Genomic DNA, 115,343 nt, shown 5'->3' on the forward strand with positions numbered 1-115,343 from the left:
TTTTCAAATAAACGCTTACCGGGGTGATGGTATCTGCAAGAATCTGTTTAAAATGTGTTTCAAGTTTATAGGTCATTGTACCGTTATAAATTAAAAAAGGCCTGTCGTGATGACAAGCCTCTATATGATTACAATGGGGACTAGCTCACGACGTTTGACGTAAGTTGATCCACCACCAAGTATTTACTATTCTCAAATTCATTGCATCAAAGATAGAAATGAAATTGTAACTTCCAAATAATGTTTTGTGAAAATAAAAATCCCGTCCAAGACAAACTTGAACGGGATTTCCAAACACTAAACTAGCATTGACTACATCTGCAAATCAACCACTAAATCAAATTCGTCATAGATCAACTTGTCCTTTGCGGTACCAATAATACTTGACCCGTATTTTACGTCGTATTTGGTACGGTCAACTTTCAAATTGGCTGTAGCTTTATTACCATCAATGGATAAATCAAAACGAATGGATTTGGTAATCCCCTTAATGGTAAGGTTTCCAGTTACATCATAAAGCCCACCTTCATTTTGCTCAACTTTGGTAAATACCAAGGATGCTGTTGGATTTGAAGCTGTGGAAAAGAAATCGTCAGATTTCAGGTGTCCTTCCAATTTGCCCTTGTATTCGCCGGTCATATCGGTGTTGGTGATTGTAGTCATGTCCACTACAAATTCACCTCCTACCAATTGGTCTCCATCAAATTCCAATGCCCCGGACTTTAAACCAATGGTTCCTTCGTGGCCACCTCCTACTTTGTAAGCTTTCCAAACGATTTTACTTTCGCTCGTCTTTATTTCCTTCTTTTCGCCGTCAATAGGGTTGGCAAAGGCCGTTAGTCCAAATACAGTGGTCAAGGCCAAACTTAAAATTGTCTTTTTCATGATTGTGTTTTAATAATAATAATTAGGATTTATATATGGGTAAATAATTCTTCTTTTGATTTTCTTACTTTGGCGTAGTGTTGGGTCTCATCTTCCTCTGATCTGTAGCCAATAGGTAATACCACTGAGGCATTCAGGTCTTTTTCGTCCAAACCAAGAATTTCGTTGTAGGCCTTGGCTTCAAAACCTTCCATAGGGCAGGTATCGATTTTTAGCTCTGCCGCCGCCTGCATCAAATTTCCCAAGGCAATGTATACCTGCTTCATGGTCCAACTGCTTTTGACATTTACGGGAAGATCCAATAATTTGGATTTCATAAAATCCCCGTAACCCTTAAGACTTTCTTCTGGGATGTTTCTAGTGGAGCTTACGTTTTGTACATAGCTATCCAATAATTCTTCTCCAAAATCGGTTACATTGGCAAAGACGATTAAGTGGGATGCATCTGTAATCTGCGATTGTCCCCAAGAAACGGGCTTTAATTTTTCCCTTATTTCTGGGTCTGTGATTACAAATACGTGATAGGGCTGTAGGCCATAGGAAGAAGCGCTCAATCGGGTTGCTTCCAGAAGAAGTTCCAAATCTTGGTCGGAAACCTTCTTGTCAGGATCAAACTTTTTGGTGGCATATCGCCAGGTTCTGTTTTCCAGTATATTACTCATATTAAAATTTATCTAGAAGTGTATTAAAATTATCAAGGTCTTTGGAGGTAAAATTTTTTAAAACTTCAATTTCGGTTTGCTCCATTACCTTATCTATTTTCTTTAAAGCGGTTTTTCCCTCTTCTGTAATCATGATTTCCACCTTGCGGCGATTTTCAGGACAGGTGCGACGATCCACATAGCCTTTGAGAATGAGTTTGTCCACCAAACGGGTGGTGTTGCTCATTTTGGTTACCATACGTTCGTTAATTGTGGAAAGGTTGGCAGGCTTTCCCTTTTGTCCTCGCAGAATACGGAGCACATTAAATTGTTGTTCAGAAACATCATAGGGTTTTAACGCTATGGCGAATTGTTCCCTAACTTTATTGGCTACCAAGGCAAAGTGAATCATGGTTCGTGCCCTGATTGGTATTTTTATTTCTGTCTTTATGATTTCTTCAACATTCATGTTTCTACAACAATTGTATAGACAAATGTATGTGCTTTTATGAATAGGATGTTACTTTTAACAGATAATTTTTTGTTAAAAAATAAATGAAGGATTGGGCTTTGCCTAATTTTAATGTGTAAATATCAGCAAATGAAATACTTATTGTGCTCCAGTGTTTTTTTGGTTCTTTTGATTTCTGGATGTGGCAACAAAACAAAAAAGGATACCTCCATGTCCTCCAAGGAGGAAGACAATGTAGAAGCCCAAGCCCAAATTGATGAAAAGGTGAAATTTCCAGTGTATGATTTTGCCGGATTGGAACCTTTGTTATATAAAGATGATGGGAAAACCTATGTGGTCAACTTTTGGGCCACCTGGTGCAAACCTTGTTTAGAGGAGATGCCTTACTTTGAAAAAGTCAACGCGGAACGTAAAGTCGATGGGGTAGAAGTTATTTTGGTGAGCTTGGATATGCCTTCCATGTGGAAATCTAGGTTGGAGCCCTATGTGGAGAAGAAAGGATTACTATCTGAAGTAGTGATTTTGGATGACCCAGATCAGAACAGTTGGATTCCAAAAATTAATGAAGACTGGGATGGGGCCATCCCGGCAACCATTATTTATAAAGGAGACCAGCGGAAGTTTTACGGCCACGGTTTTACATATGAAGAGTTAACGGAAGCCGTGAACGGCTTTACCAAATAATAGGTCATGAAAACAATTCGGAATTTTGGATTTTTAGCACTTATAGTGTTAATGGGCGCATTTAGTGGACATACGGATTCTACTGAAGCAGGCTATGATATTGGGGATATGGCAACCGATTTTTCCTTAAAAAATGTGGATGGTTCCATGGTTTCCCTTTCTGATTTTGATACTGCCAAAGGCTTTTTGGTCATTTTTACCTGCAACACCTGCCCTTACGCTGTTAAGTATGAAGACCGGATTATCGCTTTGGACAAAAAGTACAAACCTTTGGGTGTTCCTGTAATAGCTATCAATCCCAACAATCCGTCCAAGCAACCGGGAGACAGTTTTGCCAAAATGCAACAAAGGGCAGCAGACAAAGGGTTTACTTTTCCCTATTTGTTGGATGAAGGTCAAAAAATCTTCCCACAATATGGGGCTACTCGAACCCCACATGTTTATGTGCTGGAAAAGACAACTACTGGAAATGTGGTACGGTATATCGGTGCCATAGATGATAACTACCAGGATGCAAATAAAGTGGAAGAAAAATTTGTGGAAAATGCTGTGGATGCCATGCTGGCCGGAAAAGAGATTGAGGTGACCAAGACACGAGCCTTGGGATGTCGTATAAAAGTCTAATTAAAAGAATAAAACGATTTAGATCCGGGGTTATGCTCCGGATTTTTATTTTTGCAGAGCTTAAACTCTTAAAGATGTCAGATTTATCACAAGAAGAATGGGAAGAGCAATTGGAAAATGATTCCAATGCCTTTGTTTTGGATGTACGAACCCCTGAAGAAGTGGAAGAAGGATACATTCCGGGAGCCACCAATATAGATATATACCTAGGTCAGGAATTTTTGGATGAAATTGAAAAATTGGATAAATCCAAAAATTACTATGTATACTGCAGATCAGGTAACCGAAGTGCCCAAGCTTGCGCTATTATGAACAGTGTTGGTATTGAAAATACCTATAACCTCGAGGGAGGTTTTATGAACTGGGAAGGTGAGGTAGCCGAGTAAGCATGCATTCCCATGAAATCATATCGGCATTGGAAAACAATGCGGGAGTTTTCAGGGAAACCTTATCGGGCTTACCTCCTCAAATGCTACTATGGAAGGCAAAACCTTCGGACTGGTGCATTTTAGGGATTATCTGTCATTTGGTGGATGAGGAAAAGGAAGATTTCAGGGCCCGCGTTAAGCATGCTTTGGAAACACCCACAAAATCTTTGGTGCCCATTGACCCTGAAGGGTGGTATACCCAACGTAACTATATGGAACAGGATTTTCAAGAGATATTACAATGCTTTTTAAGCGAAAGGGCCACGTCCATCAAATGGTTAAAGGGCTTGGAAAATGTCAATTGGGAAAGTTCCTTGGAGCATCCTGATTTGGGTAAGATATCGGCCCGTTCCTTTCTGCTGAACTGGCTGGCGCATGATTACCACCACATTCGGCAAATCAATAATCTAAAACATGCTTATTTAAAGCATTCTTCCGGGGATTCCCTGACCTATGCGGGAAAGTGGTAAACATTTTCCTATTTTAGTGGCATGAAGGAAGACCTACTCCATTTTATATGGAGGTGCGACAAGCTTCAAGGACAACCCCTCACCACAACAACCTCCCAAGACATTGTAATCAAAAATCCGGGTACATTAAATTTGTATGCCGGCCCTGATTTTTTTAATGCTTCGGTTGAGGTTGGCGGTCAGTTATGGGCTGGTAATGTGGAAATTCACCTCAAATCTTCAGATTGGTATGCGCACCACCATGAAACAGACAGAAACTATGACAATGTGATCCTCCATGTAGTTTGGGAGGACGATATTTCCATTTTTAGAAAGGATGGAACGATTATTCCCACCCTTGAACTTAAAAACTACATTGCACCCACGCTTTTAGAGAAATATCAAGAGCTATTTCAGCACTACAACCCATCATTTATCAATTGCGAACATGAATTTGGAAAATTTGACACCTTTATGGTGGAAAATTACCTGAACAGATTGTACATGGAACGTTTGGAGCAAAAATCAAAACTGATTTTGAATTTGCTCAAGCAATCCAACAATAATTGGGAAACTGTACTTTTTGTGCTGCTCACCAAGAATTTTGGCAGCAAGATCAATGGGGATTTCTTTTTTCAAAGGGCTTTGCAGCTTGACTTTTCAATCATAAGAAAGGAAAGTAGGGATGTTGGGGCTTTGGAAAGTTTATTTTTTGGCCATTTTGGCCTGTTGGAAGAGCAAGACTGCTCGGATGCGTATTTCCTACAGCTCAAAAGTGAATATCGGTATTTACAAAGAAAGTATCAGCTAGTCCCCTTGTTTGGCAAGCCGGAATTCTTTGGATTACGCCCGGCCAATTTTCCTACCATTAGATTGTCCCAACTCGCCAACTTATATGCTAAGCACCAGAATTTGTTTTCTACCTTGGTGGAAAAAGAAAGCGTAATGGATTTGTATAGTGTGTTGCAGATAGCGTCCAGCCCTTATTGGAACAACCACTACACCTTTGGTAAGCGTTCTGGAAATAGAACAAAGACATTATCAGAAACCTTTATGGACTTGCTTATCCTCAATACTTTGATACCTCTTAAATTCTGTTATGCAAAACATCTGGGGCAAGATTGGAGTGATAGTTTGATTGCGTTGGTATCCAACATTCCAGGAGAAACAAATTCCATTATAAAGAACTTTGCATCCCTGGGGTCCAAGAGCCGAAATGCTTTGGAAAGTCAAGCAAAAATTCAGCTGTAAACCAAGTACTGTTCTAAAAATAAGTGTTTGCAATGCAGCTTGGGTTCCCATTTATTGAATAGAAATACATAATTTTAGCGAGCTTAGGTTAACCTATGCTTTGCATATGACACAAGGGATATTTTTGCAAAGAGACTAAAATCATGGGCTTGTTTTACAACACACTTTACTTTTTCCAAAAAAGGGGATTCGAGGTTTGCCGCCGTATAGCCGAACGATTGGGTATCCGTGCAAGGGTGGTTCGTACCACCTTTATTTATTTAACCTTTGTAACCTTGGGTTTTGGTTTTGCCCTATACCTTTTTATTGCATTTTGGTTGAAGATCAAGGATTTGGTCTATACCAAACGAACCTCAGTTTTTGACCTTTAATATGATAAGATTACTGCGATCCAAAATAGTCTGGGCCATTAGTTTAATGGTACTTGTATTGCTTTTTGGGGTGGTGGGCTACAAATTCTTTTCAGATTTTACCTGGATAGAGGCCGTTTACATGACCATAATCACGGTGACCACGGTAGGTTTCTCAGAGGTGAGGCCTTTGGATGCCGATGCAAAGATTTTTACTGTATTTTTAATTGTAACCAGTGTTTTCATTTTTGGTTTTGCCTTATCGGTGATAACCGAATACCTGTTGGGAAGAAATTCACTTCAAATTTTAAAACGAAAAAAAGTGAAAAAACGAATAGATGCGCTTACAGACCATGTTGTGGTTTGTGGTTTTGGTAGAAACGGAATGCAAGCTGCAGAAAGACTTAAAGCGTACAATAAACCTTTTGTGGTTATAGAAAGGGATAAGGAAGTCATTGAACGCTATGAAGATGAGGTACTTTTTGTTGAAGGGGATGCCAATGAGGACGAAGTTTTGTTGGAGGCAGGGATTGAACGTGCGCAATATCTGATAACCGCGGTTCCGGATGATGCCGAAAACCTGTTTGTTGTGCTTACGGCTCGTCAGTTGAATGAAAAGCTTTTTATTATCAGCAGGGCTTCACAGGTAACTTCCCAGACCAAATTGCAGTTTGCCGGAGCGGACAAAGTGATCATGCCAGATAAGATTGGTGGCGACCATATGGCCTCTTTGGTGGTCATGCCCGATCTGATCACTTTTATGGATAAACTTTCCATGGAGGGCGAGCACACCACCAATCTGGAAGAAGTGGAAATTGAGGATTTTACGGATCAGGTGGACTGCAATTCCCTTCGCGATTTAGATTTGAGAAGAAGAACCGGATGTACCATAATTGGGTATATTGAACCCGATGGCAATTACATCATAAACCCAGAGGCAGATCTTCAATTGCAACCCAAGGGAAAAGTCATTGTTTTGGGTAGACCAGAGCAGATTAGGAAACTCAACCAAATGTTTCAGATAGGTTAGTTTTATAACTTTTAAATTTGATTCCGTTGAATTTTTTTAGGATATTGCCCACTTTACATCAAATTAACATACCAAACTTCATATCATGAAATACAGAATTCCTCTGTTTCTACTACTATTTCTACCGTTTTTATCAACTGCTCAAGAAAAAGGCCTGGACGAAAGGGTCAACGATGCATTTATGCCCTTTGCCACCTGGTGGGAAGGATTCGTACTTACGTCCATCCCAATAGGGGAGTACAACATGCCCTTGGTATTGATCTTATTGATTTTTGGTGCCACATTTTTCACTATTGTTTTCAAGTTTCCCAACATTTCCAAATTTGGTTTGGCCATAAACACAGTTCGTGGAAAGTATGATGAATTGGACCATCACAGTGCAGAAAAAACAGATTTGAATGTTGTTGACGGTGATGTTCATGGTACCATCAAGGATGAAAGCAAGGAAGGAGAGGTAAGTCACTTTCAAGCCTTGGCCACCGCAGTTTCTGGAACTGTTGGTCTGGGTAACATTGCAGGGGTAGCGGTAGCTATTGCCATTGGCGGACCAGGAGCAACCTTTTGGATGATTGTTTGCGGTCTCATTGGTATGTCAACCAAGTTTGTGGAATGTACCTTGGGTGTAAAATACAGGGATGTTGGTGAGGACGGAACTGTGTACGGAGGGCCTATGTACTACCTGTCCAAAGGACTTAAGGAAAGAGGATTCACAGGCCTTGGAAAAGTGTTGGCTGTCATATTTGCCATTTTATGCGTTGGAGCGTCCTTTGGAGGAGGAAATGCCTTTCAGTCCAATCAGGCGGCGGTGCAATTGTCAACTATGTTAAATCTTCAAGGTGGAGCCACTGGATTTGTAATCGGTGTTGTCTTGGCCATTTTGGTGGGTATTGTAATCATAGGAGGAATCAAGAAAATTGCCAGCGTAACGGAGAAGATAGTTCCCTTTATGGCCGGTGTATATGTATTGGCATCCTTGGTGATTATTTTTGCCAACATTGAATATATAGGAGACGCCTTCGGAATGATTTTCGCAGGAGCCTTCACTCCTGCAGCTGGTTTAGGAGGTATAGTGGGTGTGATCATTGTTGGATTCCAGAGAGCGGCTTTCTCCAATGAGGCAGGAGCCGGTTCCGCAGCCATTGCGCACTCCGCGGTTAAAACCAAATACCCGGCAAGTGAGGGTGTTGTTGCCCTTTTGGAGCCTTTTATTGATACCGTGGTGATTTGTACCATGACTGCCTTGGTCATCATCTTCTTTAATATGGATGCAGGAGCATTTGATTATGGAAATGCAGTAAACAGTACCGTTCTCATTACGGAGACCGGGGAATACGTTGGGGGTGTTGATTTGACCTCCATGGCATACGATTCTGTTATTCCAGGATTTAGATATGTATTGACTATCGCTATCATACTTTTTGCCTTCTCTACCATGATTTCTTGGTCTTACTACGGACTTCAATCTTGGAAATATCTTTTTGGAAGAGGTAGAAAAGCGGATACGGCCTACAAAGTATTGTTCTTGATCTTTGTTGTAATTGGTGCTGCGGCAACTCTCGATGCAGTTATCAAGTTCTCCGATGCCATGATTCTAGCCTTGGTATTCCCAAATATGATCGGGCTGTTGTTCTTGTTCCCAAGGGTAAGGGAAGAAATGGACAAATATGTGACCGACATCAAGAATTTTGTCAAGAGCAAGTAATCCACCACTTTGAAAAAACTTAAGTCCCACTTCAGATTCAATAAACAAGAACGGAGTGGGATTTTCTTTTTGTTGCTGCTGATTATTGTATTGCAAGGAGTGTACTTTTATGTCAGCTCTTCGTCCAATACGGAACCTTCCAAGTTTTTGGTTGATAATTTGGAGCAATCTTGGGTTGACAGTTTGCGGCATATCCAACAGCAGAAGCCTTCCTTTAAGTTATATCCATTCAATCCAAACTTTATCAAAGAATATAAAGGGTATACCTTGGGGATTGCCCCAGACGAACTGGATAGATTGTATGCCTTGAGAAAACAAGGCAAGTATGTGAACTCTGCTGAGGAATTTCAACGAGTCACCCTGGTTTCGGATTCCCTGCTTCTTCAGATAGCACCATATTTCAAATTTCCCAATTGGAATAATAGTGCTAAGTCAACCTTTACGAAGAAGCGCAATGCGTCCAATAGGGTGGAAATTCTGGATTTAAACAAAGCCACTGCCCAAGACCTCAAGAAGGTAAAGGGGATTGGTGACAAGTTATCTGCTCGCATTGTCAAGTTTAGAGACCGATTGGGTGGATTTTTGGTTGAGGAGCAACTTCATGATGTTTACGGGTTGGAGCCAGAGGTTGTTGAGCGCACCCTGAAGAAATTTAAGGTGTTGACCCTTCCCGAAATCCGAAAAGTGAATGTGAACACGGCAACAGTTGAGGAATTATCCCGTTTAATTTATATCAACCAAAGTTTGGCCCAGGAAATTGTTCAGTTTAGACAGGTAAACGGCTCCTTTAAATCCTTGGGTGATTTAGCCAAGGTGGAGACCTTTCCCAATGAAAGGATTGATAGAATTAAATTATATTTGACCCTATAAAATTTTGCGAATGGTGACGGATACTTTGTCCACGATGAACTTTGAATATTCAGAGACCCAGAAGATGGTTGCTGAGGCTGCACGCGAATTTGCGCAGCAGTACATTCAACCTTATGTAATGGAATGGGATGAGAAACAGACGTTTCCCATAGAGGTGTTTAAAAAGGCTGGGGAGCTGGGCTTCATGGGCGTGTTGGTACCGGAAGAACTTGGAGGTTCAGGACTTGGGTATCATGAATACGTTGCCATTTTGGAAGAGATTTCCAAAGTGGATCCTGCTATTGGACTTTCCGTCGCTGCCCATAACTCCTTATGCACCAATCATATTCTTTCTTTTGGGAATGATGAACAAAAGCAACGATGGATTCCTAAATTGGCAACAGCCGAGTGGCTGGGTGCCTGGGGCTTGACAGAGCATAATACTGGTTCAGATGCGGGGGGAATGAATACTACAGCGGTAAAGGATGGGGATTTTTGGATACTCAATGGTGCCAAGAACTTCATCACCCATGGAATAAGTGGGGATGTTGCTGTTGTCATTGCCCGTACTGGTGAAAAAGGAGATAGCAGGGGGATGACGGCTTTTGCTGTTGAAAAAGGCACTCCTGGGTTTAGTAGCGGTAAGAAAGAAGATAAGTTGGGAATGCGGGCCAGTGAAACGGCTGAGCTCATTTTCTCTGATTGCAGGATTCCGGATGAAAACCGTTTGGGGGAGATCGGGGAAGGGTTCATTCAATCCATGAAGGTCTTGGACGGTGGAAGAATTTCTATTGGAGCACTATCACTTGGGGTGGCCAAAGGGTCTTATGAAGCCGCATTGAAATATTCCAAAGAGCGGGTGCAATTTGGAAAGCCTATCAGTGAATTTCAAGGGATATCCTTTAAGCTGGCAGATATGGCTACCGAGATTGAAGCCTCGGAGTTATTGTTGCACAAGGCAGCGTTTCTAAAAAATGAAGGCAAACCTGTGACCAAATTAGGGGCCATGTGCAAGATGTATGCCTCTGAGGTCTGTGTGAAAGCGGCCAACGAAGCGGTACAGATTCATGGTGGATATGGGTATACCAAGGATTTTCCTGTGGAGAAGTTCTATAGGGATGCCAAGCTTTGTACCATTGGAGAGGGGACTACCGAAATCCAGAAAGTGGTTATTTCAAGAAATATCCTCAAGTAATTTGTTCAATTCTATTTATTAGCAGTATATTTGCACTCCAAAATCTAAAAGAGAGGAGGTTGTAGCCCATGTTAATTATACCAGTAAAAGAAGGAGAAAACATCGATAGAGCTTTAAAGCGTTTCAAGCGTAAGTTTGATAAGACAGGTACCATGCGTCAATTGCGTAAAAGACAGCAATTTACAAAGCCTTCTGTAAAGCGTAGAGCCGAAATTCAAAAAGCTCAATATATACAAGGACTAAGAGATCAAGAGGAAATCTAGAATCTTATTCCCGAACCATATAGAATCCCGTTGCAAAACATTGTAACGGGATTTTTGTTTTTAAATGTAATTGCATTGGGTAACTTTGATTTATGCAGCTGTCCGCTTTCATATCATATCTAAGGCTGGAGAAAAATTATTCGGAGCATACCATAACCGCTTATCAAAAGGATATTGTGGAGTTTTCGGATTTTTGTCGGGACACCTACGAGATAACTTCTATAGATAATGTGGAGTACACTATTATAAGAAGTTGGATTGTTGACCTGGTGGGCAAAGGGATCTCCAATCGTACCGTAAATAGAAAGATATCGTCTTTACGGGCCTACTATAGATTTCTACAAAAGATAGGACGGCTAAATGTCTCTCCCCTGACAAAACATAGGGCACTTAAGACCAATAAAAAGGTGGAAGTGCCTTTTTCCGAGCAAGAAATGGAGAAAATATTGTTGGAAATACCTTTTAAAGACGATTTTGAAGGGGTTAGGGACAAGCTGATTATTGAATTGCTCTACGCAACGGGTGTCCGTAGGGCAGAGCTGGTCAATTTAAAGTGTACAGATTTCAGTGCTGCCAACCAAACCCTTAAAGTACTGGGTAAAAGAAATAAAGAAAGATTGTTGCCGCTTTTACCGGCCACGGTACAGATGCTCCAGGACTATTTGGGGCTGCGCAGCCAGCTTAATTCCGTTACAGACGGGACTTACCTTTTTTTGACGAAAGCAGGTCTTAAAATTTATGAAACACTTGTTTATCGTACCATAAATAAGTATTTTAGTTTGGTATCTCCTAAGGTGAAAAAGAGCCCTCATATACTCAGGCACACCTTTGCAACGCACTTGCTAAATAGGGGAGCAGATTTGAATTCCGTTAAGGAATTATTGGGGCATTCCAGTTTGGCGTCTACGCAAGTGTACACACACAACAGTATAGCCGAACTCAAAAAGGTTCACTTGAACGCCCATCCCAGAAACAAGAAATAGTGGATTTCTTGAAATGTTTAACCAAGTTGCCCTGGGCAACCCTAAAAACTAAATCTTATGAAAGTAAATGCACAATCGGTAAATTTTGACGCGGATGCCAAGCTATTGGATTTCATTCAAAAACGAATGGATAAGCTGGATGTTTTTTATGATAAGGTTATAGGTTCCGATGTGTATTTGAAAGTGGAAAATACAAGCGCAAAGGAAAATAAGATTGTGGAGATCAAGTTGTTGGTGCCCCGGGATAAAATCATTGTGAAAAAGCAATGCAAATCTTTTGAGGAAGCTGTGGATTCTGCCTGTAGTTCTTTGGAAAGACAATTGGTGAAAAAGAAAGAGAAAATGAGGGCAAAAGCTTGATGAAAATTTTTGAAAATTTATTTTGATTAAAAAAATAAATATATACATTTGCAGTCCGTTAGAAATAGCGGACTTTTTTTATGTAAAAAAGGCTCTAAAAAGCCGATATAGCTCAGCTGGCTAGAGCAGCTGATTTGTAATCAGCAGGTCGTGGGTTCGAGTCCCTCTATCGGCTCGTAAGTTACTGAAAATAAGGCGGGGAGATACTCAAGCGGCCAACGAGGACAGACTGTAAATCTGTTGGTTTTCACCTTCGCAGGTTCGAATCCTGCTCTCCCCACAACAAACTTGAGGGGGCATTTGTCAAAAGTTTACTTTTGTAAGAATGTAAATGAAAGTTTAAAGTTCAATTCCAACTTGTGTTGGGATTTAAGTTGAAATATTGAATACCATTGGATGTAAAATCCATAAATGCGGGAGTAGCTCAGTTGGTAGAGCGTCAGCCTTCCAAGCTGAATGTCGCCGGTTCGAACCCGGTCTCCCGCTCTAAAGTCATTCCTGCACTTATACTGAGCCTAGTCGAAGTGAAAGCAGGAATCTCTTCCTTTAGTTTTTAAAGGTAGTTGATTCAACACTTTACGCCGGTGTAGCTCAGGGGTAGAGCGTTTCCTTGGTAAGGAAGAGGTCACGGGTTCAAATCCCGTCATTGGCTCAAAAAAATGAAATGCTATTGGTGAAGCCAAAATGTTTTGGTTCCACCGGGGGGAAGTGACCTAGGGTCGCGCCTGTTCCGAACTTGTTTCGGGAGGTTCAAATCCCGTCATTGGCTCAAAACGATTTGTACACTAATATAAACTAAGATTAAAATTATTTAAAATGGCAAAGGAAACTTTTGATCGTTCCAAACCGCACTTAAATATTGGTACTATTGGCCACGTGGATCACGGAAAAACTACGTTGACCGCTGCTATTACTACCGTATTGGCAAACGCGGGCTTGTCAGAGCTTAGAAGCTTTGATTCAATTGATAATGCTCCTGAAGAAAAAGAAAGGGGTATTACCATCAACACGTCTCACGTAGAGTATCAAACAGAAAACCGTCACTACGCCCACGTTGACTGTCCGGGTCACGCGGATTACGTAAAGAACATGGTTACTGGTGCTGCGCAAATGGACGGTGCCATCTTGGTTGTTGCTGCAACTGATGGGCCTATGCCACAAACTCGTGAGCACATCCTTCTTGGACGTCAGGTAGGTATTCCAAGAATAGTTGTTTTCTTGAACAAAGTTGACATGGTTGACGATGAGGAGCTTTTGGAACTTGTTGAGATGGAAGTAAGAGAATTGCTTTCTTTCTACGAGTACGATGGTGACAACGGACCTGTTATCTCTGGTTCTGCCCTAGGTGCACTTAACGGTGAGCAAAAGTGGGTAGACACCGTAATGGAGTTGATGGCTGCTGTTGATGAGTGGATTGAGCTTCCTAAAAGAGATGTTGATAAAGATTTCTTGATGCCTGTAGAAGACGTATTCACCATTACTGGTCGTGGTACTGTTGCTACTGGTCGTATCGAAACAGGTGTTGCCAATACAGGTGATGCTGTTGATATTATTGGTATGGGCGCTGAGAAACTTTCTTCCACTATCACCGGGGTAGAGATGTTCCGTAAGATTTTGGATAGAGGTGAAGCTGGTGATAACGTAGGTATCCTTTTGAGAGGTATTGAAAAATCCGACATCAAAAGAGGTATGGTAATCTGTAAGCCAGGTTCCGTTAAGCCACACGCTAAATTCAAAGCTGAGGTTTATATCCTTAAGAAAGAAGAAGGTGGTCGTCACACACCATTCCACAACAACTACCGTCCTCAGTTCTACGTAAGAACAACTGACGTAACAGGAAACATCAACCTTCCTGATGGAGTTGAAATGGTAATGCCGGGTGATAACTTGACCATTACAGTTGATTTGATCCAGCCAATCGCATTGAGCGTAGGTCTACGTTTCGCTATCCGTGAAGGTGGTAGAACTGTAGGAGCTGGTCAGGTTACTGAGATCCTAGATTAATCATATTACAATAAATATTGCACTAAAGGGTGTCCCGATAAATCGGGATACCTTTCAGTGTAAATATAAACGGGTGTAGCTCAGTTGGTAGAGCACTGGTCTCCAAAACCAGGTGTCGGGAGTTCGAGTCTCTCCTCCCGTGCAAAGCGGAAAAGACAAAAAAGTATGCGAGACGAGAGCATTGACCCTATAGGAAATCTCTCCGAAGCCTGTGCTGAGCGCAGTCGAAGCATACTGAGAAAATACAAATACACTATGTTCACTTACATTAAGGAATCTTTTGAAGAATTAAAGAGTAACGTTACGTGGTTAGACAGGGAAAAAGCATCCAATCTAATGGTGATTGTGGCGGTTTTTTCAATCTTGTTTGCATTGGCCACTTGGGGAGTGGATTCCCTGTTCAGTAAGTTGATCCGTTTGTATTTTGATAACATAATAGGATAGTTGGGTATGTCTGAGGTTCTGGAGAAAAAATGGTACGTAGTAAGGGCTGTTAGTGGTCAAGAGAACAAAATCAAAGGCTACATTGAAAGTGAAGTGGAGCGCAATGGTTTTGGGGATTACTTGGAAGAAGTTCTTGTGCCTACCGAAAAAGTTGTACAGATCCGTAACGGGAAAAAAATCAACAAAGAAAGGGTTTACTTTCCTGGATATATCATGATCAAGGCCAATTTAGGTGGGGAAATGGTGCACATCATTCGCTCCATTACCAATGTAATTGGCTTTTTGGGAGAAACCAAAGGTGGGGATCCAGTTCCACTAAGAAAAGCAGAGGTGAACCGCATGCTTGGAAAAGTGGATGAGTTGGCCGTGAACACGGACAATGTGGCCATTCCTTTCGTTTTGGGTGAAACTATCAAAGTAATTGATGGTCCTTTCAACGGTTTCAACGGAACGGTTGAGAAGATTAATGAAGAGAAGCGTAAGCTTGAGGTGATGGTGAAAATTTTCGGAAGAAAAACACCATTGGAGCTTAGCTATATGCAAGTAGAGAAAGTATAGATTCGAGATGGATGGAACCAAGAAACAAGACAGTGAGCAGTCTTGAATCTTGTCTATAAAGGTCTTGACTCTCAAAAATAAAATAGAGCTGTTACATATATAAAGTTGTGTTGCTTCCAATTAACACACTTTCATTTTAATTAAAAACAATGGCAAAAGAAGTAGATAAGGTAGTTAAATTACAAGTTAGGGGAGGTGCTGCGAATCCATCGCCACCGGTTGGACCCGCCTTAGGTGCTGCTGGTGTTAACATTATGGAGTTCTGTAAGCAGTTTAATGCGCGTACACAGGACAAGCCCGGTAAAGTATTACCAGTTGTTATCACCGTTTACAAAGACAAATCGTTTGAGTTTGTTGTAAAAACACCACCCGCGGCAGTTCAATTGTTGGAAGCAGCTAAGATTAAAAAAGGATCTGGCGAACCTAACAGGGTTAAATCAGGTAGTGTATCCTGGGATCAGGTAAAAGCAATCGCTGAAGACAAAATGGTCGATTTGAATGCATTTACCGTAGAATCTGCAATGAGTATGGTTGCGGGTACTGCAAGATCTATGGGGCTTAAAGTAGCTGGTAAAAGACCTTTTTAAAATCTTAAAGCAATTTAATAATGGCAAGATTGACTAAAAAGCAGAAAGAAGCCCATTCCAAAATAGACAAGAACAAGCTCTATTCTTTGGAAGAGGCATCAGCTTTAGTAAAAGAAATAACCAATGTAAAGTTTGACGCTTCCATTGACCTTGCAGTTCGTTTGGGTGTAGACCCAAGAAAAGCAAACCAAATGGTACGTGGCGTAGTTACCCTTCCTCATGGAACCGGTAAAGACGTAAAGGTTTTGGCATTGGTGACCCCGGATAAGGAAGCAGAAGCTAAGGAAGCTGGTGCTGACTTTGTTGGGTTGGATGAATATTTGGATAAAATCAAAGGCGGTTGGACTGATGTTGATGTAATCATCACCATGCCAAGCGTAATGGGTAAACTAGGTCCTTTAGGTAGAGTTTTGGGACCAAGAGGTTTAATGCCCAATCCAAAGACCGGTACTGTAACCATGGATGTGGCAAAAGCTGTATCTGATGTGAAGGCCGGTAAAATTGATTTTAAAGTGGACAAAACCGGTATTGTACACGCAGCAATTGGAAAAGCTTCCTTTTCCGCTGATAAAATTGCAGGAAACGCCAAGGAATTGATAGATACTTTGGTAAAAATGAAGCCTGCTGCTGCAAAAGGTGTTTATATGAAGAGCATCTACTTGTCCAGTACCATGAGTCCTAGTGTTCAATTAGATCCTAAAGCAGTTTCATAACTGGTAGTTCAATATTTATAACGATGACAAGAGAAGAAAAAGCAACCGTAATCGAAGATTTGACTGCACAGTTAGCTGAGAACGCCAATATTTATTTGGCAGATATCTCAGGTTTGGATGCCGTAGCCACTTCTAACCTTAGAAGAGCTTGTTTTAAGGCAAACATTAAACTTGCGGTCGTAAAGAACACCTTGCTTGCAAAAGCAATGGAAGCTTCTGATAAGGAATTTGGAGAACTTCCCGAAGTATTGAAAGGGAATACCTCCATGATGTTTTCCGAAACCGGGAACGCACCTGCGAAACTTATCAAGAACTTTAGAAAAAAATCAGATAAACCGGTATTGAAAGGTGCTTTCATTGAGGAAGCTGTTTATATCGGGGATGAAAACCTTGAGGCACTTGTAAATATCAAGTCCAAAGAGGAAGTTATTGGGGATATTATCGGATTGTTGCAATCACCGGCCAAGAATGTTATTTCTGGGCTTAAATCTGGTGGCGGAAAACTTGCCGGTATCCTTAAGACCTTATCTGAGAAAGAATAATTCGCGCACAATTAACTAAGTATATTTTAAAAATTTTATTTAAACGATAGAAAAATGGCAGATTTAAAAGATTTTGCAGAACAGTTGGTTAACCTAACAGTAAAAGAGGTAAACGAGTTGGCCGACATATTAAAAGAAGAATACGGTATTGAGCCTGCTGCTGCTGCAGTAGCCGTCGCTGGTGGTGCTGCCGCTGGTGGTGGTGAAGGTGAGGCTGCTGAGGAGAAGTCAGAATTTGACGTGATCCTTAAAGCTGCCGGTGCTTCCAAATTGGCTGTTGTTAAACTTGTAAAAGAGTTGACCGGTCTTGGATTGAAAGATGCTAAGGACATCGTTGACAGCGCTCCTAAAGCTGTTAAGGAAGGTGTTGCCAAAGATGAGGCAGAAGGTATCAAGAAATCATTGGAAGAAGCTGGAGCAGAAGTTGAGCTTAAATAATAGCTTTTACCATACAAGTTTGGTTAAGGTCTTTCCATTTTAATGGTTAGGCCTTAGCCTCTTTTAATAAGGAGTGTATAAAGCCGTACACCAACCCGCATAGTATTCACGATCAAAACTTGTCCATTGATGTTCACAAACAATACTGAAAGAGTAAATTTCGCATCCGCTAAGAACATACCGGAATACCCGGATTTCTTGGACATTCAGATTAAATCCTTTCAAGACTTTTTTCAACTTGAAACCAAATCTGACGAAAGAGGAAATGAAGGTCTCTACAACACCTTCATGGAGAATTTTCCAATTACAGACACTAGAAACCAGTTTGTACTCGAATTTCTAGACTATTTCATAGACCCGCCTAGATATTCCATCCAAGAATGTATAGAGCGTGGGCTTACCTATAGCGTTCCATTAAAAGCGCGACTAAAATTATACTGTACCGATCCAGAGCACGAAGATTTTGAAACCATCGTTCAGGATGTGTATTTGGGAACCATCCCTTACATGACTCCTAGCGGAACCTTTGTGATCAATGGGGCAGAACGAGTAGTTGTTTCCCAGTTGCACCGTTCACCCGGTGTATTCTTTGGACAATCGTTCCACGCCAACGGTACCAAGTTGTACTCTGCCAGGGTAATTCCTTTCAAAGGTTCTTGGATAGAATTTGCAACCGATATCAATGGCGTTATGTACGCTTACATTGATAGAAAGAAAAAATTGCCCGTAACCACACTATTCCGTGCTATCGGATTTGAGAGGGATAAGGACATTTTGGAGATTTTCGACCTTTCTGAGGAAGTAAAGGTTTCCAAGGCTGGTCTTAAAAAGGTGTTGGGCCGTAAATTGGCTGCAAGGGTATTGAACACATGGCACGAAGATTTCGTGGATGAAGATACCGGTGAAGTGGTGTCCATCGAGCGTAATGAGATCATCCTAGATCGTGATACCGTTCTTGAAAAAGAGCATGTAGATGAAATTATCGACGCTGATGTCAAGACCATCCTACTTCACAAGGAAAACAATGCGCAATCTGATTACGCAATTATCCACAATACTTTGCAAAAAGACCCTACCAACTCTGAAAAAGAAGCGGTAGAGCATATCTATAGACAATTGCGTAATGCCGAGCCGCCAGATGAGGAAACTGCCCGAGGTATTATCGATAAATTGTTCTTCTCTGACCAACGTTACAACTTAGGTGAAGTAGGTCGTTATAGAATGAACAAGAAATTGGGTCTTGATATCGGAATGGACAAACAAGTTTTGACCAAGGAAGATATTATTACCATCATTAAATACTTGATCGAGTTGATCAACTCCAAAGCGGAGATTGATGATATCGATCACTTGTCCAACCGTCGTGTAAGAACTGTAGGGGAGCAATTGTCCCAGCAGTTTGGTGTAGGTTTGGCGCGTATGGCACGTACCATTCGTGAGCGTATGAACGTTCGAGATAACGAGGTGTTTACCCCAATTGACTTGATCAACGCCAAGACTTTGTCTTCTGTGATCAATTCTTTCTTCGGAACCAACCAGTTGTCCCAGTTCATGGATCAGACGAACCCGTTGGCCGAGATTACACACAAGAGAAGATTGTCCGCATTGGGACCAGGAGGTCTTTCCCGTGAAAGAGCAGGTTTCGAGGTGCGTGACGTTCACTATACCCACTACGGAAGACTTTGTCCGATTGAAACTCCTGAAGGACCGAACATTGGATTGATTTCTTCCCTATCTGTATTTGCCAAGGTAAACCCAATGGGCTTCTTGGAAACACCATACCGCAAGGTGGAAAATGGAGTGGTGGACACTAAGGAATACAGTTACCTAAGTGCCGAGGAAGAAGAGGGAATGAAGATTTCCCAAGCCAACATCCCTATGGATGAAAAAGGGAAAATTCAAGATGATAAGGTAATTGCAAGGGAAGAAGGTGATTTCCCAGTTGTAGATCCATCAGAAGTGAACTACACGGATGTTGCCCCTAATCAAATTGCATCCATTTCTGCTTCCTTGATTCCGTTCTTGGAGCATGATGATGCGAACCGTGCCTTGATGGGATCAAACATGATGCGTCAGGCGGTTCCGTTGTTACGTCCACAATCCCCAATCGTTGGTACCGGTCTGGAAAGACAAGTGGCCACGGATTCCAGGGTATTGATCAATGCCGAAGGTGATGGTGTTGTGGAATATGTGGATGCACAGAAAATTACCATTAAATACACAAGATCAGAGGAAGAGCGCTTGGTAAGCTTCGAAGAAGACTCCAAGACCTATGACTTGGTGAAGTTTAGAAAAACCAACCAAGGTACCAGCATCAACCTAAAGCCTATTGTTAGAAAAGGCGATAAGGTAAAAAGAGGACAGGTACTTTGTGAAGGATATGCCACTGAAAAAGGTGAATTGGCCTTGGGTAGAAACATGAAGGTAGCCTTCATGCCTTGGAAAGGATACAACTTTGAGGATGCTATCGTAATATCCGAAAAAGTGGTACGTGAGGATATCTTTACCTCCATCCATATTGATGAGTACGCCCTTGAAGTTAGGGACACCAAATTGGGTGCGGAGGAATTGACCAACGATATTCCAAACGTTTCTGAAGAGGCAACCAAGGATTTGGATGAGTACGGTATGATCCGTATCGGTGCCGAAGTGAAGCCTGGCGACATTTTGATTGGTAAGATTACTCCAAAAGGAGAATCCGATCCAACTCCGGAAGAAAAATTACTACGTGCCATCTTTGGTGACAAAGCGGGTGATGTAAAAGATGCTTCCTTGAAAGCTTCTCCTTCTTTGAGAGGGGTGGTGATTGACAAGAAGTTGTTCTCCCGTTCCATTAAGGACAAGCGCAAGCGTTCTGAGGATAAAGAGGCCATTTCAAGATTGGAAATGGACTACGAAGTGAAATTCCAACAGTTGAAGGATATCTTGATCGAGAAATTGTTTGGCTTGATCAACGGTAAAACTTCGCAAGGGGTAATCAACGATTTGGGTGAGGAAGTACTTCCAAAAGGAAAGAAATACACCATCAAAATGTTGAATGCCGTGGATGACTTTGCCCACTTGGTAGGTGGTAGCTGGACAACGGACGACAAGACCAATGCGTTGGTGGCCGATTTGTTGCACAACTATAAGATCAAATTAAACGATATCCAAGGTAACTTGCGTAGAGATAAGTTTACTATTTCTGTGGGGGATGAACTTCCTGCGGGAATCATGAAATTGGCTAAGGTATACATCGCCAAAAAGCGTAAGCTTAAAGTTGGTGATAAAATGGCGGGTCGTCACGGTAACAAGGGTATTGTAGCCCGTATCGTTCGTCAGGAAGATATGCCATTCTTGGAAGATGGAACACCGGTGGATATCGTATTGAACCCACTTGGGGTACCTTCCCGTATGAACATTGGACAGATTTACGAAACTGTTCTAGGTTGGGCAGGTCTTAAATTGGGCAGAAAATATGGAACCCCAATTTTTGATGGAGCTACCTTGGAGCAGATCAATGCACTTACAGATGAGGCTGGAGTGCCAAGATTTGGACACACCCACCTTTATGATGGTGGAACAGGGAAGCGTTTTGACCAAGCGGCAACCGTGGGAGTTATCTATATGTTGAAATTAGGACACATGGTAGATGACAAGATGCACGCCAGATCTATTGGACCATACTCCTTGATCACACAGCAACCGTTGGGTGGTAAGGCACAATTTGGTGGTCAGCGTTTTGGTGAGATGGAGGTTTGGGCACTAGAGGCCTATGGAGCTTCATCAACCTTACGTGAAATCTTGACCGTGAAGTCGGATGACGTTATCGGTAGGGCCAAGACCTATGAGTCCATTGTAAAAGGCGAGACCATGCCAGAACCTGGATTGCCAGAATCTTTCAACGTATTGATGCACGAACTTAAGGGATTAGGTTTGGACATCCGATTGGAAGAGTAGTAAATAATAAAGCATTTTTAATCATATCATCTCCATAGTATTATGGCTAGAATAAAAGATAATAACGCACCAAAAAGGTTTGATAAAATTTCCATCGGGTTGGCCTCTCCAGAGTCCATTTTGGCAGAGTCCCGTGGTGAAGTTTTAAAGCCAGAAACCATTAACTACAGAACACACAAGCCTGAAAGGGACGGACTGTTCTGTGAGCGTATATTCGGCCCGGTAAAGGATTACGAATGTGCCTGCGGTAAATACAAGCGTATCCGTTATCGCGGAATTGTTTGTGACCGTTGTGGTGTGGAAGTAACGGAGAAAAAAGTACGTAGAGATCGTGTGGGGCACATCAACTTGGTGGTTCCTGTAGCGCATATCTGGTATTTCCGTTCCCTTCCAAATAAAATTGGATACCTATTGGGATTACCGTCCAAGAAATTGGATATGATCATCTATTACGAAAGATATGTGGTGATTCAGCCTGGTATTGCCAAAGGTCCAGAAGGTGAGGAAATCAATAAAATGGATTTCTTGACCGAGGAGGAATACCTAAACATTTTGGAATCCATTCCAGCAGAAAACCAATATTTGGAAGACACGGACCCCAACAAGTTCGTGGCCAAAATGGGTGCTGAATGTTTGATTGATTTGTTGTCCAGAATCGATTTGGAAGAGCTTTCCTATCAATTGAGACACAAGGCAAACACGGAAACCTCCAAGCAACGTAAGACAGAAGCACTGAAGAGACTTCAAGTGGTAGAGGCCTTACGTGAGTCCCAAGGAAACAGGGAGAACAATCCAGAATGGATGATCATGAAGGTGATTCCTGTAATTCCACCGGAATTGCGTCCGTTGGTACCATTGGATGGTGGTCGTTTCGCAACTTCCGATTTGAACGATCTATACCGTAGGGTAATTATCCGTAACAATCGTTTAAAGCGATTGATGGAGATCAAGGCTCCCGAGGTGATCTTGAGAAACGAGAAGCGCATGCTTCAGGAAGCGGTGGATTCCTTGTTTGATAACACAAGAAAAGCATCTGCTGTAAAAACAGAATCAAACAGACCCCTAAAATCCCTTTCTGATTCCTTGAAAGGTAAGCAAGGTCGTTTCCGTCAAAACCTTTTGGGTAAACGTGTGGATTACTCTGCTCGTTCCGTAATCGTGGTTGGGCCGGAAATGAAATTGTACGAATGTGGTCTACCAAAAGATATGGCTGCCGAGCTGTACAAGCCTTTCGTCATCAGGAAACTGATTGAAAGAGGTATTGTAAAAACGGTAAAATCGGCCAAGAAAATCATAGACAAAAAAGAGCCCGTGGTTTGGGATATCTTGGAGAATGTCCTTAAAGGACATCCGGTACTATTGAACCGGGCCCCCACATTGCACAGATTGGGGATTCAAGCGTTCCAACCCAAGTTGATTGAGGGGAAAGCAATCCGTTTGCACCCATTGGCATGTACCGCATTTAACGCGGATTTTGACGGGGATCAAATGGCAGTTCACCTACCATTGGGCCCAGAGGCCATTTTGGAAGCACAACTTTTGATGTTGGCCTCCCAAAACATCTTGAACCCGGCCAACGGTTCTCCTATTACCGTTCCTTCACAGGATATGGTGTTGGGTCTGTACTACATGACCAAAGAGCGTAAATCCACTAAAGAAGTTCCAATTAAAGGAGAAGGCTTGACGTTCTACTCTGCTGAGGAAGTAGAGATTGCCTTTAACGAAGGAAAAGTGGATTTGAATGCCGGAATCAAGGTTAGGGCCAAAGATTTTAATGAAGAAGGAGAGTTGGTGAACCAAATCATTCCAACCACCGTTGGACGTGTTTTGTTCAACAGTGTTGTGCCAGAACAAGCGGGTTATATCAACACCGTATTGAATAAGAAGTCCCTTAGAAATATTATTGGGGATATTCTTGCGGTAACAGATGTTCCTACCACTGCGGAGTTCTTGGATAAAATCAAGGCCATGGGATATGATTTCGCCTTTAAGGGAGGATTGTCCTTTAGTTTGGGTGATATTATCATTCCGCCAGAGAAGCACGATATGATCAATGATGCCAATGAGCAGGTTGATGGTATTATGATGAACTATAACATGGGTCTGATTACCAACAACGAACGTTACAACCAGGTAATTGATGTGTGGACTTCTACCAACGCCATGTTGACGGAATTGGCCATGAAGCGAATTCGTGAAGATCAACAAGGATTCAACTCTGTGTATATGATGTTGGATTCAGGTGCGAGGGGTTCCAAGGAGCAGATTCGCCAGTTGACCGGGATGCGTGGTTTGATGGCTAAGCCTAAAAAATCTACCGCTGGTGGTGGTGAGATTATTGAAAACCCGATTCTTTCCAACTTTAAGGAAGGACTTTCCATCTTGGAATACTTTATCTCTACCCACGGTGCGCGTAAAGGTCTAGCGGATACCGCTTTGAAAACTGCGGATGCTGGATACTTGACACGTCGTTTGGTGGATGTTTCCCAAGATGTGATCATCAATATCGAGGATTGTGGTACGCTTAGAGGAATTGAGGTTGAAGCCTTGAAAAAGAATGAAGAAGTAGTGGAGACCTTGGGTGAAAGAATCCTTGGTAGGGTTTCGCTACACGATGTATACAACCCATTGACTGAGGAACTGATTTTGACTGCTGGTCAAGAGATTTCGGAAGCCGATGTGAAAAAGGTGGAAGCTGCTCCAATTGAAAAGATTGAGGTGCGTTCCGCATTGACTTGTGAGGCTCCAAAAGGAATTTGTGCCAAGTGTTACGGTAGAAATCTTGCAACCAATAAAATGGTTCAGCGTGGTGAGGCCGTAGGTGTTGTGGCCGCACAATCCATTGGTGAGCCTGGTACACAGCTTACACTACGTACCTTCCACGTGGGTGGTATTGCAGGTAACATTTCCGAGGATAACAAATTGGAAGCCAAGTTTGAAGGTATTGCCGAAATCGAGGATTTGAGAACCGTTGTTGGGGAAAACAGCGAAGGCGAAAAAGCCAACATTGTAATCTCCAGAACTTCTGAAATCAAAGTGGTGGATGCCAATACCGGTATTACTTTGAGTACCAATAACATTCCTTATGGATCTCAATTGTTTGTGAAGAACGGGGCCAAAATCAAACCAGGAACCGTTATTTGTCAGTGGGATCCCTATAATGGTGTAATTGTTTCCGAATTTACTGGGCAAATTGCCTACGAAAACATAGAGCAAGGAGTTACCTATCAAGTAGAAATTGATGAACAGACTGGTTTCCAGGAAAAGGTAATTTCTGAATCCAGAAACAAGAAACTGATTCCAACCTTGTTGATCAAGGATGGCAAAGGAGAAACCTTACGATCGTATAACTTACCCGTTGGTTCCCACTTAATGGTGGATGACGGTGAGAAGATCAAGGAAGGTAAGATTTTGGTGAAGATTCCACGTAAGTCCGCTAAAGCAGGGGATATTACAGGTGGTCTTCCAAGGGTGACCGAGCTTTTTGAAGCACGTAACCCTTCCAATCCAGCCGTTGTTTCCGAGATTGACGGTGTGGTTTCCTTCGGTAAGATCAAGCGGGGTAACCGTGAGATTATCATCGAAGCGAAGTCGGGCGAAATCAAGAAGTACTTGGTAAAACTATCCAATCAAATCTTGGTTCAGGAGAACGATTACGTTCGTGCAGGAATGCCATTGTCTGATGGATCCATTACTCCTGAGGATATCTTGGCAATCAAAGGACCTTCTGCGGTACAACAATACTTGGTGAACGAAGTTCAGGAAGTATACCGTTTGCAAGGGGTGAAGATCAATGACAAACACTTCGAGGTAGTTGTTCGTCAGATGATGCGTAAAGTACGAATTGAGGATTCTGGGGATACTACTTTCTTGGAGAACCAATTGGTGCACAAGGACGACTTCATCAGGGAGAACGATGAGATTTTCGGTAAAAAAGTGGTGGAAGATGCAGGAGAGTCGGAAAACCTAAAAGCCGGGCAGATTGTTACTGCACGTGCTCTGAGGGATGAAAACTCTGTATTGCGAAGAGCGGATAAGACCTTGGTAAGTGCAAGAGATGCTGTAGCAGCTACGGCAACTCCAATTCTACAGGGTATTACGCGTGCGTCCTTGCAGACCAAGTCCTTTATCTCTGCGGCATCGTTCCAGGAAACTACCAAAGTATTGAACGAAGCTGCGGTAAGCGGTAAAGTGGATACCTTGGAAGGTTTGAAGGAAAATGTAATTGTAGGACATAAAATTCCAGCCGGTACCGGTATGAGGGATTATGACAGTATCATTGTAGGCTCTAAAGAAGAATACGATGAAATTATGGCCCGAAAAGAGGAATTTAAATTCTAATAAACAAAACCCTGGCAATTGTCAGGGTTTTCTTTTTTAGGGAATCGGCTTCAAACTGAGACTGGGATTTCGCTGAAATAGCTGCAAATCGAGTGAAAGTGCGTTTTGCAAAGCAAAAAAGAGCATGTAACGTTTAGGTTTGTCAGCGATTTTGAGATGAAATCGCAAAAATTTCCTTGAAATCCTCTTGAATTTTTGGTTCGTTTTGTTTCAAGACAAAATGAACAGATTATTTTTGAGTGATAGAATTCAATTTCTAAAGAAACTTAATCAAATAAATCATAATGGCTGAAAACGATAAAACCCAAAAGCAAATCAATATAGAATTGGATGAAAAAACGGCAGAAGGAATCTATTCCAACCTGGCCATCATAAACCATTCAGTTTCAGAATTTGTAGTGGACTTTATTAGCATGATGCCCGGAGCGCCCAAGGCAAAGGTGAAGAGCAGAATTGTACTAACTCCGCAACATGCCAAAAAGTTCCTTAAGGCCTTAAATGACAATGTTGCAAGATTTGAAAAGGCCCATGGAACCATCAAGGATTATGAACAACCTCCCATTCCACTCAATTTTGGGCCTACAGGCGAAGCATAAAACAAAACCCTGATCTAAAAGTCAGGGTTTTTAATTTTTTAATGTTGACCTTCTTAGCTAAGCCATCCTTTTTGTATGCCTTTTTTGGAAAACCAAATCTGCAAAATTCCAATGATAACTACAATAACTGGCATGGTATAGGCCTCAGAACCAAAGGCCTCTGGAGCATTCTGGATAAACAACCAATTAATGAATTGGGCCACTGCGGCTACCAAGGATACAATGAATAAGGGTTTCGCCCATTTTTTTCTTAACAAAAGTCCTATAGCGGCAACTGTACCACCAAATACTGCAATGGCAAATGCTGCCGTTGCCCACGCAGGAAAGGCTTCAAATAATTCCCGTTGTGCCTGGGTCATGGCTTCCAACATTTCAACCTGGTTAAACTTGGTACTTAAATAACTATAAACACCGGAAAGGTTCCATAATAGAAGAAGAACACTTACCACCCAGAACCATACTGGCGGTTTGTTTGAATCAGACATAAGAAAAGTTTTTATTGGTTACAGCCAATAAAGTACAAAAAATCCATGAATTGAATTTTTACAACTTTCTGATTATGCGAGAGGTACGTGTGGAGTACACTTATTCCGTTACCTCTGAAGTAAAGCGTAGCTTAACCGACGGATACTTCTGTTGGGTCATTTGAAGCGAAAAAGCGGAGTCAGCAAGAAAAACGAGCTGTCCTCTTTTATCCGTGGCCAGGAACTTTTGTTTTACCCGTTTAAATTCCTTAAACTCTTCATTGTTTGGATCTTCCGCCTCCACCCAACAAGCTTTGTGCACGGGGAAGTTTTCATAGGTGCATTTGGCACCATATTCATGCTCCAAGCGGTATTGGATGACCTCGTATTGAAGGGCACCTACCGTACCAATTACTTTTCTTCCATTCATTTCCAGCGTAAACAATTGCGCAACACCTTCATCCATTAATTGGTCTATCCCCTTATACAATTGCTTGGCTTTCATGGGGTCAGCATTGTTGATATACCTAAAATGCTCGGGTGAAAAACTCGGAATACCCTTGTAATTTAATTTTTCCCCATTGGTTAGGGTATCTCCAATCTTGAAATTTCCAGTATCATGCAAGCCCACGATATCCCCGGGATAAGAGATATCTACGATTTCCTTTTTCTCGGCAAAAAAAGCGTTGGGGCTTGAGAATTTCAGCTTTTTATCCTGTCGTACATGGAGGTAAGGTTTGTTGCGTTCAAATGTACCTGATACAATTTTGATAAAGGCCAGCCGATCGCGGTGCTTGGGATCCATGTTGGCATGGATTTTAAAAACGAATCCCGAAAAATCTTTTTCATCCGATTTTACAAGACGCTCTTCAGCCATTTTAGCTCTTGGAGAAGGTGCAATGTCCACAAAACAATCCAGCAATTCCCGTACTCCAAAGTTGTTTAGTGCAGAACCAAAGAAAACGGGCTGTTGGGTGCCTTCCAAATAAGCCTTCTTATCAAATTCAGGGTAAACCCCAGCTACCAGTTCTAGGTTGTCCCGTAGCTCCTCCGCGGCACTTTCCCCAATGATTTTTTCCAATTCAGGGCTTTCCATATCCGTAAATGCAATGGTTTCTTCAATATTCTGTTTGCTGTTGCCGCTGAATAGGTTGATATTTTTCTCGTAGATGTTATAGATTCCCTTAAAATCGTAGCCCATCCCAATCGGAAAACTCAATGGGGTAACCGAAAGCCCCAGTTTTTGTTCTACTTCATCCAAAAGGTCAAACGCATCTTTACCCTCACGATCCAATTTGTTGATGAAAACAATCATGGGAATGTTCCGCATGCGGCATACTTCCACCAATTTTTCTGTTTGCTCCTCGACCCCTTTGGCAACATCAATTACCACAATGACGCTGTCCACGGCAGTTAAGGTTCTAAAAGTGTCCTCTGCAAAATCCTTGTGGCCCGGAGTATCCAGAATATTGATTTTTTTGTCCTTGTAGATAAAGGCCAACACAGATGTGGCCACGGAAATTCCCCGTTGACGCTCAATCTCCATAAAATCACTGGTGGCCGACTTTTTGATTTTGTTGTTTTTAACCGCTCCGGCTTCCTGAATGGCCCCACCGAACAGCAATAATTTTTCGGTCAAGGTTGTTTTACCCGCATCCGGGTGGGAGATAATTCCAAAAGTCCTTCGTCTGGCTATTTCCTTTTCAAAATCCATCTACAAAAATTTCGGCAAAAATAGGGGTTTTATGGCTTATAAATTCTATTTGGAGTCACTTAGACATTTGTTAAAAGAAAGAAGACAAAAATTGTTTAAAAATGTCATTTGATAGAAAAAAGTAAAGTACTTTTCCGTCGCAAAAAAACTAGATTTTTACCCTCCAATAATCCGTTCACAGAATCTGTTCGTATAAATATAAGTGGTAGGTAATGATGAGGAATTTGCCTTTTGTCGATAAAAATAGGTCTTGCACATCAAATGCATTAACTATGCGCACAAAAGTTGGTTACTGGGTAACGAGAACCCAATAACCAAAAATAGTAAAGAAAAGCCCCATTTTCTTACTAGTTCGAGAACACTAATGCCATGGTGATACGTTGACCAAAACTATCATTATGGAAAAAATTACTTTCTTAAATCTTAAGAAAAAGGTTTCATATAGTCTTTTTTCACTGGCATTCGTTGCATTTTGTTTGAGCTTTCAAGATGCCGCTCACGCTTCAATATTGGAGGCGCCAATCCCATTCTACACGGACACAGACGGGGACGGAGTTCCTGACAACAAGGATATAGACTCTGACAACGACGGTATAATTGATACTGTTGAGGACAAGAATGAGGACGGGGACGATAAGTATTGGACCAATCCTACCGATACCGATGGAGATGGAGTGCCCGACTATTTGGATTTGGATTCCGATGATGATGGTATTATTGATAACATTGAGGCGCAACCTTTACCAGGGTATGTTGCCCCTTCCAGTGAAGATGTAGATGGCAATGGATTGGACGATGCCTATGAAGAAACGCCTGGTAGCTGTGGCGGATTGATCCCTGTTGATACGGATGGGGATTATATCCCAGATTATAAGGATATTGATTCCGACAATGACGGTATCCTGGACAATATAGAAGCGCAAAAAACTTCCGAATACATACCACCCTCAGGAAAAGATATGGACGGAAATGGCTTGGACGATGCCTATGGATTAAGTCCGTGTGGTTGTTTGGGACTCCAACCCATTGATTCAGATGATGACCGTGTCAAAGACTTTAGGGATATAGATTCTGATGATGATGGAATTCCAGATAACGTCGAAGGCCAGACCACAGCAGGATACATTCCACCAACAGGGCAAGATGATGATTATGATGGGTTGGACAATGCCTATGAAGGAAGTGGTGATGAGGGAATTGACCCTGTAAATACCGATGGTGTTGACAATCTTGATTATCTGGACGATGATACGGACAATGACCTGGTACCGGACAACAACGAGGGGAACGACTTCAACTTTGACGGTGTCCCCGATCAGGCCTATACGGGCACAGACACGGACAACGACGGACTGGACGACGGTTACGAGGGGTCTAATGTCAATGATGGCTATGACGTGAACGACGAGATCGACGACCCTGCCAACGACCTACCGGACACCGATGGGACGGATGACGTGAACTACCGCGACCTGGACGACGACGGGGACGGAATCGACACCCCTGATGAAGATCCTGATGGTGACGACGACCCCACCAACGACGATACGGACGATGACGGTACCCCCGATTATCTGGATCCAGACGGACCTGGTGACGACACCGATGACGACGGCGTACCAGACCTTGTTGACCTTGACGACGACAACGATGGTATCCTCGACACCACGGAGGACCACAACATAGATGGCGACGACGACCCGCTGACCAATCCCTTGGACAGCGATGGGGACGGCAGGCCCGACCACCTGGACATAGATAGTGACGATGACGGTATCCCAGACAATGTTGAGGCACAGCCCACGGCCACCTATATCCCACCGAACGATGACGACGAGGCGACCTATGAGGCGAACCAAGGTGTGAACTCTGCCTATTTGGGCGGGCTTACGCCAGAGAACACGGATGACGACGAAATTCCGGACTATCTGGACGATGATACGGACAATGACCTGGTACCGGACAACAACGAGGGGAACGACTTCAACTTTGACGGAGTTCCCGATCAGGCCTACACGGGCACGGACACAGACAACGACGGACTGGATGACGGTTACGAGGGCTCCGACGTGAACGATGGTTATGACGTGAACGACGAGATCGACGACCCAGCCAACGACCTGCCCGACACGGATGGGACGGATGACGTGAACTACCGCGACCTGGACGACGACGGTGATGGAATCGACACCCCTGATGAAGATCCTGATGGCGACGATGACCCCACCAATGACGATACGGACGATGACGGTACCCCTGATTACCTGGATCCAGACGGACCCGGGGACGACACCGATGACGACGGCGTACCGGACCTTGTTGACCTTGATGACGATAATGACGGTATCCTCGATACCACGGAGGACCACAACATAGATGGCGATGACGATCCGCTGACCAACCCCTTGGACAGCGATGGGGACGGCAGGCCCGACCACCTGGACATCGACAGTGACGATGACGGTATCCCGGACAATGTTGAGGCACAGCCCACGGCCACCTATATCCCACCGAACGATGACGACGAGGCGACCTATGAGGCGAACCAAGGTGTGAACTCTGCCTATTTGGGCGGGCTTACGCCAGAGAACACGGATGACGACGAAATTCCGGACTATCTGGACGATGATACGGACAACGATCTGGTACCGGACAACAACGAGGGGAACGACTTCAACTTTGATGGTGTCCCCGATCAGGCCTACACGGGCACAGACACGGACAACGACGGACTGGACGACGGTTACGAGGGCTCGGATGTCAATGATGGTTATGACGTGAACGACGAGATCGACAACCCTGCCAACGACCTTCCGGACACCGATGGGACGGATGACGTGAACTACCGTGACCTGGACGACGACGGGGACGGAATCGATACCCCGGATGAGGATCCTGACGGTGACGATGACCCCACCAACGACGATACGGACGATGACGGTACCCCCGATTATCTGGATCCTGATTCTCCCAAGACCATTGATGCGGTGGATGACTCATTTATTACGAATGGGGATGAAGGCGAGATTCCCAATAGCGACGTACTTGCCAACGATACCTTGGACGGAGATCCTGTAACCTTGGAGGATGTTATTTTGATTTCCACTCCAACAGATGTGTTGACCATTCTTGAGGACGGAACCATCAGGGTAGAGCCAGGAACTCCTGATGGCACCTACACTATTGAATATACCATTTGTGAGTTAGCCAATATGGATAACTGTGACACAGGAACCGTTACGGTTGTGGTAGGGACAAGTATGGGCAACGAAATTATCGCAATGGATGATTCTTATAGTGCTGATACTTCAGGAGGTGAGCTTCCTGACAGTAACGTACTTGACAATGATACCCTTGATGGGATGCCTGTAACTTTGGAGAATGTTATCCTAAGTTCCACACCTACCGATGAACTGACAATTTTGGAGGATGGGAGTATTCGTGTGACTCCGGGAACAGAAGAAGGAACCTACACCATTGAATACACCATTTGTGAGATAGCAGATGTGGAAAACTGCGATTCGGGTACCGTGACCATAGAGGTAGGCCCAGGAATGGTAAATGAGATTGTGGCAACGGATGATGCATATGGTTCAACAAGTGCAGGTGGATTGATTGCTGGTAGTGATGTGCTCGGCAACGATACTGTAAATGGCGAATCCGCAACGATAACCAACGTGATTCTTACCTCGACTCCAACTGGTAATTTGACCATTAATCCAGATGGAAGTGTTACTGTTGCGCCAAATACCCCTGATGGTATCTATACCATTGAATATCAAATTTGTGAGGCTGACGACCCAGATAATTGCGACACAGCTGTGGTGACAGTATCTATTGAAAATATTGAGGTGAACCAAATGCTGACACCCAACGGGGATCTAAAAAATGATTTCTTGTTTATAAGAGGGGTAAGAAATATTAAGACCAGTACACTTCGCATCTTTAACAGATGGGGTGTGGCTGTTTACGAAGGAAAAGATTACGACAACATCAATAATGTATTTGACGGCAGATCACGCGGTAGGTCAACCCTAAGCGTGAACGATTATCTTCCGGCGGGGGTATATTTTTATATCTTTGACTATGAAACGGAAGAAGGAAGTTTTACCGACTCCGAATACATTTATATAAGTAGGTAACATATTGAAACAGAATGATTAAAAAGCACTTTTTAATTCCGTTTTTACTTATTGGAATCACAATTCAGAGTCTTGTTGCCCAACAAGATGCCCAGTATACCCAGTATATGTTCAATACACTGACTGTGAACCCAGCTTATGCGGGTTCCCGGGGACAATTGAGCTTTGCCGGTCTGTATCGTTCCCAGTGGATAGGCCTTGATGGCGCACCGGAGACTTTTAGTCTCAACCTTCATTCCCCCATTAGAAATAGTAGATTGGGGTATGGTGTCTCCATAGTCAATGACAATATAGGGGATGGAGTGGTTCAAGAGACCTATTTTGATGCGGTTCTATCATACACTATTGATGTAGCCTTGGACGCCAAACTTTCCTTTGGGCTAAAAGCTGGTGGAAATATGTTGAACCTGGATTTTAATGGGTTGCGGAACTTTGACCAAGAGGTGGTGCAACAGGATAATATTGACAACCAGTTCAACCCGAATTTTGGATTGGGTATTTACTACCATACGGACAAATTTTATCTTGGGGTATCTGCTCCGAATATTTTGGAGACAGAATATTTTGACAATGATGCCAACGATGCCAATTCCGTAAACTTCTTGTCTACGGAACGTATCAATTTCTATATGATTACGGGTTATGTTTTCGATTTGAATGCAGATTTGCAGTTCAAACCCGCTTTGTTGACCAAAGCTGTGGGTGGGGCTCCTTTGCAGGTGGATATATCGGCCAATTTCCTGTATGCGGATAAATTCTATTTTGGCGGGGCCTATAGATTGGATGCAGCTGTTAGTGCTTTGGCGGGGTTCCAGATTACCGATCAGATAATGCTAGGTCTGGCGTATGATCGGGAGACCACGGAACTGGGAGGAACCCAATTCAATGATGGGTCTTTTGAAGTGTTTTTGCGATTGGAATTGTTGAAGGCATTCCAAAGAACGGTTTCACCTAGATTCTTTTAATACCTGAACTATGCAAAAAAGAATACTAATCCTTGTAATTGTTTTTCTAGGATATTCTAGCCCATTTTGGTCTCAGGAGGAGGTAAAGGTGAATGAAAAACAGGGAGCCAAAGCCCAGGCCAAGGCGGACGAACGCTATAACGAATATTCCTTTAGTCCGGCCATAGATATTTATAAAAAGGTATTGGATAAAGGATATGTATCCCAGGATTTGTTGAAACGCTTGGGAAATGCCTATTACTTTAATGCCAAATACGAAGAGGCAGCAAATGTTTACAAAAGGTTGGCCGAGGCCTATCCTGATGAAACAGAACCGGATTACTTCTTTAGGTATGCACAGAGTTTAAAAACTCTTGGGGAATACGATGCGGCTTCGGATATAATGTCCAAGTTCAAGCAGATGACCGCCCAAGGAGACTTTCCTTCAGATGAGGATTACTTAGCCAAGATTGAGGAGAATTCAGGAAGGTTCAGTGTAAAACCCTTTGCCTATAACAGCAAGTACTCGGATTTTGCAGCAGCATTCTACGAAAAGGGACTGATATTTTCTTCGGACAGGGATACTGGAAATTTGGCAAGGTACAGACATACATGGAACTCCAAGGATTTCTTGGATTTGTATAAGGTCAATGCAGATAGTGTTTCCAATGACCGTGTGGTCAAGGTTCCCGGGGATGTAAACACAAGACTCCACGAATCCACTTCTGTGGTTTCCAAGGATGGGACTACCATGTATTTTACAAGGAACAACTTCTTGGATGGCAAAAAATACAAGGATGAACAAGGTATCATCAGGCTTAAAATTTATAGTGCTGAATTGGTGGATGGCGAATGGACCAACATCTTGGAATTGCCCTTCAACAGCGATTCGTATTCCGTGGCCCATCCAGTCCTGAGTCCGGACGGGAAGAAACTTTATTTTGTTTCGGATATGCCAGGTTCTGTGGGAGAGTCCGATATATTTTATACAGAAATTATTGGTGATGGAACTTACGGACCTATTATCAATTTGGGTAAAAATATCAATACAAGAGCTCGGGAGACCTTTCCTTATATAACCCAGGAAGGGATATTGTATTTTTCTTCGGATGGGCATCCCGGCTTGGGAGGTTTGGACGTTTTTGCAACCAAGATCACTTTTGGAAGTTTTAACGAACCTGTGGTAAATGTGGGAAAACCAGTAAATGGGAATCAAGATGATTTTGCCTTTATCCTGGATAGTGAAACCAAGATTGGCTACTTCTCATCCAATCGCGAAGGCGGTATGGGTGAAGACGATATTTACGAGTTTACAGAGAACGAGCCCTTGGTCTTGGATTGTATCCAAGAAGTGACCGGAACGGTCAGGGATAGGATTTCCAATGAAGTTTTGGCAGGCGCAACAGTAATGATCATTGATGAGGAAAATAAGGAGGTATCATCCACCTTGACGGATTCTCAGGGCAATTATGTACTAAGTTTGGATTGTTCCAAAGGTAATTTTGTGCGTGCCTCAAGGGATGGATATGTTCCGGCCGAAGAATACCTCAACAAGTCCTATGGCAAACCAAGAATTGTGGACTTTTACCTGGAACGTGATGTGGTCACGGGAGGTTTCGGTGATGACTTGGCCAAGTTGCTACAGCTAAGTACTATCTACTTTGATTTGAACAAGTATAACATTCGTCCAGATGCCGAAATTGAGATTCAAAAGGTCATCGTGGCCATGGAGAAATACCCTAGCTTGAAAATCAAGGTGAATTCCCATACCGACAGTAGGGGTAATGATGCCTATAACTTGTGGCTGTCCCAGAAGAGGGCGGAATCCACCGTAAATTATATGATTTCCAAAGGAATAGCCGCAGAAAGGCTACAAGGAGAAGGCTTTGGAGAAAAACGACTGGTAAATAACTGTAGTAATGGGGTTCGCTGTTCAAGCGATGAGCACCAGTTAAACCGAAGATCGGAATTCATCATATTCGAATAGCGTAATATTTTTACGTATTATGTAAAAAGGAACCTCAAATTCAGGTTCCTTTTTTTGTATTTATAGCTCAAAGCGGTTATTCCTCACCCCATATTTATACCCGTTCACTTTATCGATAAGCCCTTTCACAACAATTATTTAGAGGCGCATGGAACTACGGTTACATTTGGAAAAAGTATATTCCACTAACTATATGCTTACCAAAATAAAACCTCTAAAAAGAACAATTGCACTATGCAACGTGCTATTTGTTTTTGCCTGTTTCTCTGTGATGGGGCAGGATACCTATCGCGACAACTTTAGTTCCACCTCCTATTCCAACAACAATGGCACACAAAATTTTGCCACTAGCTGGGATGAAACCAATGACGATGACAGCCCTTTCAATGGTAGAATTGAGATTTCGGGTAATGAATTGGAATTCAATAATTTGGATGGTAGGTATATTGCAAGGGATTTGGATTTGTCCGGCGCTTCCAGTGTAACATTAGATCTGGACTATGATGCCACTTCCAGGGGTAACGAGTCCCTTTTGGTGCAGTTGTGGAACAACAATACATCTTCTTACCAAACCGTTGCCACGATAAATAGTACAAGCACAGGGTCTGTCTCCCATAATTTGACAGCAGACCAAATTTCCTCTAATTCCTCCATCCGGTTAATTGGTGGAGACTCTGGTTGGGGTGGAAGTGAGACCATCTATATAGACAATGTGCTGTTTACCGCAACAACAAATCCTGTGGTTACAATCGGCGACCTCACTTTTGATGAAGGCACTGGCAATGCCATTTTTACCGTGACCCACACCGGGGCCAATGCTTCCGGAGCGTTTACGGTAAATTATCAAACCGTAAATGGTACGGCTATTTCGGGGAGTGATTATACCTATACCAGTGGCACGCTGAACTTCAATGGCACCAGCGGAGATACAGATACTATTTCAGTACCCATTACAGACGATGGAACGGTGGAAAGCTCCGAGGCCTTTTCCATCCAATTTACGGCATCTTCAGACGGTTCTGTGGATTACTCCGATACTGCAACGGGAACAATAAGCGACAATGATGGCCTTGTTATAACCGATGGGGTAACCGAAAATTCCTGTAACGATATATTTATGGATTCTGGAGGTATTGGAGCCACTTACAGTAACAATGAAGACCTTACGTACACCATTTGTCCAGATACGGGAGGAAGTTTTACCAGAATTACATTTAATTCATTTGATGTTGAAAACGGTTATGACTTTCTATATGTTTACGAAGGAACATCAACAGGAGGAACCCTGATAGGTCAATACCATAACGGCAATCCCCCACCGACCACCATTACCTCAACAGATGTTTCTGGTTGTCTTACATTTAGATTTACCTCTGATTCTAGCGTAATAGATGATGGCTGGGACGCTACGGTTTCATGCTATTTTCCTGGTCCTACGGTTACCATTGCCGACGTTGCAGTTGATGAGGATGCAGGTAATGCATTGTTCACTGTAACCCACACTGTAGTTGATGCTTCAGGCCCCTTCACCGTAAATTTTCAGACGGTGGATGGTACGGCAATTGCCGGAAGTGATTATACAAGTACAACCGGCACTCTTAGTTTTAATGGAACCTTGGGAGATTCCAATTTAATTGTTGTCCCCATTACGGACGATGCCGTCATAGAAAATGATGAAACTTTTACAATAGAATTTACGGCCTCCTCAGATGGGGCTGTGGATTATTCCGATACCGCAACGGGAACCATTAATTCCCAGATAATTTCGGATGCCCCATTGACCTTATATGAAGAGTTTCATGGAAATGTGGATTATGTGGTTACAGGAAATACCTTAAGGACTTCGGATAACGGAACAGACCCCTGTGCTGTGACCAATACAAGTTCTGGAACACTCATAGCTCCCATACCGGTAACAGCAACCATCAGAAAAGCGTACTTATACTGGGCGCATTCCAGCTCTGTTATGGATGCCAATGTTACTTTAGAAGGGCAGGCGGTGACCGCCGATGTGGCATACAACGCCCATTCCGCCACATATTGGAGTTACCTGAGTGATGTAACCTCCATTGTAACAGGTGTGGCCAATCCTTCCACAAATACGTATGACTTTGCAGATTTGACCATAGACAATACAAGCAATTGTAGCAGCCAAGGTGTTTTGGGAGGTTGGGCATTGATGGTATATTACGACGACCCAACCTTGCCGGCATCCAGTATTAACTTGTACCAAGGATTTCAGCGTTTGCGAAATGATAGTGATTCCTTTACTCTGGATTCGTTTTATGCCATAGCGGGATCCGGTGCCAAAGCCACCTTTTTATCTTGGGAAGGGGACGACACGCTCTCAGGAGCCTCGGAAACCCTCTCCATAACCAATGAGGCAAGTACTACCTATACCTTGAGTGGGGATGGTGGGCAAACTGGAAACAATGCCTATAATTCAACTATTTATGATGACACCCAACTTCCTGTCTATAATGATGCTACCACCTATGGACTAGATTTGGATACCTATGGAATATCTACCTATATCTCACCCGGGGATTCCCAGGTAACCGCAAACGTTTCTGTGGCCTCCGATGCGGTTTTCTTTAATGCTGTAATGATCAGGGTACAGTCAAACTTGGTGACAGGAACTGTTTTTGAGGACATAAATTACCCAGGAGGTGCAGGTAGGGACATGGCCACAGCCTCTGGGATTGGAATAGAAAACACAACTTTGGAATTGTATGATTCCTCAGATACCTATGTGGAAAGTACCACAACGGACAGTAACGGAGACTACACCTTTGGTGGTATGGCAGACGGTACATATACAGTACGTGTGGTAAATGCAACAGTTAGATCTTCAAGAGGAGGAGGAATAGCTTGTGCTAGTTGTTTCCCCGTGCAAACCTATAGAAATTACGGCTCGGCGGCCTTGCTTCTCGATGTCACCGATGAAGTGGGAGGGGCCAACCCTGCTGCAGAAGATGTAGGGCTGGGGACATTGACCGGTGCTCAAACTGCTTCGGATATAACCATTGCAAGTAATGGTATTGTAGGCTTGGATTTCGGATTCAACTTTAACACTATTGTGAATACAAATGGCGATGGTCAAGGTTCTTTGGGACAATTCATCATAAATGCAAACAATCTGGATGAAACAGGATTGGATATTGGGGCAAACGCTATTTTTGATCCAGCTGCAGGTGAAGATACCTCTATCTTTATGATTCCACCAAGTTCAGACGCATTGGGAAGAACAGCGGACTCGAATTACTCAAGTGGATACTTTGATATTACCATTTCACCCTCCACACCGCTCAACGCCATTACAGGTGACAATACCATCATTGATGGTCGTACCCAAACGGCATATTCTGGGGATACCAATTCAGGGACAGTAGGTTCGGGAGGTAGTACTGTAGGAACTTCTGCAATTAGCTTACCAACGTATTCCAGACCTGAAATCCAAGTACATAGAGATTTGGGGGATGTTTTTGATGTGCAGTCCAATGCTACCGTCAGAAACTTGGCTATATACGCAAACGATAACGCTGCAATCCAGATAAATAGCGGAACAGTGAACATTACATCCAACCTTTTGGGGGTCAATGCCCAGGGTTCCAATGGTGGTAATGTAGATTATGGTGTGGAGATATTGGGAGGAAACTTAACTATAGATGGCAATTACATCGCCACAAATACAGATACCGGAATACGAATTAATGGAGGGACAAGCAGTTTAATTCAAAACAATCATATTACTTCCAATGGAGATCAGCCTTGCGATGACAATATTGAGATTCTGGGAGGAAATGGAATAACCATTCAACAAAACCTGATTGAAAATGCCGCTGCATCAGGTATAGATGCCTCAGCTAGCTCAGGAGCTTTGATCATAACCGAAAATGCAATTACAGCCTCGGGTCAAGATGGTGGTAACTGCTCTGGAAATGTAGAGAATATGGGTGTGTTGGTCGCTGGGGATAACTCGCAACTAACTAATAATCGAATTTATAGCAACGGTGGCGCAGGAATAGTTGTCATAGGCGGTACAGGTAATCTAATCAGCCAAAACTCCATATATGCCAATGGAACTTCCTCTGCAGCTCTAGGCATTGATTTGGATGCGGCAGCAGGAGACGGGGATGGCATTACCGTAAACGATAATGGAGATGCAGATAGTGGACCCAACAATTTGTTGAACTTCCCAATCATTGAATCAACCTATCTATCTGGTTCGAACCTTGTGGTGAAGGGTTGGTCAAGACCTGGAACAACTTTGGAGTTTTTCTTAACGGATGTTAGTGAAGGAACCGCAACAAGTGGTGACAATCAATTAGGCCTATCCATAGACTACGGTGAAGGTCAGACCTTCCTGGGTACAGCAGTTGAAGGTGGTGGTTCCGATACAGATGGCAGTGTTTCAGCCTATTCGGATGCCGATGGAAATACGGACAACACCAATGCATTTGAGTTCTTCATTCCATTGACCGTAATACCTTCTGGCGGAGATTTGATTACCGCTACGGCTACCTTGAGCAACTCTACATCGGAGTTTTCACCAATTTCCATTTTGCTCATTCCTACGGTAATAACCAATCGCGGAATTACGTATCGGGTAAATAGGGATTAAACCTGTTTTTACATCCAATTCTTACGGCCATTTCATCCAATTTAAGAGCCTAAAAATCAATTTTGCTATGCGCTTTAGCCTTTTACTGCCTTGGTTTAATCGACCAACTACCTCCAACTTTTCGGCTAAAAGTAAAAGGGTAACCTCAGAATTTAAACCCTATACCGTCGGATTTCAAGCGTACACAACAAATATTTTCCCCCCCTAGTGGTAAGGGTAATTTTGTAAAGTGTAGAAATACTATGCAAAAAGAACAAATGATTTAAAAGCTTTATTAAGCTCTAACAATTACAATAATTCAACCCAGACCCGATGTCTACTAATCATAACCCCATGAAAAAGAGCATCTTAGTTGCAGTTCTTATGCTTTTCACAGGAATTGCATTTTCTCAAACCACAGTAACCCTACAAGATCAATGTAACTGCGAAGTCTTGAGTGGAACTGTGGTCACCGCGGCCGGAGCAATAACCCCAGCTGGTGCAGATACAGGAGACGTTTATGTCAATACCAATACGGGAACCATTTATTTCTGGGATGGTGATTCTTGGGAATTGACATCGACAGATGATCAGCAGTTAACTGGGTTTACGTTGGATGGAGCTACAAACGAATTGACATTGACATTGGAAAATGGGGGAAATGTAAGTGTTGATTTAAGCAGTTTAAGCGATACACTTACAGATACCAATACAACAATTACTTCTTTTGGAATTGATGGAACGAACACCAACCTTGAAATTACGGATTCCGACGCGAATACATTTTCAGTGGCTCTTGCCTCAATTGCAGCTTTGGTAGATACAGACACCGATGATCAGACTTTGAGTCTGTCTGGTTCAGATTTGACCATTACCGATGGAAATACCATTGATATTTCTGGAGTCAATACAGATTCCCAGACCCTTTCTTTGACAGGTACAGACCTGTCCATTAGCGGAGGTAACACAGTTGACATTAGCTCTATCGACACCGATACAGACGACCAGACTCTAAGTTTATCGGGAACCGATCTGACCATTTCTGATGGTAACACAATCGATATCAGCAGCATTGACACGGATACCGATGACCAGACCTTGAGTTTGTCCGGAACAGACCTTACCATTGTAGATGGAAATACGATAGACATCTCTGGAGTCAATACAGATTCACAGACCCTTTCATTGACCGGAACCGACCTATCCATTAGTGGGGGGAACACGGTTGATATCAGCAGCATTGACACGGACACAGATGACCAGACCTTGAGTTTGACTGGAAACACCCTTGCCATTGCGGACGGGAACTCAGTGGACCTGAGCGGCTATGTGGATACCGATGATCAAACATTAAGCCTATCCGGAACGGATTTGACCATTGCGGATGGTAACACCATTGATATCAGCTCAATTGATACCGATGACCAGACCTTGAGTTTGACAGGGAACACTCTTGCGATTGCCGATGGAAACTCCGTTGATTTAAGTGGATATGTGAACACGGACGCACAGACCCTTTCCTTGACCGGGACCGACCTTTCCATTAGTGGGGGGAACACAGTTGACATTAGCTCTATCGACACCGATACGGACGACCAGACCTTAAGTCTTTCCGGAACGGATTTGACCATTGTGGATGGGAACACCATCGATATTTCCGGTGTGAACACGGATTCTCAGACACTTTCCTTGACCGGAACCGACCTGTCCATAAGTGGAGGTAACACGGTTGACATCAGTAGCATTGACACGGACACGGATGACCAGACCTTGAGCCTAACAGGGAATACGCTTTCCATTGCGGACGGTAACTCCGTCGATTTGAGCGGTTATGTTGACACTGACGACCAGACTTTGAGCCTATCCGGAACTGATCTTACGATTGCTGATGGTAATACGATTGATATCAGTAGCATTGACACGGACACGGATGACCAGACCTTGAGTTTGACAGGGAACACCCTTGCCATAGCTGATGGAAACTCAGTTGATTTAAGTGGATATGTGGATACCGATGACCAGACCTTGAGCCTAACAGGAAACACTCTTGCGATTGCTGATGGAAACTCCGTTGATTTAAGTGGATATGTGAACACGGACGCACAGACCCTTTCCTTGACCGGGACCGACCTTTCCATTAGTGGGGGGAACACAGTTGACATTAGCTCTATCGACACCGATACGGACGACCAGACCTTAAGTCTTTCCGGAACAGATTTGACCATTACGGATGGAAACACAATAGACATTAGCAGCATTGATACGGACACGGATGACCAAACATTGAGCTTGTCAGGTACAGATCTTACAATTGTGGATGGGAACACCATCGATATTTCCGGTGTGAACACGGATTCGCAGACCCTTTCCTTGACCGGAACCGACCTATCCATAAGTGGAGGTAACACGGTTGATATCAGTAGCATCGACACGGACACGGATGACCAAACTTTGAGTTTGTCAGGGACAGATTTAACAATAGCGGATGGTAATACTATAGACATTAGCAGCATAGACACCGATACTGATGACCAGGCTATAGACGGACTTTCCATGGTAGCTGGTGAGTTGAACATTTCATTGCAGGATGACGGGGTTGCACCCTCAACCGTTGATTTGATCAGTGCCAATGCCAATAATGACATTACTTTTGGAACAGATGGGGGACTTTATTTGAATGTAGCCTCCGTTAGTATTTCCGAAACGATAACCACCCTAACGGACAATCTGGATGGGACATACACCTATACCAGTGAAAATGGTACCGCAACGACATTTACGGGAACTGATGACCAGACTCTGAGTTTGACCGGTAACACCCTTGCCATTGCGGACGGTAACTCAGTGGACCTGAGCGGCTATGTAGATACGGACGACCAGACTCTAAGTCTTTCCGGAACGGATTTGACGATTACAGACGGTAATACCATAGATATTAGCAGCATTGATACCGATGACCAGACCTTGAGCTTGACAGGCAACACCCTTGCCATTGCGGATGGTAACTCTGTCGATTTAAGTGGATATGTGGATACCGATGATCAAACATTAAGCCTATCCGGAACCGATCTGACCATTTCTGATGGTAACACAATCGATATCAGCGGTGTTGATACAGATACTGATGACCAGACCCTGAGCCTGACGGGCAACACCCTCTCGATTGCAGATGGGAATTCTGTGGATTTGAGCGGATATGTGGATACTGACGATCAGACATTAAGCCTATCCGGAACTGATCTGACCATTGCGAATGGTAATACCATAGATATCAGCAGCATTGATACAGATACCGATGACCAAACCTTAAGCTTGTCTGGAACCGACTTGACCATCGTGGATGGAAACACCATTGATATCTCTGGTGTGAACACGGACGCACAGACACTTTCCTTGACCGGGACTGACCTTTCCATCAGTGGAGGAAACACGGTTGACATCAGTAGCATAGATACCGATACAGACGACCAGACCTTGAGCCTAACAGGGAACACCCTTGCCATTGCGGACGGGAACTCAGTGGACCTGAGCGGCTATGTTGACACTGACGACCAGACTTTGAGCCTATCCGGCACGGATTTGACCATTGCGGATGGTAACACCATTGATATCAGCTCAATTGATACCGATGACCAGACCCTGAGCCTGACGGGCAACACCCTCTCGATTGCAGATGGGAATTCTGTTGACCTGAGCGGATATGTGGATACTGACGACCAGACTTTGAGCCTATCCGGCACGGATTTGACCATTGCAGATGGTAACACCATTGATATCAGTAGCATCGACACGGATACAGATGACCAGACCTTGAGTTTGACAGGAAATACCCTTGCCATAGCTGATGGAAACTCGGTTGATTTAAGTGGATATGTGGATACCGATGATCAGACATTAAGCCTATCCGGAACGGATTTGACCATTGCTGATGGCAACACGATTGATATCAGCAGCATTGACACAGATACCGATGACCAGACTTTAAGTTTATCGGGTACAGACCTTACTATTGTTGATGGAAATACCATAGACATCTCTGGTGTCAATACAGATTCCCAGACCCTATCTTTGACCGGAACCGACCTATCCATAAGTGGAGGTAACACGGTTGATATCAGCAGCATCGATACGGATACGGATGACCAAACTTTGAGTTTGTCAGGGACAGATTTAACAATAGCGGATGGTAACACTATAGACATTAGCAGCATAGACACCGATACGGATGACCAGGCTATAGACGGACTTTCCATGGTGGCTGGTGAGTTGAACATTTCATTGCAGGATGACGGGGTTGCACCCTCAACCGTTGATTTGATCAGTGCCAATGCCAATAATGACATTTCTTTTGGAACAGATGGGGGACTTTATTTGAATGTAGCCTCCGTTAGTATTTCAGAAACGATAACCACCTTAACGGACAATTTGGATGGGACATACACCTATACCAGTGAAAACGGTACCGCAACGACATTTACGGGAACTGATGATCAGACATTAAGCTTATCTGGAACGGATTTGACCATTACTGATGGTAACACGATTGATATCAGCAGCATTGACACGGATACCGATGACCAGACTCTGAGTTTGACCGGTAACACCCTTGCCATTGCGGACGGTAACTCTGTTGACCTGAGCGGCTATGTTGATACTGACGACCAGACCTTGAGTTTGACTGGTAACACCCTTGCCATTGCGGACGGTAACTCTGTCGATTTGAGCGGATATGTGGATACCGATGATCAAACATTAAGCCTATCCGGAACTGATCTTACGATTGCTGATGGAAACACCATTGATATCTCCGGTGTGAACACAGATGCACAGACCCTTTCCTTGACAGGAACTGACCTTTCCATCAGTGGAGGAAACACAGTTGACATCAGTAGCATTGATACAGATACTGATGACCAGACCTTGAGCTTGACGGGGAACACCCTTGCCATTGCGGACGGGAACTCCGTCGATTTGAGCGGCTATGTTGACACTGACGACCAGACTTTGAGCCTATCCGGAACTGATCTTACGATTGCTGATGGTAATACGATTGATATCAGTAGCATTGATACAGATACTGATGACCAGACCTTGAGCCTGACCGGTAACACCCTTGCCATTGCGGATGGTAACTCCGTTGATTTAAGTGGATATGTGAACACGGATGCGCAGACCCTGTCTTTAACTGGGACTGACCTTTCCATCAGTGGAGGAAACACGGTTGACATCAGCAGCATTGATACAGATACCGATGACCAGACCTTGAGTTTGACCGGTAACACCCTTGCCATTGAGGACGGGAACTCCGTCGATTTGAGCGGATATGTAGATACCGATGACCAGACCTTGAGCTTGACCGGTAACACCCTTGCCATTGCGGACGGTAACTCTGTTGATTTAAGCGGATATGTGGATACAGACGATCAAACTTTGAGCCTATCCGGAACGGATCTGACCATTGCCGATGGTAACACGATTGATATCAGTAGCATCGACACGGATACCGATGACCAGACCTTGAGTTTGACCGGTAACACCCTTGCCATTGCGGACGGGAACTCCGTCGATTTGAGCGGATATGTGGATACCGATGATCAAACATTAAGCCTATCCGGAACTGATCTTACGATTGCTGATGGAAACACCATTGATATCTCCGGTGTGAACACAGATGCACAGACGCTTTCCCTGACCGGGACTGACCTTTCCATTAGTGGGGGGAACACAGTCGACATCAGTAGCATAGATACAGATACTGATGACCAGACCTTGAGCTTGACGGGGAACACCCTTGCCATTGCGGACGGTAACTCTGTCGATTTGAGCGGATATGTGGACACGGACGATCAAACTTTGAGCCTGACCGGTAACACCCTTGCCATTGCGGATGGTAACTCTGTTGACCTGAGCGGGTATGTTGACACTGACGACCAGACTCTAAGTTTATCAGGAACAGATTTGACCATTGCGGATGGTAACACCATAGATATTAGCAGCATTGACACGGATACCGATGACCAGACCTTGAGTTTGACAGGAAACACCCTTGCCATTGCGGACGGTAACTCTGTTGATTTAAGTGGATATGTGGATACGGACGACCAGACCTTAAGTATATCAGGAACAGATTTGACCATCGTTGATGGTAATACTATAGATATCTCCAGTGTGGATACAGACGACCAGACCTTGAGCCTTACCGGTAACACCCTGGCCATAGCTGATGGAAACTCAGTTGATTTAAGCGGGTATGTTGATACTGACGACCAGACTCTAAGTTTATCAGGAACAGATTTGACCATTGCGGATGGTAACACCATTGATATCAGCTCAATTGATACCGATGACCAGACCTTGAGTTTGACGGGTAACACCCTTGCCATTGCGGATGGTAACTCCGTTGATTTAAGTGGATATGTGGATACCGATGACCAGACCTTGAGCCTAACAGGAAACACTCTTGCGATTGCTGATGGAAACTCCGTCGATTTGAGCGGTTATGTTGACACTGACGACCAGACTTTGAGCCTATCCGGAACTGATCTTACGATTGCTGATGGTAATACGATTGATATCAGTAGCATTGACACGGACACGGATGACCAGACCTTGAGTTTGACTGGGAACACCCTTGCCATTGCGGACGGTAACTCAGTTGATTTGAGCGGATATGTGGATACGGACGATCAGACATTAAGCCTATCCGGAACTGATCTGACCATTGCCGATGGTAACGCCATTGCGGACGGTAACTCTGTTGATTTAAGTGGATATGTGGATACCGACGACCAAACCTTAAGCTTGTCTGGAACCGACTTGACCATCGTGGATGGAAACACCATTGATATCTCTGGTGTGAACACGGACGCACAGACCCTTTCTTTGACCGGGACTGACCTTTCCATCAGTGGAGGAAACACGGTTGACATCAGTAGCATAGATACCGATACAGACGACCAGACCTTGAGCCTGACAGGAAACACCCTTGCCATTGCGGACGGTAACTCTGTCGATTTGAGCGGATATGTGGATACCGATGATCAAACATTAAGCCTATCCGGAACTGATCTTACGATTGCTGATGGAAACACCATTGATATCTCCGGTGTGAACACAGATGCACAGACGCTTTCCCTGACCGGGACTGACCTTTCCATCAGTGGAGGAAACACAGTTGACAGTAGCATTGATACAGATACTGATGACCAGACCTTGAGCTTGACGGGGAACACCCTTGCCATTGACTCGGTGGACCTGAGCGGCTATGTTGACACTGACGACCAGACCTTGAGTTTGACGGGGAACACCCTTGCCATTGCGGACGGTAACTCTGTTGATTTAAGTGGATATGTGGACACCGACGACCAAACTCTGAGCCTATCGGGAACTGATTTGACGATTGCCGATGGGAACACGATAGATATTTCAGGGGTGAATACAGATTCCCAGACCCTGTCTTTGACTGGGACTGACCTTTCCATTAGTGGGGGAAATACGGTTGACATCAGCAGCATTGATACAGATACTGATGACCAGACCTTGAGCTTGACAGGAAACACCCTTGCCATTGCGGACGGTAACTCTGTCGATTTGAGTGGATATGTGGATACGGACGATCAAACTTTGAGCCTGACCGGTAACACCCTTGCCATTGCGGATGGTAACTCTGTTGACCTGAGCGGGTATGTTGACACTGACGACCAGACTCTAAGTTTATCAGGAACAGATTTGACCATTGCGGATGGTAACACTATTGATATCAGCTCAATTGATACCGATGACCAGACCTTGAGCTTGACAGGAAACACCCTTGCCATTGCGGACGGTAACTCTGTCGATTTGAGTGGATATGTGGATACGGACGATCAAACTTTGAGCCTGACCGGTAACACCCTTGCCATTGCGGATGGTAACTCTGTTGACCTGAGCGGGTATGTTGACACTGACGACCAGACTCTAAGTTTATCAGGAACAGATTTGACCATTGCGGATGGTAACACTATTGATATCAGCTCAATTGATACCGATGACCAGACCTTGAGCTTGACGGGGAACACCCTTGCTATCGCTGACGGTAACTCTGTCGATTTGAGTGGATATGTGAACACGGACGCACAGACCCTTTCTTTAAGCGGGACCGACCTGTCCATTAGCGGAGGTAACACGGTTGACATCAGCAGCATAGATACAGATACCGATGACCAGACCTTGAGCTTGACGGGTAACACCCTTGCCATTGCGGATGGTAACTCTGTTGACCTGAGTGGATATGTGGACACCGATGACCAGACCCTGAGCCTATCGGGAACTGATTTGACCATCGCAGACGGAAACACCATCGATATCAGTAGTATTGATACGGACACCGACGACCAAACTTTAAGCTTGTCTGGAACCGACTTGACCATCGTGGATGGAAACACCATTGATATCTCTGGTGTGAACACGGATTCGCAGACCCTTTCCTTAACCGGAACGGACCTGTCCATTAGCGGAGGTAACACGGTTGACATCAGCAGCATAGATACAGATACCGATGACCAAACGGTGGATAGCTTTACGTTCAACTCAGGTACTGGTGAGCTTGCAATCTCCTTGCAGGACGATGGTGCTGCTCCGGTTACCGTTGACATAAGTGCTGTGAGTACCGATGATCAAAACGCCAGCGAAGTAGATTTGGTTACCCCTGTGGACATGGATGAAGCAGGAGAAGCATCACCCACAAACGAAACAACGGTAGAAGAGGCTATTCAAGCCATTGCGCCCATTACATCAAAAGCTGCGCGAATTTTCTACCCACCTTCAATTGCTGTACCTGCTTCTTCGGTAGGAGCGGCTACGCCAATCGATTTACATGCCCAATATGTGGCCCAATATGGAAGCCCAGCGGTTAGTAACCCCTCGGCACCGAGTGCTATTCCAACCTATGCGGCCAATGAATTGCATTATTATATCACCTATTATGATACAAGCGTATTCTCTGGGGTATCTATTAGTGATACGGGAGTTATGTCTTATACAGTAGATGCGGTACCAACAGGTTACAATTCATTGATCAATGTTGTATTCGTTGTAAAATAACATAAAGACTGAACAAAGATTTTGAGATTATTTGCCCCACATAAGTCTTTATTAATACCATTACTGGTCCTGTTTTTTGGAACCCAGTTATCTCAAGCACAATTCTTGCTACAAGCTCCCAATAGTGGTGATGAAACCAACTATCAATGGTATGAGGCCTCAGATTTGGGAACAGTACTGGGGACGGACTTTTTTTACGAAGCTACTCAACCGGGAGTGTATTTTGCCACCTATGACGGAACCCTTTGTGGATCCAATGCAACTGGATACTTTATTTTAACGGATTGTGCTGCTCCAGACAATCAGGTTACCTTGAATATTGCAGCCAGTATTCCCTCGGGAGCCACGGTTAGTTGGAACCCTGCGCTCTCAGGAGATCAGACCCAACCCACAGTGACCAGCACCCAAACCGTGGAACGCTATGTGGCTACCATAAGCAAAGCAGGGAATTCCAGCGAACTCCCACGATTCACAGTGGTTTGTATGAGTCAATCCGGTAATTTGGTGGATGACATTGCTTCTGTGGATGAAGATGACAGTGTGGTGGTGGATATTTTCGCCAATGATACGGATTTACCAACCGATGGCATTCTTACCACAACGGATCCTGCAAACGGAAGCGTGACCATTAACGACAATGGTACGACCAATGACCCAACGGACGATATTGTGACCTACATACCGGATCCAGATTTCAACGGAACTGACACTTTTGATTATACCTTATGCAACTTATTTGGGGCATGTAGCACCGCAACAGTAACTGTTGATGTGCTCCCAATTGTGGATGCCTTGGATGATTCGGTAGCTACAGATCAAGATGTTGCCTTGGACATTGACATGTTGGCCAATGACAATGATCTTCCGATAACTGGAAGTATTACAACTACAAGCCCAACAAATGGATCCATCGTGTTAAATGATAATGGAACACCGACCAATCCTTCGGATGATTTCATTACGTATACCCCAAATCCAGGCTATTTGGGAACTGATTCCCTAGATTATACCATTTGTGATGGCACAGCTAACTGCAGTACTGCCACTATTACCATTATGGTGAATGTTCCTACCGTCGATTTAGATGCTGATAATGATGGAATTGTTGACGCTTTTGAGGATTTGAACACGGATAATGATAACGATCCCACTACGAATCCCACAGATACGGACGCGGATGGTATTCCTGATTATCTGGACATAGACAGTGATAACGACGGTATTCCAGATAATGTGGAGGCCCAACCCACATTCGGATATATCCCACCTAGCTTGACCGATGCCAATGACAATGGCTTGGATGATGCTTACGAAAATGGAGGAAACGTGGGATTGATTCCGGTTGATACCGAAGGAGATGGCATTCCAGATTATGTAGATGAGGATAGTGATGATGATAATGTACCAGACCTAATTGAAGGAAATGACCGAGATCAAGACGGGATTGCCGATGTAACCATAACAGGGTCAGATAAGGACAATGATGGACTTGATGATGCATTTGAAGGTTCAACAGCCATAGATATTGATGTGAACGATGAAATTGATGATCCTATTACCAACTTGATGGATACCGATTCGGATGGGGTGCTAGATTATAGAGATGAAGACGACGATGATGACGGAATTGCCACCATTGACGAAGATTTGAATGGTGACGGCAACTACGCTAATGACGATTCGGATGGGGATAATATACCGAACTATCTTGATTCTGATCTTGGGCCAACCCAAGTTGATGCCATTGATGTGATCAATGTGATAACGCCAAATGGAGACGGAATCCATGATGTATTCACCATAAATAATTTAGAAGATTATCCAAACAACACAGTAAAGATTTATAACAGATGGGGTGTGCAGGTCTACGCAACCAAGTCATACAACACCACCGGAAATGTCTTCGACGGCACTTCTGAAGGAAGGGTAACTGTTAACAAGGACAACAAACTCCCAGTAGGTACGTATTTCTATATCATAGACTACCAAGACCCAACAGGAAGAATGAACCAGCTATCAGGCTACCTATACATTAACCGATAAACGAATTTGAAGTTGTGGTAAAGGATATTAGGAAAAAAATAAAATGGTTGCGAATTTTGATAGCGTTGTGCTTGGCTTCTTCGATGCATGCGCAGCAGGATGCCCAGTATACCCAATACATGTATAACACGGTAAGCGTAAATCCTGGTTATGCAGGCTCCCGGGGGCATTTAAGCATAGCCGCCCTATATAGGAACCAATGGTTGGGATTGGATGGTGCACCTGAAACCCAAACGCTCAACGTACATACTCCTTTGGGGTACCGAGGTGTTGGCCTTGGTATTTCTGTGGTAAATGATAAAATTGGGCCCACCTCAGAAACCTATTTTGATGTGGATTTCTCCTATACCATTCAAACTTCTTTTGATGGTAAACTGAGCTTTGGTCTAAAGGCCAGTGCCCATATGTTGGACATTCGGTATTCAGAATTGGACGAATTTGAGATCGATCCACAATTACAGGCCCAACAGGATATCCGTAACAAGTTTTCACCCAATATTGGGGCCGGGGTGTATTATCATACCGACCGATTTTATGCCGGTGCATCTGTGCCCAGACTGTTGGAAACAACACATTTTGATGAAGCTTCGGTATCCACCGCCACAGAACGTATCAACTGGTACATGATTACTGGATATGTATGGGATATCAATCCCTTCTTAAAATTTAAACCAACCGTTTTGGGTAAAATGGTCCAAGGGGCTCCCTTGCAAGTGGACCTCTCGGCCAACTTCATGCTCAATGAGAAATTTGTTGGAGGAATTGCGTACCGATGGGATGCTGCCTTCAGCGGGCTTGTGGGCTTCCGGCTGTCTGATGAAATCTTTTTGGGACTCGCCTACGATCGGGAAATTACGGATTTGGGTGCTGCCACATTTAATGATGGCTCTTTCGAAGTAATCTTCAGATACGATTTCATCAAGAATTTGGGGAACCTAAAATCCCCTCGATTCTTCTAAAGAATTCAGCAAAAGCCACATTTTTTAGAAACTCTTAGGGCCTAAATCGTGACAAAGGTCATATTTTTACCCCATGGAAGAGGAAAAGGTGATATTGGTCAACACCAATGATGAACCCATTGGCTTGATGCCCAAGATGGAAGCCCATGAAAAAGCAGTACTTCACAGAGCTTTTTCCGTTTTTATAATGAACAATAAAGGGGAGACCATGTTGCAACAGCGGGCCAAGGATAAGTACCATTCCCCACTTTTATGGACCAACACTTGTTGCAGCCACCAACGTGACGGTGAAACCAATATTCAAGCTGGTAAAAGGCGATTGATGGAGGAAATGGGATTTTCCACAGAGCTTCGAGAGCTGTTTTCCTTTATTTATAAAGCTCCTTTTGACAATGGCCTAACAGAGCATGAGCTAGATCATGTGATGATGGGTCATTACAACGATTCGCCACAAATAAATCCCGAGGAAGTTGAAGGTTGGAAATGGATGCAACCTTCGGATATCAAACAGGATATAGCTCAAAATCCAGATAAGTATACGGCCTGGTTCAAGATTATTTTTGAGCGTTTTTATGATTACCTAACCGATAATAAAACAGAACATGAAGGTTAAGGCAAGCAGAAAGGCAAGTTTCAATGCTGCACATCGATTGTTTAGGGCGGATTGGAGCGATGAAAAGAACGATGCCATCTTTGGAAAATGTAACAATCCCAGATACCACGGACACAACTACGACCTTATTGTGAGCGTTACGGGAGAAATTGATCCAGAAACCGGTTTTGTTATGGATCTAAAGATTTTGAAAGAATTGATCAAGGAGCATGTGGAAGAGGCCTTAGATCATAAAAATTTGAACTTGGATGTTCCGGAATTCAAGGAATTGAACCCCACTGCAGAAAACATTGCAATCGTAATCTGGAATAAACTAAGACCACATATTCATAAAGACAAAGAACTTGAGGTGGTGCTCTATGAGACCCCTCGAAATTTTGTAACATACTCAGGATAAAATGAACAATTACCCTTTAAAATTTACTCCCATTCTTAAAGAACGACTTTGGGGTGGAACCAAGCTAAAAGATGTACTGAACAAATCCATAGAAAGCGAAATTACTGGTGAAAGCTGGGAGCTTTCTGGGGTTGATGGTGATATTTCCGTGGTTGAAAATGGAGATTTGAAGGGCACTTCGTTGCAAGAACTCATTCAAAGTAATGGAGAGGCCTTATTGGGTAAAAGTGTGGTCGAGCGTTTTGGATTGGATTTTCCCATTTTGATCAAGTTTATTGACGCCAAACAAGACTTGTCCATTCAGTTGCACCCCAATGATGAATTGGCCAAAAAAAGGCATAATTCCTTCGGAAAAACTGAAATGTGGTATGTGATGGACGCCGATCCAGGAGCAAAACTGATTGTAGGTTTTAACAGGGATGTGGAAAAGGAGGAGTATGTAAAAAGCTTGGAGGAAGGAACCTTGGAAAGTTTAATGAACTATGAGGAAGTAGCTGAAGGAGATACTTTTTTTATCAATACAGGCAAAATCCATGCAATTGGGGCTGGGGTATTGCTAGCGGAAATCCAGCAGACTTCAGATGTCACATACAGGGTTTTCGACTTTAACCGAAGGGATAAAAACGGAAACCTCCGGGAATTGCACACCGAATTGGCTTTGGATGCCATGGATTATTCCAAGAAGGATGATTTTAAGGTGAATTATTCCAATGAACTGGACAAGGTGAATGAAATGGTGGATTGCCCATATTTTAAAACCAATTTCATGGAACTTACCAATTCCCTGGAACAGGATGTCACAAACAGGGATTCCTTCACTATTTACATGTGTGTGGGAGGGGAAGCGAACATAAGCAATAATGGAGGCAGCACTCTCATTAAGAAAGGTGAAACAGTATTGGTTCCTGCTGCCAGCACCAAAATAAACATTGCTACAGAAGGAGTCAAACTTTTAGAAGTTACCATTTAATAGTACATTTGAAAAAACACTAGTATGGCAAGTATTCGCGATTTAAAAAAAGATGTCAATTTTGTCTTGGGAGACATTATTGAGGCGGTCTACCTGTGGGAAGCTGGTTCTGACAAAAAGGATTCAGAAGAGGGAACGGCAATCATTGACAAAGCCATTAACGTTTTTGATGAGCTTATGGCCAAAATCCATCAAAAGGATGTGGAAAACCACAAAGCCCATTTTAAAAATATCCGAAATCTATTGGAAGAAAAGGCAACGGCTTTGGTTCAAGAGTTCAACAAGCTCTCCAACTAGATACTATTGGCCATCCAATTGCGTCCTTAGAAGTTTCCCGTACTTGGAGGAAGCTACATGGGGCTCCAGCACTTTGTAAACGGAATCCAAATATATAGGATTTACCACATCCCCTACCGTGGTCATGAGATAGGGAGTAACATAAGAATCCCCATTGATCAACCCAAAATTTAGAGCGTATCTATACGTGCCTAGTACATTTCTATCGATAAGTCTTTGAATGGAATCCTGCTTCAGCGTATCTTCTTGGAATTCAGGTTGGGCAGCCAACTGAAATAATTCCAATTCCCGTATCCCGAATTGTGACATCATCTCATTGAATTCCTCTAGCTTTTTATTGCTGATGGAACCAGAAATTTCAGGGTTTAGATCAAAAGTGTTCCAATTGGTTTTGATCGTGATGTCGCCGGATTCACCAAAAAAGGTAATACGATCGTTGAGGTCGTTATTGTCTTGTTTATTCAGATAGAGGTAGAATACATCGGGTTCTTCCAACTCATGGGCAAAAACAAAATTCCCATCACCTTGAATCTCAACAGAATCCAAAACAACTAAAGTAGAGTCCTTAAAATGTTGCAAGTATAAGGTTCCCTTTTTAAGCCCTTTGATGTTCCCCGAGACCGTCATTGTATTTTCGGTTTTGCTTGTACAGGAAACCAAAAGCACAAGGAGGGTCAAAACTGATAAAATCCGCTTCATGAATAAAATTTTTGAGTGGCAAATATGCATAAACTTATGGAATATTTAAACCTTGGAAGCAACTTCCATGAGCAAAGCACATAAATAAGCACCTGCGGTACCCACCACATATCCAAAAACGGCCAGCAAAATCCCAACCGAGGTCAAGGAGGGGTGAAACTCCGCCGCCACAACCGGAGCCGAAGCAGCTCCACCCACATTGGCTTGACTACCCACTGCCAAAAAGAAATAAGGCGCCTTGATCAATTTGGCTACCAAGATCAACAAACCTGCATGGATGGTAATCCAAACCAAGCCAATGGCAATGAGTCCGGGATTTTCCATAACACGACCCAAATCCATTTTCATCCCAATGGTTGCCACCAAAATGTAAATGAACATGCCTCCAATCTTGCTGGCACCTGCACCCTCATAGTTTTTGGCCTTGGTAAAGGAAAGACCTATCCCAATGGTGGTGGCAAAAACCACCATCCATAGAAATTTGGAACCTAGGGACGACAGAATTTTTTCTTTGTTTCGGATAACTTCAAAATTGGCTTCCAAAAATTCCGCAAAATGATGTCCTGCCAAATGGGCAATGCCAACCCCGGCAAAAGCGTACAACAACATCATCATAAAATCATGTAGGGAAGTCACACGGGCTATTTTTGCTGTATGCGTACTGACTTTTTCCTTTAGCTCCTCGATGGAGGAGGTGTCGGCCTTCAGCCAATTATCTATTTTTTTGGTTTTACCGATACCGAGTAGCAATATGGCCATCCAAAGATTGGCTACCACAATATCTACTAGCACCATTCCGCCATACTTTTCCTGGTTAAATTGAAAAACTTCCAACATGGCGGCCTGATTGGCCCCGCCACCTATCCAACTCCCGGCAATGGTGGCCAACCCACGCCATACGGCGTCAAACCCATTGCCGCCAACAGTTTCTGGCGAAAATATGGAAACAATTAAAATGGCAACAGGCCCTCCAATGACAATTCCTGCCGTACCTGTCAAGAACATAATCAAAGCTTTGGAACCCAGGTTTGCAATAGCCTTTAGGTCTATACTCAGTGTCATTAAGATCAAGGCTGCTGGCAACAAATACCGACTGGCAATGTAATAAGTCTGCGAAGATTTTTCGTCCACGATTCCCGTACTGGCCAAGATGGCAGGTAGCAAATAGCACATGAGCACTGTGGGCACAATACCATAGAATTTTTTCCAAAAGCCTGTTTTAATGGATGAGGTGTAAAAAACAAAACCGAGACATAAACAGAGAAGACCAAAGATGATGGTATCTTCGGTAAAAGGTAGTTGGTTCATACAATAAATCTAGTGACTCCCAAATATAGGAAAATCAAAGATGGTCCTTGATAAATTGGGCAACCCCATGTTCCTTATTGCTCAAAGTAACCCAATTGGCCACTTCTTTGGCTTCGTCCCGACCATTGGCAACAGCAACTCCGCAGCCCACCTTTTGCAGCATCTCCACATCATTGAAATTATCACCAAAGGCGATTACATCCTCAAGGGTTTCATCCGATTGCAATAAAGATTGGATGGCTCCCAATTTGGAAACTGCTTTAGGTGCAATTTCTATCAAGGTGTCATTGGATCGATAGCAATTCATAGTATCGGAAAAATGGGATTCCAAAACCGGGGTTATTTCATCCATCATCTGCTTGGTACCCATAAGCATGATTTTGTGCGGACCAGTGTTATTTTGTTCCCATCGTTGCAGGGTTTTGGCTGTGGCTTCAAATATGGGCTGGGCCTTGGTGTTAAAAATTTCCTTTTCCACTCGTTCTGAAGTCTCTTCAACACACCACTCATCATTTTGATAAAGTCCCAGCTTTATCCCATGGGCATCGCAAACAGTATGGAGTTCCTTAGTTTGACTAATGGATATCATAATGTTGCATAACTCATCTGCCTCGTGCAAGACCAAAGCACCGTTATAGCAAACCAAAGGGTTATTCTCGATACCCATTCTGTCCTGGAGATACCTCATGGACTTGGGCATTCGGGCTGAAACCAATACTACCCGCATTCGGTTCTTTATCCGATTGATTTCCGAAACCGTAAAATTGGAAACGTCATTCTTGCTGGACAGGAGGGTACCGTCCAAATCCGAACAAAGTATCTTAAAATTCATGCTAAATATTGAGCCAATAGGTAAGCTTTAGGTTAATGGACCTATTTCTGGGCATAAAGGTATTCACAAAATAATTGTCATTGTATACCAAAAACAGATCAGAAAGAGGTGCAAAACGCCATTGCAGTCTGGAGTTGAAACCAAGATTGTCCCTCTGGTTGCTGTATTGGACCAAAGTTGACCAAAAAATGGATTTGCTAAACGTGATATCCACTCTTGGGGCCACAAGCCATATATCTGCTCTTGCATAGGGAGCGGGAAGGTCTATATGGTCGTAATTGAACATCATGGACAAATTCACCTTGGGTTGGAAGCGTAGCATCATATCACCTTCCAACGAAAATCGTTTCCCATTAAAAAATTCCCCATACGAGGGTTCAACACTGAAAGAGAGTGTTTTTCTTCTGTCCGATTGATATTCCAGTTCTGCCGAGGTAAAATAATACCCGTTATTTTCAGGTAGGGGTACGGCACCGTCCTTTCCTGTGGGGTCAAATTCCTCGGTTAGATAGACAAAACGGTGTTCCAGTTCAGCACTAAACTCGGAAAGGTTGGTAAACATGGCTTCCCAGCTTAGATTGTAGAAGTAATCGGTATTTTGATAGTCCAATTGAGGCCTCCAAGTGTATACAGAAAAAAGGTTGATGGAATGGCTGTTGAGCGCCCTATTTTGTGGCCAAAAGTTTCGGTTTAGGCTAGATGCAACTTTAAAAATATCCTTTCTGGGGATAAATCCTAAATCAGATTCGAATTCCTCATCAATATAGACGATATCCAAAAACCCTCCGTAATTCTTGGCGTTATAGTTTGCAAAACCACCAAAGGAATAATTTCCCCTACTGTCGTTGGGTTGAAATGATTTATGGCCATAAAATTTACCGTTCCATGTATTGTCCGCGCTGGCCAAATTATAATCCAAACCCACCACGCGGTTGTATTCCTCACTTTCATCCAAAAAATCCGGTGAGTCAAAAGACTGCCTGTTAATAAAGAACATGCTCACATTTGAACGTGAAAAAACCTTTTGCTGCAAGGCCAACATCATATTGTTGTTAGAGGCTATTTCATTGGTTTCATCTTCTTCGGTCTGAATGTTAAGAAACCCTAGTCTAAGATTATTGTTGAGTTTACCGCTTAAACGCACCCCACCAATAATTTTGTTCTCTATGGTATTATCATCGGCATCTTTGGCAATACCAATTCGTCTGGAGAAAAAAGGATTGGCATCCCTACCTCCCCCAAAACTGGAAAAAAGGTCACTGTTGTCAATAAAAAACTGACGTCTTTCCGGAAGCGATACCTCAAAGCGGGTAAGGTTGGTGATAAAATTATCTACTTCTACCTGCGAAAAATCCGGATTGAGGGTAATATCCAAATTCATTCCATTTCCAATGGCAACTTTGGCGTCCCCTCCAATTTTGACCTTGTTTCTGGACTCGTCATTTTCAAAATCCTTACCTGAAATCCCGTTGATATAAGGAATTAAAGCTAAGGGAGTTCTCGATTTTCCCAAAGGTTTTTCAAAATGCATATCACCCATAAAGGCCAAATTGAAAACCAACTGGTTTTGCGGAATTTGGATCCAGTTGCTTCGTTCATTGCTTTGTAGGTCAAAACGATAACTGTTAAATCGCCATTTAGTCTCACCTTCCCTGAATTTAAACGAGGTCAAAGGAATGGCTATTTCCGAGATGTAATACCTATCATGGATTTTTGATTCGCCCCGCCATTTCACGTCCCAGGAAGTCGTAAATCCTCTGAGGTCGTTTCCTCCACCAGAAATTAGGGCCTCTCTACGTACGCCCAATGGGTTGATTCCGAATAGAAAGGCATTGGTTCCATCATTGAAGGTATCGAACATTAGGGTAATGTTATCGCTATTGCCCGCACGGTAATCCCTGCGCAAGGAGGGAGTGATATAATCCTTTCCTTCGGCTTCCTGGCGAATCCCAATATACAGGGTGGTATCATCAAAAAGCATTTTGATTTCCGTCTTTTGTTCGGCCAAAATAGAATCTGTTGGAAAGTACTGTTGAAAACCATGCGCACTTTCCGCAGTTTCCCAGACAGATTCGTCCAGGACACCATCCACGGTTATGGGTTGGGTTATGTACTTTACGGTAAAACTCTTCTCGTTGGATTGTGCGGTGAGGAGCAAAGGTGATATGGCCAAAGCCAATACCAAGCGAAGTTTCAACATAAGGGTGTTTGAGTTAGATTGACAAATTTAAGGGCAACCCTAGTTAAAAAAATCCTAAAAAATATAATCGTTTGTTTTCACATGATGGAAGGCGGATTTGAATTAATCGATGAGGCGTTACAAACTTTAATTTGTAGTTTTTACATTTGAAAAAATCATCAATCATGAAAAACCTCGCCTTTCTTTTTTTGCTTGTCCCCACTTTGATTTTCAGTAATACTTTTTGGGGTAAAACCGGACATCGGGTAACTGGACATATAGCCCAAAATCATTTGACCGGAAAAGCCAAAAGGGCATTAAAGGATTTGTTGGATGGACATAGCTTGGCGTATGTTTCCACCTTTGCCGATGAAATCAAGGCTGATCGTAAATATTCAGGGTATTTTGCCTGGCATTTTGTGAATTATCCATTGGGCACGCGATACGAGGATTCGGAAAAAAGCAAATACGGGGATATAATCACGGGGATAGAGGAGTGTATTCGCATGGTTAAGAACAAAGAAAACAGTAAGAAGACCCGTTCCTTTCATCTTAAAATGTTGGTACATTTAATTGGTGATCTGCATCAGCCTATGCATGCCAGTAGGGCAGAGGACAAAGGCGGTAATTCCATTCAAGTGCAGTGGTTTGGGGAAGGAAGCAATTTGCACAGGGTATGGGACAAAAACCTGATTGAATCCTACGGCATGACCTATACGGAATTGGCCACTGAACTGGATCATCTAAGCCGTAAGGAACGTAAGAAAATACAGGAGGGCACCATATACGACTGGGTAGAGGAGTCCCATGAAATATGTGCGGATATTTACGACTCTGCCAAAACGGGTGACAAGCTCGGCTACCAGTATGGCTATCAATATAATGAAGTGCTCTTCCAACAACTTCAAAGAGGAGGATTTCGTTTGGCCAAGGTGCTCAATGACCTTTTTGACTAGCGCCTACTTGATTACCCTAAAGGTTAGATTGATTCGTCCACCAATCTTTTTTGAAGTTTTTGGGATTTGATGCTGCCAAAAATGTTGCGTTGCCCCTTTCATGATCAATAAACTCCCATGCTGCAATAGTATTTTGGACTTTATTCCTTTGTCTGCCTTGTTTCTCAATTGAAAAAAGCGTTCGGCTCCCAGACTTACCGAAGCAATTATTGGGTTTGTTCCCAGTTCCTTTTCGTCATCGGAATGCCAACCGTTGCTGTCTCTTCCATCCCTATAAAAGTTAAGTAGGCAGGTGGTAAAGGTGTTCTGGGTCAATTGTTCTACCTCCTTTTTAATTTGTTGCAATTCGGGTGTAAAGCTGTGGGGGTTCATGGTAATTCCGGAGTAGGAATAGGTTTTGTCGTTATCGGCATATAAAGCCGTTAATCTTGGTTGGGGATGGGTTTTGCCAAAAACAGTGATTTGGTCCTGCTGCCAAGGTATGGTTTCGCCAAGTGTTCGGAAGAAGTGGTTCGCCCTTTCAAGACTTAGAAATGAAGGATGATAAATAATATCAGCGTTGGGAAGATCCAAGTTTATTTTGGTGTCAAAAAGTTCCATTTTATTTGAGGACTTTTCTCAATTGGTTTCTGTACTCCGATGGATTTTGCCCTGTAAAGGCCTTAAAACTTTTATTGAAGTGCGAAAAATTGTTGAATCCACTTTCATAACATACCTCTGTGATGCTGATGGGCTGCTCCGCCAAAAGTTTGGAGGCATGCACCAACCGATATTCATTCACAAATTGTGTAAAAGTTTTATGGGTTATTTTTTTGAAGTATCTGCAAAAGGAAGGAACGGTCATACTAACCAAATCCGCAATTTCTTCCAAGCTTATATCCTCCTTGAAATTTGCCTTTACGTGGTTAAAAACAATGTTGATTCTGTCATTGTCCTTGACCTCGGTCTCCATGGAAAATCCTTCGGCATTCAATACTTTGATTTCTTCCGAGGTTGCCAATTGGTTTAAGATGTTCAGGATAGATAGCAAACGCTGAAAATCCGTCTGATACTCTAAAATTTCCATTTTTTCTCCCACTTTGAGCTTGGTTTTTCCAAAGAAGGCAATACCACCTTTTGCCACTTCAAACAATGTTTGGATGTTCTTCATTTCCGGGATATTAAAGAAGTCATTTCCCAAAAAATCCAATTTCATCTGCACAATGGTCTCACTTTTATTGCCGGTCAATTTATCTGTAAAACCGCAATGGGGCAGATTGGAACCGATCAAGATCAAGTCCCCGTTCCTGAAATAGGAAACATGGCTGCCAATTTGCCTTTTTCCCGAACCCCCATTTATATACACCAATTCCAATTCTGGGTGATAGTGCCAAGCATTGTTTTTGTTTTCGTTGTTCTCGTTAAACTTTTGGTAGGTGAACGAGTGCCCGAAAGTAGGTTCAATCGCTTCAAAAGCGGGCTTCTGTTTCATCGCGTTCAATTTTATTTGGTACTGTAAAATTAAGGTGCTTTAAACCAAGCTGCTATGCAAAATTACCTAAAATATGTGCTATTTTAACCTTAACGTCATATTAACATGCTTAATAGGGTAAAATTGAACATAAATTGGAAAATAGGGTAGTGTTGGGAGCTGAATTGTCATAGTAGTTTTGTCTTGTAATTATTAAAAAAACGAAACGTTATGAAATCAGTTTTGAATTATGTTACAGTAGCAGCATTCCTTTTGGGTACAATGGGATATGCAAACGGACCTGCAAAAAGCGAGGTAGAGAAAAATTTGATCAACATTGAACTTGATCCTGTATTTGTAAAGAAGGGGGACAAATTGTTTGTGAACCTTTTGAACCTATCCCAGGAGAAAGTAACTCTAAAAGTATATGACAGTCAAAACAGGCTGGTTTTCAAAGAAACTGTGAGCGGAGAACTTGTGATTGAAAAAGCTTTCAATTTTGAAAAAGCCTTTAAAGACAGCTATACTGTAGTGGTAGTTGACGAATCTGGTACCTATAAGGAGACCATGAGCGTAAAATAAGTTTGTTTAGTTAAATTCAGTTTTGAGGGAGGCCCAATTTTGGGCCTCTTTTTTTGTTGGGGAACAAAAAAGACCTGCCGGGAAAAGAAAAAGCCCATTGCACCCGACAGGCCAAAAAGAACACTAACTAATTACATCACTTCAATCGTAATCTTGGATTGCAATGGTTCTGTTGCACTAAGGTCTAAAAGTACATCGGGTTTGTAATCTTTTTCTATCCTAATGGACGTATGCCCTGTTTGAATTGACGGATGCCTGTTTTCAATTGACGGATTTTCAATGGACAATGTTCAATTAACAATATTCAATTCATTTGATCCTAGACCCTAAAGCCAAGACCTTGAACTTTGAATGCTAGATGTTGGATGTTAGATGACAGTTTAATTTTCAAATAACTAATAACAGATAACTGAACTTGAATTTGAATTTTGCGCTTGAACCTATTTCAGAAATCTTCGCAGCTTGTCCCTTTTCCGTTGCGGTAGGGCTTCGTTTTCCAAAGCCAATTGTATCTGCTCTGGATTTTTTTTTCTGGTAAAAAGCAGTTGATAAAATTGTTGTGTAGTTAGCGGATTTGAAGATTCCTCAACCAAAACAAATTCATCCCCTACCTGGACTTGGCCTACTTCCAGAACCCGCATATAAGTGCCTGGATACCCTCGGTCAATGAATGTTTTTAAAATGTCCTGGTCATCAAAACGGATTCCCAGTTTAAAACAGGGCTCCCGTGGTTGGGTAACTTGAACCAAGGCAGTACCCACTTTGTAGATATTTCCAATTTTTAGGGTAGACTCATCCAAACCTTCAACAGTCAAGTTTTCCCCAAACATGCCCCAATCCCAATCTAAGTTGGGGTACTTTTCCTTCCAATAAGGATATTGCTCTTTTGCAAAGAGATAACAGGCCTTAAAAACGCCTCCATGCACTTTTCTATCGCTGATATTGTCCCTGGCTACACTTTCAGATTCCAGGGTAATAGGTTCGTTTACAGGATATTTGAAAATCCCGGTGGTGGTTTCCTGACCGTTCCAGACTATGGGGGTGGGCTTGCCCAAATTGGTTGAGATGATTCGCATAGGCTGAAATTAAAAAAACCACCGGGATTACCGATGGTCTTTAACAGAAAGATATTCTTTTTTTATCCTTTTTTCTCCAACCTTTTGGTGATGAAGAAACCCACCATCAAGCCAACCCCTGCCATTAGAAAGATGGTTCCGGGAAACGCTATTTCCTCATCCAAGCCCAAACCGTTAACCATGGAGGAACCTAAAAAGATGGCAATTCCTATACTCATAAGAAGAACGGCAAAATTGATCAATACAATTTTCCAGGTGGATAGTTCGCCATCGTCCTTAGACTTGAAAAAGATACTGGCATCCACCCCTTTTTCTATTAAGGCCAACCGTTCTTTATTGCGAGTGGAAAAATAGAGGTAACAAATTGCGAAAACTACCAGAAAAAAGCTGATTGGAATTAAAATTGCTTCTGCCATGTTGTTCGTTTTTTAATTGATTAATAAACTCGTTTTGCATAGGACGACACTTTTTTTGTTGAGGTTACAGTTCATCTTGTATTTTTTTCCGTAGTGCATTTGAAGACACCTTAACTCAAAAACCGTCAGTTCGAGTTTTTTCCGAGGGAAAAAGTACCTGCCTGGCGGCAGGCAGGTCGAGAACAATGGTTTTCTTATAAAATTCTACTTCTCGACATATTTGACACAAGACACAAGACACAAGACACGAGACACGAGACACAAGACACGAGACACAAGACACAAGACACGAGATGCTGGATGCACGTTGGAATGAGTCGTTTTTAACTTTTCATTTTCCATCATCGGACATCAGACATCAGACATCAGACATCAGACACAAGACACAAGACACGAGATGCTGGATGTTAGTTGTTGGGTGTTCTAAGGATAAGGCGGTTTTTCATTTTCCATTTTCCATTTTCCATCATCGGACATCGGACATCGGACATCAGACACGAGACACGAGACACGAGACGCTGGATGCTAGTTGTTGGGTGTTCTCTGGATGAGGAGGTTTTCCATTTTCAATCTTCAGACACCAAGCACCAAGCATCAAGCACCAAGCACCAAGCACCAAACATTAGTTTACCGGTTTCCATTTTCCATGTTTCATTGTAGGACCATAATGACCACACGAATGGACGAATTACAGTCCAAGTGCACCACGGTTTTTTTAACTTTAATGTAACCTAGGGCCTTCCAACGTCGTCTTACTCAACAAATGAAGCAAACGAAAAACCAACCGGATATTGCTGCCATCTTAAATGGGGATACACAGGAATTTTCCATCCTTGTAGATCAGTACAAGGACTTGGTGTTTACGGTTGCCATACGTACCCTGAAAAATAGGGAAGAGGCAGAGGAGGTGGCCCAAGATACCTTTATAAAGGTGTTTAAGTCCTTAAAGAATTTTAAAGGTGATTCCAAGCTGTCTTCCTGGATCTATAGGATTGCATACAATACCTGTTTGGATCGGGTAAAGAAGCATAAAAAGGAGCTTAAAAATACACCTATTGAGGAGGTCAAAAGTGAGGCGGTGATGGAAATGGGCAATGCCCTTGACGGATTGGTGATGCAAGAGCGGGCTGAAACCATCAAAAGATGTATACAGCAATTGTCACCTGTTGATGCAGCTTTGCTGACACTTTTTTATTTTGAAGAAAGAGACCTTAAAGAAATGGCCAAGGCATTAAATCTAAGTCCCAATACGGCCAAGGTAAAACTGTTTAGGGCCAGGAATAGGCTGGGAGCTATTTTAAAAAAACAATTGGAACCAGAAACAATACAAAGTTATGGACAAGGATAAAGAATTGGAAAGACTAGTGGATAAAATGATGGAAGAGGCCCCTTTGGAAACCCCATCATCCAATTTTACTTACGCGGTAATACAGGAAGTTACCAAGCTTCAGCGATCCATGGCCGAGTATAAACCCGTGATGTCCATAAAGTCCATTTTAATAGCCCTGGGCATGTTGGGAGTTTTTGGGTTCTATCTATTCGCTACCAATTCAGCAACAACCCCAGCCGAGGGTCAAGTTATTCAGCTATTATCCGATGCCAAAAATTGGTTTTCAGCAAAAATACCCCAGCTACAGATTTCAAAAACCTTTAGCTATATGGTAGGGGCTATAGGGCTCATGGTATGTTTCCAAGCCTTCGTCCTCAAGCGCTATTTTAATAAGAGATGCGCCTAAAAATGAAAATGTCAGTCCGGGCGGAGCCAAGATATATTTGGATAGTCTCATAAGACGTTCTCGACTACCTGCCTGTCGGCAGACATGGCGCTCGAACTGACATCATCTGTGCATCTACTTGATCATATCGTAGCTACGGGCAATAAAGTTGGTCAACTCCTCACCTTTAAGCAGTCCTTTGGACAAACGTGCCAAATCCAGGGATTGATTGATCAAACGCTCCCGTTTTTTAGCCGTTTTGGTATTTAGGATTTCACCCACCAATTCGTGGTTGGTGTTTACAATCAAATTGTACATTTCCGGCATATTGCCCATCCCAAACATACCACCGCCACCGGTTTGCTGCATTTCCTTCATACGGCGCATAAATTCCGGTTCTGTAATGATAAATGGGGAGGCGTTGCTGTCCATGGCCTCCATTTGGATCGTATATCCCTTTTCTTGGACAACTTTTTCCAAATCCGCTTTGAGGCGGTCCTTCTCTTCGTCGGAAAGTTTGGAAATAGCGGTGTCCTCTTTTTTAATCAGGTTGTCCAAGTGGTCTGCATCCACACGGGCAAAAGAGAGCTTTTCCTTGGAAGTTTCCAATTTTTGCATAAGATGCGAAACAATTGGGGAATCCATCAGCAATACCTCATAGCCTTTGGCTTTGGCGGCTTCTATATAGCTGTGCTGTGCCTCTTTGTCCGAAGCATAAAGCACTACCAATTTGTCGTCTTTATCCGTTTGATTGTCCTTGATTTTATTTTCCAGCTCTTCAAAAGTGAAGTAGGAACCATCAACGGTAGGGTATAGGGCAAATTTATCCGCTTTTTCAAAGAATTTCTCTTCGGAAAGCATTCCATACTCTATTACCACTTTGATGTCGTTCCATTTTTGTTCAAAATCCTCACGGTTGTTTTTGAATAAGGAACTCAGTTTGTCCGCAACTTTTTTGGTGATGTAGGATGATATTTTTTTCACCGCCCCGTCCGCTTGCAAATAGGAACGGGAAACATTCAAGGGAATATCAGGGGAGTCGATTACCCCTCTTAGCATGGTTAAGAACTCAGGAACGATCCCCTCTACATTGTCCGTGACAAAAACCTGGTTTTGATAGAGCTGAATCCTATCTTTTTGAACGTTTAGGTCGTTGGTCAATTTGGGAAAATACAAAATCCCGGTCAGGTTGAAAGGATAGTCCACATTCAAATGAATGTTGAACAAAGGCTCTTCAAACTGCATGGGGTATAACTCCCTGTAAAAGTTCTTATAGTCTTCTTCCTTTAGTTCTGTAGGCTTTTTGGTCCATGCAGGCGTGGGGTTGTTGATAATGTCATCTACTTCCTGGGTTGGAGCCGGGTCGTCTTCCTTGGCACCTTCAGGTTTTGGAAGCGTTTCGGTCTTGGTTCCAAATTTTATGGGGATGGGCATAAATTTGTTGTACTTGGTCAACAACTCCCTTATTTTGGCATCTTCCAAAAATTCTGTGGAATCTTCCGCCACATGAAGAATAATCTCTGTTCCTCGGTCGTCCTTCTGGGTTTCTTCCAAGGTAAATTCGGGTGATCCGTCGCAAGTCCAGTGCACCGCTGGTTCATCCTTAAAACTCTTGGTGATGATTTCTACCTTGTCCGCTACCATAAAAGCTGAATAGAAACCAAGTCCAAAGTGACCTATGATTCCTGAATCTTTTCCAGCGTCCTTGTATTTGTCCAAAAATTCCTCCGCACCGGAAAAAGCTACTTCGTTAATGTACTTTTTTACTTCCTCGGCAGTCATACCGATACCTTGGTCAACAATACGGATTTGCTTGTTGTCCTTATCCACTTTGACCTCAATCTGGGGATTGCCATATTCTACTTTGGCCTCACCAATGGACGTGAGGTGTTTCAGTTTTAAGGTTGCATCCGTGGCGTTGGAAATGAGCTCCCTAAGGAAGATTTCATGATCACTGTATAGAAATTTCTTGATTAACGGAAATATGTTCTCTACGGAAACATTGATTTTGCCTGTAGCCATTGTTAAATAGTTTTCTTTTTTCCATAGCATGACAAAAAAAATACCAGAATTACAAAGCTGACAAACTGACACCGAAGAGGATTTTTCAATTTTAACATAATTTTGTTTAACAAAAATTAAAAAAGAATGAACAAAATTTATATATTTGTATTGTTATGGAGGAAGATTGCTATGAAAAACTTCATGCTATAACACGTTTGTTTATTGGTTAGGTTGTTGGAAACGCACTATCGCTCGGTAGTGCGTTCTCCGTTAAAGCTGGTTGGGTTGGTCATCCCATGTTCTATTTTTTGAGAGATATAACTACTAGCTTGAATATATTTTTTACTTTTCCACGAAATACCTTTTGCTTGTTTTGCAAGAGTTGATTAAAAATACTTTATGTACAATTCCAAAATATCTGGACTCGGGTATTATGTTCCCGAAAATGTAGTTACCAATGACGATTTGACCAAGGTGATGGAGACCAGTGACGAATGGATTCAGGAACGAACAGGAATCAAGGAGCGTCGCCATGTGGTAAAAGGAACCGATACCACCACTTCCATGGGTGTCAAGGCAGCAAAAATTGCCATTGAACGCGCCGGAATAGACAAAGATGACATTGACTTTATTGTTTTTGCAACACTTAGCCCAGACTACTATTTTCCAGGGCCAGGCGTATTGGTTCAAAGGGATTTGGGAATAAAAACGGTTGGGGCACTTGATGTTAGAAATCAGTGCTCTGGTTTTGTTTATGGGGTTTCTGTGGCAGACCAATACATTAAGAGCGGCATGTACAAAAATGTACTTGTTATAGGTTCTGAATTACACTCCCATGGTTTGGATATGACCACTCGGGGCAGGGGTGTATCCGTGATTTTTGGCGATGGGGCAGGGGCGGCTGTACTTACACGCGAGGAGGATACCTCCAAAGGAATTCTTTCGTCCCACCTACATTCCGAAGGCCAACATGCGGAGGAACTTTCCCTGATTGCCCCTGGAATGGGCAAAAGATGGGTTACCGATATTATCGACGACAAGAATCCAGAGGATACTTCATACTATCCATACATGAATGGGCAGTTTGTGTTTAAAAATGCCGTGGTCCGTTTTAGCGAGGTAATTATGGAGGGACTTCAAAAGAACCAGTTGGGTCCGCAAGATATTGACATGCTGATTCCACATCAAGCCAATTTGCGCATCTCCCAATTTGTGCAAAAGAAATTTGGCCTCTCCAATGATCAAGTCTTCAATAACATCATGAAATATGGGAATACCACTGCGGCATCTATTCCCATTGCTTTGACCGAGGCATGGGAAGCCGGTAAGGTAAAAGAAGGTGATTTGGTGGTTTTGGCTGCTTTCGGCAGTGGGTTTACCTGGGGCAGTGTGATCATAAGGTGGTAGGATGGGCAGGCGACTGAAGGGTTTAACTCCACCATTGATTGAATTCATAGAAAGACAAAAAATGTTTTTCGTAGCTACGGCCATGAAGGAAGGGAGCGTCAATCTTTCACCAAAAGGCCTGGATTCCCTGCGGGTATTGAATCCTAACAGGGTCGTTTGGCTCAATCTTACAGGAAGTGGCAATGAAACGGCCATTCATCTAAGTCACAACAACAGGATTACCCTGATGTTTTGCGCTTTTGAGGGAGATCCGATTATTCTTCGAATCTATGGAAAAGCAAAGGTGTACGGTACCGAAAATGAAAACTGGAATAAGCATATCCAATTGTTCCCCACCATAGTTGGGAGTAGACAATTGGTGGATGTGGATATTGAAAAAGTGCAAATTTCTTGCGGGATGGGGGTTCCCTTAATGGACTATCAATCCCAACGGCAAGGTCTGTTGGACTGGGCCGAAAAACAGGGTGATGAAGGCTTGGAAAAATATTGGCGAAAAAAGAATGTAACCAGCATAGATGGTTTTGAAACCAAGAAGGAATAAAATAAAACCCCAATCTCCTAAGAGATTGGGGTTTTTAAATGATAGACCTTGAAGACTAACCAACCAACACTCTGTCAAGGAATACCAAAATCATGTTATAGAATTCCTCCACCTGATTGCTTAGTGTTGTCATCTCTTCGCTTACGTTGTTTGGCTCTGTATTTACCACCACCAAATCGGTAAGAAAGACCGGCATAAACGTTATGGCTTTCCCAGTTGAAACCACCGTCCTGTACATAAGGTCGTTGCCCATCAAATTGGAACATCATACTGTTGAACATGTCGTTGTAGTTTACACTGATGGTACCTTTGCCCTGGGCAAAACTGTAGCGTGCACCAAGATTCACAAAATACATGGGTTCTATGGTAAACTGGATATTTTGGTTCTGTCCGCGGTAGAAGCCAAACACCTGCATGGTCAGTTTTTTGGTAACGGTAAAGCTATTGTTCACCCTTAGGTTCCAGGCGTTGTTATCCACTTCCACATTTTCCACAAGAATATCATTCTCCGTTGGGTCTGGATTGTCTCCCACCAAACTTTCGGTTATCCCGCGATTGGTCTGTGAATAGTAATCAAAACTAGCGTTGATGCTCCACCATTTAAGGGGTTTGTAGTTGATGGACGTTTCAAAACCATAGGCAGAGGTCTCATCAAAATTGTCAAATGTCAAGATCAGTTTATTGAAATCCAATCGGTCTACGTAGACAGCTCTGTTAATTTCATCAGATATAGCCCGGTAGAAAACCCCGGCCGTAATGCTTCCATTTTTGATTCGTTTGGTGTAGTTGGCCTCATACGAGTTGGTAAACTGAGGAACCAAACTAGGATTACCAAAAGAGGAAATCAATGGAGTGGCCCATTCCCTAATTGGGTTAACCTGTTGTAGACCTGGTCTGTCAACCCTTCTACTGTAGCTTACTTGTAGCTGATCTTTTTCATTGGGTTTGTAAGTCAAGAAAGCGGATGGGTAGATTTCCGTGTATTTATCCGTGAATGAGCGAACTCTGTTGGTATCGGCCTGCACCTCCACATTTTCTATCCTTGCGCCAACTTGGTAAGACCATTTCTCCCGGTTCTGACCAAAGGTTACATAAGCGGAATACACATCCATATTGTAATCAAAGTCGGTGCTAGGTGTTGGAACCAGATTACCCTGGGAATTAAAGGACAATCCTGTGGAATTATAGCCCACATTGGTTTCAAAATTTCTGGACTCCAACCCAATTTCCAATTTGGAGATGCTATCCAGCGGATTCACATAATCCAAGTTGGCAATGGTTTGTGTACGCTCGGTGTCCACAAAATCCATATAATCTGGGAACAGACTTGCTCCAGTGGTCCTAAAGTCGGCATCTTGGTTGTTTTCAAAGCGATTGTGATCCACCTCCAACTCAATATTGTGCCCCTCTTTTTTGAAATCCAGTTTGTAATCAAAGTTGTATTGTTCGCTACGGTTATCGCTTACGTCAGAGAAAAACTGTGTTAAGTTTCTGGATAGGTCATCCCTATAGGTTATGGCCGTGATTCCTTCACCGGTACCGTCAAATATGTTTTGATTGGTAAAAACGGAAATGGTGTTTTTGTCGTTCAGATAAAAATCAACCCCAACCTTGTACAAATGTGATTTGTTGTTATTGAAAAAATCGAAGTCCTGGACAGAGTTCTCGTCTACTCTCAGAATATGCCCATCGTTTACGTATTTCCCAATATTGTTACCGTAGTTGCCATAAAAATTGAACTTCCCATTTCGGTAGTTCATGTCTATGGAACTATTGAATTTGGCCTCAATGCCCTTGGTCAAACCTGTGGTAACACTACCATTGAAACCAATATTGGCATTTTTGTGCAACACAATATTGATGATACCGCTCATTCCTTCAGGGTTGTATTTGGCTGAAGGATTGGTGATCAATTCGATGGATTTGATGGATGTAGATGGGATTTGACGCAGTAATTGCGCAACAGGAACATTGGAGAGTTTTCCGTCCACCATCACCCTTACGTTGCTGTTTCCCCTCATTGTGATGTCCCCAGTCTGTGAATCCACGTTTACAGAGGGTATGTTGTTCATAATATCCGAAGCCGTAGCTCCGGCCGTGGTCAAATCTTTTCCAACGTTGATAACCTTACGGTCCACACGCTGTTCAATAGTGGTACGCTCTGCAACCACTTCCACCTCTGAAAGTTCTTCGGTTTCTTCCATTAGGGTAATGGTACCAACGTCCACTTTTCTGTTCCTTTTGGTGATAACCAACTTTTGGGAATGTGTTTTGTACCCAATAAATTGAACCTCCAATACGAAATTTCCCTCTGGAAGCTTTTTGATTTCGAAAGTACCCTCTTCGGTTGTGATTCCTCCGGTAATGGTTTCAGTACCATCCTCAGATTTAACCACAATGGCCGCATAGGCAACCGGTTGGTTCAGGGCATTGTCCACAACAGTACCGGAAATGGAACCCACAGGGGGTTCATTATCGTTGTTGGCTTTTGCGTTTTCAGGTAAAATGATGCACAAGAGTAGTGCAAAAAGAAAGATTACTCTTTTCATGAGCTGTTTGTTTTGATTGATTGATGTTGTCTACAAGACGACATTAAACAGGGAATGTTACATTTCCTTTTGGGTTTAACATATTTTAACAACCACAAAAAAGATAAGGGCTTGTAAGGCAGGAGGTTTTATACGGACAAAAATCGAAGTTTGTAAAAAAATAGGCCCTGACTTTCAGTTTAAACCGAAACACCAGGGCCAAATACATTGATAAGCTATACTAAACACTAACCATTAACTATAAAAAAATACAGACTTACCAATGCTTAATTTTGTACGTACAATAGACGGGCTTTTTTTTCAATAGTTACAATCTTTATATCAGTTTAACATATAAATTAACAAATGCTTATGACACTTGTTTTTGGTGCGTCCTTAAATCCCAGTAGATACAGTAACCTTGCAATCCGCAGATTAGTTGAGAACAACATTGATACAATGGCGTTTGGGGCAAGGGAAGGGAACGTTTCCAATGTACAAATTAAAACCAAGCTGGATGATTTTCCTAATGTTGACACCATTACTTTGTACCTCAATCCATTGCGTCAGAAGGAATACTACCAAGACATACTGGATTTAAAGCCCAAACGAGTGATTTTTAACCCAGGTACAGAAAACCCTGAATTTGTTAGAATTTTGGAAGCTGCCGGAATAATGGTGGAAAATTCCTGCACCTTGGTCCTATTGGCTACTGGACAGTACTAACTTTTTCTCCCTTTTTTCGGATAAGCCAAAGTCCAAAAAAGGTCAAAAGTCCGTTTAACGGAAGCAATTCATATCCCAAAACATAGCCACCCAAGTATTCCGAAGGTATGTTGGCCACCGTCCAAATAATGGCAACAGAAAGTGCACTTACCAACCACACCCACTTATCGTGAATCTTTTGTTTGGTAAGGATTCCAAAGGCAAAAAGACCCAATAGTGGACCGTAGGTGTATCCAGCAACGGTAAGCAAACTATCTATCACATTGCTGTTTAGGATATACTTGAATGCGATGATCACCAAAATAAGCATCACACTCATGATAATATGGGTGCGTTTTCGTATCTGCTTTTGTCGGGATTCCTCTTTTTTCTCCACTTCCAAAAAGTCCACACAAAAAGAAGTGGTCAAGGAAGTGAGTGCACTGTCTGCACTGCTGTAGGCAGCAGCCACAAGCCCCAACATAAAGGTAACGGAGAGGGTTATGCCCAAACCACTGTTCAAGGCCACCTCAGGAAACAATAGGTCGGATTTAGGTTGGCCGTCCATTAACGGAATGGAAATCCCATTTTTACCGGCGTAGATGAATAGGAGGGCTCCCAGCAGCATAAACAGGAATGTCACTCCTACCAATACCAAACTAAAGGAAACCATGTTCTTCTGTGCATCTTTTAGGGATTTACAGGTGAGGTTTTTTTGCATCATGTCCTGATCAAGTCCAGTCATACAAATGGTCACGAACATACCGCCAATAAAGGATTTTACAAAGTGGTTTCTATCTAGAAAACTCTCCGTGAACAGGAATTTATCGTAGGCTTTTAGTTCTTCCGAAACCAAAAACTCGCCAAAGCTCCAGTCCAGTTCCCTGTTGATCAAGATTATGGAAAGCACAACGGCCAAAATCATGAATAGGGTTTGGAGGGTATCCGTCCAAACAATCGTCTTTATGCCTCCTCTGTTGGTATAGATCCAAATCAAAAGAATGGATATGACCACAGTAAACTCAAACCGAACACCCAAATCGTCAAAGACGAACTGTTGAAGTACGATAGCAACCAAATACAGCCTAAACGCTGCCCCCAAAACCCGGGAAATAAAGAAAAAGAAGGCCCCGGTCTTGTGGCTTACAACTCCAAATCGTTCCAAGAGATACTCGTAAATGGAAGTCAGGTTCATTTTATAATAGAGGGGCAGAAGCACATAGGCTACCACAAAATACCCAAACAGATACCCTAAAACTACCTGCATGTATCCAAATTGGGAAGCTTCAATCCATCCGGGAACGGATATGAAAGTAACCCCGGAAAGTGAGGCTCCCACCATGCCAAAGGCCACTAGGTACCAAGGCGATTGTTTCCCAGCTTTAAAAAAATCTGCGTTACTGTCGTTTTTACCTGTAAAATACGAAATGAGCATTAGCACCATGAAATAGGCACCAACGAGCAAGAGAATCTGAAATGCGGACATAAGAGGAATTTGAATTGCAAAGTACAAAAGTAAATTGGTAACCGTAAAATCGTAATTTTGTGGGATAAGCAGAACTATGGATTTTTCATCGAAGCTTTTGGAGAATGCCGTTTATGAAATGTCCCAATTACCGGGCATAGGCAAGCGCACGGCCCTTAGATTGGTGCTACATTTGTTGAAGCAGCCCGAGCAGCAGACAAATCACTTGGCAGAAGCTTTATCCAAGCTCAGAAACGAGGTGAATTTTTGCAAAACCTGCAACAATATCTCAGATACAGAGATTTGTGAGATCTGTGCCAGTCCCAAACGAGACCGCTCTTTGGTATGCGTCGTGGAGGACATCAGGGATGTTATGGCCATTGAGAGTACCTCGCAATACAAAGGATTGTACCATGTACTGGGGGGCAAAATATCTCCTATGGAAGGTATTGGGCCACAGGATTTAAATATTGTTCCCTTGATAAACAGGGTAAAACAAGGGGAAGTACAGGAACTGATTTTTGCCTTGAGCTCCACCATGGAAGGAGATACCACCAATTTCTATATCTATAAGCAGCTGGAGGGGTTAAAGGTGACTACCTCTACCATTGCCCGTGGAATTTCAGTAGGGGATGAGCTGGAATATGCAGATGAAGTCACTTTGGGCAGGAGCATCTTGAATCGAATTCCGTTTGAAAACGCAATCAAGGCAAGTTGATAGCGATGGATTAATGCATAAAAATTAAGAATAAGCGGATTTCTTTATTATTTTTGCAAAATAAAGGTCAATATCCGTTCGTTAAATAAGAATATGTCAAAATTTGAATTGAGGTTACCGCAGATGGGAGAAAGTGTTGCCGAGGCAACATTGACTACATGGTTGAAGGAAGTGGGCGACACTATTGAAATGGATGAAGCCATCTTTGAAATTGCCACGGATAAAGTGGATTCAGAGGTGCCCAGTGAAGTAGAGGGCGTGCTTTTGGAAAAGCGTTTCAACGTGGATGATGTAATCAAAGTTGGAGAGGTGGTAGCTGTTATTCAAACGGATCAAGTTGTCGAGGCAGCATCAAACGGACAGGATACTACAGAGCCCGAGGAAGCCATTGAGGTTCCGGCAGCGGAACTTGAAAGCCAGATATCCCAAGTACAGGAATCCATTGCAACGCCAACACCTGATTTTGGGTCTTCCGAAAGATTTTACTCACCCTTGGTACGTAACATAGCCAAGGAAGAGGGCGTTTCCATGGAAGAACTGGAAACTATAATTGGAACAGGTAAGGAAGGTAGGGTCACAAAAAACGATATCAAGGCATTTTTGGAGCATCGTTCTACCAATGGTAGCCCAGTTACTGCTGCACCAGAAACCAAAGAAGCCGTACCTTCTCCAGCTAAACCCAAAAAGGAGGAGTCCAAGGCTACACCGATACCGGTATCTAGTGGGGATGAGGTCATTCCTTTAAGCCGTATGGGCAAGTTGATCGCCCACCATATGGTAGAGAGCATAACCACATCGGCCCATGTGCAAAGCTTTGTGGAAGTGGATGTGACCAATGTGGTCAACTGGAGAAACAAAATGAAGGATGCTTTTCATAAAAGGGAGGGGGAGAAACTTACCTTTACGCCCATTTTCATGGAGGCTGTTGCCATGGCGCTTAAAAAATATCCTTTGATGAACATTTCCTTGGATGGGGATAAGGTCATTAAAAAGAAGAACATCAATTTAGGTATGGCTGCGGCCTTACCTGATGGCAACCTTATTGTTCCTGTTATTAAAAATGCCGACCAACTTAATTTGGTGGGGATGGCCAAAACCGTGAACGATTTGGCCAATAGGGCTAGAAACAATCAGTTAAAACCAGATGAGGTTCAAGATGGCACCTATACGGTGACCAACGTAGGTTCCTTCGGAAGTATTTTTGGTACGCCTATTATCAATCAACCCCAAGTAGGGATTCTTGCCTTGGGTGCTATCCGAAAGATGCCATCTGTAATTGAAACCGATCAAGGGGAGTATATTGGTATCCGCAGTAAGATGTTCCTCTCCCATAGTTATGATCACAGGGTGGTTAACGGTGCTCTTGGTGGCATGTTTGTAAAGACTGTGGCGGATTATTTGGAAGCTTGGGACATTAATCGGGAAATCTAGCCCGTAAAAGAGGTCTTTTTCATTTCACTATGCTTATTTTAGGGGTTGAATTAATTCATCAATCCATGAAACAGCTTATGCCCCTTGCTTTAGGGTTTCTTATTTTGTTCTGCTTACCTATGAGTGCTCAGGACCTTTCCGTTTATCAGAAAAAACATTTTGTAAAAAATGGCGATAGTCTGCCCTATAGACTGCTTTTGCCCAAAGACTACAATCCAAAGGAAAAATATCCCTTGATACTTTTCCTTCACGGTTCCGGGGAGCGGGGCAACAATAACGAGGCGCAACTGATCCATGGATCAGGGCTATTTTTGCAAGATGAGGTAAGGGAGCAACAGAAAGCCATTGTGGTATTCCCGCAATGTGCTGCCAACAGTTCGTGGGCCAAAATTGATGTTAAAGGAGATTTCGGGAACCGGGAATTCATCTTTTATGAAAATGCCGAACCCACAAAGGATATGTTGCTACTGGAAGGCCTTATAAAATACTTGAAGAAGAACTACAAGCTGGATAAAAACAGGTTGTATGTGGGCGGACTTTCCATGGGCGGCATGGGAACCTTTGAACTGGTGCGAAGAAATCCAAAAATGTTTGCCGCTGCATTTCCTATTTGCGGTGGAGCCAATCCCAACATAAGCAAAAAATTGGGCAAACCGCATTGGTGGGTATTCCATGGGGCTGCGGATGAGGTAGTGCCTGAAAAATGTTCAGGAGATATGGTGAAGGCCATGGGGCAGTTAGGGATTAACGTAAAATATACAGTTTATCCAGGCGTAGGCCACAATAGCTGGGACAACACTTTTGAAGAACCTGAATTGTTAACTTGGTTGTTTTCTAAATCGAAGTAGAATTTTATGGAGTTACAACTTACCAAGCCTATTTGTTTTTTCGATTTGGAGACTACGGGAATCAATGTGGCCAAGGACAGAATTGTGGAAATTTCCATTCTAAAGGTTTTTCCCAATGGTAACAAGGAAAGTAAGACCTGGCTGGTGAATCCGGAGATGCCCATTCCGCCTGAAGTGGTGGCCGTGCATGGTATTTCCAACGAAAAGGTGGCCAATGAGCCTACCTTTAAACAGCTGTCCAAGGAAATCTATAAAATGATTAAGGACAGTGATTTGGCCGGGTTTAATTCGGATCGGTTCGATATCCCATTACTTGCCGAGGAAATGCTTAGGGCCGATGTGGATTTTGATATGAAGAACATGGTTTCCGTGGATGTACAGACCATCTTTCATAAAATGGAAAAAAGAACCTTGGAAGCGGCCTACAAATTTTACTGCGACAAGGATTTGGAAGATGCGCACAGTGCCCAAGCCGACACTTTGGCCACTTACGAAGTACTCTTGGCCCAACTGGACAGGTACCCTGAGTTGGAGAACAATGTGAAAAAACTCTCGGAATTCACCACGCGCAAGCAATCTTTGGATTTTGCAGGATTCATCGGTATTGATGATCAGGAGCGGCCCATCTTTGCCTTTGGGAAGCATAAGGGCAAAACCGTGGATGAGGTGATGGAATCCGAACCGGGATACTTTGGCTGGATTTTGAATGCAGACTTCCCATTGTACACCAAAAAAGTACTTACCCAAATAAAGTTGAGCAAACTGAACAACAAATTGTCATAATCAAAATCACAAAAGGGAATGAAGCTGATATGCATTGGAAGGAACTATGCTGCGCATATTGATGAGTTAAACAACGAACGTCCGGAAGAACCTGTAGTATTTATCAAACCCGATTCCGCCATCTTACCAAAGGAGCAGGATTTTTACATTCCAGAGTTTTCAGAGGATATTCATTACGAGGTGGAGGTCTTGGTAAAAATCAAGAAAGTGGGCAAGCATATAGCCCCACAATTTGCGCATACCTATTATGATGAAATTGGATTGGGAATCGATTTTACCGCAAGAGACCTTCAATCCAAGTTGAAAGCAAAAGGATTGCCCTGGGAAAAAGCAAAGGGATTTGACGGGTCGGCCATTGTCGGTAGGTGGAAGCTGAAAAATTCGTACGAAAATGTTGACAACTTATCATTTCAACTAATAAAAAATAAAGAGGAAGTCCAAAATGGCAATACTTCCTTGATGCTGTGGAAAATAGATGAACTTATTGCCCATGTTTCCACTTATTTTATGCTCAAAAAGGGCGATATTTTGTTCACTGGCACCCCTGCCGGGGTTGGTAAAGTAAGCCCAAATGATTACCTTGTAGGGATGCTGGAAGGAGAACAGCTGTTTGAAATTAATGTGAAATAATGATTTACAACCTCGACAAGATTAATGAAATGGCGGAAGGCGACCAAGATTTCGTAATATCTGTTATTTCTGTGTTTTTGGAAGAAGTTCCCGTTGATTTGGAAGGCTTGGAAAAAGCCATAGGAGAACGGGACTATGAAAATGTTTACAAGCTCGCCCACAAAATCAAACCCAACGTGGATCTTTTGGGAATGGAACAGACCCGTGCCACGGCCCTGGAAATTGAAACCTTGGGCAAGAACACGGCCACTATGGACGAAATTGAGCAAAAATTTCCCCTTCTAAAGAAAGATGTACTTCAAGTAGTGTCCGAACTTCAAAAAGATTTTGATCTTTAAATGCAGGCAGAAATCATAACCATTGGGGATGAGATTCTCATTGGACAGGTGGTGGACTCCAACTCTACATTTATAGCAAAGGAACTCAACAAGATTGGTGTTTCCGTTCACCAAATAACCTCGGTACAAGATGATCGGGAGCAAATTTTGGATGTTCTGGAAACTGCCGGGACGCGATCTTCCATTGTGATCATGACCGGAGGACTTGGACCTACCAAGGATGACATCACCAAGCATACCCTATGTGAGTTTTTGGATGATGAACTGGTGCAGGATGATGCTGTACTTAAAAATGTTGAGGAACTCTTCAGAAAGTACTTTTCCACACCCATTTCCGATTTGAACAGAAAACAGGCTTTGGTGCCTTCCAAGGCAGTGGTCCTTCAAAATCCCAATGGAACGGCACCAGGATTATGGATGAATCGTGGGGAAACGGTCTTTGTTTCCTTACCAGGAGTACCTTTTGAGATGAAACACCTGATCCGTAATCGGGTTATTCCCAAAATCACGGAAGAATTTGAGCGACCCCATATATATCACAAGACAATTGTTACCTATGGAATGGGGGAAAGTGCCTTGGCCGATAAAATTGAAGACTGGGAGGACAACCTTCCCAACTTTATAAAACTGGCCTATTTGCCCAATCTTGGGAAAGTACGACTCCGACTGACTGCCAAAGGCAAGGAGAAGGAAACCATTGTGGAGGCAGTAGAGAAGGAGGTGCAAGGTCTTTATCGGTTGATTGGGGATATCATTTATGGGGAGGACGATGGGGATTCCATAGAACAACAGATAGGAAAGGTCATGACCAAAAAAAAGCTGACCTTGGCCACCGCAGAGAGTTTTACCGGGGGAAAAATAGCTGAAAAAATTACAGCTGTTCCTGGGGCTTCAGCCTATTTTAAAGGGAGTGTGGTGAGTTACGCCACGGATACCAAGATCAAGGTATTGGGCGTTCCTCAAGACATGGTTGAAACGCATTCGGTGGTGAGCGAGCCTGTGGCCATAGCCATGGCAAAAAATGTTCAAAATTTGTTGGATACGGATTTTGCCATAGCCACAACAGGTAACGCTGGACCAACCAAAGGGGATTCCGATGCCGAAGTGGGGACCGTTTTTATTGCCATCGCTACTCCAAATGATACATTTGCCCAGAAATTTACCATCGGCAAGAACAGGGAACGCATAGTGAACCGCTCGGTAAACAGAGCGTTTGAAATGCTTTGGAAAGAAATTTTAAATTTCTGAAAAAGAATTTTGTCCGTCCGTATAAATGGCATAAATTTGCAGCCTCAATAAAATCACTCAAAAGTTAGGGAGATGTCTAAAGTTTGTGAAGTTACAGGAAAAAAGGTGATGTTTGGAAACAATGTTTCCTTCTCTATCAACAAAACCAAGAGAAGGTTTGACTCGAATATTTCCAAAAAGAAATTCTACATCCCTGAAGAAGACCGTTGGGTAACCCTTAACGTATCATCCAAAGGTTTAAAAATCATCAATAAAAAAGGAATCTCTGCTGTTTTAAAGGAAATCAATTCCAAAAAATAGGTTGACAAGATTTTAAGCTCAAGACAATGGCAAAGAAAGGAAATAGAATTCAGGTTATTTTGGAGTGTACAGAACACAAGGAGTCTGGTATGCCCGGTACTTCTAGATATATCACTACCAAGAACAAAAAGAACACGCCCGATAGAATGGAGATCAAAAAATTTAATCCCATTCTTAAGCGTATGACCATTCATAAAGAAATTAAGTAATTCGGATTTTACGAAGTAAAATTCAAAGCAATAACAAGTAAGCCATGGCAAAGAAAACAGTAGCAACGCTTCAGTCATCATCCAAAAGATTGACCAAGGCCATTAAAATGGTCAAGTCTCCAAAAACAGGAGCCTATACTTTTGTGGAGTCAGTTATGGCACCAGAATTGGTAAACGACTGGTTGAACAAGAAATAATCAGTAGTCAAAGAAATTGAAAGCCGCTTATTAAGCGGCTTTTTTTATGCCTTTACTTTCCTATCTTTGAAGCTTGATGAAGATTGCTTATGAGCCTATTTAAAAACATTTTTTCCTCAGATAAAAAAGAGACTTTGGACAAAGGCCTGGAAAAGTCAAAAACCAGTTTTTTTGGAAAGTTGGGGAAGGCCGTCGCAGGGAAATCCAAAGTGGATGATGAGGTGCTGGATAATTTGGAGGAAGTCCTTGTTACATCCGATGTTGGAGTGGACACCACCCTGAAAATTATTGAGCGGATTGAAGAGCGGGTATCCAGGGACAAGTATTTGGGAACCGATGAGCTCAACACGATCCTACGGGAAGAAATAGCTGGTTTATTGTCTGAAACCCATGTGGGAGAGGATACGGATTTCGTAATTCCAAAAGACAAAAAACCCTATGTGATCATGGTGGTTGGCGTAAATGGAGTCGGGAAGACCACTACAATAGGGAAGTTGGCACACCAATTCAAGAATCAAGGGCTAAAAGTTGTTTTGGGTGCTGGGGATACTTTTAGGGCTGCAGCCATTGACCAGTTACAAGTTTGGGCGGATCGGGTGGATGTACCCATAATCAAACAAAAAATGGGAAGTGACCCGGCTTCAGTAGCTTTTGATACCCTAAACTCCGCGGTTGCAGAAGAGGCTGATGTTGTGCTGATAGATACCGCAGGGCGCCTTCACAATAAGGTCAATCTCATGAACGAGCTTTCCAAGGTGAAACGAGTAATGCAAAAGGTAGTGCCGGATGCACCCAATGACGTACTCTTGGTTTTGGATGGTTCAACAGGACAAAATGCCTTTGAACAGGCCAAACAGTTTACCAAGGCAACAGAAGTTTCCAGTTTGGCGGTCACCAAATTGGATGGTACGGCCAAAGGTGGAGTGGTCATTGGAATTTCCGATCAATTTCAAATACCGGTCAAATACATTGGGGTGGGAGAAGGTATTGAGGACCTACAAGTGTTCAATAAATATGAGTTTGTAGATTCCTTTTTTAAAATAGAATAGTCAAATTTATGGGTAGAATTCATCTGTTCGAATTTGAGGATCAAAAGTGGTTTCCCGCTTTTCTTCGCAATTACGGTACAGATTTTCTACAATTTCTTTCCAACAGGACCAAAATGTACAAGCCTGTTGTTCCCGTGTTGGAAAAAGGGCTTAAAACCTGTGGAGTTGATACCATTGTGGATTTGGGTTCTGGCGGTGGCGGTGGCCTACTTTGGTTGAACTCGGAATTACTGAAATCCAATCCTGGATTAAAAATAGTTTTAACCGATTTTTACCCCAATCTCAATGCCTTTAAATTTACCCAAAAGCAGGCGGGAAATTTTGAATTCATAGACACCCCTGTGGATGCCAGAAATGTGCCTGAAAATTTAAAAGGTTTTAGAACACAGTTCCTTTCCCTGCATCATTTTAAACCCAACGATGCCCGAAAAATTCTCCAAAATGCAGTGAATGCCAAGTCGGGCATTGGTGTTTTTGAAGCCCAAGAACGAAGTGTTCCCAGTATTTTGGCTATGTTGTTCTCGCCAATCAGTGTTTTGTTGACCACACCCTTTATCAGACCTTTCAAATGGGGTCGTTTGCTGTTTACCTACCTTATTCCCATTGTTCCCTTATTTGTATTGTGGGATGGCATTGTATCCTCCCTTCGTACCTACTCCGTTAAGGAAATGGAAGCTTTGGTGGCTTCTTTGGAACAGGGAGATTCGTACCATTGGGAAATCCAACGGGTCAAATCCGGTCCCGGAGTTATTTTGTACCTTTTGGGAATCCCTAAATAGGGATAACACCTTCAATTCAAAATAACAACCAATTAAACCTCGTTATGGGAAGATTACTTTTTTTCATATTTCTGTTCTGTACAAGCTTTGCCTTTGCCAAAATATGGACACCCACCATCATTTCGGATAATATGGTACTCCAACAACAATCAACAGCAACGATTTGGGGTTGGACTACGGCAACCAGCGAAACGATTACAGTTTCTGGATCATGGGACAATGTTGAAGTCACAGCAAAGGCCCATCAGGGTGTTTGGTCGGCTCAATTGCCCACACCCGTGGCCGGTGGTCCTTATACCGTTACCATCAAGGGGCACGAAGAACTCATTTTATCCAATGTGATGATTGGGGAGGTTTGGATAGCTTCAGGCCAATCCAATATGCAATGGACGCCCAATATGGGGTTGGATAATGTAAAGGAAGAAATAGCTGCCGCCAATTATCCCAATATTAGATTTTTTCAGGTACCACAGCGAAAATCGGGTTCTCCGCAGGATGATACACCTGGCCAATGGTCGGCTTGTACCCCTGAGTCCATGCAGAACTTTAGTTCCGTGGCCTATTTTTTTGGAAGGAAATTGCATAAGGATTTATCCGTACCTGTGGGTTTGATCAGTTCCAATTGGGGAGGTACCCCTGTTGAGGTTTGGATACCGGAAGAACAAATAGAGAAAGACAAGGAATTAAAGTTGGCTGCACAGCAGATTTCAGAATTTGAATGGTGGCCCCATCTACCGGGTACCGCTTACAATGGAATGGTTTATCCTCTCTTAAAATTCGACATTGCGGGAGCTATTTGGTATCAGGGCGAATCCAATAGGGCCAATTCCAAATCCTATTACAAATCGTTCCCTTTACTGATTAAATCTTGGAGAGAGCTTTGGAATAAGGACTTTCCATTTTACTTTGCCCAAATTGCCCCCTATGATTATGACAAAGAGAAAAATGACATCAAAGCCGCAGTAGTGCGCGATGCCCAGTTGTACACCATGCAGTCCGTACCAAATACAGGCATGGCGGTTACCAATGATATCGGTAATCTGAAAGATATACACCCCACCAACAAACAGGAAGTGGGCAGGCGACTGGCACTATGGGCCTTGGCCAAAACGTATGGGGTAGCAGATTTGACCTATAGTGGACCCGTGTATAAAAACATGGAAATCAAACGGAATAAAATAATGCTGGAGTTTGACCATGCTGACAGCGGACTGAAAATGCAGGGGAAAACTTTGAAGGAATTTTATATAGCGGGCCAGGACCAAGTGTTTTATGAAGCCAAAGCAAGAATCAAAGGCCATGGGGTAGAAGTGTATTCCCCTAAAGTCAAGGCACCCGTGGCGGTCAGGTTTGCTTTTTATGACAAGGCATTGCCCAATTTGTTCAATCAGGAGGGTTTACCTGCTTCGGCTTTTAGAACAGATGATTGGGAAATTGACTTAGATTGATATCAGGATGGGGCGACTTAAATTGACCTTGCGAATTTTTGGATTGCTGCTTGTGTTGTCAATAACGCAGCTCACAGCACAGCTCACACATCCTAAAGCCAGTCCAGCAGCAGTGGTAGAACAAGCCGTGGGACTTTCTAAGATAACAGTCCATTATTCCAGACCTGCTGTTAGGGGGAGAAATATTTTTGGCGACTTGGTGCCTTATGGCCGGATTTGGCGTGTTGGGGCCAATGAATCCACTAAAATTACTGTGGATACAGATATGGAGGTTCTGGGAAAAGTGCTTCCCAAAGGGACTTATGCGCTATATGCCTTTCCGGAATCAAATACATGGGAAATTGCATTCCACAATAATCTAACGCATTGGGGGGATGGCCGGAAGGACTATAAACCAGAGGAAGACCTATTTCGTATCTCGGTACAACCCGAGAAAATTGATGGCCATCAAGAGAACTTTCTAATCACTTTTGATGCCATAACCCATAATTCCGTGCAAATGAAATTGGTGTGGGCAAGCACTCAGGTGGTCATCCCATTCAAGGTGGATACCCACGCCCAAATGGAAAGGGAAATCGCAAAAAAGTTGGATGAATCGCCCACAGCCCTAACCTATTATGAAGCGGCACGCTACCTCCAAGAGCAGAACAAAGACCCCAAAAGAGCTTTGGTCTATTTGAACAAGGCCCTGGAATTAGGAGGTGACACGTATTACTTTCATAGGGTGAAATCCCTAGTGGAAGCCCAGTTGGGAGATTATAGGTTAGCCATAGCTTCTGCTCGGAAATCGCTAAAAATTGCTGGAAATCTGGAGAAAGATGAGTTTGTTCGGATGAATCAAAAGAACATTGCCAAATGGGAAAAATTACTGGAACAAAAATGAAAATAGCAAAGAATTCCCGTAGGGTTGCCTTGGGAATGGTGACCTTGTGTTTTGCGTTGCAATCCTGTCAATTCATTGAGAAGAAAGAGGTTGATACTGAAGATGAAAGTGCTTCCGCAGCTGTGGATACGGAAACAGAAATAACGGAGACAACCAAGGAACCCCTTTGGACGCCATATGACGAGACCGCAGAAATTCAGGAGAACGCCAACCATGAAAATGATCGAATGCGATTCAAATTCATTCAATCCAAAATTTTGGACAAGAATGAGGTTTTTGCTCCGCTTCATGCCGAGGTGTCCAAGTTTCCAAAGGAAAAATATGAAATGATGAAACCGTTGGTGTTGGAACAGAATATTCCAACCATTCAAAACGCGGTTCAGGAGGGCAAATTCAACTATACGGAATTGGTACTGTTCTATCTCAGCAGAATCTATCGGTATGAGTTGGATAAAACCACCACTTTGAACACGGTGATTGCGCTTAACCCCAACATTTTGGATGAAGCCAAGAAATTGGATGCCAATGCGGAAGGACATCATCCCATATATGGAATGCCAATTTTACTGAAGGACAATATCGGTACCTCTGGAATTAATACCACTGCTGGGGCCATAGCACTACGGGATAACCAAACAGATGACGCATTTATCGTGCAACGATTAAAAGAAAAGGGCGCACTTGTTTTGGGCAAGGTAAACCTCAGTGAATGGGCCAATTTTATTTGTGAGTGCCCCAACGGACAAAGTGCCGTGGGCGGGCAAACCTTAAACCCCTACGGCCGTCGTGTTTTTGATACCGGTGGGTCCAGTGCTGGAAGTGGAACTTCGGTAGCGGCCAATTACGCCGTGGCTGCGGTTGGAACCGAAACCTCAGGTTCCATTTTGTCGCCTTCGGGCCAAAACTCGGTTGTGGGCATGAAACCTACCGTAGGTTTGCTGAGCCGTACTGGTATTGTACCTATTTCGAGCACCTTGGATACCCCAGGCCCCATGACCAAAAGTGTGATGGACAACGGCATACTTTTGGATGCCATGCGGGGGTTTGACATAGAGGATGAAAAGTCGGTCAAAGCCGATTGGGATAAAAATTGGTATGCTGAAGAAGTGAGTTTGAAAGGTAAAAGATTCGGTGCGCTAAAAAATTACATGGAAAGCGATTCCATTTACAGGGTGACCATGGAACGATTAAAAGTGGCCGGGGCTACCATTATTGAAATTGAACCCCCTGAAGTCCATTTTGATGGATTCCTTTCCATTCTCAATATCGATATGAAAAATGACCTGCCATCATATATTGGTGCGCATGTAAAGGATACCAATGGAGTTGCCGTACGAAGTGTACAAGACGTTGTGGAGTTTAATCAAAAAGACAGCCTGACCAGAATTCCTTATGGCCAAGCTCGTTTGGATGGGATTTTGGCGGACACCACATCCGCGGAAGGACTTAAAGCCATCAAACAACGAACAAGGAGGGCTGGCCGCAGCTATTTTAATACGCCTATGAACGATTATGGTTTGGATGCCATTCTATCTATAAACAACCATGACGCTGGTGCAGCGGCCGCCGCTGAATATCCCGCCCTCACTGTTCCCATGGGATATAAAGTTTCTGGAGAACCCATAAATTTGACCTTTATTGGAAAACAATTTCAAGAGGGAAAATTGTATGCCCTTGGTGCAGCATTTGAATCCCTCATCCAAGCACGTAAAATTCCAAAAGCATATATGGATTGATTCCAGGGTTGCCCTAGTTTTCATGCAAGTTTTCTGCTGGGGAGCAATTCTTTTTCAAAATGATGTCACGTTTTTTGGTTATGGTTTGTCATTAAGTCATGGAAGATTATCAAAATAAGTTATTTCCCTATGCCTATAACATTTTAGGCTCGGCGGATGATGCCAAGGACGCCATACAGGAAATCTTGATCAAATACCAGGACGTAAAAAACCAAGCTGTCCAAAATGAAATGGGATATCTTGTACGATCCGTAATCAACGAGTCCATCAACCTTAAAAAGAAACGGCAATTGGGCTTGTCCGACGCCTTATGGCTTCCCGAACCCATTGCTACGGATGCCACCGATGAACAGATAGATAGCTCGGCCATTATATCCTATTCCATGATGGTACTTTTGGAAAAACTTACGCCCAAGGAAAGGGCCGTTTTTATTCTAAAAGAGGCATTTGGGTATTCCCATAAGGAAATTGGTTTGGTGCTGGAAATGACCCTTGAAAATTCGAGAAAGCTGTTGAGTAGGGGTAGGAGTAGGTTGCGCTCCCTAAAAAGAGGAGTTTCCATGGACCATGCCAAGGTTCCCAAGGCGTATTTGGAACGGTATGTGGATAGCATTCGAAGTGGGGATATCAAAAACTTGGAGCAAATGCTGTCCGAGGATATTATGGTTTCAGCCGATGGTGGCGACGAAATCCAGGTGGTTCGGGAACTGACCCGTGGTCTTAAAGCCGCCGTTAAGCTCCTTCTTTTTGTGTTTAAGACATATCAACAAAAAAACAAGATAGTTGTCTCGGAGGTTAACCATCAACCTGCCTTGCTCTATTACCAGGCTGGGGTGTTGGTCAATTGCCAGATTTTTCAAATTGAGGATGGAAAAATCGTCCAAATCCATGCGCAACTGGCACCAAATAAATTAAAGGCACTCAGATTGGCCGTTAATTCATAAATCCAAATAAATAACATGACAAGAGAACGAATTAGCTCAGGTTCAACCTTTGAGCAACAGATTGCCTATTCCCGCGCCATAGTGGATGGCCGTTGGGTCTTTGTTTCCGGTACCACAGGTTTTGATTACACCAACATGACCATTTCAGAAGATTTGACAGAACAAACCAGGCAATGCCTTAAAAATATTGAAGAGGCCCTGGTAAAAGCCGAATCTGGTTTGCAAGATGTGGTACGTGTACTGTACATCCTTCCCAAAGCGGAGGAATTTGAACAGTGCTGGCCCGTATTACGTGAATTTTTTGGCACTGTTCGTCCAGCAGCCACTATGATTTCTGCAGGGCTATCGGATCCCCGAATGAAAATTGAAATCCAAGTAACCGCATTAAAGAAAAAATGAGAAAAACTATGGGAACTGTGTCACGTTTTCCGTTCGGATTTTGTCCTATTCATATAAAGCAAAATACTATGAAGACATTGTTACGAATTGACTGTAGCGCCAGAAAGCTAGGTTCCCATTCCAGGGAATTGGCAGATTATTTTGAGGCAAGATGGAAACAATCCAATCCGGATGGCCGTGTTATCCATAGGGATTTAACACGGGAACCATTGCCCCATATCCAAAACAATACCATTGAAGGCTTCCATGTTTCTCCGGACAAGGCAGATGTGCATCAGAAAAATGCAGTAGCGCTTTCTGATCGGCTAATTAGTGAACTTAAAAAGGCTGATGAGGTGGTGGTGAGTAGCCCCCTTTACAACCTCAACGTGCCTTCCAACCTCAAAGCCTATATGGATCAGGTGGTACGGGCGGGGCATACCTTTGGTACGAATGAACAGGGGTATCACGGATTACTCCAAAACAAAAAGGTGTTTTTGATCACTTCCAAGGGAGAGGTCTATAAAAATACCGCGATGGAAAAATTGGATTTCCAGGAACCCTACCTCAAGACCATATTTGGGTTTATGGGAATAACAGATATTGAAACCTTCTCCTTAGAAGGAACGGCTCACCAAAATTTGGTGGATAAGAACAAAAAGAGCCTTCAACTTGCAATTGATTCAACCCTTAATATGACAACAAATGAATAATATAGCTAAAACTAAAACCGATTATTTTAACGATGTTCTTGAAAACAGAGCTACTGTAATATTGCCCAACGAGGGGGAACGGCTATTGCTCAAGGATATTGAGTTTACCTTTAAAGTCACCAGTGAAATGTCCAATGATCAATTGGGAGTTTACAAGATTACGCTGAACCCCATGGCCATAGGTGCCAAATTGCACTACCATAGGTTCATGGACGAGACCTTTATTGTGGACAAAGGTGAACTGACCATTCAATTAGGGGAAGAGGTCTTTACAGCAGGAAAGGGATCCATTGTCTATGTCCCAAGGTTTACACCTCATGGATTTCAAAACGACACAGAAGAAAAAGTGGAACTTACGTTGCTCTTCAATCCATCACAAAAGCGGGAGGGATTTTTCTGGGGACTTCACGAAACATTGTCAGAAGAACCCATAGACCCCAAAAAGTATTTGAAGCTGTACAATAAATATGATAGCTTTCCTGTGGACACTTCCAATATGATTCCTAAAAGAGATTGATATGGTATTCGTATTTTTGCACCCCATTTTAAGGCAATTATGCGAACAAAATCACTCAAAAAGAACAAAATCAATGTAGTAACCCTTGGATGTAGCAAAAACGTCTACGATTCAGAGGTGCTCATGGGACAGTTGAAGGCCAACAATAAGGAAGTGGTCCATGAAGAAGAAGGCAATGTGGTGGTAATCAATACTTGTGGATTTATTGCCAATGCAAAGGAGGAGAGTGTCAATACAATTTTGGAGTACGTCCAGAAAAAGGAAGCGGGGGATGTGGACAAAGTTTTTGTGACCGGTTGCTTAAGTGAGCGGTACAAACCCGATTTGGAAAAGGAGATTCCGAATGTGGATGAATATTTCGGGACCAGTGACCTTCCCAATCTGTTGAAAGCCCTTGGGGCGGACTATAAACATGAACTCATTGGCGAGCGATTGACCACTACTCCCAAGAACTATGCGTACTTAAAAATTGCCGAAGGCTGTGATAGACCCTGTTCCTTTTGTGCCATTCCCTTAATGCGTGGAAAGCACAGGAGCAAACCCATTGAAGAGTTGGTGAGTGAGTCCGAAAAATTGGCCGCCAAAGGTGTAAAAGAGTTGATTCTGATTGCCCAAGACCTTACCTACTATGGCTTGGATTTGTACAAAAAACGAAATCTCGCTGAACTACTTGAAGCACTGGTACAAGTGGAAGGTATAGAGTGGATTCGTCTGCACTATGCCTTTCCCACAGGTTTTCCTATGGATGTGCTGGAAGTAATGAAGAGAGAACCAAAGGTTTGCAATTATATTGACATTCCCTTGCAGCATATCTCCGATGCCATCTTGAAGAGCATGCGAAGGGGAACCACCAAGGCAAAAACAACCAAATTATTGGAGGATTTTAGAGCCGCGGTTCCGGGAATGGCGATTAGGACTACCTTGATTGTGGGCTATCCTGGCGAAACAGAAGAAGACTTCAATACCCTTAAAGAATGGGTCAGGGAAATGCGATTTGAACGATTGGGTTGCTTCACCTATAGCCACGAGGAAAACACACACGCCTATACCTTGACCGATGATGTTCCAGAGGACATAAAGCAGGAACGGGCCAATGAGATCATGGAGCTCCAATCCCAAATCTCCTGGGAACTCAACCAAGAAAAAGTGGGCAAAACATTTCGATGTATCATTGATCGCAAGGAAGGGAACCATTTTGTGGGCCGGACGGAATTTGATTCTCCAGATGTGGACAACGAAGTCTTGATTGATGCGACCCAGCATTACGTCAAAATCGGAGACTTTGTGGATATAGAGATCACGGAAGCTTCGGACTTTGATTTGTATGGGGTTCCAGAGAAACCTTGATTCACTTTTTCAATCTCTTGATAATTATCATTTTGTCATTTAATTTTTCCTTGTAGCTTTGATTTGTTTGTACTAAATCAAAATCAAGGACTATGGTCAATACTGCTGCAGACCGCAAGGTCACGATGAGTATTACCCTGCTCAGAATTCTAATAGGATGGCATTTTCTGTATGAAGGGATAACGAAACTATACAATCCAGAATGGACTTCGTTTGGGTATTTGGCATCCGCCCAAGGGCCATTAAAACCTGTTTTTACCATACTTGCCCAAGAACCTATGCTTCAATGGGTAGATGTACTGAACATGGTTGCCCTACTTACTGTCGGGATTACATTGTTACTCGGAATTTTTGAACGAAAGGGAGCCTTGGTGGGTATTGGGCTGCTCAGCTTGTACTATCTGGCCCATCCATCCTTACCAGGGGTTCACCAAATCAATGTGGAAGGAAATTATTGGATTGTAAACAAAAACCTAATTGAATTGGTAGCGGTTATACTACTCTACAATTTCCCGACAGGCCAATTTTTTGGTCTTACATACTTTAGAAAAGGAAGATTAACCAAAACGCAACAATAATGGACTGGACTAGAAGAGATTTATTAAAAGGATTGGGAGGATTACCCATTTTAGGAGCTGTTTGGTGGGCTGGCGCCGCGGGTGTGGGCAGAAAAATGAGGGAACGCAACCAAATATTGGAACAGTTGAATATTATGCCCTCTTTGCCTCCTACGGTTCCAGGAATAGATGGAGACCCCATTAGAGTTGGTATTATTGGTTTTGGAATCCGGGGAGAGCAACTTTGCCGATCATTAGGCTTTGCTACCCAAGAATGGAAAGAGGAGATGAGATTGGCGGCAGAGGAAGATCCAAACCATTCGGCTTTGTCGGATTTTGAAAAACAGGATAAGCTCAACATAAAATTGGTTGGGGTTTGCGATGTTTTCGACGTACGGGCGGAAAAGGCACTGGGATCATTCAACACGGACGACAACAAAATCAAGAGGTATGACACCTATACGGCCATGATACATAGCGGAGACGTGGATGCGGTGGTGATTGCCACCCCCGATCATTGGCACGCTCCAATGTCTATTGAAGCCCTCAACAACAACGTTAGTGTGTATGTGGAAAAACCCATGACGCATACCGTAGAGGAAACTTATAGGCTTCGGGAGGCAGCTAGGGCATCCAAAGCAACGTTTGCCGTGGGACACCAACATAGACAGACCTTGAGCTTTATAACGGCAAGGGACATTGTGGAAAAAGGAACCCTGGGCCATGTTTCCTTAATCCAGACCAACACCAATCGTAATGATGACAACGGTGCTTGGAACTATGACATTCATGAACAGGCCAATCCCCAGACCATAGACTGGGAACAATTCTTGGGATCGGCGCCCAAAGTGCCTTTCAATAAAAACCACTTTTTCAGATGGCGAAAATGGTGGGCCTATGGATCAGGACTATCCGGGGATTTGCTTACACATGACTATGACCGCTTAAATTGCGTGTTGAATATGGGTATTCCAGAATCAGTAAGCGCGTCTGGGGGAATTTATACCCACAACGATGGCCGTGACGTACCTGACGTTTTGCAAGTGAATATGGAATTTCCAAATTATTCCACCGGAAGTAGTCAAAATAAAGGCAAGGAAAATGGCATGACTTTTTGTTACAGTGCTTCTTTGGGAAATTCATTTAACAGACCTACTGTGTTGATGGGGCATGATGCCACCATGGAATTGGGAAATAGGCTCACGGTTTGGCCAGATGGAGCCTCTACCCGATACGGGGATATGCTGGAATTGGGAAAAATGCAGCCCAATGTGCCCATTTATCAGTATAACCCAGCTGCCAATGTTCCAGATGCAATCTCATCGGCCACTTCCCAATATTTTGCGGATAAAGGATTGATGTGGACCTATATCAATGGGGTTCGAGTGGATTCCACCTTCCTGCACATGCGTGAATGGTTGAGTGTGATCAAGAATGGAGGAAAAGTAAGCTGTGGTATCAAGGAAGGTTTTGAGGAAGCCATAGCGGCGCACATGGCAGGTTTGTCCTGGAAATTGGGGCGAAAAATTGAATGGGATGTGGATAAGGAAGAGTTAAAACCCATTCCAGGAATCAATTTTGACGAAGTACTGTTGGCCAATGGACAATGGGAAACTCCGGTTAACGAAATACTTGAAAGCTAAACTTTCAACTTTACTACAATTTTGATGTAGCCTTAGATTTGTAGGTTGATGCCGAAAAGGTGTACTCCTGTAAGTGGAAGCTTCATTGCAGGCGCACTGTCCAAATGGATTTCATAGGGGACTAAACTTGCTATGCGCTAGGACAATATATTTATTTTTATAAATTTGTATGATGTATGACAAATTTTAAATTTAATGTTTGAACCCATTGAAAAACGCGAATCACTGAGCGGGCATGTGGAGGCTGAATTGACCAAGGCCATTAGAATAGGCCAATACCAGCCTTTGCAAAAAATACCTACTGAAAACGAGCTGTGTTCCATTTTTAATGTGAGCAGAACAGTGGTCAGGGAGGCAATAAAGGGACTCAATGCCAAAGGGATTGTTGATGTAAGAAAGGGAAGTGGGGTTTATGTTTCAGAAATGAGTATCCAGAATGCTTCCGAGACCTTGAACTTATTCTTTGGCCTCTCCTCCAATCAGGATGTACTATTGCATACCATAGATTCCCGTGCCATGATAGAACCCATGATTGCTTCAAAATCAGCGGTGATTCGAAAGGAAAAACATTTGGATCAGCTTCAGGAGAATATGGAAAAAATGCGGAAATGTCCATTGGAGGATAAAAGGGAAGAAGCTGAATTGGACAATCAATTCCATAGAATCATCCTTGATTGCATTGATAATCCAGTACTTCATCTGTTGATAGATCCTATTTTCAATTTGATGCCAAAATTTAAGCTCGGTGTTTTTGGTAAGACGATTGCAGGGAATTTAGAGGAGGAAAAAAACAAATTACTGTATTACCATCAACAGATCACTGATGCCATTATTGGGAAAGATCCGTTAAGAGCGGAAAGTTTTATGAAGGAGCATTTAAAAGTCACGCGTGAAAACTATATAAAAGCACTGCAACCATGAAAGGATTTGTCACTTTTGGTGAGATCATGTTACGACTTACGCCTGCAATAAAGGGTGGTAAATTATCCATGGCTCCCGAATTTTCTGTGGGTTATGCTGGGGCAGAATCCAATGTTGCGGTTTCCCTCGCCTGTTTGGGAAATCAAGTTGATTTTGTAACTAAGGTTCCCGACAATCCCATAGGTAATGCTGCCTTAATGAGTCTCAAACAATTTGGGGTTTCCACAGAAAATGTACTTGTAGGAGGTAAGCGAATGGGAACCTATTTTATTGAATTGGGCTCCTCCATTAGACCATCCAAAGTAATCTATGACAGAGAGCATTCCGCCATTAGCCAAGTAAAATCCGGAGAATTTGATTGGAAATCCATATTAAAGGACAAGAAGTGGCTCCATCTTTCAGGAATTACACCTGCCTTGTCGCCTCAGTGTGCAAAGGAAACCATATGGGCTGCAAAAACTGCCAAAGAAATGGGAATCAAAGTCAGTTTCGATTTAAACTTTAGAAGATCATTATGGCAAAATGGCAAAGCAGCTAGGGAAGTATTTAATTCCATAATGGCAAGTTCAGATACCGTTTTTGCCAATCTGGGGGCATTGGCAGATGTATACGATCTGGAGTTTTCAGGAAATAATGTGGTAGAACGTACAAAAGAAGCTATGAAGGTTGCCAATGGCTTATTTAATGTCAACCATTTGGTATTTACTATCCGGGAGCACGACTCGGCTTCCCAAAACAAGCTGATGGGAATGCTCTGGTCAAATGCTGAAATAACAACATCCAAACCTTACAGTGTGCAGATTGAAGATCGTTTTGGTACCGGTGATGCCTTTGCGGCAGCTTATTTACATGCCATTGACAAGGGTTGGAATACCGATACGAGCATAGAGTTTGCGACGGCTGCTTTTGCATTGAAACACACCTTAAAGGGAGATTTGCACACAAGCACCGAAGAAGAAATACGCTCAATTATGAATGGCAACTTATCTGGGCATGTGATACGATGAAAAAAGAAGAGATTGTACAACAGTTACTGGAAGAAAAGCTCATTTCCATTGTTAGACTTAAAAATGGGCGGGATACATCCAAGGTCATTGATGCTTTGGTTCAAGGAGGAATCAAGGTATTGGAAATTACCTCGAACACTCCTGGTTTTGAAAAGGAAATTGCCGACGCTAGTAAGAAGTATCCCAATATTTTGATTGGTGCTGGGACGATTACAAACACGGAACTCGCATTAAAAGCCATAAAGACAGGAGCCCAATTTTTGGTGACCCCGAATACCAATAAAGAAGTAATGGATGAAGCGACCAAGGCCAATATTCCTGTTGTCATGGGGGCTTTGACTCCAACGGAAATTGCCAATGCGGTAGCTTATGGAGCGGATATCATAAAGCTGTTTCCTTCAGATCAGCTGGGTGTTTCGTACTTCAAATCACTGAAAGGGCCCTTTTCAGACACCAAGTTCTTTGCCGTAGGTGGAATAGGAATGGATAATTTGGAACATTGGTTCAAGGCAGGAATTGATGGTGTTGGCGTTGCAAGTACTTTGGTTAAAAAGGAGATAAATATGCAAGAAGATTTGAGCGAAATTGTCGGTAAGGCGCAACAATTCGTTGCAGTTACAAAGAAATATGGACGCATTACAGATTGAAAAAGTAGAGCTCTTCAAGGTTCCACCGCGTTGGTTGTTTTTGAAAATAACCACTAAGGAGGGCATTTTTGGGTGGGGAGAACCCGTTGTTGAAGGTAGGGCGGACACCGTGGCAGCATGCGTAAATGAACTTTCACAATACCTAATAGGGCGTTCCGCCCATGCGATTGAAGACATTTGGCAGACCTTGTATAGAGGTGGATTTTACAGGGGCGGGCCCATTTTGATGAGTGCCTTGGCTGGAATTGATCAGGCATTATGGGATATCAAGGGAAAATCATTGGGTGTTCCTGTCCATGAATTGTTGGGAGGTGCTGTCCGACAGAAGATGAAAATGTATTGTTGGATTGGTGGTGATAGCCCGGAAGTAGTCATTGAGCAAGCCCAATCCAAAGTGAAGGAAGGATATAAGGCGGTAAAAATGAATGCTACGGGAGCTTTCGAGTGGATTGATTCCAATAAAAAAATAAAAGATGTGGCCAAAAACATCCAGTTGTTGCGGCAGGAGTTTGGGGATACACTCGATATTGGCCTTGATTTCCACGGAAGGGTACACAAAGGCATGGTAAAGCCACTGATTGATGAGTTGGCACCCTACAACCCCATGTTTATAGAAGAACCTGTGTTGACCGAAAACAACGATGCGCTGGATTATATATACGCCTATAGCTCTATTCCTATTGCCACAGGGGAACGCATGTATTCCAGATGGGATTTTAAAGAAGTGCTTCATCGTGGGGTGGTTGATATTATCCAACCCGATCTTAGCCACGCAGGGGGAATTTCGGAGGTTCGTAGGATTGCGGCCATGGCAGAAGCTTATGATGTGGCCCTGGCACCCCATTGCCCCTTGGGCCCTGTCTCTTTAGCTTCGGCATTGCAGATAGATTTTGCATGTATAAACGCTGTTATTCAAGAAAGTAGCTTGGGCATTCACTATAACCAAGGATATGACCTTTTGGACTATATGGAAAACCCAGAGGTTTTCGCCTTGGAAGATGGGTATATCCCATTGCTCAAAGAACCTGGCCTGGGAGTGCGTATTGATGAGGAAAAATTAAAGGAGGCCCAAAAAATTGGACATCAATGGAGCAATCCTATTTGGAGAAACCAAGATGGAAGTTTTACCGAATGGTAATATTCCCTCAACATGATGCAATATGAAAAATCAAAAACAACTTCATCTTAAACATTGACTATGCTGTATATCGTTGCATTGTTGCTTGCTTTGGCTTTTATCATTTTGGGAATTGTAAGACTTGGTATCCATCCTTTTTTTGTGCTCTTGCTGGCTGCCATTGGATATGGCTTTTTGGCGGGAATGGATGTTTCTATGATCATCGCTTCCATTAACGATGGCTTTGGCGGTATCATGGGCAAAATTGGATTGATCATATTTTTTGGGGTGGTTATTGGCACCATTTTGGAAAAATCGGGTGGAGCACTTGTCATTGCCAACTCCATTTTAAAATGGATTGGGGAAAGATCTATTCATCTGGCCATGATGCTAACGGGCTACGTGTTGTCCATTCCTGTATTTGCCGACAGTGCTTTTCTGATGATGAATTCTTTGAACAAGGCATTGTCCCACAAAGCAAAGGTCTCCTATGCCGGAACCACTGCGGCTTTGGCTTTGGGTTTAACGGCAACCCATGTAATGGTTCCCCCAACTCCAGGCCCCATTGCGGCGGCAGGTATTTTGGATGCCCAATTAGGCAGTGTGGTTTCTTGGGGAATTTTGGTGAGCTTGTTGTCATTAAGTACATGCTATCTTTTTGCGAAAAAGGTGGCATCAAAAATTACAATCCCGTATCGTTTGGAACGCATTGAAAATCCATCATACCTCCCCAAATTATGGAAATCGATGCTCTCGATAGTTGTGCCGATTTTGCTTATCGTTTTAAAATCAATTTTTGATTATCCCGAACTGGGATTGCAGGAAAGCTCGTTCTATCCCATCGTTTCTTTTTTGGGCACTCCCATGATTGCCCTGTTGATAGGAATTATCCTCACCTTGCTGCTGCCTGAAAAATTGGATAAAAAAATCTATGCCGCTTCTGGTTGGTTAGGGGATTCGGTAAAAATTGCCGCCCCTATTCTTTTGATTACCGGTGCTGGTGGAATATTTGGGAAAATGCTCCAGAATTCTGGAATGGCAGAAGTAATAACAGAAAGCCTGTCCGATGTTCAAATAGGCCTGTTTTTCCCATTTCTTTTGGCGGCTTGTCTAAAGACTACCCAAGGCTCCTCCACAGTGGCCCTCATAACCACAGCGTCCATTGTAGCACCCATTTTACCTGCTTTGGGGTTGGATGCACCCTTTATGAAAACCATGACCGTTCTGGCCATCGGGGCCGGATCTGCAGTGGTTTCCCATGCCAATGACAGTTTCTTTTGGGTATTTACGGAACTCACTGGGATGAACGTGCGCCAAGGTAACCAGATTCAGACAGCAGGAACTTTGGTTTTAGGGGTTACTGCCATGATTATTGTTTTTCTGATTTCCTTGATTGTAATCTGATACATCCCGCTGTGACAACATGATGGAGCAAAACTTTTTAGATAATCCAATATGAATTAGATATGAAAATACACCTGTTTAGTGGATTATCAATAGCTTGTGATGTTTGTCTGGTCGAGCGCAGTCGAGACCAGCTAAAGAATCGGTTTTATTAAGGCTTCTCGACTGCGCTCGAAGTGACAATCGCCTATTAAAAGGATATTTAACCGCATAAACAGCTATTTCTTTTATTGGGCCGATATCAATTTACATATTCACAAACTCGTAGCCAGAAAGGGGGATGTTTCTTAAATCGAATTCAGTCTCATTCAATAGAATTCCATGCTCCAAATAGGCTTTTAGGTTGGCCAGCCAAAAAGTCCACCCATTGCTGCACCCATGATGTATGTTGAGCTTGCTGGTCTCATCTGTAGGGATTTGGTGTTGTTTTAAACTGACCAATACTGCCGTTTCATGCTGTTCCAAAGAAACAGAAACTTTGCTGTCCGCAAAGGAGATTTCCAAAAAATCGCTCCCATTCGCCTTCAACACTGTCCCTTTTTCCTCTCCGTCCCAGTTATGCCACATCCAAGTGTAACTGTCCCCAGCCTGAACCTGTTCTTCCGGTTTACGCTGTTCCCCGTTGGTGGATGTGTAAACAGCGGAACGCAAAAACCAGGAGCAAATTCCCGCTTCAGTACCCCAGCACCAGTAAAGCTTTTCCATGGTGGACTTTATATAAATCTTCTTGGTGAAGCTGTCAAACGTAAGTTGGCTCATCGTTTCCGTTTTAATTCTTGTTGATAAAGTTCCCTTCCCAATTGTGCTAAAAATGGGATTCCAATCTCGTCGTATTCGTAGGCATTATCATTAAAGATACCATCTTTATTAACCAAAATGGTGGCAGTTACCAGAAAATCAATGTCGTTTTGCTCATCTTTTATGTAGGCACAGTCGGTCAAGGTGCCGTAAGCGTAACCCACTTTGTTGTAGATTTTAATGTGATCTGGAATGGGGTCTGTGGAATCCCCAAACATGAAGAATTTTACATAGCTATCATAGAATTTCTCCGAATCGTACCCCACATCCCCAGGAAGCATATGCATAGCGTCAAGCAGAAGCTGCCGTTGCTCGGAGCTTAGATTGAAACGCTCTTCCACAACAAAACTTTCAGGAAATATGATTCGTTTTAATAGCGCGTGTTGGGCTTTTATTGGATAATAGTTTTTCAAAGAAAAGTCAAAGGCACCATTTTGGAGTCCCTCGTCATCGTAGTACCCACTTCCCTTATGGACGCGTTTGATTGTAAGTTCCTCTGGATAAGTATTTATGATGGGTCGACTAAGGGATGTGGTAGAATCGTTAAGGTATATGACCAAGGATTTTGTGGTAATCTCATCGGCATTTGAAGTGGAAAGGCGGTGCGCAATTCGGATGGGTTCCACCCCTCTTTTTTCCATTCGTTGGTTCAGCTGATCCTGACCCAAAAACTCCAGCAATCGATTGTTGGCCGCATTGTCCGAAACAGCAAAAATCTCAGAAACAGCTTTGGCAAAAGTGGTCTCCACAGAATCTCCTTCCACATAAAAACGGGTGTTCACGGAAAGGGAATCAATTTCATTGATTTTTTCCAGAGCGGCTACCGCCGCTGGAAACTTGACCGTACTTGCCGGATAAAAATAATTGTCTTCATCCACCTGAAAGTCGTAATCGGTAAAAATAACGCTGTCCTGTACGCGGTCTATTTGGGTATATCTTATTTGCACCTCAAACTGCTCCAAACTGTCCATCACCATTTTAATTTTGGGGTTATCCGAAGCAAGAACCACATCGAGCATATTGACCTTGGAATCTCCCTCACAGGAAACGAAAAGCACCGAAAGCAACAGAACGGAGGCAATTACCTTATCAAAGATTGAAATTTTAGTATCCATCCAAATACACTTCTCCCCTGTGGGGTTTTAGAATGTCCTTTACTTCCGGTAGCTCAAACTCGGCAACCACCATAAAGGTGATGCTATGGGTGGGACTCAAATGCTTATGTCCCGTAATGTCAAACTTGAGCTCTTCGATCACAATAAATTCTTCCAAATGTTTGCGGTAGTGTTCGGCTGTTCGCGCTGCCCCTGGTCCCCTAAAATCCCAAATGAGCTTGATTTTTCTGTCCAGTACCTTATCCATTGTCCAGAACTGATTTTCCTGTTTCTGCAAAAGCCTTAAAATCTTCCAGATACTTTAAAGACTGTTTTTTGAATGCGCCGGGCATCAGAAACGCCATCAATTTCATACCAAAACCAGAGAACTGAAACTCACTTTCCGAAACCCAGAGGGTTTTTCCGTCAACTTCCTTAAAATAATTCTTTTGGATGTTGTGTACCCCTTTGGTATCATAAGTCATGTGGAATTCATCCGGAAGGTTGCGCTTTAAAATAGTTTCGACCATTTCAAACTCCCGTTTTCCCATTTTATATCGCAAGGACATCTGGGAACCTTCTGTACCAGGTTTGTCAGATAAATGTTCATAGCCCAAAAGCCCCCGTTGCCAATGTTTCATATTATCGGGATTGTCCAATTTTTCAATAAATGCATCCCGTGGAAGATCAATCGTAATTTCACAAGTGTATTTCATCGGTATAGGTTCTGCTACTAATGTAATAAATTAAATAGTGGGGATTGGCTAATAAAAATCTGTTAACAGGGATATAACCTGCTTGTAAGGGTTTAAGTAATTGTTATTTTTGCGCAATGCATGGTTTTCAAAAGCATACTTTATTCTCATTTTTGATATCCAGCCTATTGGTTCTCACTTCCTGCGATTCACTGTTCAGGAAAAAAGTGGAAAAAGAACCATTGGCCAGAGTAGGGGAGAAATTTTTGTACAGGGAAGATGTGGCTCCCCTGATTCGGGATGACATGTCGCCCCAGGATAGTGCCTTATTCGTGACCAACTACATTAATAATTGGGCTTCCAAACAATTGTTGCTATCCAAATCCAAGATTAACCTACCCGAGGAAAAATTGGCAGAGTTTGATCGTCTGGTTTCCGATTACAGGTCCGATTTATATACTAGGGCGTATGTGGAAGCTTTGGTGTTCAAGGAGCAAGATACGGCTGTTTCCACTACGCAGCTTAGACAATATTACGAAAGGGAAAAAGAGAATTTTAAGTTGGGCGAAAAACTGGTTCAACTGCGATTTGTTGGGCTACCTGCCCAATTCTTGGATAAGGACGATGTGGTTTCGAGAATGAAAGCATGGAGTGAGGAGGATCGGATTTATCTGGATTCCATTGCGGTGCAGTTCAAGAAAATCCATTTTAATGATTCTATCTGGGTAAGTACCTCACGTGTAATGGAGGAAATCCCGCCTTTGAATCCGATGAATGAAGAGGACTACTTAAAAAAATCACAATTTTTTGAATTACAGGATTCCTTGGAGGTATATTTGGGACAGGTTACTGATGTCCTGGAAATTAATGATATAGCTCCTTTTGAGTATATTTTACCTGATATTAGACAGCTAATTTTGAACCGTAGGAGAATGCAATACGTTAGAAAGCTGGAAACTGAAATAATTGACGAAGCCATAAAGAAGAACGAATTTGAGGTATATGAAAAAGATGAATAAAAAAGTATTCGGCCTACTGTTTTTTGCAATTGCCGGAATCCTTAACGCACAGGATGCCGATCAGGCACTGCAGGCCACAACGGATTCGACTGAGGCCGTTAATCGGGTAAAGTTGGATGGAATTGCAGCGGTAATTGGGGATTACGTGATTTTGGATTCCGATGTGGAGAAAACCTTGATCGATTTAAAAAGTCAAGGGGCATCCACCGAAGATATTACCAAATGCAGCCTTTTGGGCAAGTTGATGGAAGACCGTTTATATGCCCACCAAGCGGTTCAGGATAGTTTGCTGGTTTCCGATGATCAGGTAAATGCGCAGAGTGATAGACAGATTCAGCAGTTGGTAGCCCAAGTTGGGTCAATGGAAAAAGTGCTTAAGTTCTATAAGAAACCTGATATTGAAAGTTTTAGGGAAGAACTCTTCGAAATCAATAAGTTGCGCATGCTGTCTGAAAAGATGCAGAGCAGTATTGTGGAAGAACTGGAGGTGACCCCAGAAGAGGTGAGACAGTTCTTTAGCAAGATTCCGGAAGATGAATTGCCTGTTTTTGGTGCGGAACTTGAAATTGCACAGATAGTAAAACAACCTACGGCACCCGAAGAGGAAAAACAAAAGGTTATAGACCGTTTGAAACAGATCAAACAGGATGTGGAGGACAATGATGCCAGTTTCAATGTAAAGGCCATTCTTTATTCCCAAGACCCAGGTTCCAAGTCCAAGGGAGGTTTTTATAGTATGACCAGGGAAACCCCATTTGTAAAGGAATTTAAGGATGTGGCCTTTAGCTTGCAGGAAGGGGAAATATCCGAACCTTTTGAATCCCCTTTTGGATACCATATCATCTTTATTGAAAAAATAAGGGGACAGGAACTGGATCTTAGACACATTTTAATGATTCCTGAAATTCCGCAAAGTGCCATTGATGCAGCCGTCAAAGAATTGGACAGTATTCGCCAACACATCATGGACGGAAAATACACCTTCGCAGAGGCGGCCCTGAACTTTTCCGATGAAAAAGAGACCAAAAACGATGGTGGTGTACTTCGAAACCCCATCAACTATGGCTCACGGTTTGAATTGACCAATATGGATCCCGCGCTGTACAACCAGGTACGAAATCTAAAGGACGAAGAAATTTCCAGACCGATAAAGGAAGATGATCCCAGGGGAGGCCCTCCCAAATTTAAGATCATGAAGATTTCCAATCGCTATGACGAGCACAAAGCAGACTTTGCAAAGGACTATCTCAAAATTCAGGAATTGGCCCTGCGTGAAAAGCAGTTCAAGGCCATAAAGGAGTGGATGGATGAGCACATTGAAGATACCTACATCCATGTTAACAACGAAAACAGGGAGTGCGATTTTGCAAACAACTGGGTAAAGGAGTAAGTGCATGTCAGACGTTGCAGCGGTAGAAAGTCTCGTAAAAAAACATCAAGAATTAAAAGATGAGATTGCCAAGGTTATTGTAGGCCAGGAAAAGGTGATCGAGCAAATTTTACTTTCCATATATACCGGCGGGCACTCGCTGTTGATAGGCGTTCCTGGTTTGGCCAAAACCTTGATGGTAAATACCATTGCGCAAACTTTGGGTCTGGATTTTAAACGAATCCAGTTTACCCCGGATTTAATGCCCAGTGATATTTTGGGGAGTGAGGTACTGGACCAAAACAGAAATTTTAAGTTTATCAAAGGACCCGTTTTTGCCAATATCATTTTAGCGGATGAAATCAACCGTACCCCACCCAAAACCCAAGCAGCGTTATTAGAGGCCATGCAGGAAAAGGCGGTGACCATAGCAGGGGAACAGCATAAGCTTGCCATGCCTTATTTTGTGTTGGCAACCCAAAACCCAATAGAACAAGAGGGAACCTATCCTTTACCGGAAGCTCAATTGGACCGATTTATGTTTGCCATTGAGCTCAAATATCCATCCATCGCAGAAGAAATCCAGGTTGTCAAGTCCACTACTTCCGATGAGCATCCAGAAATAAACTCGCTTTTTAACGCCGAAGAAATTGTGGCGGTACAACACTTGGTACGGAGAATTCCCGTGCCCGACAATGTCATCGACTACACCGTGAACCTGGTGAATAAGACCCGTCCTGGAATGCCAAACACCTCAGATTTTATAAACACCTATGTGGATTGGGGGGCAGGACCAAGGGCATCCCAAAATTTGGTCTTGGGAGCGAAAGCACATGCTGCGATCCATGGAAAATTCTCACCGGATATAGAAGATGTCCAAGCTGTGGCGATGGGAATCCTACGCCATAGAATTCTCAAAAACTACAAAGCGGAGGCCGAAGGCATTTCTGAGGAGAAAATCATCTTGGAATTGTTATAAATACAATATTCTCTCGACTTATTTGCTAAATTCTAATTCCTAAATCGTAGGTATTTTAGTAAATTAGCCGAATTACAAAAATCTTAAATCCAATTGCAGAATGGCGTTTGACATTGACATGATCAAGGGGGTATATGCCTCCATGGGTGAGCGCATCGAGAAGGCCCGCGACTTAGTGGGAAAACCGTTGACCCTAGCTGAAAAAATATTGTATTCCCATTTGTGGGAAGGAACACCCACAAAACAGTTTACAAGAGGCAAGGACTATGTGGATTTTGCTCCTGATCGGGTAGCTTGCCAGGATGCAACCGCCCAAATGGCCTTGTTGCAGTTTATGCATGCCGGTAAACCCAAGGTTGCCGTGCCCACAACAGTACACTGTGATCACCTTATCCAGGCCAAGGTCGATGCCAAAACGGATTTGAAACGTGCCAACGAAACCAGTAATGAGGTATTCAACTTTTTGGAATCCGTATCCAATAAATATGGAATTGGATTCTGGAAGCCTGGAGCAGGAATTATCCACCAAGTGGTTTTGGAAAACTATGCATTTCCAGGAGGAATGATGATTGGAACCGATTCGCATACCGTAAATGCAGGTGGTTTGGGAATGGTAGCCATTGGAGTTGGCGGAGCTGATGCTGTGGATGTAATGGCTGGAATGGCTTGGGAATTGAAATTTCCAAAACTGATCGGTGTAAAATTGACCGGAAAACTATCCGGTTGGACCGCTCCCAAGGATGTAATTCTAAAAGTTGCAGGTATTCTTACCGCAAAAGGGGGAACAGGGGCCATTGTTGAATATTTTGGAGAAGGAGCCACCGCTATGTCCTGTACCGGTAAGGGAACCATTTGTAATATGGGGGCCGAAATTGGGGCCACCACCTCTACCTTTGGTTATGACGAGTCCATGGACCGCTATTTGCGTGCAACGGATAGGTCGGATGTGGCGGATGCCGCATTGGAAGTGAAAGAACACCTTACAGCGGATCCCGAAGTGTATGCAAACCCAGAGCAATATTTTGATCAGCTAATAGAAATTGATTTAAGTACCTTGGAACCTCATTTGAACGGTCCGTTTACTCCGGATTTGGCGACGCCAATTTCCCAAATGAGTGAGGCCGCCAAGGCCAATGACTGGCCTTTGAATGTGGAGGTGGGTCTTATCGGATCTTGTACCAACTCTTCCTATGAGGATATTTCGAGAGCGGCTTCCTTGGCTAAACAAGTTGCAGATAAAAACTTAAAGACCAAATCCAAGTTCACGATCACTCCTGGATCGGAGCAAGTTAGATATACTATTGACCGTGATGGATTTATTGACACCTTCAACAGTATTGGGGCAACCGTATTTGCCAATGCCTGTGGCCCATGTATCGGGATGTGGGACAGATATGGAGACAAGGCTGCAGAAGGTCCTAGAAACACCATTGTGCACTCCTTCAACAGAAATTTTGCCAAGCGTGCCGATGGAAACCCAAATACACTTGCATTTGTAGGGTCGCCAGAATTGGTTACCGCAATTGCTATTTCGGGTCGACTGGATTTTAACCCGGTAACGGATAAATTGATCAATGAGGATGGGGAAGAAGTGATGTTGGATGAACCAAGAGGCTATGAATTGCCACCTGAAGGTTTTGCTGTGGAAGATGCTGGATTCATTGCTCCCATGGAAGACGGAAGTGGAGTTCAGGTCGTGGTATCGCCAACTTCTGAAAGATTGCAGTTGTTGGAACCTTTTGTTCCAATTTCCATTGAGAGCCTGCAAGGTGTAAAATTGTTGATCAAGGCTTTTGGTAAATGTACTACGGACCATATTTCCATGGCTGGACCTTGGTTGAGGTATCGGGGGCATTTGGATAATATTGCCAACAATACCTTGATTGGTGCGGTAAATGCCTTTAATAAGCAGACCAATTTTGTGAAGAACCAGCTTACAGGAGAATATGGGGCAGTTCCAGATGCGCAGAGAGCCTACAAGAAAGAGGGGATTAGAACCATAGTTGTGGGTGACCATAATTACGGGGAAGGATCATCTAGGGAACATGCTGCAATGCAACCAAGACATTTGGGAGTTGCTGCTGTTTTGGTGAAATCCTTTGCGAGGATTCACGAAACCAATTTGAAGAAGCAAGGGATGTTGGCTCTGACTTTTGCCAATGAAAGCGATTACGATTTGATTCAAGAAGATGATACCTTCAATTTTGTGGATATCGCCGATTTCACTCCAGGTAAACCTTTAACTTTGGAAGTGGTTCATGCAGATGGTAGCAAAGACAATATCATTGCAAACCATTCCTATAATGCTTCCCAGATTGATTGGTTCAGGGAAGGTTCTGCCTTGAATATGATCAAAAAGGAAAATGCTTAAAATAGTTTTACTTTAAATATGAAAAACTCCTGATTTTATGTCAGGAGTTTTTTAGTTTTGAGACAAACCCATCGAAATGAAAAAAGGAACTAGAAAGACCATCATCAACGTTATTCTGATTCTTTTTGTGCTTTCCTTTTTTTTTGGTCCTACGGGTCATTACGGCAAAGTGTGGCTGAATAGGATATTTGCTTCCTCACCACCCATCATTGAGGCTTCCCAAAGGGAAAAACTTGGGGACTATGACTGGAAATTGAAAGATGCCGAATGGAATTTTTTCAATTTTGAGCAATCCAAGGGAAAAGTGGTCTTCATCAATTTATGGGCCTCATGGCGATTGCCCAGTGAAGCAGAGCTTGCCAGTATCCAAGAAATGTATGATGCTTATAAAGGAAAGATGGATTTCTATATCATTACCAATGAGAATAGGCCTCCGGTTGAGGAATTTATGGAAAAACATGAATACACCTTTCCAGTGACCTATTTGATCATTGGCGAAAAAATGCCCATAAATCCCGATGTGGTTCCCGCTTCATATGTGATTGATAAGTCAGGCAATGTTGTCATTTACAAAGAGAAGATTGCGGATTGGAGCAATGATAAAGTGTACACGCTCCTGGACACTTTGATAGCGGAATAGTGGAATTACCATGAAGTTGAGCAAGGAACAAATTAGCAATGGAATCTGGATTTTGGCCATTATCCTGATTCTATTCACTCCCATTGGATTTCATCTTCGTGTTTTAACGGGTAAACTGTTTTCGGGCAATGCTGGTGTTATTGCCGAAGATGAACGGGAAACTCTGGAAAATTACCACTGGAACTTGGTGGATTTGGATGGCAATCAGCTCAATTTTGAACATACCCGCGGAAAAGTGGTGTTGGTCAATTTTTGGGCTACTTGGTGCCCTCCTTGTGTTGCAGAACTCCCAAGCATGGACAGACTTCATGCTGCATATAAGGACAAAGTGGTGTTTGCATTTGTTGCCAATGACAAGAAAGAAAAAGTGCAATCTTTTTTGGCCAGGCGGGAATTTGACCTTCCCGTGTATTTTGAAACTTCCCGCACACCTGACTTATTGGTATCGCGAAGTATTCCTGCAACCTTTATTCTGGATAAATCGGGAGCTATTGTGGTTAGAGAAATTGGAGCCGTCCAATGGGATTCCGAAGAGACCATGAAGTTATTGGATCAGCTGCTGGCCGAGTGATTTTATTTCTTGAAGTATTTAAATGGTACTACCAACATCCCAAAACATTCCCCATCTTCCTTGCCCAAATGTTTGTGGTGAATCTTATGGGCACGACGAACTCCTCGGGCATACCAATTATTGGCGTTTCTGAACCATTTAAAACGTTGGTGAATGAAAATATCGTGCACCATAAAGTAAGCAATACCATAGGCCAAAATACCAAAACCCAAGGGCCAGCCGTACCAAAATTCGGTTTCCGCTCCCAGATAGAAGCAGACCATGCTTACAATGGCATAGAAAATAAAAAAAGCGTCATTGCGCTCAAACCAAGAGCCGTGGTCCTTTTTGTGATGATCTTTATGCAAACTCCATAGAAAGCCGTGCATCACATATTTATGTGTAAACCAGGCCATAAATTCCATAATGGAAAAAGTTCCTAAAAAGATCAATATCCAAAGGGCAATCTTCATTTAGAGCAGTTGGAGTTTATAATTTACATACGACTGGGCCAAAAGTCCCAACTTTTGATAATCTGGAACACGGATCCGGGTGTTCTTAATTTCCAGGGGAGGTGTGCCCTGTAGCTTCTGAAGCAGTTTTTTGTAGTACTTATATGCGGTATAAACCCCAAATTTAGCTTCTTTGGGAAGCTTAAGGATTCCCGAGTAGGCCATGGCAAAATCGGCTCTAATCTCATCCACAATCCGTTTTTTGGAGGCCTCATCCAGCTCCATCAAGTTGGTGTTGGGAAAATAGGTGCGCTCCAAATCTTCAAAATCCGCTTTTAGATCACGCAGAAAGTTTACTTTTTGAAAAGCCGAGCCCAAAGCCATGGCATATTCCTTGAGTTCCTCATATTTTGCCTGATCTCCGTTCACAAAAACACAGAGGCACATAAGTCCAACTACATCTGCAGACCCATAAATGTACCCTTTGTATTCCTCAAAACTCTGATAGTCTTTTTTGGTAAGGTCCAAGCGCATGCTGTTCATGAATGCCTCTACCAAATGATGGGGGATATCGTATTTGTGATAGGTGTGCTGAAAAGAATTCAATATGGGGTTTAGGCTAATTTTTCGCTCCAAGGCCAATTCCATGTCCCTTTCAAACTGATCGAACAAAACCTCTTTGTCATAATCGTGAAAAGTGTCCACAATTTCATCAGCAAAACGCACAAACCCATAAATATTGTAAATGTCCTTTCGAATGGAAGGTGCCAACATTTTTGTGGCCAGGGCAAAGGAAGTGCTATAAGTCTTGGTTACAATCTTACTGCAATCCCTGGAGACATCATCAAAAATAGATTTCATTGCTTTAAGTTTTTGGTTAACAGATTTGCCACCAATTTTCCAGAAATCAAGGACGGTGGTACTCCTGGACCAGGAACCGTAAGCTGACCTGTGAAAAACAAGTTTTTTACCTTGCTGCTTTTAAGATTTGGTCTTAAAAAAGCTGTTTGTTTCAGAGTATTGGCCATTCCATAGGCATTGCCCTTATAGGAATTGTATTGCTCAATAAAATCCTTAACACAGAAGCTCTCTTTAAAGATAATGGAATTTCTTACTTCTTGGTCCGTCAAAGATTCAAATCTATCCATAACAATATCAAAATATTGAGCCCTCAGTTCGGCAGTGTCCTCTAAATTGGGTGCAATGGGAACAAGGAAGAATCCTGTCTCATTGTCTTTGGGAGCCATGGTTTCATCCGTTATGGAAGGAAAGTTGGCATAGAACAAAGGGTCACTGGGCCATTGGGGTTCATCGTAGATTTCCTGGGTGTGCCGTTCAAAATCCGTGTCAAAAAAGAGATTATGGTGATAAACGTTTTTCAATTTTTTGTTGAATCCCACATAGAATAATAGGGCCGAGGGTGCATAGGTACGGGTATCCCAATAGGTTTCGGAATATTGCCTATATTTTTTATCCAACAAGGTTTCGGAGTGATGGTAGTCAGCACCGCTTATCACATAATCGGAAGTCAGGTTGGCACCATTGCTACGGACACCACAGATTTTTCCATCGAGTACCAAAATTTTTTCCACTGGGTGATTGGTTCGAATTTTGACCCCGAGTTCTTGGGCCAACTGCACCATGGCCTTAATGATTTCATACATACCACCCTTGGGATGCCATGTTCCCAGACCGAAATCCGCAAAATTCATAAAGCTGTAAAAAGAAGGGGTCTTGCTGGGCTTGGCTCCCAAAAACAACACGGGAAACTCTAAAGTAGAGATCAATTTGGGGTTTTCAAACCGCTTCCGCACCTCTTGACTTATGCTCTTGAAAAATTGGTCCAACCGAAGTACCGTATCCTTGGTCACCAACTCAAAAGGGGAAATACCAGGCTTTAAGACTACTTTGTTAATGGCAATATTGTAATTCTCCTGAGCTTTTTTGATAAAACTTCGTAGGTGATTCCCGCTGCCGCTTTCAATACGGTCAAATTCAAGACAAATTTGGTCCATACAGTCACCAATGGTGACGCTATCGTCCTTAAAGAAGATTTTATAGGCCGGACTTAACTTTTCCAATTGGTAATAATCGGATGGTTTTTTGCCAAAATCTGCAAAGAAGTTTTCAAAAATGTCTGGCATCCAATACCAACTGGGACCTATATCGAAAGTGAACCCCTCTTTGACTAATTGTCTTGCCCTGCCTCCAACCGTAGCGTTTTTCTCCAGAATTTCCACTTCCAGACCAGCTTTAGCCAGATAACAGGCCGCGGATAGGGAAGAGAAACCAGAACCAATGACAATGACCTTCATAGGATTGGTTTTTATATGGATTCCATTAATTGTTCAATGGAATTGAAGGTCCTTATATGTTGGGGAAGTTCTTCATCGGTAATGTACCTTATTTGATGTCCCAGGACCCAAAGTTTGGAATTACCCGAATCTCCAAGAGTTTCCGAAAACTTGTTGAAATAGGCAGATAAATCATCTTTGGTTGGGGAAACCGTGAAATAACTTACAAAATGGACATTGTCGTAATACTTCAGCAAGTCCACCAAATTTTCAATGGGCATGGTCTGGCCCAAATAAATAGACTTGTACCCCCTCAAATTAATTTCATAATTGAGATAGAGCAATCCAATTTCATGGATTTCGTTCTCGGGAAGAAACAGGGCAAAAACCTTATCCCTTTTGGTAGGTTCCAGCATTTGCAATTTTTCCGTATTGATATGGATTTTTTGTTTGATCAAGTGGGAAATAAAATGTTCATGAGCCGGGCTAATGGTGTCCGTTTGCCACAGGAGTCCCAATTCGTTCAATAAGGGAATCAATACTTCACTAAAAATGTCCTTAAAGGAACGATCGGCCAAAAGGCTGTTGTACGTATTGAGAAAAAGTACTTGGTCAAAATTGACCATGGCCAGCTTAAACGCATTGACCGCATGATCCTTTTCACTGGTATTGGAAACAATTTCCCGAACCAAAACGGGAATCTTGGTTTCTTCCAGTTTGGCAATTTTTGAAATTTTATATCCATTATTATACAACAGGGTCACATTCAACAGCTTTTGCAAGCTGGCTAAACTATACGTCCTAATGTTGGTACTTGTCCGTTCAGGAGTAAACAAATTGTATCTCTTTTCCCAGATTCGGATGGTGTGAGCCTTAATTCCAGACAAATTTTCCATGTCTCGAATGCTGAAAGATTTTTTTACATTGTTCATCTTTTTCAGGTAAAGGTTAAACAAATTTACAATTAAAATGGAGCCATCCTAATAAATGAGCGGAAATTTTAGGAGTAATTTAGGGATTGAAGACGGGTTGGGAGCATTGTATAGGAGGTGCTGGAAACAAAAAAACCGCATAAAATGCGGTTTTGTGCCCACGACTGGAGTCGAACCAGCACGTCCTTTCGAACACTACCCCCTCAAGGTAGCGTGTCTACCAATTCCACCACGTGGGCGTTCAGGAATTGCACTAAAAAATGTGAGCGCAAATATCGGTAAAAATTAGCTTGCCATGCAAGCTTGGGTTCTTTTTTGATTAGGTCAATAAATTTCCATTTTCGTCCCATTCGGCCAAGGTGCCACGCTTGCTTTGATCTACACATTTGGCCAACCAATCCTCATCATACGAAACCCCGTGTTGTTGAAGCACATGCTCGGGCACTCCATCCCAAACGTTGGGCGAATTCCCTTTGTAACCCAGTTCATCTATCCCAATCTTGGTAGTGTAATATCCGGTGAGGGTCAGGTTTCGCATCAAGGAGAAGAATTGAATCTCCAAGGGCCTTTCGGCCTCGGGAACGGTGATATCTGGAAAAGCAATGGTATCCAAAATGCTCTTCTGTTGCTCCTCTGACGCTGCAATGAATTCCATATTGAATTCTGTGTTGCATTTATGATCAAGCCACATTAAGCCCCCACGAAGGGTAGGTTGGTAGTCTGGAATATCCTTGACCATGAACTCAATAAAATCCGGAACTTCGGCATCCAATGCTCCTTTGAGCCCATCTTCTGCGGGCAGGATCAGGTTGCAAAGGGCGGCAATGGTGGTCATCTCATGCGCATTGAAGAAAGTTTCGGATAAAAGCTCCTCAATAGCTTCCTGTTCCTTGGGCGTTCTCCCGTAGGCATATTTCTTAACGGTCAAGGTTTCCTCCGCAGTTGCCTCCGGTTTAGGGTTACATCCATGGACGGCCAATCCACTGGCCACACCTCCAAGGAGTATTGACTTTAGACTTTTTCTTCTATCCATGGTTAAATATTTTGTTGTTTAAGTTGCTCTACAATATAGTCTGATGTTCTCCAAGAGAGGGCCAAAATGGTCCAGGTTGGATTCTTATCCGCTTGGGATACAAATGGGCCTGCATCAACAATAAAAACATTATCAACGTCATGCAGTTGTTGGTGACTGTTGACCACTGAGGTTTTCTTATCGTCTCCCATTCGGGTTGTACCTACCTCGTGAATGATCTCACCAGGAACCAAAATACCATAATTGGTATCCTTGCCCGGTTTTCCGCCTAAAGGTTCACCCCCCATGTTATGCATGATCTCCTCAAACGTATCGTGCATGTGTTTCACCTGCTTGATCTCATGGTCCGTCCATTTATAATTGAATTTGAGGACGGGAACGCCAAATTCGTCCACTTTGGTAGGGTCAATTTCGCAGTAGTTGTCTTTTTGGGCAACCGACTCACCTCTGCCCGCCATTCCAATTACGGAGCCGTAGTATTTCTTGATATCCTTCCGCAGTCCGTTTCCATACCCACCCACAGGTAATCCAAAGAAGGAATTAAAATCGTTCACATTGAATCCAAATCCGTAGCTGGGCATGCCCAAACCACCCCACATTTCAATGTGGTATCCCCTAGGGAAATCCAGTTTTTCATTTTCCAACCACCAGGGGGTATATACGTGCATTCCGCCCACACCGTCTTCATTGTACGTCTCACGGTTCATCAGGTCGGGAACAAATGCCATTCTGTTGGTTCCTGTTGAATCGTGTAAATATTTACCCACGATATCGCTACTATTTCCCAGACCGTTGGGATGCTGGCTACTTTTGGAATTGAGCAGTATTCTGGCGGAACTACAGGCCGAGGCGGCCAAAACCACTATTTTCCCTCTGAGTTTATATTCCTTTCGGTCTTCTTTGTTGATGTAGGAAACACCGGTAGCCTTACCTTCTTCGTTGGTAGTGACTTCCCTGACCATGCAATTGACAAACAAATCTATTTGCCCGCCATTTTTTTGAGCTGGGAATATCAAACATGTTCCTGCCGAGAAATCCGCATATACCTGACACGCTCTGGAGCATTGTCCGCAATAAAAGCATACACCTCTATCGTTATTTATTTTTTTGGTCAACATGGACATCCTGGATGGATAAACAGGAATGTTGGATTTTCTTGCTCCTTTGATGTAAAATAATTCATGCAGCCTAGGTTTTGGGGGAGGAAGGAAGAATCCATCAGGGTCATTGGGCAAACCCTCATTGGTGCCAAAAACCCCAATTAGCTTATCTACTTTATCGTAGTATGGTTTAACATCATCGTAGCCAATGGGCCAATTGTCTCCAAGCCCATCAATGTTCTTTCTTTTAAAATCCTTAGGGCCAAAACGCAGGGAAATTCTGCCCCAGTGGTTGGTTCTCCCTCCCAGCATGCGTGAACGGAACCACTTGAAATCTGTACCTTCTTCTTTAACATAGGGTTCCCCTTCAATTTCCCATCCGCCATAGGCAGAATCAAAATCCCCAAAGGGCCTAACGGTACTGGCCCCTCGCCTGGGCGATTCATGTGGCCATTTCAATTGGGTCATTTGTTCTGGATCGGCTGGATCAAAATAGGGGCCCGCTTCAACTACGGCTACTTTTAATCCTGCTTCGGAAAGTATTTTTGTAGCCATTCCGCCGCCGGCACCCGAGCCTACAATAATCACATCATAGACCGTGGAATTTTCAATTATTTGCATAGGTTGGAAGTATTTGTCCAACAAAGTATAAAAATATGATGAAGCAGCTGCGTTTTTTTCGCTTTTTGACAGCTAAACTAAAATTAGTGACAAAAAACGATGGAAGTAGGGTGCTAAAAATCTTTTCTTTTTGCCTTGTGAACCATTCTCCAAACAGGAAGTATGGTCCAGATCATCAAGACACCCATGGAGATGATAAAACCAAAATTAGTCCCAAAAAACTTCTTGAAAACGGCTCCCGTGTATCCCAAAAGCGCAGAAATGTCCAGTTTTAGAAGAATCAAGGTACGGGAAAGGTCAATAGGATTAAGCATGGTGGATACCAAGGAAAAAGTATCCAAGGGATATTCTTCAAAAATGATCAGCGAAATCAGAAAAATGCCATCATAGATCACAGCCAAGAACAACCACAATAGTACAGCGTATCCAAAGCCTTTGATTTTATTTTCATTGGACAGCGCAATATTAAAGGCCAAGGCCGTAAAGATGAAGGTGAGAAACGCCCCAGTCACCAAAAGGAGCGAAAAATCCCAAATAGCATTGCTCTTTAATAAACCGTAGAGGGTAAAGGGAATACCCAATCCCAACACCAAGCTCATTGCCAAGGAGCCCGAAACTCCCAGATATTGCCCTAAAAAAATGGAAGTTCTTTTGATGGGCTGTGCCAATAAGAGTTCGGTGAATTCCTTGGAATTGTAGTAATACATGACACCGAATATGGTAGCAATCAAGGGCACTAAGACAATGATAATGTTCATTAAGGTTATTACCGCTTTGCTTACATCATTGTTCAAAAAAAGCAAGACAAAACCCAGAAGCAGATAAAAAATAAAGTACACATAGCTCCAGCGGCTGCGCATGAGGTCGTAAAAACTATATTTTAGAATTTTAAGCATGTTGAGACTGGGTTGCAATGGCCGCAATGGCGTGTTCAATGTCTGTTTGTTCTGTTTTGCTCTTTAATTGGGCTAGGCTGCCTTTAAAATATATTTTCCCTTCAAGTAGATAAATGATTTCGTCAGCCACCTCTTCCACAAATTGGAGGATATGGGAGGTAATTAAAATGGTTTTACCTTTTTTCTTTTCTTCCTGAATCAATTTTTTTAGATTGATCAAGGCCAAAGGATCTAATCCAGTGGTGGGTTCATCCAAGATGAGCAGTGGGGAATCAAACATAAAGGATAAGACAATATTTACTT

The 115,343-nt window shown here is 43.0% G+C and carries 103 protein-coding genes and 6 tRNA genes (2 of these 109 cut by a window edge); 79 read left to right on the forward strand and 30 right to left on the reverse strand.

Annotation, left to right across the window (positions count from 1 at the left end; all coding sequences use genetic code 11):
- The 4 genes from ACO6S0_RS02840 to ACO6S0_RS02855 form a co-directional block, all read right to left on the reverse strand.
- Nucleotides 1-76, reverse strand: the start of a protein-coding gene (locus ACO6S0_RS02840) for an anthranilate synthase component I family protein (RefSeq protein WP_422350526.1). Its footprint begins 1,322 nt before the window's first position; the window shows 76 of its 1,398 coding nt (coding positions 1-76); the start codon lies at nucleotides 74-76; its stop codon lies off the left edge, out of view.
- A gap of 236 nt (nucleotides 77-312) precedes the next feature.
- On the reverse strand, nucleotides 313-885 hold the full coding sequence (locus ACO6S0_RS02845) for a YceI family protein (protein WP_422350527.1): 573 nt from the start codon (nucleotides 883-885) through the stop codon (nucleotides 313-315).
- Nucleotides 886-914: 29 nt separating this feature from the next.
- Nucleotides 915-1,547, reverse strand: coding sequence for an NAD(P)H-dependent oxidoreductase (locus ACO6S0_RS02850; RefSeq protein WP_420398974.1), 633 nt, complete (start codon nucleotides 1,545-1,547; stop codon nucleotides 915-917).
- A gap of 1 nt (nucleotide 1,548) precedes the next feature.
- On the reverse strand, nucleotides 1,549-1,995 hold the full coding sequence (locus tag ACO6S0_RS02855; RefSeq protein ID WP_422350528.1) for a MarR family winged helix-turn-helix transcriptional regulator: 447 nt from the start codon (nucleotides 1,993-1,995) through the stop codon (nucleotides 1,549-1,551).
- A gap of 132 nt (nucleotides 1,996-2,127) precedes the next feature.
- On the opposite strand from ACO6S0_RS02855, the gene ACO6S0_RS02860 reads away from it, so the two are divergent.
- The 28 genes from ACO6S0_RS02860 to ACO6S0_RS02995 all read left to right on the forward strand — a co-directional run bounded on the left by ACO6S0_RS02860 (nucleotide 2,128) and on the right by ACO6S0_RS02995 (nucleotide 26,328).
- Nucleotides 2,128-2,682, forward strand: coding sequence for a TlpA disulfide reductase family protein (locus tag ACO6S0_RS02860; RefSeq protein ID WP_422350529.1), 555 nt, complete (start codon nucleotides 2,128-2,130; stop codon nucleotides 2,680-2,682).
- A gap of 6 nt (nucleotides 2,683-2,688) precedes the next feature.
- The gene (locus ACO6S0_RS02865; protein ID WP_422350530.1) at nucleotides 2,689-3,306 is read left to right on the forward strand and encodes a thioredoxin family protein; all 618 of its coding nucleotides are present in this window, start codon (nucleotides 2,689-2,691) and stop codon (nucleotides 3,304-3,306) included.
- Between the two features lie 74 nt (nucleotides 3,307-3,380).
- Nucleotides 3,381-3,692 carry a rhodanese-like domain-containing protein gene (locus ACO6S0_RS02870; protein WP_422350531.1) on the forward strand — a complete coding sequence of 104 codons (312 nt, stop codon included), beginning with the start codon at nucleotides 3,381-3,383 and terminating at the stop codon, nucleotides 3,690-3,692.
- Nucleotides 3,693-3,694: 2 nt separating this feature from the next.
- Nucleotides 3,695-4,204 carry a DinB family protein gene (locus ACO6S0_RS02875; protein ID WP_422350532.1) on the forward strand — a complete coding sequence of 170 codons (510 nt, stop codon included), beginning with the start codon at nucleotides 3,695-3,697 and terminating at the stop codon, nucleotides 4,202-4,204.
- A 21-nt stretch (nucleotides 4,205-4,225) separates the two neighbouring features.
- Entirely contained in the window at nucleotides 4,226-5,434 is a 1,209-nt protein-coding gene (locus ACO6S0_RS02880; protein ID WP_422350533.1) for a DUF2851 family protein, read from the forward strand.
- 143 nt (nucleotides 5,435-5,577) lie between these two features.
- Nucleotides 5,578-5,805 (forward strand): PspC domain-containing protein, encoded by a 228-nt coding sequence (locus ACO6S0_RS02885; RefSeq protein WP_138839391.1) that lies wholly within the window; start codon nucleotides 5,578-5,580, stop codon nucleotides 5,803-5,805.
- Nucleotide 5,806: 1 nt separating this feature from the next.
- Complete coding sequence (locus ACO6S0_RS02890; RefSeq protein WP_422350534.1) at nucleotides 5,807-6,814, forward strand: potassium channel family protein; 1,008 nt, start codon at nucleotides 5,807-5,809, stop codon at nucleotides 6,812-6,814.
- Nucleotides 6,815-6,899: 85 nt separating this feature from the next.
- On the forward strand, nucleotides 6,900-8,516 hold the full coding sequence (locus ACO6S0_RS02895; RefSeq protein ID WP_422350535.1) for an alanine/glycine:cation symporter family protein: 1,617 nt from the start codon (nucleotides 6,900-6,902) through the stop codon (nucleotides 8,514-8,516).
- A 9-nt stretch (nucleotides 8,517-8,525) separates the two neighbouring features.
- Nucleotides 8,526-9,386 (forward strand): ComEA family DNA-binding protein, encoded by an 861-nt coding sequence (locus ACO6S0_RS02900; RefSeq protein WP_422350536.1) that lies wholly within the window; start codon nucleotides 8,526-8,528, stop codon nucleotides 9,384-9,386.
- 34 nt (nucleotides 9,387-9,420) lie between these two features.
- Nucleotides 9,421-10,560: an acyl-CoA dehydrogenase family protein gene (locus ACO6S0_RS02905; RefSeq protein WP_422351788.1), complete on the forward strand. Its 1,140-nt coding sequence runs from the start codon at nucleotides 9,421-9,423 to the stop codon at nucleotides 10,558-10,560.
- A 68-nt stretch (nucleotides 10,561-10,628) separates the two neighbouring features.
- Nucleotides 10,629-10,823: a 30S ribosomal protein S21 gene (gene rpsU, locus ACO6S0_RS02910; RefSeq protein WP_073181465.1), complete on the forward strand. Its 195-nt coding sequence runs from the start codon at nucleotides 10,629-10,631 to the stop codon at nucleotides 10,821-10,823.
- Nucleotides 10,824-10,915: 92 nt separating this feature from the next.
- Nucleotides 10,916-11,806: a tyrosine-type recombinase/integrase gene (locus tag ACO6S0_RS02915; RefSeq protein WP_422350537.1), complete on the forward strand. Its 891-nt coding sequence runs from the start codon at nucleotides 10,916-10,918 to the stop codon at nucleotides 11,804-11,806.
- Nucleotides 11,807-11,863: 57 nt separating this feature from the next.
- Nucleotides 11,864-12,166, forward strand: coding sequence for a ribosome hibernation-promoting factor, HPF/YfiA family (hpf, locus tag ACO6S0_RS02920; protein WP_138839381.1), 303 nt, complete (start codon nucleotides 11,864-11,866; stop codon nucleotides 12,164-12,166).
- Between the two features lie 101 nt (nucleotides 12,167-12,267).
- A tRNA-Thr gene (locus ACO6S0_RS02925) sits at nucleotides 12,268-12,341 on the forward strand.
- Nucleotides 12,342-12,363: 22 nt separating this feature from the next.
- A tRNA-Tyr gene (locus ACO6S0_RS02930) sits at nucleotides 12,364-12,446 on the forward strand.
- 133 nt (nucleotides 12,447-12,579) lie between these two features.
- Nucleotides 12,580-12,652, forward strand: a tRNA-Gly gene (locus ACO6S0_RS02935).
- Between the two features lie 94 nt (nucleotides 12,653-12,746).
- Nucleotides 12,747-12,818: transfer RNA gene (locus ACO6S0_RS02940), tRNA-Thr, on the forward strand.
- 164 nt (nucleotides 12,819-12,982) lie between these two features.
- Entirely contained in the window at nucleotides 12,983-14,170 is a 1,188-nt protein-coding gene (gene tuf, locus ACO6S0_RS02945; RefSeq protein WP_422350538.1) for an elongation factor Tu, read from the forward strand.
- A 69-nt stretch (nucleotides 14,171-14,239) separates the two neighbouring features.
- Nucleotides 14,240-14,312: transfer RNA gene (locus tag ACO6S0_RS02950), tRNA-Trp, on the forward strand.
- Nucleotides 14,313-14,425: 113 nt separating this feature from the next.
- Entirely contained in the window at nucleotides 14,426-14,614 is a 189-nt protein-coding gene (gene secE / locus ACO6S0_RS02955) for a preprotein translocase subunit SecE (RefSeq protein ID WP_138839377.1), read from the forward strand.
- A gap of 6 nt (nucleotides 14,615-14,620) precedes the next feature.
- Entirely contained in the window at nucleotides 14,621-15,172 is a 552-nt protein-coding gene (gene nusG, locus ACO6S0_RS02960; protein ID WP_138839375.1) for a transcription termination/antitermination protein NusG, read from the forward strand.
- A gap of 149 nt (nucleotides 15,173-15,321) precedes the next feature.
- Nucleotides 15,322-15,759, forward strand: coding sequence for a 50S ribosomal protein L11 (gene rplK / locus ACO6S0_RS02965; RefSeq protein WP_073181477.1), 438 nt, complete (start codon nucleotides 15,322-15,324; stop codon nucleotides 15,757-15,759).
- Between the two features lie 20 nt (nucleotides 15,760-15,779).
- Complete coding sequence (gene rplA / locus ACO6S0_RS02970; protein WP_422350539.1) at nucleotides 15,780-16,472, forward strand: 50S ribosomal protein L1; 693 nt, start codon at nucleotides 15,780-15,782, stop codon at nucleotides 16,470-16,472.
- Between the two features lie 23 nt (nucleotides 16,473-16,495).
- The gene (gene rplJ, locus ACO6S0_RS02975; protein WP_422350540.1) at nucleotides 16,496-17,014 is read left to right on the forward strand and encodes a 50S ribosomal protein L10; all 519 of its coding nucleotides are present in this window, start codon (nucleotides 16,496-16,498) and stop codon (nucleotides 17,012-17,014) included.
- A 54-nt stretch (nucleotides 17,015-17,068) separates the two neighbouring features.
- Entirely contained in the window at nucleotides 17,069-17,452 is a 384-nt protein-coding gene (rplL, locus tag ACO6S0_RS02980; RefSeq protein ID WP_422350541.1) for a 50S ribosomal protein L7/L12, read from the forward strand.
- Nucleotides 17,453-17,581: 129 nt separating this feature from the next.
- A complete protein-coding gene (rpoB, locus tag ACO6S0_RS02985; protein WP_422350542.1) occupies nucleotides 17,582-21,391 on the forward strand; it encodes a DNA-directed RNA polymerase subunit beta in 3,810 nt (1,269 codons plus the stop codon).
- A 42-nt stretch (nucleotides 21,392-21,433) separates the two neighbouring features.
- Nucleotides 21,434-25,732, forward strand: coding sequence for a DNA-directed RNA polymerase subunit beta' (rpoC, locus tag ACO6S0_RS02990; protein ID WP_422350543.1), 4,299 nt, complete (start codon nucleotides 21,434-21,436; stop codon nucleotides 25,730-25,732).
- Nucleotides 25,733-26,016: 284 nt separating this feature from the next.
- Entirely contained in the window at nucleotides 26,017-26,328 is a 312-nt protein-coding gene (locus ACO6S0_RS02995) for a DUF3467 domain-containing protein (protein ID WP_420398991.1), read from the forward strand.
- Between the two features lie 53 nt (nucleotides 26,329-26,381).
- Here ACO6S0_RS02995 and ACO6S0_RS03000 read toward each other — a convergent pair whose 3' ends face one another.
- Both ACO6S0_RS03000 and ACO6S0_RS03005 read right to left on the reverse strand, forming a co-directional pair.
- Nucleotides 26,382-26,813 (reverse strand): hypothetical protein, encoded by a 432-nt coding sequence (locus ACO6S0_RS03000; protein ID WP_422350544.1) that lies wholly within the window; start codon nucleotides 26,811-26,813, stop codon nucleotides 26,382-26,384.
- A gap of 100 nt (nucleotides 26,814-26,913) precedes the next feature.
- The gene (locus tag ACO6S0_RS03005) at nucleotides 26,914-28,506 is read right to left on the reverse strand and encodes a peptide chain release factor 3 (RefSeq protein ID WP_422350545.1); all 1,593 of its coding nucleotides are present in this window, start codon (nucleotides 28,504-28,506) and stop codon (nucleotides 26,914-26,916) included.
- 398 nt (nucleotides 28,507-28,904) lie between these two features.
- On the opposite strand from ACO6S0_RS03005, the gene ACO6S0_RS03010 reads away from it, so the two are divergent.
- The 11 genes from ACO6S0_RS03010 to ACO6S0_RS03060 all read left to right on the forward strand — a co-directional run bounded on the left by ACO6S0_RS03010 (nucleotide 28,905) and on the right by ACO6S0_RS03060 (nucleotide 54,542).
- A complete protein-coding gene (locus ACO6S0_RS03010) occupies nucleotides 28,905-32,648 on the forward strand; it encodes a gliding motility-associated C-terminal domain-containing protein (protein WP_422350546.1) in 3,744 nt (1,247 codons plus the stop codon).
- Between the two features lie 14 nt (nucleotides 32,649-32,662).
- Complete coding sequence (locus ACO6S0_RS03015) at nucleotides 32,663-33,613, forward strand: type IX secretion system membrane protein PorP/SprF (RefSeq protein WP_422350547.1); 951 nt, start codon at nucleotides 32,663-32,665, stop codon at nucleotides 33,611-33,613.
- Between the two features lie 10 nt (nucleotides 33,614-33,623).
- Entirely contained in the window at nucleotides 33,624-35,579 is a 1,956-nt protein-coding gene (locus ACO6S0_RS03020; RefSeq protein WP_422350548.1) for an OmpA family protein, read from the forward strand.
- A gap of 148 nt (nucleotides 35,580-35,727) precedes the next feature.
- Nucleotides 35,728-40,203, forward strand: a complete 4,476-nt coding sequence (locus ACO6S0_RS03025) for a beta strand repeat-containing protein (protein ID WP_422350549.1) — start codon at nucleotides 35,728-35,730, stop codon at nucleotides 40,201-40,203.
- Between the two features lie 333 nt (nucleotides 40,204-40,536).
- Entirely contained in the window at nucleotides 40,537-49,263 is an 8,727-nt protein-coding gene (locus ACO6S0_RS03030; protein ID WP_422350550.1) for a beta strand repeat-containing protein, read from the forward strand.
- Nucleotides 49,264-49,284: 21 nt separating this feature from the next.
- Nucleotides 49,285-51,306, forward strand: a complete 2,022-nt coding sequence (locus ACO6S0_RS03035; protein ID WP_422350551.1) for a gliding motility-associated C-terminal domain-containing protein — start codon at nucleotides 49,285-49,287, stop codon at nucleotides 51,304-51,306.
- Between the two features lie 47 nt (nucleotides 51,307-51,353).
- Entirely contained in the window at nucleotides 51,354-52,265 is a 912-nt protein-coding gene (locus ACO6S0_RS03040; RefSeq protein ID WP_422350552.1) for a type IX secretion system membrane protein PorP/SprF, read from the forward strand.
- 73 nt (nucleotides 52,266-52,338) lie between these two features.
- Nucleotides 52,339-52,878, forward strand: coding sequence for an isopentenyl-diphosphate Delta-isomerase (gene idi / locus ACO6S0_RS03045; protein ID WP_422350553.1), 540 nt, complete (start codon nucleotides 52,339-52,341; stop codon nucleotides 52,876-52,878).
- Nucleotides 52,868-53,275, forward strand: a complete 408-nt coding sequence (locus ACO6S0_RS03050) for a 6-pyruvoyl trahydropterin synthase family protein (protein ID WP_422350554.1) — start codon at nucleotides 52,868-52,870, stop codon at nucleotides 53,273-53,275. Before idi ends, ACO6S0_RS03050 begins: the two co-directional genes overlap by 11 nt.
- Before the next feature lies 1 nt (nucleotide 53,276).
- Complete coding sequence (locus ACO6S0_RS03055) at nucleotides 53,277-54,245, forward strand: type I phosphomannose isomerase catalytic subunit (protein WP_422350555.1); 969 nt, start codon at nucleotides 53,277-53,279, stop codon at nucleotides 54,243-54,245.
- 24 nt (nucleotides 54,246-54,269) lie between these two features.
- Complete coding sequence (locus tag ACO6S0_RS03060; RefSeq protein ID WP_422350556.1) at nucleotides 54,270-54,542, forward strand: hypothetical protein; 273 nt, start codon at nucleotides 54,270-54,272, stop codon at nucleotides 54,540-54,542.
- Between the two features lie 3 nt (nucleotides 54,543-54,545).
- Here ACO6S0_RS03060 and ACO6S0_RS03065 read toward each other — a convergent pair whose 3' ends face one another.
- From ACO6S0_RS03065 to ACO6S0_RS03080, 4 genes are read right to left on the reverse strand one after another with little or no spacing between them, the layout of a single operon-like run.
- A complete protein-coding gene (locus ACO6S0_RS03065) occupies nucleotides 54,546-55,241 on the reverse strand; it encodes a DUF4369 domain-containing protein (protein ID WP_422350557.1) in 696 nt (231 codons plus the stop codon).
- Nucleotides 55,242-55,286: 45 nt separating this feature from the next.
- The gene (locus ACO6S0_RS03070; protein WP_422350558.1) at nucleotides 55,287-56,549 is read right to left on the reverse strand and encodes a DUF819 domain-containing protein; all 1,263 of its coding nucleotides are present in this window, start codon (nucleotides 56,547-56,549) and stop codon (nucleotides 55,287-55,289) included.
- A gap of 34 nt (nucleotides 56,550-56,583) precedes the next feature.
- Nucleotides 56,584-57,381, reverse strand: coding sequence for a Cof-type HAD-IIB family hydrolase (locus ACO6S0_RS03075; protein WP_422350559.1), 798 nt, complete (start codon nucleotides 57,379-57,381; stop codon nucleotides 56,584-56,586).
- A 1-nt stretch (nucleotide 57,382) separates the two neighbouring features.
- A complete protein-coding gene (locus tag ACO6S0_RS03080; RefSeq protein ID WP_422350560.1) occupies nucleotides 57,383-59,581 on the reverse strand; it encodes a DUF5916 domain-containing protein in 2,199 nt (732 codons plus the stop codon).
- Between the two features lie 164 nt (nucleotides 59,582-59,745).
- On the opposite strand from ACO6S0_RS03080, the gene ACO6S0_RS03085 reads away from it, so the two are divergent.
- Nucleotides 59,746-60,516 (forward strand): S1/P1 nuclease, encoded by a 771-nt coding sequence (locus ACO6S0_RS03085; RefSeq protein WP_422350561.1) that lies wholly within the window; start codon nucleotides 59,746-59,748, stop codon nucleotides 60,514-60,516.
- Nucleotides 60,517-60,519: 3 nt separating this feature from the next.
- Here the strand turns inward: ACO6S0_RS03085 and ACO6S0_RS03090 are convergent, their stop codons facing one another.
- Both ACO6S0_RS03090 and ACO6S0_RS03095 read right to left on the reverse strand, forming a co-directional pair.
- The gene (locus tag ACO6S0_RS03090) at nucleotides 60,520-61,116 is read right to left on the reverse strand and encodes an alpha-ketoglutarate-dependent dioxygenase AlkB family protein (protein ID WP_422350562.1); all 597 of its coding nucleotides are present in this window, start codon (nucleotides 61,114-61,116) and stop codon (nucleotides 60,520-60,522) included.
- Nucleotide 61,117: 1 nt separating this feature from the next.
- Nucleotides 61,118-61,987 carry an AraC family transcriptional regulator gene (locus ACO6S0_RS03095; protein ID WP_420399011.1) on the reverse strand — a complete coding sequence of 290 codons (870 nt, stop codon included), beginning with the start codon at nucleotides 61,985-61,987 and terminating at the stop codon, nucleotides 61,118-61,120.
- A 210-nt stretch (nucleotides 61,988-62,197) separates the two neighbouring features.
- Between ACO6S0_RS03095 and ACO6S0_RS03100 the strand changes: the two genes are divergently transcribed.
- Nucleotides 62,198-62,548, forward strand: coding sequence for a hypothetical protein (locus ACO6S0_RS03100; RefSeq protein ID WP_422350563.1), 351 nt, complete (start codon nucleotides 62,198-62,200; stop codon nucleotides 62,546-62,548).
- Between the two features lie 440 nt (nucleotides 62,549-62,988).
- On the opposite strand, the gene ACO6S0_RS03105 is transcribed toward ACO6S0_RS03100, so the two are convergent.
- Both ACO6S0_RS03105 and ACO6S0_RS03110 read right to left on the reverse strand, forming a co-directional pair.
- Nucleotides 62,989-63,624: an MOSC domain-containing protein gene (locus ACO6S0_RS03105; RefSeq protein WP_422350564.1), complete on the reverse strand. Its 636-nt coding sequence runs from the start codon at nucleotides 63,622-63,624 to the stop codon at nucleotides 62,989-62,991.
- A 62-nt stretch (nucleotides 63,625-63,686) separates the two neighbouring features.
- On the reverse strand, nucleotides 63,687-64,040 hold the full coding sequence (locus ACO6S0_RS03110) for a DUF6249 domain-containing protein (RefSeq protein ID WP_422350565.1): 354 nt from the start codon (nucleotides 64,038-64,040) through the stop codon (nucleotides 63,687-63,689).
- A gap of 763 nt (nucleotides 64,041-64,803) precedes the next feature.
- Here ACO6S0_RS03110 and ACO6S0_RS03115 point away from each other — a divergent pair.
- Both ACO6S0_RS03115 and ACO6S0_RS03120 read left to right on the forward strand, forming a co-directional pair.
- Nucleotides 64,804-65,388: an RNA polymerase sigma factor gene (locus ACO6S0_RS03115; RefSeq protein ID WP_422350566.1), complete on the forward strand. Its 585-nt coding sequence runs from the start codon at nucleotides 64,804-64,806 to the stop codon at nucleotides 65,386-65,388.
- Nucleotides 65,375-65,776: a hypothetical protein gene (locus tag ACO6S0_RS03120; RefSeq protein ID WP_422350567.1), complete on the forward strand. Its 402-nt coding sequence runs from the start codon at nucleotides 65,375-65,377 to the stop codon at nucleotides 65,774-65,776. Before ACO6S0_RS03115 ends, ACO6S0_RS03120 begins: the two co-directional genes overlap by 14 nt.
- A 114-nt stretch (nucleotides 65,777-65,890) precedes the next feature.
- On the opposite strand, the gene htpG is transcribed toward ACO6S0_RS03120, so the two are convergent.
- Nucleotides 65,891-67,777, reverse strand: coding sequence for a molecular chaperone HtpG (gene htpG, locus ACO6S0_RS03125; protein WP_422350568.1), 1,887 nt, complete (start codon nucleotides 67,775-67,777; stop codon nucleotides 65,891-65,893).
- Between the two features lie 381 nt (nucleotides 67,778-68,158).
- Between htpG and ACO6S0_RS03130 the strand changes: the two genes are divergently transcribed.
- On the forward strand, nucleotides 68,159-69,166 hold the full coding sequence (locus ACO6S0_RS03130) for a 3-oxoacyl-ACP synthase III family protein (RefSeq protein WP_422350569.1): 1,008 nt from the start codon (nucleotides 68,159-68,161) through the stop codon (nucleotides 69,164-69,166).
- Between the two features lies 1 nt (nucleotide 69,167).
- Nucleotides 69,168-69,707, forward strand: a complete 540-nt coding sequence (locus ACO6S0_RS03135) for a pyridoxamine 5'-phosphate oxidase family protein (RefSeq protein ID WP_422350570.1) — start codon at nucleotides 69,168-69,170, stop codon at nucleotides 69,705-69,707.
- A gap of 95 nt (nucleotides 69,708-69,802) precedes the next feature.
- Here ACO6S0_RS03135 and ACO6S0_RS03140 read toward each other — a convergent pair whose 3' ends face one another.
- Nucleotides 69,803-72,256 (reverse strand): TonB-dependent receptor domain-containing protein, encoded by a 2,454-nt coding sequence (locus tag ACO6S0_RS03140; protein WP_422350571.1) that lies wholly within the window; start codon nucleotides 72,254-72,256, stop codon nucleotides 69,803-69,805.
- 345 nt (nucleotides 72,257-72,601) lie between these two features.
- On the opposite strand from ACO6S0_RS03140, the gene ACO6S0_RS03145 reads away from it, so the two are divergent.
- Nucleotides 72,602-72,961: a CoA-binding protein gene (locus tag ACO6S0_RS03145; RefSeq protein ID WP_422350572.1), complete on the forward strand. Its 360-nt coding sequence runs from the start codon at nucleotides 72,602-72,604 to the stop codon at nucleotides 72,959-72,961.
- Here ACO6S0_RS03145 and ACO6S0_RS03150 read toward each other — a convergent pair.
- Nucleotides 72,945-74,426 carry a sodium:solute symporter gene (locus ACO6S0_RS03150; RefSeq protein ID WP_422350573.1) on the reverse strand — a complete coding sequence of 494 codons (1,482 nt, stop codon included), beginning with the start codon at nucleotides 74,424-74,426 and terminating at the stop codon, nucleotides 72,945-72,947. The genes ACO6S0_RS03145 and ACO6S0_RS03150 overlap by 17 nt on opposite strands.
- A 76-nt stretch (nucleotides 74,427-74,502) precedes the next feature.
- Here ACO6S0_RS03150 and recR point away from each other — a divergent pair, with 76 nt between their 5' ends.
- The 27 genes from recR (at nucleotide 74,503) to ACO6S0_RS03285 (ending at nucleotide 98,197) form a co-directional block, all read left to right on the forward strand.
- Complete coding sequence (gene recR / locus ACO6S0_RS03155; protein ID WP_422350574.1) at nucleotides 74,503-75,123, forward strand: recombination mediator RecR; 621 nt, start codon at nucleotides 74,503-74,505, stop codon at nucleotides 75,121-75,123.
- Nucleotides 75,124-75,216: 93 nt separating this feature from the next.
- Complete coding sequence (locus ACO6S0_RS03160) at nucleotides 75,217-76,554, forward strand: dihydrolipoamide acetyltransferase family protein (protein WP_422350575.1); 1,338 nt, start codon at nucleotides 75,217-75,219, stop codon at nucleotides 76,552-76,554.
- A 119-nt stretch (nucleotides 76,555-76,673) separates the two neighbouring features.
- Nucleotides 76,674-77,402, forward strand: coding sequence for an alpha/beta hydrolase-fold protein (locus ACO6S0_RS03165; RefSeq protein WP_422350576.1), 729 nt, complete (start codon nucleotides 76,674-76,676; stop codon nucleotides 77,400-77,402).
- A gap of 6 nt (nucleotides 77,403-77,408) precedes the next feature.
- On the forward strand, nucleotides 77,409-78,185 hold the full coding sequence (locus ACO6S0_RS03170) for an exonuclease domain-containing protein (protein WP_422350577.1): 777 nt from the start codon (nucleotides 77,409-77,411) through the stop codon (nucleotides 78,183-78,185).
- A gap of 18 nt (nucleotides 78,186-78,203) precedes the next feature.
- A complete protein-coding gene (locus ACO6S0_RS03175) occupies nucleotides 78,204-78,815 on the forward strand; it encodes a fumarylacetoacetate hydrolase family protein (RefSeq protein WP_422350578.1) in 612 nt (203 codons plus the stop codon).
- Nucleotides 78,815-79,153, forward strand: coding sequence for an Hpt domain-containing protein (locus tag ACO6S0_RS03180; RefSeq protein ID WP_422350579.1), 339 nt, complete (start codon nucleotides 78,815-78,817; stop codon nucleotides 79,151-79,153). Before ACO6S0_RS03175 ends, ACO6S0_RS03180 begins: the two co-directional genes overlap by 1 nt.
- Nucleotides 79,154-80,401: a competence/damage-inducible protein A gene (locus tag ACO6S0_RS03185; protein ID WP_422350580.1), complete on the forward strand. Its 1,248-nt coding sequence runs from the start codon at nucleotides 79,154-79,156 to the stop codon at nucleotides 80,399-80,401. It begins immediately after the preceding gene.
- A gap of 72 nt (nucleotides 80,402-80,473) precedes the next feature.
- Nucleotides 80,474-80,701 carry a 50S ribosomal protein L28 gene (gene rpmB / locus ACO6S0_RS03190; RefSeq protein WP_138839237.1) on the forward strand — a complete coding sequence of 76 codons (228 nt, stop codon included), beginning with the start codon at nucleotides 80,474-80,476 and terminating at the stop codon, nucleotides 80,699-80,701.
- A 26-nt stretch (nucleotides 80,702-80,727) separates the two neighbouring features.
- Nucleotides 80,728-80,910 (forward strand): 50S ribosomal protein L33, encoded by a 183-nt coding sequence (gene rpmG, locus ACO6S0_RS03195; RefSeq protein ID WP_053972430.1) that lies wholly within the window; start codon nucleotides 80,728-80,730, stop codon nucleotides 80,908-80,910.
- 44 nt (nucleotides 80,911-80,954) lie between these two features.
- Nucleotides 80,955-81,107: a DUF4295 domain-containing protein gene (locus ACO6S0_RS03200; protein WP_073181591.1), complete on the forward strand. Its 153-nt coding sequence runs from the start codon at nucleotides 80,955-80,957 to the stop codon at nucleotides 81,105-81,107.
- A gap of 89 nt (nucleotides 81,108-81,196) precedes the next feature.
- Complete coding sequence (gene ftsY / locus ACO6S0_RS03205) at nucleotides 81,197-82,156, forward strand: signal recognition particle-docking protein FtsY (protein ID WP_422350581.1); 960 nt, start codon at nucleotides 81,197-81,199, stop codon at nucleotides 82,154-82,156.
- Between the two features lie 8 nt (nucleotides 82,157-82,164).
- Entirely contained in the window at nucleotides 82,165-82,935 is a 771-nt protein-coding gene (locus tag ACO6S0_RS03210; protein WP_422350582.1) for a hypothetical protein, read from the forward strand.
- 44 nt (nucleotides 82,936-82,979) lie between these two features.
- A complete protein-coding gene (locus ACO6S0_RS03215) occupies nucleotides 82,980-84,383 on the forward strand; it encodes a sialate O-acetylesterase (RefSeq protein ID WP_422350583.1) in 1,404 nt (467 codons plus the stop codon).
- Between the two features lie 7 nt (nucleotides 84,384-84,390).
- A complete protein-coding gene (locus tag ACO6S0_RS03220; RefSeq protein WP_422350584.1) occupies nucleotides 84,391-85,266 on the forward strand; it encodes a DUF2911 domain-containing protein in 876 nt (291 codons plus the stop codon).
- Complete coding sequence (locus ACO6S0_RS03225; RefSeq protein ID WP_422350585.1) at nucleotides 85,263-87,002, forward strand: amidase family protein; 1,740 nt, start codon at nucleotides 85,263-85,265, stop codon at nucleotides 87,000-87,002. Before ACO6S0_RS03220 ends, ACO6S0_RS03225 begins: the two co-directional genes overlap by 4 nt.
- A gap of 98 nt (nucleotides 87,003-87,100) precedes the next feature.
- Complete coding sequence (locus tag ACO6S0_RS03230; RefSeq protein WP_422350586.1) at nucleotides 87,101-87,946, forward strand: sigma-70 family RNA polymerase sigma factor; 846 nt, start codon at nucleotides 87,101-87,103, stop codon at nucleotides 87,944-87,946.
- A 15-nt stretch (nucleotides 87,947-87,961) separates the two neighbouring features.
- Nucleotides 87,962-88,345 carry a RidA family protein gene (locus ACO6S0_RS03235; protein WP_422350587.1) on the forward strand — a complete coding sequence of 128 codons (384 nt, stop codon included), beginning with the start codon at nucleotides 87,962-87,964 and terminating at the stop codon, nucleotides 88,343-88,345.
- Nucleotides 88,346-88,413: 68 nt separating this feature from the next.
- A complete protein-coding gene (locus ACO6S0_RS03240; RefSeq protein ID WP_422350588.1) occupies nucleotides 88,414-89,037 on the forward strand; it encodes an FMN-dependent NADH-azoreductase in 624 nt (207 codons plus the stop codon).
- Nucleotides 89,030-89,554, forward strand: a complete 525-nt coding sequence (locus ACO6S0_RS03245; RefSeq protein WP_422350589.1) for a cupin domain-containing protein — start codon at nucleotides 89,030-89,032, stop codon at nucleotides 89,552-89,554. The genes ACO6S0_RS03240 and ACO6S0_RS03245 overlap by 8 nt, the downstream gene beginning before the upstream one ends.
- 39 nt (nucleotides 89,555-89,593) lie before the next feature.
- Nucleotides 89,594-90,901, forward strand: coding sequence for a 30S ribosomal protein S12 methylthiotransferase RimO (gene rimO, locus ACO6S0_RS03250; RefSeq protein ID WP_422350590.1), 1,308 nt, complete (start codon nucleotides 89,594-89,596; stop codon nucleotides 90,899-90,901).
- Nucleotides 90,902-90,993: 92 nt separating this feature from the next.
- Nucleotides 90,994-91,479, forward strand: a complete 486-nt coding sequence (locus tag ACO6S0_RS03255; RefSeq protein WP_422350591.1) for a DoxX family membrane protein — start codon at nucleotides 90,994-90,996, stop codon at nucleotides 91,477-91,479.
- Entirely contained in the window at nucleotides 91,479-93,101 is a 1,623-nt protein-coding gene (locus tag ACO6S0_RS03260) for a Gfo/Idh/MocA family protein (protein ID WP_422350592.1), read from the forward strand. The genes ACO6S0_RS03255 and ACO6S0_RS03260 overlap by 1 nt, the downstream gene beginning before the upstream one ends.
- Before the next feature lie 195 nt (nucleotides 93,102-93,296).
- Nucleotides 93,297-94,022, forward strand: coding sequence for a FadR/GntR family transcriptional regulator (locus ACO6S0_RS03265; RefSeq protein WP_422350593.1), 726 nt, complete (start codon nucleotides 93,297-93,299; stop codon nucleotides 94,020-94,022).
- Nucleotides 94,019-95,029, forward strand: a complete 1,011-nt coding sequence (locus ACO6S0_RS03270; protein ID WP_422350594.1) for a PfkB family carbohydrate kinase — start codon at nucleotides 94,019-94,021, stop codon at nucleotides 95,027-95,029. Before ACO6S0_RS03265 ends, ACO6S0_RS03270 begins: the two co-directional genes overlap by 4 nt.
- On the forward strand, nucleotides 95,026-95,676 hold the full coding sequence (locus tag ACO6S0_RS03275) for a bifunctional 4-hydroxy-2-oxoglutarate aldolase/2-dehydro-3-deoxy-phosphogluconate aldolase (protein WP_422350595.1): 651 nt from the start codon (nucleotides 95,026-95,028) through the stop codon (nucleotides 95,674-95,676). The genes ACO6S0_RS03270 and ACO6S0_RS03275 overlap by 4 nt, the downstream gene beginning before the upstream one ends.
- On the forward strand, nucleotides 95,657-96,814 hold the full coding sequence (dgoD, locus tag ACO6S0_RS03280; RefSeq protein ID WP_422350596.1) for a galactonate dehydratase: 1,158 nt from the start codon (nucleotides 95,657-95,659) through the stop codon (nucleotides 96,812-96,814). The genes ACO6S0_RS03275 and dgoD overlap by 20 nt, the downstream gene beginning before the upstream one ends.
- Nucleotides 96,815-96,874: 60 nt before the next feature.
- Nucleotides 96,875-98,197, forward strand: a complete 1,323-nt coding sequence (locus ACO6S0_RS03285; protein WP_422350597.1) for a GntP family permease — start codon at nucleotides 96,875-96,877, stop codon at nucleotides 98,195-98,197.
- Nucleotides 98,198-98,443: 246 nt separating this feature from the next.
- Here the strand turns inward: ACO6S0_RS03285 and ACO6S0_RS03290 are convergent, their stop codons facing one another.
- From ACO6S0_RS03290 to ACO6S0_RS03305, 4 genes are read right to left on the reverse strand one after another with little or no spacing between them, the layout of a single operon-like run.
- Nucleotides 98,444-98,956 carry an SRPBCC family protein gene (locus ACO6S0_RS03290; RefSeq protein WP_422350598.1) on the reverse strand — a complete coding sequence of 171 codons (513 nt, stop codon included), beginning with the start codon at nucleotides 98,954-98,956 and terminating at the stop codon, nucleotides 98,444-98,446.
- The gene (locus tag ACO6S0_RS03295) at nucleotides 98,953-100,110 is read right to left on the reverse strand and encodes a serine hydrolase (protein ID WP_422350599.1); all 1,158 of its coding nucleotides are present in this window, start codon (nucleotides 100,108-100,110) and stop codon (nucleotides 98,953-98,955) included. Before ACO6S0_RS03295 ends, ACO6S0_RS03290 begins: the two co-directional genes overlap by 4 nt.
- Complete coding sequence (locus ACO6S0_RS03300; protein ID WP_422350600.1) at nucleotides 100,100-100,357, reverse strand: hypothetical protein; 258 nt, start codon at nucleotides 100,355-100,357, stop codon at nucleotides 100,100-100,102. Before ACO6S0_RS03300 ends, ACO6S0_RS03295 begins: the two co-directional genes overlap by 11 nt.
- Nucleotides 100,350-100,805 (reverse strand): SRPBCC family protein, encoded by a 456-nt coding sequence (locus tag ACO6S0_RS03305; RefSeq protein ID WP_422350601.1) that lies wholly within the window; start codon nucleotides 100,803-100,805, stop codon nucleotides 100,350-100,352. The genes ACO6S0_RS03300 and ACO6S0_RS03305 overlap by 8 nt, the downstream gene beginning before the upstream one ends.
- Nucleotides 100,806-101,011: 206 nt before the next feature.
- Here ACO6S0_RS03305 and ACO6S0_RS03310 point away from each other — a divergent pair, with 206 nt between their 5' ends.
- The 6 genes from ACO6S0_RS03310 (at nucleotide 101,012) to ACO6S0_RS03335 (ending at nucleotide 107,733) form a co-directional block, all read left to right on the forward strand.
- Entirely contained in the window at nucleotides 101,012-101,803 is a 792-nt protein-coding gene (locus ACO6S0_RS03310) for a peptidyl-prolyl cis-trans isomerase (protein WP_422350602.1), read from the forward strand.
- Nucleotides 101,787-103,193 (forward strand): peptidylprolyl isomerase, encoded by a 1,407-nt coding sequence (locus ACO6S0_RS03315; RefSeq protein WP_422350603.1) that lies wholly within the window; start codon nucleotides 101,787-101,789, stop codon nucleotides 103,191-103,193. The genes ACO6S0_RS03310 and ACO6S0_RS03315 overlap by 17 nt, the downstream gene beginning before the upstream one ends.
- 4 nt (nucleotides 103,194-103,197) lie before the next feature.
- Entirely contained in the window at nucleotides 103,198-104,151 is a 954-nt protein-coding gene (locus tag ACO6S0_RS03320; RefSeq protein WP_422350604.1) for an AAA family ATPase, read from the forward strand.
- Between the two features lie 100 nt (nucleotides 104,152-104,251).
- On the forward strand, nucleotides 104,252-106,522 hold the full coding sequence (locus ACO6S0_RS03325) for an aconitate hydratase (RefSeq protein ID WP_422350605.1): 2,271 nt from the start codon (nucleotides 104,252-104,254) through the stop codon (nucleotides 106,520-106,522).
- Nucleotides 106,523-106,598: 76 nt separating this feature from the next.
- Nucleotides 106,599-107,162 (forward strand): TlpA family protein disulfide reductase, encoded by a 564-nt coding sequence (locus ACO6S0_RS03330; RefSeq protein ID WP_422350606.1) that lies wholly within the window; start codon nucleotides 106,599-106,601, stop codon nucleotides 107,160-107,162.
- A 10-nt stretch (nucleotides 107,163-107,172) separates the two neighbouring features.
- A complete protein-coding gene (locus ACO6S0_RS03335; RefSeq protein WP_422350607.1) occupies nucleotides 107,173-107,733 on the forward strand; it encodes a TlpA family protein disulfide reductase in 561 nt (186 codons plus the stop codon).
- 2 nt (nucleotides 107,734-107,735) lie between these two features.
- Here the strand turns inward: ACO6S0_RS03335 and ACO6S0_RS03340 are convergent, their stop codons facing one another.
- The 9 genes from ACO6S0_RS03340 to ACO6S0_RS03380 all read right to left on the reverse strand — a co-directional run.
- The gene (locus ACO6S0_RS03340; protein WP_422350608.1) at nucleotides 107,736-108,185 is read right to left on the reverse strand and encodes a beta-carotene hydroxylase; all 450 of its coding nucleotides are present in this window, start codon (nucleotides 108,183-108,185) and stop codon (nucleotides 107,736-107,738) included.
- The gene (locus tag ACO6S0_RS03345) at nucleotides 108,186-109,025 is read right to left on the reverse strand and encodes a phytoene/squalene synthase family protein (protein ID WP_422350609.1); all 840 of its coding nucleotides are present in this window, start codon (nucleotides 109,023-109,025) and stop codon (nucleotides 108,186-108,188) included.
- Entirely contained in the window at nucleotides 109,022-110,479 is a 1,458-nt protein-coding gene (locus ACO6S0_RS03350) for a phytoene desaturase family protein (protein WP_422350610.1), read from the reverse strand. The genes ACO6S0_RS03345 and ACO6S0_RS03350 overlap by 4 nt, the downstream gene beginning before the upstream one ends.
- Before the next feature lie 11 nt (nucleotides 110,480-110,490).
- Complete coding sequence (locus tag ACO6S0_RS03355; protein WP_422350611.1) at nucleotides 110,491-111,390, reverse strand: MerR family transcriptional regulator; 900 nt, start codon at nucleotides 111,388-111,390, stop codon at nucleotides 110,491-110,493.
- Between the two features lie 155 nt (nucleotides 111,391-111,545).
- Nucleotides 111,546-111,629, reverse strand: a tRNA-Leu gene (locus tag ACO6S0_RS03360).
- 80 nt (nucleotides 111,630-111,709) lie between these two features.
- Nucleotides 111,710-112,423 (reverse strand): gluconate 2-dehydrogenase subunit 3 family protein, encoded by a 714-nt coding sequence (locus ACO6S0_RS03365; RefSeq protein WP_422350612.1) that lies wholly within the window; start codon nucleotides 112,421-112,423, stop codon nucleotides 111,710-111,712.
- A 2-nt stretch (nucleotides 112,424-112,425) separates the two neighbouring features.
- Nucleotides 112,426-114,144, reverse strand: a complete 1,719-nt coding sequence (locus ACO6S0_RS03370; RefSeq protein ID WP_422350613.1) for a GMC family oxidoreductase — start codon at nucleotides 114,142-114,144, stop codon at nucleotides 112,426-112,428.
- Between the two features lie 113 nt (nucleotides 114,145-114,257).
- Nucleotides 114,258-115,040: an ABC transporter permease gene (locus tag ACO6S0_RS03375; RefSeq protein WP_422350614.1), complete on the reverse strand. Its 783-nt coding sequence runs from the start codon at nucleotides 115,038-115,040 to the stop codon at nucleotides 114,258-114,260.
- Nucleotides 115,033-115,343, reverse strand: the 3' end of a protein-coding gene (locus tag ACO6S0_RS03380) for an ABC transporter ATP-binding protein (protein WP_422350615.1). Its footprint extends 400 nt past the window's final position; the window shows 311 of its 711 coding nt (coding positions 401-711); its start codon lies beyond the right edge, outside the window; it ends in the stop codon at nucleotides 115,033-115,035. The genes ACO6S0_RS03375 and ACO6S0_RS03380 overlap by 8 nt, the downstream gene beginning before the upstream one ends.

Origin of the sequence: Flagellimonas sp. (assembly GCF_965233845.1) — a bacterium.
GTDB lineage: Bacteria > Bacteroidota > Bacteroidia > Flavobacteriales > Flavobacteriaceae > Flagellimonas.

Excerpts from the sequence above, each read along its gene's own strand:
- ACO6S0_RS02845 (WP_422350527.1), bottom strand. The coding sequence starts at position 885 with ATGAAAAAGACAATTTTAAGTTTGGCCTTGACCACTGTATTTGGACTA.
- ACO6S0_RS03320 (WP_422350604.1), top strand. The coding sequence starts at position 103,198 with ATGTCAGACGTTGCAGCGGTAGAAAGTCTCGTAAAAAAACATCAAGAA.
- ACO6S0_RS02865 (WP_422350530.1), top strand. The coding sequence starts at position 2,689 with ATGAAAACAATTCGGAATTTTGGATTTTTAGCACTTATAGTGTTAATG.
- ACO6S0_RS03180 (WP_422350579.1), top strand. The coding sequence starts at position 78,815 with ATGATTTACAACCTCGACAAGATTAATGAAATGGCGGAAGGCGACCAA.
- ACO6S0_RS02885 (WP_138839391.1), top strand. The coding sequence starts at position 5,578 with ATGGGCTTGTTTTACAACACACTTTACTTTTTCCAAAAAAGGGGATTC.
- ACO6S0_RS03150 (WP_422350573.1), bottom strand. The coding sequence starts at position 74,426 with ATGTCCGCATTTCAGATTCTCTTGCTCGTTGGTGCCTATTTCATGGTG.
- nusG (WP_138839375.1), top strand. The coding sequence starts at position 14,621 with ATGTCTGAGGTTCTGGAGAAAAAATGGTACGTAGTAAGGGCTGTTAGT.
- ACO6S0_RS03060 (WP_422350556.1), top strand. The coding sequence starts at position 54,270 with ATGGCAAGTATTCGCGATTTAAAAAAAGATGTCAATTTTGTCTTGGGA.
- ACO6S0_RS03225 (WP_422350585.1), top strand. The coding sequence starts at position 85,263 with ATGAAAATAGCAAAGAATTCCCGTAGGGTTGCCTTGGGAATGGTGACC.
- ACO6S0_RS03305 (WP_422350601.1), bottom strand. The coding sequence starts at position 100,805 with ATGAAATACACTTGTGAAATTACGATTGATCTTCCACGGGATGCATTT.
- ACO6S0_RS02875 (WP_422350532.1), top strand. The coding sequence starts at position 3,695 with ATGCATTCCCATGAAATCATATCGGCATTGGAAAACAATGCGGGAGTT.
- dgoD (WP_422350596.1), top strand. The coding sequence starts at position 95,657 with ATGGACGCATTACAGATTGAAAAAGTAGAGCTCTTCAAGGTTCCACCG.
- ACO6S0_RS02850 (WP_420398974.1), bottom strand. The coding sequence starts at position 1,547 with ATGAGTAATATACTGGAAAACAGAACCTGGCGATATGCCACCAAAAAG.
- hpf (WP_138839381.1), top strand. The coding sequence starts at position 11,864 with ATGAAAGTAAATGCACAATCGGTAAATTTTGACGCGGATGCCAAGCTA.
- ACO6S0_RS03235 (WP_422350587.1), top strand. The coding sequence starts at position 87,962 with ATGACAAGAGAACGAATTAGCTCAGGTTCAACCTTTGAGCAACAGATT.
- ACO6S0_RS03295 (WP_422350599.1), bottom strand. The coding sequence starts at position 100,110 with ATGGATACTAAAATTTCAATCTTTGATAAGGTAATTGCCTCCGTTCTG.
- ACO6S0_RS03185 (WP_422350580.1), top strand. The coding sequence starts at position 79,154 with ATGCAGGCAGAAATCATAACCATTGGGGATGAGATTCTCATTGGACAG.
- ACO6S0_RS02855 (WP_422350528.1), bottom strand. The coding sequence starts at position 1,995 with ATGAATGTTGAAGAAATCATAAAGACAGAAATAAAAATACCAATCAGG.
- ACO6S0_RS02860 (WP_422350529.1), top strand. The coding sequence starts at position 2,128 with ATGAAATACTTATTGTGCTCCAGTGTTTTTTTGGTTCTTTTGATTTCT.
- ACO6S0_RS03290 (WP_422350598.1), bottom strand. The coding sequence starts at position 98,956 with ATGAGCCAACTTACGTTTGACAGCTTCACCAAGAAGATTTATATAAAG.
- ACO6S0_RS03000 (WP_422350544.1), bottom strand. The coding sequence starts at position 26,813 with ATGTCTGATTCAAACAAACCGCCAGTATGGTTCTGGGTGGTAAGTGTT.
- ACO6S0_RS03345 (WP_422350609.1), bottom strand. The coding sequence starts at position 109,025 with ATGAAATCTATTTTTGATGATGTCTCCAGGGATTGCAGTAAGATTGTA.
- rplL (WP_422350541.1), top strand. The coding sequence starts at position 17,069 with ATGGCAGATTTAAAAGATTTTGCAGAACAGTTGGTTAACCTAACAGTA.
- ACO6S0_RS03210 (WP_422350582.1), top strand. The coding sequence starts at position 82,165 with ATGGGTAGAATTCATCTGTTCGAATTTGAGGATCAAAAGTGGTTTCCC.
- rpoC (WP_422350543.1), top strand. The coding sequence starts at position 21,434 with ATGGCTAGAATAAAAGATAATAACGCACCAAAAAGGTTTGATAAAATT.
- ACO6S0_RS03030 (WP_422350550.1), top strand. The coding sequence starts at position 40,537 with ATGAAAAAGAGCATCTTAGTTGCAGTTCTTATGCTTTTCACAGGAATT.
- ACO6S0_RS03375 (WP_422350614.1), bottom strand. The coding sequence starts at position 115,040 with ATGCTTAAAATTCTAAAATATAGTTTTTACGACCTCATGCGCAGCCGC.
- ACO6S0_RS03080 (WP_422350560.1), bottom strand. The coding sequence starts at position 59,581 with ATGTTGAAACTTCGCTTGGTATTGGCTTTGGCCATATCACCTTTGCTC.
- ACO6S0_RS03055 (WP_422350555.1), top strand. The coding sequence starts at position 53,277 with ATGAACAATTACCCTTTAAAATTTACTCCCATTCTTAAAGAACGACTT.
- ACO6S0_RS03110 (WP_422350565.1), bottom strand. The coding sequence starts at position 64,040 with ATGGCAGAAGCAATTTTAATTCCAATCAGCTTTTTTCTGGTAGTTTTC.
- rplA (WP_422350539.1), top strand. The coding sequence starts at position 15,780 with ATGGCAAGATTGACTAAAAAGCAGAAAGAAGCCCATTCCAAAATAGAC.
- ACO6S0_RS03145 (WP_422350572.1), top strand. The coding sequence starts at position 72,602 with ATGCTTATGACACTTGTTTTTGGTGCGTCCTTAAATCCCAGTAGATAC.
- ACO6S0_RS03065 (WP_422350557.1), bottom strand. The coding sequence starts at position 55,241 with ATGAAGCGGATTTTATCAGTTTTGACCCTCCTTGTGCTTTTGGTTTCC.
- ACO6S0_RS03260 (WP_422350592.1), top strand. The coding sequence starts at position 91,479 with ATGGACTGGACTAGAAGAGATTTATTAAAAGGATTGGGAGGATTACCC.
- ACO6S0_RS03015 (WP_422350547.1), top strand. The coding sequence starts at position 32,663 with ATGATTAAAAAGCACTTTTTAATTCCGTTTTTACTTATTGGAATCACA.
- ACO6S0_RS02870 (WP_422350531.1), top strand. The coding sequence starts at position 3,381 with ATGTCAGATTTATCACAAGAAGAATGGGAAGAGCAATTGGAAAATGAT.
- ACO6S0_RS03285 (WP_422350597.1), top strand. The coding sequence starts at position 96,875 with ATGCTGTATATCGTTGCATTGTTGCTTGCTTTGGCTTTTATCATTTTG.
- recR (WP_422350574.1), top strand. The coding sequence starts at position 74,503 with ATGGATTTTTCATCGAAGCTTTTGGAGAATGCCGTTTATGAAATGTCC.
- ACO6S0_RS03215 (WP_422350583.1), top strand. The coding sequence starts at position 82,980 with ATGGGAAGATTACTTTTTTTCATATTTCTGTTCTGTACAAGCTTTGCC.
- ACO6S0_RS02995 (WP_420398991.1), top strand. The coding sequence starts at position 26,017 with ATGGCTGAAAACGATAAAACCCAAAAGCAAATCAATATAGAATTGGAT.
- ACO6S0_RS03135 (WP_422350570.1), top strand. The coding sequence starts at position 69,168 with ATGGGCAGGCGACTGAAGGGTTTAACTCCACCATTGATTGAATTCATA.
- ACO6S0_RS03115 (WP_422350566.1), top strand. The coding sequence starts at position 64,804 with ATGAAGCAAACGAAAAACCAACCGGATATTGCTGCCATCTTAAATGGG.
- ACO6S0_RS03350 (WP_422350610.1), bottom strand. The coding sequence starts at position 110,479 with ATGAAGGTCATTGTCATTGGTTCTGGTTTCTCTTCCCTATCCGCGGCC.
- ACO6S0_RS03365 (WP_422350612.1), bottom strand. The coding sequence starts at position 112,423 with ATGGATAGAAGAAAAAGTCTAAAGTCAATACTCCTTGGAGGTGTGGCC.
- ACO6S0_RS03005 (WP_422350545.1), bottom strand. The coding sequence starts at position 28,506 with ATGGATTTTGAAAAGGAAATAGCCAGACGAAGGACTTTTGGAATTATC.
- secE (WP_138839377.1), top strand. The coding sequence starts at position 14,426 with ATGTTCACTTACATTAAGGAATCTTTTGAAGAATTAAAGAGTAACGTT.
- ACO6S0_RS03270 (WP_422350594.1), top strand. The coding sequence starts at position 94,019 with ATGAAAGGATTTGTCACTTTTGGTGAGATCATGTTACGACTTACGCCT.
- idi (WP_422350553.1), top strand. The coding sequence starts at position 52,339 with ATGGAAGAGGAAAAGGTGATATTGGTCAACACCAATGATGAACCCATT.
- ACO6S0_RS03370 (WP_422350613.1), bottom strand. The coding sequence starts at position 114,144 with ATGCAAATAATTGAAAATTCCACGGTCTATGATGTGATTATTGTAGGC.
- ACO6S0_RS03070 (WP_422350558.1), bottom strand. The coding sequence starts at position 56,549 with ATGAACCAACTACCTTTTACCGAAGATACCATCATCTTTGGTCTTCTC.
- ACO6S0_RS02915 (WP_422350537.1), top strand. The coding sequence starts at position 10,916 with ATGCAGCTGTCCGCTTTCATATCATATCTAAGGCTGGAGAAAAATTAT.
- tuf (WP_422350538.1), top strand. The coding sequence starts at position 12,983 with ATGGCAAAGGAAACTTTTGATCGTTCCAAACCGCACTTAAATATTGGT.
- ACO6S0_RS03220 (WP_422350584.1), top strand. The coding sequence starts at position 84,391 with ATGGGGCGACTTAAATTGACCTTGCGAATTTTTGGATTGCTGCTTGTG.
- ACO6S0_RS03165 (WP_422350576.1), top strand. The coding sequence starts at position 76,674 with ATGAGTGCTCAGGACCTTTCCGTTTATCAGAAAAAACATTTTGTAAAA.
- rpmB (WP_138839237.1), top strand. The coding sequence starts at position 80,474 with ATGTCTAAAGTTTGTGAAGTTACAGGAAAAAAGGTGATGTTTGGAAAC.
- ACO6S0_RS03265 (WP_422350593.1), top strand. The coding sequence starts at position 93,297 with ATGTTTGAACCCATTGAAAAACGCGAATCACTGAGCGGGCATGTGGAG.
- rplJ (WP_422350540.1), top strand. The coding sequence starts at position 16,496 with ATGACAAGAGAAGAAAAAGCAACCGTAATCGAAGATTTGACTGCACAG.
- ACO6S0_RS03340 (WP_422350608.1), bottom strand. The coding sequence starts at position 108,185 with ATGAAGATTGCCCTTTGGATATTGATCTTTTTAGGAACTTTTTCCATT.
- ACO6S0_RS03335 (WP_422350607.1), top strand. The coding sequence starts at position 107,173 with ATGAAGTTGAGCAAGGAACAAATTAGCAATGGAATCTGGATTTTGGCC.
- ACO6S0_RS02895 (WP_422350535.1), top strand. The coding sequence starts at position 6,900 with ATGAAATACAGAATTCCTCTGTTTCTACTACTATTTCTACCGTTTTTA.
- rpoB (WP_422350542.1), top strand. The coding sequence starts at position 17,582 with ATGTTCACAAACAATACTGAAAGAGTAAATTTCGCATCCGCTAAGAAC.
- rpsU (WP_073181465.1), top strand. The coding sequence starts at position 10,629 with ATGTTAATTATACCAGTAAAAGAAGGAGAAAACATCGATAGAGCTTTA.
- ACO6S0_RS03010 (WP_422350546.1), top strand. The coding sequence starts at position 28,905 with ATGGAAAAAATTACTTTCTTAAATCTTAAGAAAAAGGTTTCATATAGT.
- ACO6S0_RS03170 (WP_422350577.1), top strand. The coding sequence starts at position 77,409 with ATGGAGTTACAACTTACCAAGCCTATTTGTTTTTTCGATTTGGAGACT.
- ACO6S0_RS03130 (WP_422350569.1), top strand. The coding sequence starts at position 68,159 with ATGTACAATTCCAAAATATCTGGACTCGGGTATTATGTTCCCGAAAAT.
- ACO6S0_RS03075 (WP_422350559.1), bottom strand. The coding sequence starts at position 57,381 with ATGAATTTTAAGATACTTTGTTCGGATTTGGACGGTACCCTCCTGTCC.
- ACO6S0_RS02905 (WP_422351788.1), top strand. The coding sequence starts at position 9,421 with ATGAACTTTGAATATTCAGAGACCCAGAAGATGGTTGCTGAGGCTGCA.
- ACO6S0_RS03325 (WP_422350605.1), top strand. The coding sequence starts at position 104,252 with ATGGCGTTTGACATTGACATGATCAAGGGGGTATATGCCTCCATGGGT.
- htpG (WP_422350568.1), bottom strand. The coding sequence starts at position 67,777 with ATGGCTACAGGCAAAATCAATGTTTCCGTAGAGAACATATTTCCGTTA.
- ACO6S0_RS03090 (WP_422350562.1), bottom strand. The coding sequence starts at position 61,116 with ATGGAACTTTTTGACACCAAAATAAACTTGGATCTTCCCAACGCTGAT.
- ACO6S0_RS03140 (WP_422350571.1), bottom strand. The coding sequence starts at position 72,256 with ATGAAAAGAGTAATCTTTCTTTTTGCACTACTCTTGTGCATCATTTTA.
- ACO6S0_RS03160 (WP_422350575.1), top strand. The coding sequence starts at position 75,217 with ATGTCAAAATTTGAATTGAGGTTACCGCAGATGGGAGAAAGTGTTGCC.
- ACO6S0_RS03200 (WP_073181591.1), top strand. The coding sequence starts at position 80,955 with ATGGCAAAGAAAACAGTAGCAACGCTTCAGTCATCATCCAAAAGATTG.
- ACO6S0_RS02890 (WP_422350534.1), top strand. The coding sequence starts at position 5,807 with ATGATAAGATTACTGCGATCCAAAATAGTCTGGGCCATTAGTTTAATG.
- ACO6S0_RS02880 (WP_422350533.1), top strand. The coding sequence starts at position 4,226 with ATGAAGGAAGACCTACTCCATTTTATATGGAGGTGCGACAAGCTTCAA.
- rplK (WP_073181477.1), top strand. The coding sequence starts at position 15,322 with ATGGCAAAAGAAGTAGATAAGGTAGTTAAATTACAAGTTAGGGGAGGT.
- ACO6S0_RS03240 (WP_422350588.1), top strand. The coding sequence starts at position 88,414 with ATGAAGACATTGTTACGAATTGACTGTAGCGCCAGAAAGCTAGGTTCC.
- ACO6S0_RS03245 (WP_422350589.1), top strand. The coding sequence starts at position 89,030 with ATGAATAATATAGCTAAAACTAAAACCGATTATTTTAACGATGTTCTT.
- ACO6S0_RS03355 (WP_422350611.1), bottom strand. The coding sequence starts at position 111,390 with ATGAACAATGTAAAAAAATCTTTCAGCATTCGAGACATGGAAAATTTG.
- ACO6S0_RS03230 (WP_422350586.1), top strand. The coding sequence starts at position 87,101 with ATGGAAGATTATCAAAATAAGTTATTTCCCTATGCCTATAACATTTTA.
- rimO (WP_422350590.1), top strand. The coding sequence starts at position 89,594 with ATGCGAACAAAATCACTCAAAAAGAACAAAATCAATGTAGTAACCCTT.
- ACO6S0_RS03105 (WP_422350564.1), bottom strand. The coding sequence starts at position 63,624 with ATGCGAATCATCTCAACCAATTTGGGCAAGCCCACCCCCATAGTCTGG.
- ACO6S0_RS03300 (WP_422350600.1), bottom strand. The coding sequence starts at position 100,357 with ATGGATAAGGTACTGGACAGAAAAATCAAGCTCATTTGGGATTTTAGG.
- ACO6S0_RS03255 (WP_422350591.1), top strand. The coding sequence starts at position 90,994 with ATGGTCAATACTGCTGCAGACCGCAAGGTCACGATGAGTATTACCCTG.
- ftsY (WP_422350581.1), top strand. The coding sequence starts at position 81,197 with ATGAGCCTATTTAAAAACATTTTTTCCTCAGATAAAAAAGAGACTTTG.
- ACO6S0_RS03085 (WP_422350561.1), top strand. The coding sequence starts at position 59,746 with ATGAAAAACCTCGCCTTTCTTTTTTTGCTTGTCCCCACTTTGATTTTC.
- ACO6S0_RS03330 (WP_422350606.1), top strand. The coding sequence starts at position 106,599 with ATGAAAAAAGGAACTAGAAAGACCATCATCAACGTTATTCTGATTCTT.
- ACO6S0_RS03020 (WP_422350548.1), top strand. The coding sequence starts at position 33,624 with ATGCAAAAAAGAATACTAATCCTTGTAATTGTTTTTCTAGGATATTCT.
- ACO6S0_RS03175 (WP_422350578.1), top strand. The coding sequence starts at position 78,204 with ATGAAGCTGATATGCATTGGAAGGAACTATGCTGCGCATATTGATGAG.
- ACO6S0_RS03315 (WP_422350603.1), top strand. The coding sequence starts at position 101,787 with ATGAAAAAGATGAATAAAAAAGTATTCGGCCTACTGTTTTTTGCAATT.
- ACO6S0_RS03120 (WP_422350567.1), top strand. The coding sequence starts at position 65,375 with ATGGACAAGGATAAAGAATTGGAAAGACTAGTGGATAAAATGATGGAA.
- ACO6S0_RS03100 (WP_422350563.1), top strand. The coding sequence starts at position 62,198 with ATGAAATCAGTTTTGAATTATGTTACAGTAGCAGCATTCCTTTTGGGT.
- ACO6S0_RS03095 (WP_420399011.1), bottom strand. The coding sequence starts at position 61,987 with ATGAAACAGAAGCCCGCTTTTGAAGCGATTGAACCTACTTTCGGGCAC.
- rpmG (WP_053972430.1), top strand. The coding sequence starts at position 80,728 with ATGGCAAAGAAAGGAAATAGAATTCAGGTTATTTTGGAGTGTACAGAA.
- ACO6S0_RS03275 (WP_422350595.1), top strand. The coding sequence starts at position 95,026 with ATGAAAAAAGAAGAGATTGTACAACAGTTACTGGAAGAAAAGCTCATT.
- ACO6S0_RS03050 (WP_422350554.1), top strand. The coding sequence starts at position 52,868 with ATGAAGGTTAAGGCAAGCAGAAAGGCAAGTTTCAATGCTGCACATCGA.
- ACO6S0_RS03025 (WP_422350549.1), top strand. The coding sequence starts at position 35,728 with ATGGAACTACGGTTACATTTGGAAAAAGTATATTCCACTAACTATATG.